Here is a 115,343-nt window from a genome sequence, read left to right as displayed (position 1 = left end):
TGCCACGCCTTGGCCGGAATGCCATAGAGGCCGCCGAGCAAGGATCCCACCAGCCAGAGCGCCAGCGCGCCCCACAGATACCCCAGTCGCGGCCAGCGCCACGATAGCAAAGCGGCTCCCAGAGGAGCCGCCAGGGTTTGCAGCAGAAGTGAAGCGCCCATTACTTGCGCACGCCTTCGACAAACAGGTTGATGTTCATCTCGTCCGGGATGCCGGGCAGCATGTAGCTCACGCCAAAATCACTGCGCTTGATGGAGGTGGAGGCGTTGAAACCGCTGCGGTAGCCGCCCCAAGGATCCTTGCCCTCACCGATCTTGACCAGATCGAAGGCCACTTCCTTGGAAACGCCATGCAGGGTCAGAGTCCCTTTCAGCACGCCTTTGTCCTTGGTGCCCTCGTAAGCGGAGCTGACGAAGGTCATCTTGGGATACTGCTTCACATCGAGGAAGTCAGGGCTGCGCAGGTGCTTGTCGCGGGCCTCGTGGTTGGAGTCGACGCTGGCGGCATCCACCTCAAAGCTCGCCTTGGCCGCCGCCGGGTTGGCGTCATCCATGCTGAAGGTGCCGCTGAAGGTGTTGAAGCGACCCACCAGCTCAGAGAAGCCCAGGTGACCCACCTTGAACTGCACCGTGGTGTGCGCCGCATCCACATCGTAATCCGCCGCCATCAGAGGGGTCGCCATAAACAGGCAGGAGGCCAGCAGAGCCTTGGTCATTTTCATCCGTTCGTTCCTTCATCTTGGGGTTCACTTCAGTGGCCAAAATGCTAACCTCGTTATGAAGATTAATAATCATCGATTTATTAAATTCATTATTTACTGAGGATGGAAAATGGACCAGATCGCCGCCATGCGCACCTTTATCAAGGTGGTGGAGTGCCAAAGCTTTACCAAGGCCGCCAACCAGCTCGGCATCTCGGTCGCCATGGCCTCCAAACTGATGCAACAACTGGAGGAGTCCCTCGCCACCCGGCTGCTGTCGCGCACCACCCGTCAGGTCAATCCCACCGAGGCGGGCCAGTTCTACTACCAGCGCTCCCTCGCCCTGCTGGCGGAGCTGGAAGAGACCCACAGCCAGCTGACCCACCACAACCAGCAACCCCACGGCACCCTCAAGCTCTCGGTGCCGATGGATTTTGGCTACCTGCACCTCTCCCCCGCCCTGCCGCTGTTTCGCCAACGCTTTCCCGATCTCAAGCTCGATATCGAGTACAGCGACCGGCGAGTAGCACTGGTGGAAGAGGGATTCGATCTGGCGCTGCGCATCGGCCATCTCAGTGACTCCTCGCTGGTGGCACGCCAGCTGGCCACCATCAAGCTGGCACTCTGCGCCAGCCCCGCCTATCTGGCTCGCAAGGGCACGCCGCAGAGCCCGGAAGATCTCAAGCAGCACGACTGTCTGGTCTATACCCTGACCCAGCCGGAGTGGCACTTCAAACAGGGTGGGGAGGCGCAGAGTATCCGACCGCAGGGGCCGCTGCGGGCCAACAACGGGGTAGCGCTGACCCGCGCCGCTTGTGATGATCAGGGCATCATATTGCAGCCCACCTTTATCGTGGGGGAGCCCCTGCAGACAGGGCAGCTGGTGAGCCTGCTGCCAGAGTGGGACAAGGGGGAGGTGGGGCTCTATGCTGTCTATCCGCACCGCCGCTTTGTCTCGGCCAAGGTGCGCTGCTTTATCGAGTTCGTGCAGGAGCGCTATCTCGCCCCGCAACAGTGGGATGCGCCCGCCTGATGACCAGCGCGGACGGTTCCGCTTAAACCCTAACCTTTGCCGGGGGCCGCGGCGGGGATCAGCTTCGCCAGCAACAGCTGTTGTTCGAGGATCAACTGCCAGCGTGGCAGCCGGGTGCGGATCACCGACAACTGCGACTCACTGAGGGCATAGGGGAGCGCCACTTCCAGCTCGCTGCAGTCAAACATGGCGGCCAGTTGCAGGATCAGAATGAGGTTCGCTTCGTCGGTTCTGTGCTTGTTAACCCGCTTGCGGATCTCGTGGCGCAGCTGGCTTTCTGGATCCTGGGTCATCGCCTGCCAGCCGAAACCGAACAGTGGCACCAGCGCACTGACGATCCCCAGCGCCGTCATCGGCTGCTTGGGGGGATGATAGAGTTCGTTGAGATCCAGCAGAACAGGATTCTGGCGAACCTCGCCGCCACCAAATAAAATCGTTTTCGTCATTGGATTACCCGTTATATTCCACTAGACTGCGCCGCATATTTTACCCCGATATGCCAACGAGGTGCTGATGCTAAGCGATATCGAGATCTCCCGCCAGTCCCCCCGTCTCTCCATTCACGCGCTGGCCGAACGCCTCGCCATCCCCCAGCACCTGCTCAGCCCTCACGGTCACTACAAAGGCAAACTCAGCCTGGCACTGCTCAAGGCCCAACCCAAAAAAGCAGGCAAGCTGGTGCTGGTGAGCGCCATTACTCCTACCCCGCTCGGCGAAGGGAAGACGGTGACCACGCTGGGCCTCTCCATGGGGCTCAACCATATCGGCCAGCCCAGCATCGCCACTATCCGCCAGCCGAGTCTCGGGCCGGTATTCGGGGTCAAGGGGGGCGCAGCCGGTGGCGGCCACGCTCAGGTGGTGCCGATGGAGGAGATGAACCTTCACCTCACCGGCGATTTTCACGCCCTGACGGCAGCCCACAATCTGGCGGCAGCAGCCCTCGATGCCCGCCTGTTCCACGAGCAAAAACTCGGCGATGAGTTCACCGCCAGAACCGGTTTGCCGCGGCTCGAGATCGACCCGGCCCATATCCTCTGGCCGCGCACCCTCGACATGAATGACCGCGCCCTGCGTCACCTCACCATAGGTCAGGGTGGCGCAAGCGATGGCGTGGAGCGCAGCGATCGCTTCGTCATCACCGCCGCCTCCGAGCTGATGGCCATTCTGGCGCTGGCGAGCGATCTCAAGGATCTGCGCGATCGCATCGGCCGCATCCAGCTGGCCCGCGACATCCACGGCAAGCCCGTCACCGCCCAGCAGCTGGAAGTGGCAGGCGCCATGACGGTGCTACTCAAAGACGCGCTGCAACCGACCCTGATGCAGACCACCGAGCAGACGCCGGTGCTGGTGCACGCAGGCCCCTTTGCCAACATCGCCCACGGCAACTCCTCGGTGATCGCCGATCGCATCGCCCTTGGCCTGACCGACTATGTGGTCACCGAGGCGGGTTTTGGCTCCGACATGGGGCTGGAGAAGTTCTTCAACATCAAGAGCCGCCAATCCGGCATTACCCCCGCCTGCGTGGTGCTGGTGGCCACGGTGCGCGGCCTCAAGGCCAACAGCGGCCTGCTCGATATCCGTCCGGGCCAGCCGCTGCCAGCCAGCCTGCAAGGGGAAGATCTGCCGACCCTCAAGCAAGGCTGCGCCAACCTCGCCTGGCATATCCAGAACGCCCGCCGCTACGGGGTGCCGGTGGTGGTCGCCATCAACCGCTTCCCCACCGACAGCGAGGCCGAGCTGGCGCTGCTGGCCCATGAGGCCCGCCAAGCCGGTGCCTGTGGCGCTGCCATCTCCAACGCCTTCACCCAAGGTGGCGCGGGGGCCAGTGAGCTGGCCCGCGCCGTGGTCGCCGCCTGCGAGCTGCCGGGCAAAGTAACGCTGCTCTACCCCGACGAGATGAGCCTCACCGCCAAGCTGGCGACTCTGGTGGAGTGCGGCTACGGTGGCCACGGGGTGCAGCTTTCGCACAGAGCCCGCCAGCAGCTGGCACAACTTTCCGCCGAAGGGTGGGATCACTTGCCCATCTGCGTGGCCAAGACGCCGCTCTCCATCAGCCATGATCCCGCCCTCAAGGGGGTGCCCCGTGATTTCGAGGTGCCCATCGACGAGGTGAAGCTCTGCGCCGGTGCCGGGTTCGTCTATGCGCTGGCGGGTCCCATTATGACCATGCCGGGGCTGGGCAGCCTGCCCGCCTATCGCCATATCGATATTGATGAAGATGGCGAAATCGTCGGCCTGAGCTGAGCCCTTCAGCTCACTTCACAACGCCAGAAACAACAAGGCCCCGCCAATTGGCGGGGCCTTCTGTTATCCATGCGTCACGGGTTAGAGGGTGAAGCGCTGGGTCATATGGTGCAGGGTGTTGGCCAGCTTGCTCAGTTCGCCACAGGCTTGGGCGATCTGATGGGCGCCCTGGGCATTCTCGTCAGCCGCATTGTGGATGTTGACGATATTGCGGTTGAGCTCTTCGGTCACCGCGTTCTGCTCTTCGGTGGCGGTGGCGATCAGGGTATTCATGTCAGTGATGCGCACCACGGCACCATTGATGGTGTCGATACTGGTACCGGCATCCCGCGCCAGACCGACGCTCTCCTGCATCTGGTGACGGCTCAGCTGCATGGCGTTGCCCGCCTCGGCGGCGCGGCTCTGCAACAGCTCGATCATCTTGCTGATCTCGGCGGTGGAGTCCTGGGTACGTTGGGCCAAGGATCGCACTTCATCCGCCACGACCGCAAAACCGCGGCCCTGCTCACCGGCACGGGCCGCTTCGATGGCGGCGTTAAGGGCCAGCAGGTTGGTCTGACCGGCGATATCGCGGATCACATCCAGCACCACGCTGATGTTGGCGCTGTCGGCCTCCAGCTGCTGCACCACTGTGCCCGCCTGTTCAATCTTGACCGACACCTCTTCGATGCTGGCGATGGAGCTGCGTACCACTTCGCTACCATCGGCCGAGGTGCGGGAGGCATCCTTGGCGGCGCTCATGGCATCTGTGGTGTTGCGGGCCACTTCGTTAACGGTGGACTGCATCTCGTTCATGGCGGTCGCCACCTGGGAGACTTCGTTCTGCTGAATGGCCATGCCACTGGCAGACTGGCTGGAGATGGCGCTCACCTCCTCCACTGCGCTGCTGAGCTGGCTCACCGAACCGGCGATCTCGCTCACCAGATCGGAGAGGGAACCCTGCATCCGGTTGATGGCGGCACCCAGCTGACCCAGTTCATCGCGGTTGAAGCGGCTGTCACGGATCCACTGCTGCAGTTCACCCTGCCCCAGCTCGCCATTGGCAATGCGTTGGGCCTGACGGGCCAGCATGATCAGCGGATCGCGGATCTGACGAGTCAGTACCATAGAGAGCACCACCACCAGTACCAGACCGAGCACCAGCGCAATGGTGACGCTCAGCTTGGCGGATTGATAAGATTCGACCACATCCCCCCGAGACTCGGCTGCATAACCGTGGTTAATCTGGATAAGGTCAGCCACGGACTTGTTGAGTGCCGTGTAAAGGGGAATGCCTTCCGCCAGAAAGATGCGCTGAGCTTCTGCCATCTGCTCGCTGTCTTGCAGCAGCTTGACTCGTTGGTGCAGCGCTACATAACGATCCCAGTCAGATTTGACCTTGTCGAAGGTGCTGCGCTCTGCCACATCCTGCGCCCAGATGGTCTTGTCGTGCGCCATAATCTGTTGCGAGGCCTTGTTGAGCCTTTCATTGGAGACGTCTCGATATTCCGCTCGTTTCAAGGGATCTGTAGCCACCACGAAGTAGCCCAGCTCATAGCGGCGCAAGTCACTGATGGTGTCACCAATGGCGCTGGTGCGATTCACTGCAGGCAAGATGCTATCGGTAAAACGCATGGCAACATCATTCATATTGCCAAACTGGACAAGGGCAAAGCCGCCGATAAAGGCGACCATCAAACCGAGCACGGCAAAGCCGGCGGTGAGTTTTTTGCCTATGGTCATGGAACTGGTATTCATGGCGTATCCTGGTGGTCGTTAAATTCGTTGCACTCGTCCGGTTCACGCCCTCCTGGCATGAACTATCTGGCCACTTGTTCAGTGGCGCACCATCCAACCTTGATGAATATCTCTAAATTCCATGAGCGGCAGCGAGAGCCGTGAGGGGGCGCTAGAGTAACCAGATCGGAGTGGTTAGGAAAGAGTCTGTTTGGTTACTTTTTGTAAGGTGAGAGAGGGCAACTGCTCACCACTGATTAAATATACCGCTCAGATGAATAAATCGAAAAGCAGCATAACGTTTACCTGATGCAGCCCCCGCAGGCCAAGCCGTTGCGGGGCAAGGTTCTCATCCGCTACCAATGAAAAACGCCAGCAATGGCTGCTGGCGTCTCGTTTATTCAGAGCAATGGTTACAAAATAACCGTTATTTTATCTTATCCGCGCAGGCCGCCGAGAAATTCGGCCCGGGTATCTGGCTGGGTCTTGAACACCCCGCCGAGGGAGGTGGTGGTGGTATGGGAGGTAGAATCCATCACCCCGCGCGCCTTGACGCAGTAGTGGGTCGCCCTGATGCTGATGGCCACGTCTTTGGTGCCGAGCAGGGTCTGCAGCGCCAGCAAGATCTGCTGGGTCAGCCGCTCCTGCACCTGGGGACGGCGGGCGAAGAACTGCACGATGCGGTTGATCTTCGACAGACCAATCACCTTGCCACGGGGGATATAAGCGACATGGGCCAGCCCGTCGATGGTGACGAAGTGGTGCTCGCAGGTGCTGGTGAGGCTGATGTCGCGCACCATGATCATCTCGTCCACCTGCATCTTGTTCTCGATCACCGTCACCTTGGGGAAGGTGGCATAATCAAGGCCGGAGAAGATCTCGTTGACGTACATCTTGGCGATGCGGTGCGGCGTTTCGGCCAGACTGTCATCGACCAGATCCAGCCCCAGCGTCTCCATGATGGAGCGCATATGGCCTTCGATCTTCTCCCGCTTCTGCTGGCTGTTCAGCTCGTTGGCGACCAGGGGGGTTTCCAGTCCCTGGGCTTCGAGGGCAGCCCTGACCAGCAAGGCTTCCTGACTAAGTGTTGTCATTCTCTTCTCTCCCACGCTCAGGGGCTGTGAGGGTCGCTCGTCGAGCAACCCCTTATGTTATGGCGCCGCACAGGGCCGACGACATCACTGTAATGGTAGCCACATGAGATGTGACGGCCATCTGTTATGGCGGCATAGTAAACGGCCATTGCCGCCAAGATTCAAGTCAACTTGTGCGTCACCTCAGACTTTATGACCATCTCACCCCGTTTCTGTGCTGATTACCCCGAGATTCCCTGCCCATCCCCGGAGAATTTTGTGATAATCCCGCCTTCAATCATAGAAAGAGGTCATGACGATGGGATTTGATACCAGCGGACTACTCCCCTTAAGCGATGCCCTGCAAGGGATGCTGGAACAGCTCGCCTGCTGCTGCGACAGCGAGCAGATGCCCCTGCCAGAGGCCCTTGGCCGGGTGCTTGCCAGCGACATCGCCTCCCCCCTCGCCGTGCCCCCCTTCGACAACTCCGCCATGGACGGTTACGTCGTGCGCCTGGCCGATCTCGCCAGCGGCACCCCGCTCATCATGGCAGGCAAGGCCTTTGCCGGTCAGCCCTATCAGGGTGAGTGGTCCGCTGGCCACTGCGTGCGGATCATGACCGGCGCCCCGGTGCCCGCAGGGACGGATGCGGTGGTGATGCAGGAAGAAACGCAGGCCGATGGCGATCGGATCACTTTTTTGTGCAAGCCAATCGTCGGGCAGAACATTCGGCTGGCGGGTAGCGACATCGACAAGGGCGCCTGCGTGCTGCCAGCCGGTACTCGCCTCACCCCAAGAGAGATGCCGCTGCTGGCCTCCCTTGGCGTCGCCACCGTCGCGGTACGCCGCCCGCTGAAAGTGGCCATCTTCAGCACCGGCGACGAGCTCAAACCGGTCGGCACCCCGCTCGCCCACGGCGATATCTATGACTCCAACCGCTACGGCGTGCGCGCCATGCTGGCGCGTATGGGTTGCGACTGCCTCGACCTTGGCATCATCCCGGACGATCCGGCCCAGCTGCGCGCCGCCTTTATCCACGCAGATAAAGAGGCCGACGTGCTGATCACCACCGGCGGTGTCTCGGTGGGAGAAGCGGACTTCACCAAACAGCTGCTGGACGAGCTCGGCGAGATTGGCTTTTGGAAGCTCGCCATCAAGCCGGGCAAGCCGTTTGCCTTCGGCCGTCTGCCCCGCGCTTGGTTCTTCGGCCTGCCGGGCAATCCGGTCTCCGCCATGGTCACCTTCGATCAGCTGGTGCAGCCGGCGCTGGCCAAACTGGCGGGTCAGCAGTTCGTGCGGCCACTCCAGTTGCAAGCTATTGCAGCCGAGCCGCTCAAAAAGAGCCCGGGCCGACTCGACTTCCAGCGCGGCATGCTGAGCCAGGGGCCAAACGGCCTTGAGGTGCGCAGCACCGGCTCGCAGGACTCCGCCGTGTTCAGCTCCCTGTCGCGGGCCAACTGCTACATCGTCCTTGAACGAGAACGAGGCCGCGTCGCGGCGGGCGAGACCGTCACCGTCGAGCCATTCGGAGGATTGCTGCTGTGAGCGAGATCCTGAGCGACGCCGAGCTACTGCGCTACAACCGCCAGATCATCCTTAAATCCTTCGACTTCGAGGGACAAGAGGCGCTCAAGCAGGCCAAGGTGCTGGTGATCGGTGCCGGTGGCCTTGGCTGCGCCGCCAGCCAGTATCTGGCGGTGGCCGGGGTTGGCCAGCTCACGCTGGTCGATTTCGACAAGGTGGAGCTCTCCAACCTGCAACGTCAGGTGCTGCACAGCGATGAGCGCATTGGCCACCACAAAGTAGACTCCGCCGCCCAGTCCCTGCGCGCCCTCAACCCCTGGCTCAAGGTAGAGACCCACGCCGCCGTGGCCGACGAAGCGCTGCTCGATACCCTGCTACCCCTGCACCAGCTGGTCTTGGATTGCACCGATAATCTGGCCATTCGCAATCTGTTGAATCAGAAGGCACGCCAGCACAGAGTACCGCTGGTCAGTGGCGCCGCCATCCGGCTGGAAGGGCAGCTCTGCAGCTTCACCTGGCAGCAGGATGAACCCTGCTACGCCTGCCTCAGCGCCCTGTTTGGCGAACAGGCGCTCACCTGTGTCGAAGCCGGCGTCCTCGCCCCCGTGGTGGGGCTGGTAGGCAGCCTGCAGGCGCTGGAAGCCATCAAGATCTTGGCGGGGATGGGCAAAAGCTACAGCGGCCGCCTGCTGATGATCGACGGCCTCGGTGGCACCTTCCGCGAGATGAAGCTACCCAAACGCCCCGATTGCCCGGTCTGCTCCCACGGGTAAATCATGCCACCAGTCTTCGCACCAACAAAAAAGCCGACCCACAGGGTCGGCTTTTTGCAAACATGCATGCGGCGGAAATTAACCCGCGCAGTAAACACGTGCCTCGCGCGGGGTGTAGATACCGAAGGTCACCGCGGCCAGCAAACCATTTACGAAGGTATGCTGTGCTTCGACACGCACAACCTTGTCGGCACCATTGCAAACGGTGGCAGCATCGATGGTTTTGCTCTGGCCCAAACCGGAGATGAAGAAGTGATGGGTCACTTCTTTGGTGGGTTCTACTGCATTACCGGAATGCACGGTAAACCCCTGTTGGGCACAGCCGGTAATCATCATTGCAACGGCCGCAGTCAACACCATTTTTTTCATTTTATTATCCCTGACAATATTATTTTTCCGGCTTTGCCGGTGCCACACCAAGAGAAATTCATGCTTATTATCAATAAGATAAATAGAAAAACCCTAAGCTGTTGGCACACTATCAAAATCCGGACAGGGCAACAAGGCTTTATTTGAGACTTGACGTTACCAAATGGCAGGTCAGAGATTGCAATAAACTCGGGCCGTTCTTGGGGTGTAAATACCCAGTGTCAGGATAGCCATCAGCACATCTTGCGGACTCTGCTGCATTTCGACCCTCACCACTTTTTTCGGGTCACTATGGCAGGCTAGTGAAGCATCAACCATTTCACTCTGGCCAATTCCCGCCAGTACAAAATCATGGCGCAACACACCATCCATACTACTTGTTTCATGCTTCTTATCCTGGCTACTGCCATTGCGGGAACCTTAGAAGATCCCCTTGGCTTTGACCTTTTTCATATTGGCGACCTGACTCGAGAGATCCTCGATCAAGGGTTCTGCCTCCGTGCCGACAGCATTCTGTCGAGCGGGGGCACTGGCCAGCCGCTGGATCAATCTGTGCTGCTCGCGAATAAGTCGGGATTGCTCTTCCAGTTGACGAGAGAGCAGTTGGATACTGCTGGCAAGGGGAGCAAGGTCCTGCTCGGCCCCTGCTGATGGCAGTTTGCCAGCGATGGCTTCGGCCAGCTGATCATGATCCAGCGCGGCTGGCAGTCCTTGTCTGAGTTCATCCCACATCTCGGCGGGTTGCTGCTCGCCAAGCCGGCTGACAATCTCATCCACCAGTGACGTGGTATCACGCTGTCCCAGCTGCGGCGCCAGCCTGGCCACTATCTCGTCGATCATCACATCAGCAGCAGGCTGCGCATCGCCAGCCACCTCCCCCAGATTGAAGCCACAGCTGGCAAAGGCATGACGCAGGGTAGTCATGCTCACCTGCTCCGGACCCAGCGCATTGGCGATCGCTTTGCAGAGGTTGGGCGCCAGCACGTACATGAACATGCCGGAGAGGTAGATATCCTTGTGAAAACGGCTCCTGGAGAAGTCAAACTCCTCGCTGCTATCCTGGATCTTGCGCGCCCGTTGATACCAGTTCTGCAATACCCCGACCGCATAGCGATCAGACTCCAGCGCACCCGGATCCATGTAAATGGAGAAGGTCATGCGCTTGAGTTGACTACTCATCATCAACCTCGGCCATCACAGACGCTTCGCGATAGACTTCATCCTCTTCAGTGGTGTAGAGGCAGATCTCGCGAGCCAGCGCGGACTGGGCATCGTCCAGCAGCTCGACACGGTCACCCAGGGTCGGATAGGCCGCCTTGATCGCGTCATAAATCAGGGACGCACCGCCACCGACCAGATAGACACGGTTCGGGTTCTTGGCAAACTTCTTCGCTTCATGTGCAACCTGAGTGCCCAGCTCGTCGATCTTATTTTGCATCTTCTCGAGGATCTTGGGGATCTGGCTCTCGTCGTTGACCACATCACGCACAAAACTCATGTCGTGGCGACGCTTGATAAACTCGTTGGCCACCAGATAGCTGGAGTCGCTGTCTGCCGCAGCCAGCGCTTTACGGGTGGCATCGGTAACCATAGAGACACCGATCTCGTTGTTGCCGTAGACATCGGACACATCATCAAACTCGCCGACGATGATCCCCATATCCAGGGTAGTGCCACCGCAGTCGATCACCAGGGTCTTGGTGAACTCGTTGCAGCCAGAGCCAATCAGGCGGGAGAGCGCAGCAGGCAGACTCTCCGGCATCACTTCGACGCTGACGATATTGAACAGTTCGCCCTTGTTAAGGGTGATCGGACGCATCAGGTTGCGGCGTTTCTTCTCGATCTTCTCTTCGTTGCGCTGGCAATCGTCCGGGTTGTAAAACTCGGTGATGGGCAGGGTCACGGTAATGGCGACATCGCACGGCGTCACACCAGTCTGCAGCAGGGCATGATGAACGGAGAGCAGGTTGAGATCGTCGTACTGGTACTCCACATGGGTGGTTGCCAGAGACTTGTCGGAGGTCGCGTCGTAGGTGTACTTGGTGTTGCCTATCTCGTAGTTGTAGATCTTCTTGTCTTTACGCAATGCAGCGCTCTTCCAGTCCTTGCGAAAGGAGTTGGGAGAGATGATGGTCTTGAGCACCTTGTTCTCAATCCAGCTCACCTTGACGTTGGTTGAGCCATCATCGATGGCCATTTTCATTACTTCAGACATGAGGAAACACCTGTTAATAGATCAAAAATGGGTCCGATTGCGTTGCCTTATGCCCTTGGCAAGGCGATCGAACCAATACATACACGGTTAAAAGGGCGACAAGTTTAATGGGTTTCTAAAATCCGGTGAAGCAAATGATTAAAACCCGAGGGATCTTCCGCGGGCCAGGCGTGGTGGCCGTTGGGGGTGTGGATGCTGGCGTTGGGCAGGGCGGCAAACTGCTCCACCCGTTTGGCCAGCGGCAGGTAGTCGTGACTGGTGGAGATGATGGCAACCGGCTGCCAGATCTGACCGAGACGGGCGCGCACCGACCAGCCGGGCAGCGCCTCCAGCAGCGCCTTGTAGGTTTTCTTTTTATTACGCACGAAACGCAGCCGGAAGGTGTGGCGCACCTGTGCGAGATCCGGGCTCGGGAAGAGCTCGCGCCCGAGCCACCAGGCGAGCGGCCGCATGCCAAACCAGCGCAGCCACTTGAGGCGCTGGGCGTAACGCTCCTGCTCTTTGGGGGTCTCAAGCAGAAACTCGCTAAAGCCGTTGACCAGCACCAACCCCCGCACCTTGTGGGGCAGTTGCAGCGCCAGCTCGAGCGCCACCATGGCCCCCAGCGATAATCCCACCACCCAGGCGGGCTCAGGTTGCTCATCGAGCCAGCTCGCCACATCAGCCGCCAGGGTTGATACGTCGAACGGCCCCTCCTGCATGCTCTGGCCGTGGCCGCGCAAGTCCAGTGCCACCACCCGATAGTGTTCGGAAAACCGTTCGATCTGCGCCTGCCAGTCGAGGCTGGAGGAGCCCAGCCCGTGCAGCAACAACAACAAGGGGCCCTCCCCCGCGCTGCGCAGGGCAAGGCCGTTGAATTTCATCACCTGATTGCGGCGCATCAGTGTATTGCCTCTCGACTCATCACCTGAACCATCTCTTGTTGTTATGTGGCCCGTGGCCATCCTGCCACGTTATCAGCACGGCGCCCACTCAGCCTTCGCTGACCAGACTCACCGCCTTGATATAAGCGTAGATCTGCTGCTCCGGCGCCAGCGCCAGGCGCCTGGCGGAGCGGCTGGTGATCCGGGCCAGCAGTATCTGCTGACCCAGCGCCAACTGCAACAGGGTCTGGCCGGGGCGCACCTCGCGCACCGCCAGCAGACGGGTGACAAGACAGTTGGAGAGGCTGGAGTGCTCGATGGGGGCGGTGGCGATCACCACATCCCGCCCCGCCACCTTGATCTGCAATGGGCCACTCTCGTCCGGCACATGGGTCATGGTGACCCGCAGCCGCTGCTCGCCGAGCTGCAGGGTCGCCATCTGCTCGTCGTCATCGTAGTGGGACAGGGTGGCATCCAGCATCACCCCGGCATCGTCACGGCTGGCAAGGGAGAGATCGGTACGGGCGAAAATCTCGCTCGGCCGCCCCTGCGCCTCGACCCTGCCACTTTCCAGCAACACCAGCTGATCGCAGAGCAGGCTCACCTCCTCCATGGCGTGGCTGACGAAGATCATCGGGATGCCGATCTCCTGCTGCAATCCCTTGAGCACATGGGCCTGATGGATGCGGCTGCGCCGATCCAGCGCCGAAAAAGGCTCATCGAGCAGCAGCAGATCGGGCTCGGCCAGCAGCGCTCGCCCCAGCGCTACTCGCTGGCGTTGACCGCCAGAGAGGGCATGGGCAGGTTGCCCCAGCAGATCGGCAAAGCCGAGCCGCGCCGCCAGCACCTCGGGCTGCCAGCGCCCTCGCCCCTTGCGGGCCGCCAACTGCAGATTGCCGAGCACCGTCAGATGGGGGAAGAGCCGTGAATCCTGAAACACCAGTCCAATACGGCGCGCTTCGGGCAGCAGCGCGGCGCACTCCCGCCCGCGCCACAGCAAGCGATCCCCGCTTTGGCGATCGAGCCCGGCGATAATGCGCAGCAGGGTGCTCTTGCCGCAGCCGGAGGGGCCAAACAGACCGAGAATGCCCCCCAGTTCGAGGGTCAGTGCGCAGTCGAGGGTAAAGGGGCTAAACTCGCGCCGGGCATGGAAGCTCAGGGCATGGTGGCGCGGGGCGTTACCTGGCGGCATAGTGGCGGGCTGGTTCATCCGAACACTCTCCGCTGTCTACGCTGCAACACCCCGTAGACCAACACCAGCATCACCAGCGAGAAGCCCATCAAGCCCCCCGCCAGAATATGGGCGTTCTGGTAATCCATCGCCTCCACATGATCAAACAGGGCGATGGAGAGCACCTGGGTCTCGCCGGGGATATTGCCGCCAATCATCAGCACCACGCCGAACTCCCCCAGGGTATGGGCAAAGCCAAGCGCTGCCGCCATCACGAAGCTGGGCAACGTCATCGGCAAGATGATGTGGAAGAAACGCTCCAGCGGGCCAAGCCCCAGGGTAGCAGCGGCTTCCAGCTCCTTGTTGCCCATGTTGACGAAGGCGGAGGTGAGCGGCTGCACCACAAACGGCAGCGAATAGAGGATGGAGGCGAACAGCAGACCGAGAAAACTGAAGGCGAGCGGGGCGCCGAAGGTGTCGCGCCACCAGGCGCCGAAGCCATATTCGGGGGAGAAAGCGAGCAGCAGATAAAACCCCAGCACTGTGGGGGGCAGCACCAGCGGCAGCGCCACCAGCGCCTCCACCAGCGGTCGCAGCCGATTCTGGCTGCGCGACAGCCACCAGGCCAGCGGCGGCGCCAGCAACAGCAAAATCGCTGTGGTACAGGCCGCCAGCTTCAGGGTGAGCCAGACCGCCAGCAGATCCCCTTCACTCATTGCCGACCTCTCGGTTGATAAATGCCCCCAACGGCATGGTCTCTATCCTCATTGCAAAGAGTGGCCGACCCGAAGGCCGACCACTCAGGGTATCGCATCAGGCCCATGCCCTTATTGGGGCAGGGCATAGCCCGCAGCCTTGATCTGCCCTTGACCCGGCCCCTTGAGCCAGGCGACCAGCGCATCCACTGCGGCCCCTTTCTTCAATACCAGCCCCTGCTGCTCGATGGGCGGATAGAAGTCGGCCGGCACTGCCCAGGCTTCGCCGGTCTTGCCCGCTTCCACCAGATTGGCCCAGGCGACAAAACCCAGCTCGGCATTGCCGGTGTCGACAAATTGCCAGGTCTGGCCGATGTTGGCACCGGTCAGCAGCCGGTACTGCTTGGGATCGATCTTGAGATGGGCGAGGGTCGCCATGGCGGCGGCACCATAGGGAGCGGTGCGGGCATTGGCGATGGCGAGGTTGCCTTTCCAGTTGCGCAGGGTCGCCTCGTCAGGAGCCGGGCCCCCCTTCTGCCACAACCCCAGCTGGCCGATAGCGTAGGTGAAGCGATCGCTGCCCTTGCTCTCTTTTTCCAGCTTCTCGGGGGTCGCCACATCGGCGGAGAGGAACAGATCGAACGGCGCACCGTGGCTGATCTGGGTGTAGAGCACCCCGGTGGCGGCAGACGAGATGGCCAGGGTGTGGCCGGTCTTGGCAGTGAACTCCTTGCCGATACGATCTATGGTGCCCTTGAAGTTGGCAGCCACGGCCACCTTCACTTCATCGGCCTGCACAGCACCGGTATGCAAGGTGGCGGCGCAGACCCCGGCGATGACAACAGATAACAGCGGTTTCATTCCCTTTCTCCTGATGGGGCCCGAACATCCGCGCCCCGAAGCAGGGGCCGTGGTTCCCGTTGAACCTGCGCCCCTCGTGATGAACAGGTCAGGCTTTCCAGCGGGCAGCGGCGGCGTTGTCGCTCTCCTTGGCCTCGACCCAGCGTTGCACACCCTCGGCGGTCAGCTCTTTTTTCCAGAACGGCGCCCGGGTTTTCAAGAAATCCATGATGAAGTGACAGGCATCAAAGGCGGCGTCACGGTGGGCACTGCTCACCGCCACCAGCACGATCTGATCGCCAAGCCACAGCTCGCCGATGCGGTGGATCAGGGTGCACTCCTGCAGCGACCAGCGGCGACGGGCCTCCTGCACGATATCGGCCAGCGCCTTCTCGGTCATGCCAGGGTAGTGCTCAAGGGCCAGCCCCTTTACCTCCTCCCCCTGATTGAAGTCGCGCACCTTGCCAACGAATGTGACGATGGCGCCACTATCAGGGCGGGTGGCGAGGCGGGCATACTCGTCGGCCAGCGAGAAGTCCTCTCGCTGCACCACAATGCGATCTGTGATGGTTGCATCGCTCATCCTCAACCTCCGGTCACAGGAGGGAAGAAAGCGACCTCATCGCCATCATTGATAGGGGTATCGAGGGGCACCAGCGTCTGGTTGACCGCCACCAGCAGTTTGCCCGCCTCGAGGGCCAGCGCCCACTTGTCGCCGCGCTCACTTAAGTCGCAGCGCAGCTGCTCGACGGTGGCGTAGTCGCAGGGCAGACTCAGCTCGTCACAGGCCACCAGCTCTCTTACTTGCGCAAAAAACAGTACCTTGATCATGCTTGCTCCCCGCTAGTTGACCCCAACTGGAAATGGCCAGACTTGCCGCCCCTCTTCTCGACCAGTCGCACCTGTTCGATCACCATGTCCTTTTGCACTGCCTTGCACATGTCGTAGATGGTCAGCGCCGCAACAGATGCCGCCGTCAGCGCCTCCATCTCCACCCCGGTCTTGCCGGAGAGCTTGCAGAGGGTGCGGATATGTACCTTGTGCAGCTCGGGCAGCGGCACTATCTCCACCTCCACCCTGGTCAAGGCGAGCGGATGGCAGAGGGGGATAAGATCGGAGGTCTTCTTGGCCGCCATGATGCCGGCGATGCGGGCGGTGGCGAACACGTCACCCTTGTGATGCTGGCCGCTCAGGATCAGCGCCAGGGTCTCGGGAGCCATGGCGACAAACGCCTCGGCACGGGCTTCGCGCTCGGTCACCTGCTTGTCGGTCACATCCACCATATGGGCTTCGCCGCTCTGGTTGAGGTGGGTCAGGTTGAGGTGGGTCAAGTTGAGCTGAGTCAGGTTAGGCTGGGTCTGCTTGGGATCGGTCTGGTTCATCGTTTGCTCTCAAAGGTGGGAGACAAAGTTGCACGGCTTGGTGCGGGCATCGAGCTGATCGCGAATAAGCTGCTCCCAGCCCAACCGGCACGCACCGGGGGAGCCCGGCAAGCAGCAGATCAGGGTGCGATTGGCCAGCCCCGCCAGCGCGCGGCTCTGCATGGCTGAACCCTTGATCTCGGCAAACGAAAGCTGGCGGAACTGTTCGCCAAAACCTTGCACCGTGCGCTCGAACAGCACGCCGACCGCCTCAGGCACCCAATTTTGCTCATTAAAGCCGGTGCCACCGTTGATCAGGATCGCCTGCACTTCGCTGTCGGCGATCCAGTCACTGACCAGCGCCCGAATGCGAAACAGGTTATCAGCACACAGTGCCCGACCTGCAAGCTGGTGTCCTGTTGCAGTGAGGGCTGATACCAGATAGTCGCCCGAGCTGTCATCGGCGGTAGTGCGGCTGTCGGAAACCGTCAATACGGCGATCTTGAGGGGAATAAATTCGTTGTTGTTCTGTCCCATCGGGCAGCTCCTTATGGCTATGGGCCGTCAACGGGGCAAAATGAGGAGGGGGAGCAAACAGTCATAGAGAGCCACAAGAACCCGCGTCTCCATCCCGTTAGCCCACGTGCCCAGACGTTTGACGGCGGGCTGATTCTACCAAAGGTTTCACGGGATATGGGATTTAAAAGATACACAAATCTGATGTTTGTCTCAGATATCGGTAAAACGCAGGCCGGGCGCACCCGGCCTGTGATGAGGGGGGATCAGAATCCCTTCACCCCTGTCATGTCGGGCAGCTGGTGCGCAATCCCCTTGTGACAGTCGATGCAGGTGCCCTGCCCCTCCTTGCCAAGATTGGCGGAGTGCATCTGGGCAGCCCGTTTACCTTGCAAAGAGAAATCCATGTACTCGAAGTTGTGGCAGTTGCGGCACTCGCGCGAGTCGGTCTCTTTCATCCGCTGCCACTCCCGCTCGGCCATCGCCCGGCGATGGGTTTCGAACTTCTCGGGGGTATCCACCTTGCCGGTGATCATGCCCCACAGCTCTTTGGAAGCCTGCACCTTACGGATGATCTTGTAGGTCCACTCGTGCGGCACGTGGCAATCCGGACAGCTGGCCCGCACACCGGAGCGGTTGGCGTAGTGAATGGTGTCGCGGTACTCCTCGAACACGTTGTCCTTCATCTCGTGACAGCTGGTGCAAAACTTCTCGGTGTTGGAGGCTTCCATGGCGGTGTTGAAGCCGCCCCAAAAGATCACTCCACCGAAAAAGCCCATCATCAACAGCACCCAGAGGGCAGCTTTTGACGGTGACTTGAAGGTGGTCCACAGACGCTGGATAAAGCCGGGTAATTTCATTGATGGACTCCTTAGTTCAGTGCTTCAACCGGCTTGAAAGTATTTTCCACCAGCGGCTTGGCATCCGCTTGCGGCACATGGCACTGCAGGCAGAAGTAGCGACGGGGCGACACTTCACCCAGGGTTGTACCATCACGGGTCTCGAAGTGAGTCGGGCTGATCTTGGGGGCCTTCATGGCGCTGGCATTCTTGAAGCTGTGGCAGGCCAGGCACTTGTTGACCTTGTTATCCACCTCGTAGTTACGAATATCGTGGGGGATCAGCGGCGGCTGATGAATGTACTGGCGATCATACATATCACCGTCTTTGCGAAAGTTCTTCAGGGGTGCGGCATTCGCCTCGATCACCAGATCGGTGGCCCCCCGCTCGGATTTGATCCCTCCGGTACTATTGGTGATCTCGGAAGTGGCGGCCATCAAGGAACCCGCCATCAGGCAGGCCAGCATTGCTCCAATCAGCTTTTTCATTATTTATTCTCCAACGTTTTTTCTGCCTTGACGGCAAAACCTACAGTGATTTCAAAAACTTGTTCCGCGCAGACATCAATGCAGCGGCCACAGTTGGTACACTCCTGAGCCGCAATCAAGGGCCCGTGACCGCGCTTGGCACCGTGAACCGGCCCGCGCAGGATGGGGCGTTCCGGGCAGACCGCATAACAATCCATGCAGTTGCTGCACCGCTCGCGCCCCTTGGCAGAAATTTTGATAAATCCGACCCGGTTGACCAGGGCATAGAAGGCCCCCACCGGACAGAGATGACCGCACCAGCCCCGCTCCAGCACAAACAGATCGAACAGGAACAGCGCCGCCAGCAGGGCCCAGCCCGCCCCCATGCCAAACAGCAGACCGCGCATGGCGAGCGACACCGGATTGACCAGCTCCCACGCCATCACGCCGACCACCGCAGGCACCACCAGCACCATGGCCAGCAGCCAGTAACGGGTAGTACGGCTGAATTGGCCGTTGCCCTTGAGGCCAAGTCGCCCCCTGAGCCAGGCCGCAGCGTCCGTGATGAGATTGACCGGGCATACCCAGGAGCAGAACACCCGCCCCCCGACCAGCCAGTAACCGGCCAGCACGATGGCGGCCCCCAGCCAGAGGGTGGTGATGGGCCAATGGCCCGCCGCCAGCGACTGCAACAGTGTGAGGGGATCGGTCAGTGGCACCGTCTCCAGCAACAGCGAGCTGGACAGGTTGCCCTTGAGGATCCAGATGCCCGCCAGCGGCCCCAGCAAAAACAGCCCGAGCACGCTGAACTGAATCAGCCGACGCAGCAGCAGGAAGCGGTGGGAACGCCACCACCCCAGCTTGATGCGAGCCTCCTCTCCCGGATAACGACTCATAACCCCTCCGGTTTGCGGGTGGGCAGGGTGAGTCGCTCACCGATCAGCGACTTGTTTCCCGCTTTGGCCTTCTCTTCCCAGCCGAGCCGGTAGTGATGACCCAGCTCACCCTTGGCGAGCTGACGGGGCACCACCTTGATGGCGGACTCCTCCAGCACGCAAGCGTGCTCGCACTTGCCACAGCCGGTGCAGACATCGCTGTGTACTGTGGGCAGGAACATGGCGTGCTTGCCGGTGCGCTGGTTATGCTGCAAATCAAGGGTGATCGCCTTGTCAATCAAGGGGCAGACCCGATAACAGACATCGCAGCGCAAACCCAGATAGTTGAGACAGGTCTCGTGATCGATGAGCACTGCCACCCCCATCCGCGCCTGATCGATATCGGTCATCTGCTGATCCAGCGCGCCGCTCGGGCAAGCCACCACACAAGGGATGTCATCACACATCTCGCACGGCACGGCACGCGCCTTAAAATAAGGGGTGCCGGTAGTCACAGGGTCAAACAGCCGGGCGAGCTTGAGGGTGTCGTAGGGGCAGGCCAGGGCGCAGAGCCCGCAGCGCACGCAGGCGCTGAGAAACTCTGACTCATCGAGGGCCGCAGGGGGGCGCAGCGCCTGAGCAGGCACCGCGTATGCCTGCTGACGGGCCACCCCACCCAGCCCCACGCCAAGCAGGCCCACACCGCAGGCCCCTTTTGCCATGTCGGCCAGAAACTGGCGACGACTACGACTCATCTCGCGCTCCCCCGCCTCAGGCCTTCATCACCTTGACGGCGCACTTCTTGTAATCGGTCTCTTTCGAGAGCGGATCGGTGGCGTCCAGGGTCAGCTTGTTGACCAGCTGGCTGGCGTCAAAGAAGGGCATGAATACCAATCCCTTAGGGGGTTTATTACGGCCACGGGTCTCGACACGGGTCTTCACCTCACCACGGCGGGAGGAGACGATCACCTCTTCACCACGCCGCACGCCACGGGCCTTGGCATCGTCCGGGTGCATAAACAGCACAGCATCCGGGAAGGCGCGATAGAGCTCGGGCACCCGACGGGTCATGGTGCCGGTATGCCAGTGTTCCAGCACGCGACCGGTGGAGAGCCACAGATCGAACTCTTGGTCCGGCGACTCGGCGGCGGGCTCAAACGGCAGGGCGAAGATGACCGCCTTGCCATCGGGCTTACCATAGAAGCGCACTCCCTCGCCCGCTTTGACATAAGGGTCGAACCCTTCGCGATAGCGCCACAGGGTCTCCTTACCATCCACCACCGGCCAGCGCAGACCGCGCGCTTCGTGGTACTGATCGAACGGCGCCAGATCGTGACCGTGGCCGCGACCGAAGGTGGCGTACTCCTCGAACAAGCCCTTCTGGACGTAGAACCCGAAGTGCTCGGCTTCGTCGTTCAGCATCCCCTTGCTCTGCTCTTTCGGGAACTGGTTGACCTGACCGTTGGCATAGAGCACGTCGAACAGGGTCTTGCCCTTCACTTCCGGCATCTTGGCAATCAGTTCAGCTGGCCACACCTCCTCGACCTTGAAGCGCTTGGAGAACTCCATCAGCTGCCACAAGTCGGACTTGGCCCCTTCCGGCGCTTTCACCTGCTGGTGCCAGAACTGGGTGCGGCGCTCGGCGTTGCCGTAAGCCCCCTCTTTCTCCACCCACATGGCGGTGGGCAGGATCAGATCAGCGGCCTGGGCAGTGACGGTCGGGTACGGGTCAGAAACCACGATGAAATTGCGCGGGTCACGATAGCCAGGCAGGCGATCGGTATTCATGTTGGGACCGGCCTGCATGTTGTTGTTACACATCACCCAGTAGGCGTTGAGCTTGCCATCTTTGAGCATGCGATCCTGCAGCACGGCATGGAAACCCACCTTGTCGGGAATGGTCCCCTCCGGCAGCTTCCAGATCTGCTCGGCGATGGCGCGGTGCTTGGGTTCTGTCACCACCATGTCCGCTGGCAGACGGTGGGCAAAGGTGCCCACTTCCCGCGCGGTGCCACAGGCAGAGGGCTGACCGGTCAGGGAGAAGGGACCAGAGCCCGGCTCGGAGATCTTGCCGGTGAGCAGGTGGATGTTGTAGCAGAGGTTGTTGGCCCAGACGCCACGGGTATGCTGGTTGAAACCCATGGTCCAGTAGGAGACCACCTTCTTGCTCGGGTCGGCATAGATCTGGGCCAGCTTTTCCAGCTTCTCTTTGGAGACGCCGGAGAGCTTGGCGACCGACTCCACATCGTAATCCGCCACGAACTTGGCAAACTCGTCGAAGGTCATCGGTGTGGCATCACCGCTGTCCGGGTTCTTCGCTTTCTGCTGCAGCGGATCGGTCGGGCGCAGGCCGTAACCGATGTCGGTGACCCCCTTCTTGAACACTGTGTGCTTGTTGACGAAGTCCCAGTTCACCTTGTCGTTCTGGATGATGTAGTTGGCGACATAGTTGAGGATCGCCAGATCGGTCTGCGGGGTGAACACCATGCCGTTGTCCGCCAGCTCGAAGCTGCGGTGCTCGAAAGTGGAGAGCACGTGCACCTGCACATCGGGGTTGGAGAGACGGCGATCAGACATCCGCGACCAGAGGATGGGGTGCATCTCGGCCATGTTGGAGCCCCACAGCACGAAGGCATCGGCCTGCTCGATATCGTCGTAGCAGCCCATCGGCTCATCCATGCCGAAGGTACGCATGAAGCCAACTACCGCAGAAGCCATGCAGTGACGGGCGTTGGGATCGAGGTTGTTGGTACGAAAACCGGCCTTCATCAGCTTGGCGGCGGCATAGCCTTCCCAGACGGTCCACTGGCCGGAGCCGAACATGCCGACCGCACTCGGGCCTTTCTCTTTCAGGGTCGCCTTGAACTTCTCGGCCATGATGTCGAACGCCTGATCCCAGCTGATGGGGGCGAAATCACCGTCCTTGTCGAACTGGCCGTTCTTCATCCGCAGCATCGGCTGGGTCAGACGATCCTGGCCGTACATGATCTTGGAGAGGAAGTAGCCTTTGATGCAGTTGAGGCCACGGTTGACCGGCGCATCCGGATCACCCTGAGTCGCCACGACCCGACCATTCTGCGAACCCACCAGCACGGAGCAGCCGGTGCCGCAGAAGCGGCAGGGGGCTTTATCCCAATGGATGGCAGTCTTGTCGGTACTGGTGATGAGATTGGCCGCCAGCGTGGGGGCACTGACACCGGCCACGGCAGCGGCAGCTGCCACCGCGTTGGCCTTCATAAAGTCGCGTCGACTCAGCTTCATGGCATATCCTCGCATTGCTTATCGCGTAATAAGTTGTCGAATCTATCGAACGGGTGCCAGCCAACAGCGGCAAAGGGCACACCCGGCATCCCATAAATCCTTTTAGTGACCGCCGAGTTCATCGAACTGGTGGTAAATCAGGGCGGCAGAGAGCACACCCGGCATCGCTTGTATCGCATCAATGGCCGCCATAATCGGCCGCTGGCTCGGACCTTCCAGGGTCACCACCAGCTTGCCCTCGTCACTGACGGCGTGGATCTCGGCCCCTTCAAGGGCGCCAATCTGCTCGGCGAGCTGATGGCGCAAGGGGGGCTGGGTCAGCACCACCAGACTCGATACATGGAACTCCTGATCCATTGTGGCTTCTGTGTCACACGGCTTCTGACTCATTATGACTCCTGCTTGAGGGTGGGCTGGCTGGCACCACCGGATGGGGCTGCTCGCCCGTCGACCTTGATGCTGCCAACCGGGCAATCCTGCACACAGGCGCCGCAGCCGTTACAGCGATCCAGCTCCACCGTCGGGGTGGGCACGCGCCCCAGCACCGGAATAAAACGAATGGCATTGGGCTCGCAACTGTCCTGACAGCGCTGGCAGAACACCTGACCATTGGCCAGACAGTTGGCCTCAATATGGGCCTTGTAGTGCCAAGGCGATTCGGTGGTGGGACGAAACAGCGGCGCCTTGCAGACAGTGACGCATTCGGTGCAGAAGGTGCACTCGCCACGCTGAAAATCGACCACCGGAAAACTGCCCTCGCCAATCACCAGGATCTGCTCCGGACAAGCGGCCAGACAGTCCCCGCAACGGGTGCAGTCGGCGACAAATGCCGACCAGTTGACTGACCAGGGCAACTGCACCGGCGGTTCGGCGGTTCTCAGCCGCCCCCGAAACAGGCCGCGGCGGGCAAGATCGATCTCATCCGGCATGTTGACTCCTGTTTGACTGAGGGAAGGGGCAGATCGATTCCACCAATGGCATTCACGATACCAATTATAAGAGTGGGTGTATATTGCGACCCTGACAAGGTCAGGGATATACCACCTGGGAGATAAACAGAGGGGATTCTTGCGCCAGATCAAAGCCTTGCAGCGCAATAAAAATGGAGGTATCGGTTAAAATACCTCCATGTGAGGATTGCTATTTAATCGTTGGGGATTTTTGCAGTTATCCGCCGATGGAGGCGAGATGAGGAGTGATACCGGCATTGCCCTCATGGAGCCGATGGCTAGCACTCTTGCCCGCCAGCGCCGCGCGAATACGCTGTTGCAGCGCATCCGACTGCGGATCTGCGCTGAGCAGGTCCCGCAGATCGACGCCATTGTCACCAAACAGGCACAGATGCAGCTTCCCCAGCGAGGAGACCCGCAGCCGATTGCAATCGGCACAGAAATCCTTGCTGTAGGGCATGATAAGACCGACCCCCCCCTGGGATTCCGGGTGCATAAAGACCTGCGCCGGCCCGTCATCCTTGCCCCGCAACTGCTGCACCCAGCCACTCTCCAGCAAGCGCTGTTTGATCTGCTCGCCGCTGACATGGTGGTCGCGAAACAGGGTATCCATCTCGCCGGTCTGCATCAGCTCGATAAAACGCAGCTCGATGGGCTTGTGCCTGATCCAGCCCAGAAAGGCGTCGAGCTGATAGTCGTTGAGCCCCTTGAGCAGCACCGCATTGATCTTCACCGATTTGAAACCGGCGGCCAGTGCCGCTTCGATCCCCTCCATCACCTCGGCCAGTTTGTTTTCACCGGTGATCTGGTGAAACTGGCGCGGGTCGAGACTGTCGACGCTGACATTGAGGGCGTTGAGCCCGGCATCAAACCACTCCTGGGCCCGCTCCTTGAGGCGATAGCCGTTGGTGGTCATGGCGACCTTCTCGATGCCCGGGGTGGTGGCAATCACCTTGACGATTTCGGTGAAATCACGACGCAGGGAGGGTTCTCCCCCCGTGATGCGCACCTTGCGGGTGCCCATGGCGGCAAAACCGCCCACTACGCGACGGATCTCGTCAACCGAGAGAAAAGATTTACGCCCCTCTTTGTGCCCTTCCGGGGGGCGATAGCCGTCGGGCAGGCAGTAGGTGCAACGGAAATTGCACACATCGGTCACTGACAGGCGCAAATAGTAAAAACGACGGGAAAAACCATCTTCAAGTGGCAACATAAACACCTTTCCAAATACGGGAGGCCAGGGCATTTCTTTCCTGACCCTTACAGCTCGACCATTAGGTTCAACAATCGGCTGACGGCTGGTTTTCCCCTATCGCAAGGACGTAGGCAAAACAGCTCGGAGTTCATCTAGTTTTTCGATGCTAACACAAGTTGAAGTACACTCCCACGCATCTTGCGGAGTCATTATTACTGTCCAGAGGTGTTCATCAGCATGGGAAAACGGTTCAGAGTCCATTCGGTCAGCGGCGCCATCGGCCGTGCCATGGTGTTGATCCTCTTCATGGCCAGCCTGATCGCGCTGGTCGCGATGGTGACGCTTTTTTACTCGGTGCCCGATGCCAAGGCGATCAACCTCTCCGGCTCACTGCGGATGCAAGCCTACCGGATGGCCTACGAGATCGAGCGTGGTGACAGCGTGTTGGGGCGACTCGCCCAGTTTGAAGAGACCCTGCACGCCGAAGAGCTGCAGGAGACCCAGCGCTGGATCACGCCCGCCTCGTTGCGCCGCACCTATGGTGAGGTGCTCGGCCAGTGGGCGGTGATGCGCCAGCATATCGAAGAACGCACCCCACAACGGTACACAGATAACACCGAGCGGTTTGTGGCAGCCATCGACAATTTCGTCAATCAGATGCAATACCACGTGGAATTCAAGGTACGGATGCTGGCCTTGGCGGAGGGGCTCGGCCTGCTGGCCATCATCACCATCGCCTGGTTTACGGTGCGCTTTACCCGCCAACAGGTGGTCGCCCCCCTCAATCAGCTGGTCTACTGCGCCCGCCAGATCCAGCGGCAAGACTTCGATCTCCAGCTGCCCGCCCACGGCGAAAATGAGCTGGGGGAGCTGTCACGGGCTTTCGTCACCATGGCCGACGAGCTCAGCAAGCTCTATCGGGAGCTGGAGAACAAGGTGGAAGAGAAAACCGCCAAGCTGCAGCAGGCCAACGATACCCTCTCGTTTCTCTACTCGACCGCCCAGAAGCTGCACGCGGCACCGCTCAGCACCCGCACCCTGATCAAGTTGCTGGACCGCGCCGCCGCCCACCAGCATATCGACCACATCCGGCTGACCCGCTTCGAGCACAACGCCATGCCGGTCTACATCTCGGGGCGTACCGGCTGGCCCGGTGATCTCGATGCGGTCGCCAGCTTCTATCTGCAGATGGATGAGCAGGAGTTCGGCCGGCTCGACATCATCAGCCAGAGTCCCATCGACGAGCGGTTGATCAAGAACTTCACCATGCTGCTGGCTCAGGTGCTGCACAAGGATCAGACCCTGCTGCAACAACAGCGGCTGCTGTTGATGGAAGAGCGGGCGGTGATCGCCCGGGAGCTGCACGACTCGCTGGCGCAGGCCCTCTCCTATCTCAAGATCCAGTCCACCCTGCTCAAGCGCTCCTACGCCAAGGGGCAGCAGGAGAAAGCGCAGGAGGCGATGCAGCAGATCGATGAAGGGCTCAGCAATGCCTATACCCAGTTGCGCGAACTGCTCGGCACCTTCCGCCTCACCATTGGGGATGCCAATCTGGGGGAAGCGATCCGGGTGATGCTCGATCAGCTGCAACCCCAGACCCAGGCAAAAATACGGTGCCATTACGAACTGGCCGATAGCGATTTGGAAGCGGGCCAGCACATCCATATCCTGCAATTGATCCGCGAGGCCGTCCTCAACGCCATCAAACACGCCAACGCGCAAGTGATTGATGTTAGCTGTGAGACCCTCGCAAGTGGTAACATCAAGGTTCAGATTTCAGATGACGGTGTCGGGATCGGACTCGCCAGCTCGGCGATCAACCATTACGGTTTGAGCATCATGAACGAGCGCGCCAGCAAACTGCATGGTCTGCTGACCATCAGCGAGCTACAGCCACAAGGCACCTGCGTGCATCTGACCTTCCCCACCAGCCTAGCGAGAGACGCCTGATGGACGAGATGAAATACACTGTTCTGGTCGTAGATGACCATCCCCTCATGCGCAAAGGGATTGTGCAGTTGCTGGCTCTGGAAGAGAACATGGAGGTGACCGGTGAAGCCTCCAACGGCACAGATGCCGTGGCGCTGGCCAAGGAGTCCGAGCCGGACCTGATCCTGCTCGACCTCAACATGAAGGGACTATCCGGCCTCGATACCCTCAAGGCGCTGCGAGCCGAAGAGATCACCTCCCGGGTGGTGATCCTTACCGTCTCCGATGCCCGTCAGGATGTGGTGGCCCTGCTCAAGGCCGGTGCCGATGGCTATCTGCTCAAGGATACCGAGCCTGATCTGTTGCTGGCCCAGCTGGCAGACGTGATGACCGGCAAGCAGATCCTGAGCGAACCGCTGCGACCCTATCTCGAAAATATCTACGAGCTGGACCACCTGCAACAGAAGCTGGAAAGCTTAACGCGTCGCGAAATGCAAATCCTGCGCGAAATTGCAAAAGGCCTCTCCAACAAACAGGTCGCCTCGGTGCTCCATATCTCCGAGGGAACGGTCAAGGTTCACGTGAAGAGCCTGCTGAAGAAACTCGAGGCGCAAAGCCGCGTGGAAGCGGCTGTCATGTATCTGGAACAGCGTAACTAAGCGCCCTCTTCCTCCCGAAAAGCCACCCTCCGGTGGCTTTTTTCATTCTCTGGCACAGTCGCTGCATTGTCATATTCAGCAACTACTCAATGGAGGATGGAACATGAAACTACAACCTTTGGCACTGTTCCCCTTGCCTTCCCACATACTACCGGGCGGCAAGCTTCCACTGCGTCTGTTCGAGCCACGCCACCTGCAGATGCTCAAGGAGTCGTTCATCAACGATCAGGGCTTTGGCATCGTGATGGAAGAGTCGACCACCTCGGGACAATCCGGCCGCATTCTGCCGGTGGGCACCCGGGTCAAGGTGACCGATTTTTACACCCTCAATGATGGCCTGCTGGGAGTGACTGTGCTGGGACTGGAGCGCTTCTGTATCCACGAGATGGAAACAGATGAGATGGGCCTGCGCCGCGCCAAAGTGGAACTGTTGCCCAACTGGCCGAGCACCCACTCCGATTTCAACGACAAATTGCTGGTCAACCGCCTACGGGAAGTGTTCGAGCAGTATCCGGAGCTTGATGAGCTCTATCCGGACAAGCGCTTTGAAGATGCCGCCTGGCTCTGCCAGCGCTGGCTAGAGATACTGCCGATGCCGATTTATGAAAAGCAGATGCTGATTGCCAAACAGAACAGCGAAGCAGCCCGTAAATTCCTGCATCGCCTGATTTCGCAATAACAAAGCAGCGTTGCAAAATGCAATTATTCCAAAAATGAAAATCACAAATTCGCATTTTGCAACGAGGTAGGAACATAACAAGAGAGAGCCGCTGCGCTACACGGCCAATATGAACACAAAAGAGTCACTAAAAAGTTGGCATGGATTTTTCATATAAACTAATACAACCCGATTTATCCCGTGCTCTCTTCAGTATTTGCTGAAGAACTGGTCAACCCACAAAGTTGACCATTTTTTTTATCCGCGAATTGGCAACCGCTGGCCAAAGTGACGCTGCAAGCACTCTCTCAGCCGTGACAAGGTAATGGGCTTGGCGAGAAAATCATCCATTCCCTGCGCCAGACAGCACGCCTTGTCTTCGGCCATCGCATTGGCCGTCAGCGCAACGATGGGCATGGTGCAGCCCAGCTCCCGCAACCGCCTTGTGGCTTCCAGCCCGTCCATCAAAGGCATCCGCATATCCATCAGGACCAGATCCGGGAGCTGTTCATCCACCTGCGCCAGCGCTTCCAGGCCATTGGCAGCCAGACGCACCTTGCTCACCAGTTTTTGCAGCATCAGCGACACCACCAGCTGGTTGACCGGGCTATCCTCCACCACCAGTACATCCAGCGGCATCAGTGCAGCCAGGCCCTCCTCTTGCCTTGGCCGACAATCACAAGGCAGTGCCATCCCTGATAATTCGAACCAGAAACAGCTGCCCTTGCCAGGCTCACTCTCTAACCAAATCATCCCCCCCATCAGCTCAACCAATCGCTTGCTGATGGCAAGGCCAAGGCCGGTGCCGGAGAAACGGCGGCTGGCGGAATTATCGACCTGAGAAAAGGGCTCAAACAGCCGAGCCTGATCCGCCTGCGCGATGCCAATCCCGGTATCGGACACCGAAACCCGCAACTTGCCGTCCTGCCAGCCCAGATGCAGGCTCACCTGCCCCTGATCGGTAAATTTGATGGCGTTATCCAGCAGATTGCCCATCACCTGCGACAAACGCATGGGGTCACCCTGCAGGGCTAAAGGTACAGCCTCATCAATGCGGTAAACCAGCGAAATGCCTTTAACGCTGGCGCGGCCCTGCAGTGGCTCGATCAGGGATTGGCAAAGCTGGATTGGCTGCAGGGTCTCGCAGTGAAACGCCAGGGTTTGCGACTCGATTTTCGAAAAATCGAGCACATCATCGATGATGGTTTGCAGCAATCTGGCCGAATGGGTGGCATGGCGCAGCAGGCTCTGCTGCTCAGGTGCCAACTCGGCATGCAGCACCAGATCAAGCATCCCCAGCACCGCATTCATGGGGGAGCGGATCTCGTGGGTCATCATGGCCAGAAACTGGGACTTGGCACGGTTGGCTGCTTCGGCCTCATCCCGTGCCCGCGCCAGCTCCTCTTCCCGACGGATCTGGGTGCTGATATCCCGGGCGGTACCGCGATAGCCGGTAAACAGGCCATGGTGGTCAAAACAGGGCTCGGCACTCACCTCCATCCAGCAGGGGCCATCAAGCAGCGCCACCTGCATGCGCACCCCTCGCACCGGTTTGCGCTGGGCAAGCTGCTGCAAATAATGCTGCGCCTCATCACTTTGCTTGTTGCAGAGATAGTCATAGAGGGTCGGGCGGGTCGCCAGCGGGGTCAGATCATTCAGATAACCGGGCTCGGAGGCATAACTGAGGCGATGTTCGGCATCGGTCTCCCAAAACCAGTCAGAGGCCATGGCGGCGAAACTGCGAAAACGACGCTCGCTGGTCTGCAGCGCCTCGGTTTTCACCGCGACTTGATCCTGCAGACGCGCCCGATAGGTGATGTTGACCAGCGCTTGGGCGATAAGCGGGCGGCAGCGCTCAATGGCAGCCTTGCTGTTGAGATCGAAAGTACCCGCCCGTGAGTGACGGCAGATAAGAGTGGCGGTAAACCCTGGCGCCTGCAGCCCGGTCAGCATCACGCTGGCCCAACCAGACTCGCTCGCCAGCGGTGCCAGCTCGGGTAACTGGGAGGGGTCATAAATCACCAGGGTTTCACCCGCGATGGCACGGGTAAATGCCGGGGTCATACGCCAGCTACGAGCAAATATCATTGGCTCGGTGCTGAGGTGGGTGCTCCCGAGCTCACCTTCCCAAGCCACCACATCCGCATGTTCAAAGCCAATAAAGGGTTTGAGCACCTGGATCAAGCTCTCCAGCACCTGTTCCAGGGTTTTGGCATCAGCGAGGGTGGCTACCCCGCCCAGCAAGGTCTGAGATTCTTGCCGATATTTGGCCTCCCGCTCGCGACAGCGCACCAGATCGACCAGAGTGGTCTGCAATTTGTCGCCAAGGGCTTCCAGTTCACTGTTGCCAATCATCTTGTTGCCTGCTCTGTTATGTTCTGCCGACTCAAGGGGTCAGGAAAATCACGCTCGATACCATCAGATTACCGTGGGCCAGCTCGCCATTGGGCAGCCGCCCCTGCTCGCCGAAGGTAAAGGGGGTGATAAACGGGATCTTGCCGAGGCGAGCCTGGCTCTGCTCGACAAATTGGCACAACATATCACCTAGCGCCAAACGGCAACCAGCACAAAAAATGATAAGGGCACCGATGGGCTGCAATTCCACATCGACCCCATAACCAGGCTCGACGCGCATGGCATTGAGGCTGCGCTGCAGCAACCCCTCCTGACTGCTGTACATCAGCAGCAGACGCTCCCCTTGCACCACATCAGTAAACAGCCGCAACCCGCCCTGTTCGGTCACCGCTTCGGGATGGGATAGCTTGTAGTAGGGAATGCCATCCAACGCCCCCACCTGACGGGCCAGCGGGGTAAGCGTGGTCTCCCGCAAAATCGCCCCTACCGGCCAGGGCTGCTCCCGCCCGCACCAGCGGGCATAGACCTCGGCGGCAGGCTGGTGATCGATGGTGAGCACCTCGCGCCCCTCGCAGGCAGTGATTTCGCCGCTAAACTCGGCTGGCACATAACCGGAGTGAAACTGAAAAGCCAGCTGGCAATCCGGATAGAGTACCGCCAACACTATGCCGTCCTGACTCACAGCGTCATCCCAGCAGAGCTGCCACTCGCCGCTGACACTGTTGTCTGCCGCCGAGCCGCCCACCACCGGCACCGATGCGCCGAGCTCTGCTTCGATACCAGCCAGCAGCCCCTCTTCCTGACCGGGACTGGCGTGAAACAGGACTAACTGAGGCAGCTCGCCCGGTCGGCCGCAATCGTTCATGGCGCGCCGCAGCAACTGGCGCGCATCCACCGTTGCACCGCTGGCACCGGCCACCCCGAACGCACCTTTTCCATCATAGAGGGCCGCCACCGCCACCCCATATCCCTCTCTGGCGTGATGTCCCCTCTCGGTCATCACACCACCGCAGGAGCTGCATCCCAGCAGGCGGGTGGTCGGGAACTGGCGTTTGAGCGCTTCGCGCAGTATCGCCCCGTCATGGGCTTGGGTAAAATAGAGTAACAGCAGGGAGGGGGCCTGATTGGCATGGTGGCGCAGCTGCGCGCAGAGATCTTGGGCCGCCAGCGATGAATTCTGGGCGAGGGAGTGAACGGTCAGAAATTTCAACACCATCTCCTTGTTTTATCGAATGGCGGTCTCAAGCAAAAATCATACCTTTATCAAACAATTATCTCGCTTCACTTGCTAACATAGCTGTCAACTGAGCCCAATTACAGGACGCCCATATGTGGCAAAAAAACATCAATGACTTCGAACGGGTCGTTGCCATCGGTGGTGGCCACGGCATGGGCCGAGTGCTTTCATCCCTTTCGTTCCTCGGTCAACGACTCACCGGTATCGTCACCACCACAGATGATGGTGGCTCGACCGGACGGCTGCGCAAGAGCCAGGAGTGCATCGCCTGGGGCGATCTGCGCAACTGCCTGAACCAGCTGGTGACCGATCCCAGTATCGGCAGCCTGTTGTTCGAGTACCGCTTCGCCGGCAAAGGCGAGCTGGCGGGCCACAACCTTGGCAACCTGATGCTGCTGGCGCTCGATAATCTTTGTGTCCGTCCTCTTGATGCTATCAAGCTGATCAGTGACATGCTCAAAATCGAGTCACAATTGCTACCCATGTCTGAATTTCCCACCGATCTCTGCGCCCATATGGAGTGTGGCACCCAGATCCTGGGTGAGGTATCGATTGATCAACTGGCAACCCCGCCCCTCTCCCTCGGCCTGATGCCGGAGGTGCAAGCGACCCGGGAAGCGGTGCTGGCACTGCAGCAGGCGGACATGATCATTCTGGGGCCAGGCAGTTTTCTCACCTCCATCATGCCGCCACTGCTGCTGGCAGAGATCGCCCAAGCCATCAACGAGAGCAATGCCATGCTGGTCTTCGTCTGCAATCTGGTGGCGGAGAATGGCCCGGCCAGCCAGCTGGATCTGATGAGTCAGTGTCGCTGGCTGGAGTCTCGGGTCGGTCATGGTCGGCTGGATGCCATCCTGGCCCCTCAGGGCACGGGTGATGCTGGGGCCTGGCAAGGGCGGTTGATCGAGGCCGAGCTGGGTGAACTTGAGCTGCCCCATCGGCACGATCGGTTGAAGCTGAAACTGGCGCTGGACAGGATCATCCAGCAACTGCTCAACCAGCGTTAAGCAACAGCCACGGCGCCCCGGCATCCCTGCATGGCGCCACTACTGATAATCGGCAAGAAACGCGAGCACTTGGGGCAAGGAGGCTTCCAGCAGTTGCAACTGGCGCTCGGCCTCAGCCACATCCGCCTGCTTGCTGGCCATCTCCAGCGCCATCACCTGCTGGTAGCTCGGCATAGCGCCGTAGCTGCCACAGGATGATTTCATGCTGTGGGCCACTCGGGCCAGCGCCTCCCACTCTCCCTGCTCATAGAGGGGTCTGAGCTGACTCAACTGCTCGCCCACCTCTTCGATAAACACAGCAATAACCACCGGCAACATCTCTTGGCCTATATCATCGGCCAGCTGCTGCAACACCTTGCGATCCACCCACTCCATGTCAGGCCCCTCCAAAAAGGTATTCAAACAGACCATACTATAGATAGTTTTCGAACCCGTCACTCACCACCCGGTCACTCATCAGTGTCACTTTCAGGTCGCCAATTGGGTGACGCGGGGGATCAAACAGCAATAAATGTGATCCGCCTCGAAAGAGTGACACTGAACGCCTTATGTAAACAACAAGTTAATTGCCGACAATTAACACATGAGTAACAATCGTTGACGTCAGCGTGCTGCTGCTGCTCAGCAACACCTCTCATCCCTTTTGCCATTTATGGCTGCTGCGAAGAACCAGGGTAGGTATCTACCCTGGTATTTTTTTATCTCACTCAGAGACGACCTGATTGGTCGCCACCCGCTCCCCCATGCGAAACAGATTAAACTCGCCGGGAGCCATCCTGACCCAGTTCTCATTGCCGGTCAGCGGACGGGTGGTGATCAGGGTCACCACATCGTTGGGCGTGGTCTCACTTTGAAAGTCGATCACCACCTCCTCATCCAGCAAGCTCGCCTCGCCAAAGGGCGCGCAGCGGGTCAGCCAGTGCAGGTTGTTGCTGCAGTAGCTCATCACATACTCCCCATCGGAGAGCAACATATTGAACACCCCGAATGCTCTCAGCTCGTCACACAGGGTGGCAAGATAGCGGAACATGGCGGGAAAGTTGGCAGGACGCTTGGGGTATTTTTGCTCCAGCCGGTCGAGCAGCCAGCAGAAGGCGTGTTCGCTGTCGGTATCCCCCACCGGACGGTGGCGGCCGGTTGGCAGCTTCTTGTAGCCGGTCAGCTGACCGTTGTGGGCGAAGGTCCAGTAACGGCCCCACAGCTCACGGGTAAAGGGGTGGGTATTTTCCAGTGACACGCAGCCACGGTTGGCCTGCCGAATGTGGCTGACCACGGCGCAGCTCTTGATGGGCAACGCCTGTACCAGTCTGGCGATGGGAGATTGGGCGCTGGGCTCGGGATCCTTGAAGGTGCGAAAGCCCTTCCCCTCGTAGAAGGTGATCCCCCAGCCATCCTTGTGGGGCCCTGTCTTGCCGCCGCGCAGCATCAACCCGGTAAAGCTGAAGCAGATATCGGTCGGCACATTGGCACTCATGCCGAGCAGTTCGCACATATCTGGCAGACTCCTTTCATGATTTGGCTGGTGTCATATCCGACCCCCAGCCGCTTTGACAGACAGCAGGGGAAGGCGCAATCACCCCCCCCTGTGACTGGCAGCAACCGGCCAATGGCGAACCATACAACCGGTGCTGCCCTTGTCTCAGCGCGATAACCTGATTACTTGGCCATCTCTTTTTCGACCAGCTGGATCAGGATGTGGATCACCTTGATGTGTATTTCCTGAATGCGGTCGGCATAACCGAAGTGCGGCACCCGGATCTCGACATCTGCCAGACCCGCCATCTTGCCGCCATCCTTGCCGGTCAGGGCGATGACCTTCATGCCTTTGGCGTGGGCTGCTTCAATAGCCTTGAGGATATTACCGGAGTTGCCACTGGTGGAGATACCGAGCAGCACGTCACCACGACGACCTACCGCTTCCACGTAGCGTGAGAAGACATAGTCATAGCCAAAGTCGTTGGAGACACAGGAGAGGTGGCTGGGATCGGAGATAGCGATACCGGCATAACCCGGGCGATTTTCGCGGTAACGACCGGTCAGCTCTTCGGCAAAGTGCATGGCATCACAGTGGGAACCACCGTTACCACAAGAGAGCACCTTGCCCTCTTCTTTGAAAGAGGCTGCCAGCAGTTTGGCGGCCGCTTCGATGTTTTTCAGGTTCTGCTCATCAGCCAGGAAGGCCTGCAGCACACTGGCAGCTTCGGTCAATTCATTGCGGATCAGTTCTTGATACATGATGTCTCTTCCACTATTTGGGTCGCTTATCGCTGGTGGCTATTCTCGCATAAGCCAATCCCGGAGTCGCCCCCCCTACCCACCACGGCACGGGTGCCTCATGAACGTTACGGGGATCACAGAGAGAAGGTAATGAACTTGTAAACAGCTTGATAACTTTGTGCGTATCAATTACAACAGAGGCCATATCCAACAGGTCAGACCTCTGGATCAGTAATACCACGTTGGCAACCTAACCACGCAAGGAGCAAGCAATGACGACGACCCTCACTCTGCTCGGGGTGATCCTGGTTATCGGAGCCCTGGCTTATCGCCGGACATCCCTGTTTACCGCCACCCTGATTACCGGCGCCGCTTTGGTGCTTGGCGCCATCTATGGTCATGTGCCCTTGCTGGTCTGGGCGCTGTTTGCGGTGATCGCCATCCCGCTCAACATGGTAGAGTTTCGCCGCAACCAACTGACCAAGCCGCTGTTCAAGATCTACAAATCGATCATGCCGGAGATGTCCCGCACCGAAAAAGAGGCGATCGAAGCGGGCACCACCTGGTGGGAAGCCGATCTGTTCGCGGGCAACCCGGACTGGAAAAAGCTGCATGCAATCCCGGTCAGCACCCTCTCTGCCGAAGAGCAGGCCTTTATGGATGGCCCGGTCGAGGAAGTGTGCCGCATGGTGAACGACTGGGAAGTGACCCACGAGCGCGCCGATCTCTCCCCCGAGGTATGGCAATACCTGAAGGACCACAAGTTCTTCGCCATGATCATCAAGAAGAAATATGGCGGCCTCGAGTTTTCGGCCTATGCCCAATCCTGTGTGCTGCAAAAACTGACTGGCGCCAGCGCCGTGCTCGCCTCCACCGTCGGCGTGCCCAACTCGCTCGGCCCGGGCGAATTGCTGCAACACTATGGCACTGAGGCCCAGAAAGACCACTACCTGCCACGTCTGGCAATCGGCAAAGAGATCCCCTGCTTCGCCCTGACCAGCCCGGAAGCGGGTTCTGATGCAGGCTCCATCCCCGACTTCGGCATCGTCTGCAAAGGCGAGTGGGAAGGCAAAGAGGTGCTCGGTATGCGCCTGACCTGGAACAAGCGCTACATCACCCTGGCCCCCATCGCCACCGTGCTGGGTTTGGCCTTCAAGCTGCGTGACCCTGAGCATCTGCTAGGTGACGAAGAGGAGCTCGGCATCACCTGCGCCCTCATTCCAACTCATATCAAGGGTGTCGGCATTGGCCGTCGCCACTTCCCGCTCAACGTGCCGTTCCAAAACGGCCCGACTCAGGGCAAGGATGTGTTCGTCCCGCTCGACTTCATCATCGGCGGCCCGGCCATGGCCGGTCAGGGCTGGCGCATGCTGGTGGAGTGCCTGTCGGTCGGTCGCGGTATCACCCTGCCCTCCAACAGCACCGGCGGCGTCAAAATGCTGGCCCTGGCGAGCGGCGCCTACAGTCGCATCCGTCGCCAGTTCAAGCTGCCTATCGGCAAGATGGAAGGGATCGAAGAGCCGCTGGCCCGCATCGGTGGTAACGCCTACATCATGGGCGCTGCCGCCACCCTGACAGTGACCGGTATCGATCTGGGGCAAAAGCCCTCGGTCATCTCCGCCATCGTCAAATACCACCTCACCGACCGTGCCCAGAAGTGCATCATCGATGCCATGGACATCCACGGCGGCAAGGCGATCTGCATGGGCCCCAACAACTATCTGGCCCGTGGTTATCAGGGTGCCCCCATCGCCGTCACGGTGGAAGGGGCCAACATCCTGACCCGCAGCATGATCATCTACGGTCAGGGCGCTATCCGCTGCCACCCGTATGTACTGCCGGAGATGCTGGCCGCCAGCCATCCCGACAAGGAGCAGGCACTGAAGGATTTCGACAAGGCCATGTTCAGCCACGTCGGCTTTGCCATCAGCAACCTGGTGCGCAGCTTCTGGCTCGGTATCACCGGCGCTCGCTTCGCAGCAGCACCTTACAAGGATCAGACCAAGGGCTACTACCAGCAGCTCTCCCGCCTCTCGGCTAACCTGGCATTCCTGTCAGACATGGCGATGGGCACCCTGGGTGGCGAACTCAAGCGCAAAGAGCGGGTCTCCGCCCGTCTTGGCGATGTGCTGAGCCAGCTCTATCTGGCCTCTAGCGCCCTCAAGCGCTATCAGGACGAGGGACGCCAGCAGGCCGACCTGCCGCTGCTGCACTGGGCTCTGCAAGATGCCATGTTCAAGGCACAAGAAGCGATCGACGAGCTGCTGCGCAACTTCCCGAACCGCTGGATTGGCCTTGCCCTGCGCGCCGTGGTGCTGCCACTGGGCCGTGATCTGAACCGCCCGAGCGACAAGCTCGATAGCCAGGTCGCCCGTCTGCTGCAAACCCCGAGCGAAACCCGCAGCCGTCTGGCCAAGGGGCAGTATCTGACCCGCGAAGAGGGTAACCCCTTCGGACTGCTGGAGCAGGCGCTCGATGACGTGCTGGCCGCCGAGCCGCTGTTTGACAAGGTCTGCAAAGCAGATGGCATCAAGCGTCCCTTCACCCAGTTGAACAAGGTGGCCGACATTGGCCTGGCCGCTGGCGTACTGACCCAGAGCGAAGCAGATCTGCTGCGCCGCGCCGAAGTGAGTCGCCTGCGCACCATCAACGTCGATGATTTTGACCCCATCGATCTGGTGGCCAACAAGAAGCTGTTTGAAGCCTCCGCTTACCATCACGCAGCCTGATCACCACGCCTCGACAACGCCTCCCTTGTGGAGGCGTTTTTTTATCTTCTCTCACCCCTATCAATGGCCTCCAATGCCATTGCCCGCGGTCACAGCTCCCCCGACCAGCTGCAGGCCCCGTGTGGTCAGCCGGGAAAAAAGGCACAATAGCCGACAAATCGAATCACCAAGGAAGCCAAGATGACCCTTGAGCACCTGATCCTGTGGCGCCGCGACCTGCATCGCCTGCCAGAAGCCGCCTGGAAAGAGTTCCGCACCACCAGCCTGATTGCCCACCACCTGAGCGAGCTCGGTTATCGCATCGTGCTCGGCGACAAGCTGCTGGCCAGCAACCTGATGATGGGTCGTGATGTGGATGTGGCAGCAGAAAAGGCTCGCGCCCGCCGTCAGGGAGCCCATCCCGACTGGCTGGAGCGGATCGGCGATGTCACCGGGCTGATGGGAGAGCTGGATACCGGCCGTCCCGGCCCGACCCTGGCCTTTCGCTTCGATATCGACGCGGTGGAGGTAGAAGAGTCCGACGCCGAACAGCACCAGCCGCAGCAAGAGGGCTTTGCCTCCCACAACAAGGGGTGGATGCACGCCTGCGCCCACGATGGCCACACCGCCATCGGCATGGGGCTGGCCAGCCAGTTAATGGCGATGAAGGAGCAGCTCTGCGGTCGCATCAAGCTGTTCTTCCAACCCGCCGAAGAGGGGTGTCGCGGGGGCAAGGCGCTGGCGGCCGGTGGCGCACTCGATGACGTGGATGCCCTGCTCTCGCTCCATATCGGCATTCACGCCGGTAGCGGCGAGCTGGTGATCAACCCCACCGAATTTCTCTGCTCCACCAAGTTCGACATCCATTTTATGGGCACCGCGGCCCACGCCGGGCTTGAGCCCAACGCTGGCAGCAATGCACTGGCCGCCGCCTGCATGGCCACCACCGCCATGCTCGGCATTCCCCGCCACCGCGACGGCATGACCCGCATCAATATCGGCCAGCTCCATGGCGGCAGCGGGCGCAACGTCATCCCCGATCATGCCGTGCTACACGGTGAAACCCGTGGCGCCGACAGCATCCTCAACGACTACATGTTCAGTCAGGTGCAGCGCATCGTCGAAGGCACTGCCCTCGCCCACGGCGTCACCTACCGCATCATCAAACAGGGTGAGGCCATTGCGCTGGAGAACAGCCCGGCGCTGCAAGCTGAGCTGGCAGCGCTGGCCCGCAAACAGGGGCTCGCCACCATCCAGACCCGCCGCTTTGGCGCCAGCGAAGATGCAGGTTTTCTGATGGAGCGGGTGCAAAAGCAGGGGGGCGAAGCGGCTTACCTGATCCTGGGGGCCGATCTGGCGGCGCCACACCACCACAACGCCTTCGATTTCGATGAGCGAGTGATGCAAAGCGGCGTAGAGCTGCTAACAGCTTGGGCGCGCGCCCGGTTGGGGGTGGCAGAACCAGTCCTGGGCTGACGCAGCCCCCCTTGATATCCCCTCGGCCAGATGAGCGGCTGACGGGATCAAAAAAGGCGCCTCGGCGCCTTTTTTTGAAGAAAACCTGAACGCTATTCGCGGAGCTTACGATGCACATCGGGGCGGCCACCTGTCACACTATCGGCTCTCCCCTCCTCCTTGGCCTTTTCTGCGCGTTTCTTGCGCATCTCGCGCGGATCGGCGGTCAAGGGCCGATAAATCTCGATGCGATCGCCATCGTGCAGCAACTCGCCACCTTTCACCGGACGGCTGTAGATACCGAACTTGTTGACCGCCAGATCGATCTCGGGGTGCTTTTGCACAATGCCGGACTGCTCAATGGCCACCAGCACGCAGGTCTCGGACGGCACGCGTAGCGCAATCACCGTCTGCTGTTGCGGCAAGGCATAGACAACCTCAATATTGAGCTGGTCAGACACCGTAGACCTCCTTCGCCCGCTTGGAGAAGGCGGAGACCATGGAGCTCACCAGATCGCGGAACACCTGACCAAATGCCATCTCGATCAGCTTGGAGGTAAATTCGAAATCGAGATCGAACTCCACCTTGCAGGCATCCACATCGAGCGGGGTAAAGGTCCACCAACCCGCCAACTTGCGAAACGGGCCATCTACCAGCTCCATCCTGATCTGACGGTTCACATCCAGCTGATTGCGAGTGGTAAAGGTCTTGGCAATCCCCGCCTTGGCCACATCGACCGATGCAGTCATGTAGTCATCACCCGCCTCGTGGACACGGCTGCCGACACAACCGGGCAAAAACTGCGGATAGGCATCCACATCGTTAACCAACTTGAACATCTGTTCTGCACTGAACATCACCAGGGCACTGCGCGTAATCCGGGGCATGGCTTTTCCTCATCCAATCGGCGCGATTTTACCACCATGTTTGGGGTTGTGGAGCGAAAACCTCGGCCAAACCGCTCATAAAGCCACCAGTTGACTTGCAGCGCGTTTTACAGCCGCTCACGCCTACGTATAATACGAGCCTCCTAGTCATTGCCGGAAATCGCCCGTCATGAGCAAAAAAAACAGTAAAAACAAAGCCGGGTCCAGCACCATTGCTCTGAACCGAGCCGCCCGCCACGAATACTTCATCGAAGAGAGAGTGGAAGCTGGCTTGTCCCTGCAAGGGTGGGAAGTCAAATCCCTGCGGGCGGGCAAGGCCAATATCAGCGAAGCCTACGTCATCTTCTTGCAGGGTGAAGCCTTCCTGTTCGGCTCCAGCTTCTTGCCCCTGAACGCCGCGTCCAGTCATGTGGTCTGTGATCCAACCCGCACCCGCAAACTGCTGCTGAGCCGCCGTGAAATCGACAAACTCGAAAGCCTAACCGCCCGTCAGGGCTACACCATAGTGCCACTGGCTCTCTACTGGAAAGAGTGCTGGGTCAAGGTCGAGATCGGCCTGGTGAAAGGCAAGAAAGAGCACGATAAGCGCGAAGACACCAAGGCGCGCGAATGGGATCGGGAAAAATCCCGCATCATGAAGAACAAAAATCGCGGCTAATCCCCGGTTATCCGGACTCACACTCCGGATGTTCAGGGCCAGCAAGCCATTCTGCTTCCCCTGCGCAGTTGACCCGAGTCAGCTGAGCACAATAAATCAGCAAACAGCCAAATGACCAGAGGGAATGGTCATCAACGCCTTGCTATAACAGCATTTTTGCGTACAATCGCTTCTAACAACTTGGGGCTGATTCTGGATTCGACAAGATTCACGAAACCCAAGGTGCATGCCGAGGTGCGGTAGGCCTCGTTAACAAACCGCAAAAAAATAGTCGCAAACGACGAAAACTACGCACTAGCAGCTTAATAACCTGCATAGAGCCCTTCTACCCTAGCTTGCCTGTGTCCTAGGGAATCGGAAGGTCATCCTTCACAGGATCGTGTGGAAGTCCTGCTCGGGGCGGAAGCATTAAAACCAATCGAGCTAGTCAATTCGTGGCGTGTCTCTCCGCAGCGGGTTGGCGAATGTAAAGAGTGACTAAGCATGTAGTACCGCGGATGTAGTAATTTTGGACGGGGGTTCAAATCCCCCCAGCTCCACCAAATACCGGTCCAACAGTGACCAACGAAGTACAAGGAACCCGCATAGCATAAGGCTTTGCGGGTTTTTTGTTGTCTTGTGCTGTCCAATAGGGTGCGTTGCCATCCAGCCCTTTTAGGCATATCGTTAGGCATATCGTTTTGTATGCCTTCCGGAGCGTATGCCTATGCCTCGTATCACCCGCCCCTTGTCCCCAACCGAGATCAAAGCAGCCAAGCCAAAAGAGAAGGAATACACCCTCTGTGACGGGGCTGGTCTGGAGCTCGTCATCAAGCCCAATGGCTCCAAGTTGTGGCGCCTGCGTTACTACCGCCCCCTTACTAAACAGCGAAACATGATCAGCTTTGGCTCCTGGCCGGAGATGTCGTTGGCTGACGCGAGAGAGAAACGATCCGAAGCCAAAACGTTGCTGCAACAAAACATCGATCCCCAACACCATCGTGATGAGCAGGCATCCGCCGCGTTATCTCAGAATGAGCACACCTTTGAAGCCGTTGCCAAGCGCTGGTTTGATGTTAAGTGTCCTTCCGTCACCCCGGCATATGCCGAGGATCTCTGGCGTTCGCTCGAAATGTACCTCTTCCCCGAGATTGGCACTGTGCCCGTGATGGAGATAAAGGCGCAGGGAGCTATCAAGATCATCGAACCCATCGCCGCTGCAGGAAAACTCGAAACTGTGCGTCGTCTCACCCAGCGGGTGAACGAGATCATGACCTTCGCCGTCAACTCTGGTCTGATCGATGCCAACCCTTGCTCGGGGATAAGCAAGGTCTTTCAGCGGCCAGCCAAACAGCACATGCCTAGCATTAATCCCAACCAACTGCCGGAACTGATGAACAGGCTATCGAAGGCCAGCATCAATTTGCAGACCCGCTGCCTTATCGAATGGAGCCTGCATACCTTGGCTCGCCCCAGCGAGGCGGCCGGAGCACGGTGGGCAGAGATCGATATGGAAAAGAAACTCTGGCGGATCCCACCAGAGAGAATGAAGAAGCGCAGAGGTCATGACGTGCCCTTGACGCCACAGACCCTTGCCTACCTAGACCTCATGCGGCCAATCAGCGGTCATCGTGAATTTATCTTCCCAGGACTACGAAATCCCAAGACACATACCAACGAACAGACAGCCAATGCCGCTTTGAAACGGATGGGTTATGAAGGGACCTTAGTCGCTCACGGCCTGAGAGCCTTGGGCAGCACGACCCTTAATGAGAAAGGATTTGATCGAGACGTCATTGAGGCCGCTTTGGCACACTCTGACAAAGATGAGGTGCGTAGTGCATACAACCGCACGGATTATCTGGAACGTCGCCGAGAAATGATGGTCTGGTGGTCAGAACATATAGATGCAGCATCCAGAGTCGGTTCAGCGCTGACATGGATACCACCAACAATGGCGGGTTGAATCGCCACCAGTGATCTAGACACGTCCCAGCCGTTCTAGGGCAGGATCGTCTACTGGGGCGAGGTCAGTCTATCTATAGCGTCATCCTCAGTCTGTGGGGGCAGGCCTGACTAAGCTCCGGCGATTCTGGAGAACTTAGGCGACGAAGCTCACACTTACACAACTCGGCCTTAACTGTCCGTTTTCGGTGTGGTACTCAGTAGAGCATGTAGTACCAACTGGGAACACACATGGAAACGACCAACAATGATGGCTCCAAACTGCGCGATAAGCTCAAACACCTACATGGTGCGGCACATGATCTAAAAAACAAGCTGCTCAAGTTTGAGCTTATTTCCCAAGATGACTTACTGCAAACGGCACAGCTCTGTAGCGTTCTTCTTCGTAACGAACGGCGGCTGCGAGCTTGGCAAGTTCACAGTGAAGCGCCTAAACCAACTGGCTTACCTCCGTTTGAAGTAAAAAAGGGGCACTATGTTAATTGCCCTAAGATCCTGATGCCTGCTCGCCTATATCTACGACTTGCCTACCTAGACTTCCGGCGGCAGCGGTATGAGCAAGCATGGGGCAATCTCATCAAAGCCAGCTATTACATCGGTGTTGTCGATACAGCTTTTTGCTTCCTCTCACTTAGCAAACAAGCACAGGCTAAACGGGGAGGTACCAAACTGCGCGGAGTTAAAGCACGAGCCCGAGAATTGCTTACAGAACTGCAGCCCCGTGGTGAGACAGCAGAAGGAGGCTTGAGAGGTTGGAATGGGGATGTTAAATCTGCGCTAAATGCCATTCGTGACCAATTGATGTTTGAGATTAAGCAAGGCAAGTTGGTCTGGGATTTTCCACCACCACCTAACAACGACACTGACCTATTCAATAGAACGCAAAAAAACCTTCGGAAATGGCTCAAGCCTGGTGGCATTTTACATTACGACTTTAAACACAAAGATACCGCCCGCCCACCACCAACTGCGCGTTCTGAAGCTGAGTTCTGTGCATGGGTTGACAGTTTCTCGGTTAACCCGATGCGTATAGAAGCCTCACAGGTTATCAAAGATCATATTCCGGCGACAAAACAGTCCAGCGAATACTGGGACTGGGAATAGCTATTAGCAACGATGCTGATGCGACTCAGGCTAATCCTCTGTTTCGGTGAATAGTTCCTCTTGGGTGCTGCACATGTGAACAAAGGGGTCAAACGCTGCTAACTTAGGAAGCCTTTCAAGGCTTCCTTTCGAGATAAAGCCGTAGCCCATTAATCACCCAAATGCTTCTCCAGCTCACCCTCTTTCAAGTAAAGTAACTCCCCTAGTCGGCGATTCTTAGGCCTGATATACGTCCGGTTACGCACCGGACCGGGCTTGGGCTGTGTATTTCTCAGAAGCTCTCCACGAAAGAAAACCCTACCAGCGCCCCCTCTCGGCCCCACCCCAGTGGGTGGCTTCATGTACAGCTCCGGCTTGGTCATGTAGTCGATGGCCAGCTCGGTGTTTTTGCGCATCTTGCTATCCATGTAGTGGATCAATCCTATCCCGACCTCCTTGTACGTGCGCTTGTGAAAATTGCAGTTGTAGTAACGCCCCTGCTCGCCAGTCAGCTGCACCCAGTACTCCCCAATCTGCCGGGCAATAACGACATCCTCACGTCTCTTGGAGCCGTTGTAGATGAACATGCAATGCAAATGAAAACCCGCCCCAGGAGCAAACTCCAGCTTAGCCGCATAGCCTACAAAGTCATCAAAAATACAGTTGTTCTTTCGGTTGTTAAGCAGCCTACGGAACTGGCCGAGTAGCTTGTCTGGGGAGCGATGACGCCACACAGGCCCCAACTCCTGATGGTGCAAATCAATACGTAGCAGTAGCAGCTTCTGATGCCGCTCAAAGAGCGCATCAATATAACGGACCAGACTAACTCGATTTTTCTTAGGCCCCAGCATAAAGCGGTGCACAGCGTTACGATGATCTGGCGTGCTGAGTTTCTCACGTAATAGCGCAATGTACTGCTGGAGCCCCGCATCCAACCGCTGCCTCGCGGTAGGGGCCAGCGGATAAGGCTGTTGAAGCAGATCGACCAGTTCCGCAGAAACCGGGTAGCCGAGGCATGCTTCTAGGTCGGGATGCAGTCGGAACATTCTCATTGCCCTCAGAAGCGTAGAGGCCTCCAGCATTGGCTTTAGCCACCGACAAGTGCGTTTGAACTCTCGATGGTCCCAAACCTTTGGCTCTTTAGGCAGGAGATGGAATAACGCTTTGGAGAGCTTCTGAGCGCTCTTCAACGCAGTGCTAACCAATAGGCCAGGACCGGCCTGATAATCCTCCCATTCTGAACTATGTGGAATAGCATGCAGCGATTTACTCGCTGCTTTATCAACGCTCATAGATGGCCCTCATGCTTTTAATGCGCATAGCTTAACCAGGGCTGTAATAAGTACAGCCTGTATGTAACGTGTGGTTGTATTACGGCACTGTGGGTGCCGATATATTCTGTGTGGCAGAGCTTCGATTAGATAGACACAGGTATATAGATTAGGTAGATATCAAATATACCCATATCGCTCTTACTCTTGACGCCTGTAATTTACAGATGGCCATACTCAATATGGCAAGCCTAGCCTTGCTTTTTATCTACGCTGTTACTATTCAAAGTTAAGTGCTGACCAGAAGCTATTGTCGCGCCCCTCCAACCATGCATCTATTTCATTACTCATCCACCCAACGACCATTCTTCCCAGCCTTTTCTTGGGAGGAAATGTACTATCGAACCGAGGGGATTTTGGATTGGTCCAGTCATATAGGGTCGAACGAGATATACCCAATTTGTCTGCGACTTCTCGGACTCTGAGTAGTTTATTTTGGCTGTGGTTTGACATGTGAGTATCCTTCCCGTTTGATGATGAGAAGGAGGGTAACGAGACTTTTCCGATCACGCCAGCAGGCTTTTTCCCCCAACCGGTTGAGGTCGGAATTAAAGTGAGAAATGCACAAGTTAGGGTTCCCAACACCTACATACAAGTTAGTAAAACCCTGTGATTACGCGTGCTGTAGAGCATTGCGCGGGGCGAGGGCCCGGTGCCTAGGTTCGTCACCGTATGCGTAGACAAAGGTATTGGATGTGGAACGCTCCCGCCCCCGTGTTCAACTGCGACTAAAGCCCCTTGCAAGCAGCAATCGAGATCATGTTTCGACGCGTATCTCGGCTAAGCCGATAAAGGCGTAGGAAATAGTCGATGTGAAGTCCGACAACGCAAAGCCCATTGACTATCTGGTACTAAGTAACTCGTTTCCTATTGGCATTGCAGCTAATACATTTGTGCTTCTGTAAAAATTAACGGATAAGGCATTACAGCATGCTCTCGCCTTACCTGAACCTCACAGCATCTTTATCTACGAGGAAAAAGCGTCAGCAATATTTTACATGAATCTCAACTCGAGCATTTCTCAAACCCACATTACCTCCTGACAAATATGGGATACCGATCCCGCAAACCAGGAGATACACATGGCTCACCTCATCGACACCATGGCCTACACTGGCCAAACCCCTTGGCATGGCCTTGGCAATGTCTTACCCCCGCAACAATCTCTCGATATCTGGCTGCAGGCTGCGGGGATGGATTGGACCATCGAGCAGAGTGACGTAATGTTTAACGTCGCCTCCGATGCACTCCATATTCGCCCTTATTCAGACAGCAAAGTTCTGTACCGCTCTGATAATCTGGAGCCTCTATCCGTCGTCTCTCGCCGATATAATGTGGTACAGCCTCACGAGGTGCTGCACTTCTATCAAGACCTGGTGGAAGCCGGTGGCTTTGAGCTGGAAACAGCAGGCTCGCTTAAAGGCGGCCGCAAGCTGTGGGCACTGGCTAAGACCGGCCAGGATCTAAAACTCAAAGGCAATGACTTGGTAAAGTCCTATCTGCTGCTGGCGACCAGCTGCGACGGCACGCTCTGCACCACGGCACAGTTCACGTCTCTACGAGTGGTCTGCAATAACACCCTGCAGATGGCACTGCGCGGCGCTACCGGCGCCATCAAGGTACCCCACTCCACTCAGTTCGACGCGGCCGCCGTCAAAGAGTCGCTTGGGCTAGGGCTGTCTCATTGGGATGAGTTCAAGACGCAGACCAAGGCGTTGGCACAGCGGCCAGTCGCCCCTGAAGAGGCACTGCGCTTTTTCAGCGACCTGTTGGCGCAACCGCTGGATGAGGAGAACATCATCCTCACCAAGCCGGTACAACGGCTGCATGAGCTCTATCAGGGCGCTGGCATGGGCTCAGAGCTTGCCAGCTCTCGCAATACCGCCTGGGGGCTGGTCAATGCGGTCACCGAATACGTGGATCACCACCGCCGCGCTCGCAGCCAGGATCACCGGCTCGATTCCGCCTGGTTTGGTCAGGGCGCCCAACTCAAATCCCAAGCCCTGAATCAGGCATTCACTCTGCTGCAGTAATTCCGCTTCCCCATTCAAACCGCATAACGACCTCACCCGGACTGGCGCAAGCCAATCCGGGCGTTGGCGTTTATGCCGTTAACAAGGAGTCGTCATGAAAACAAAAGCCAAATATGGCCAAGCCCTGCGGCTGGCCTCCACTACCCAGTTATCCCGCGAGCAGTGGCTTGCTATCCGCAAGCTCGGCATTGGTTCTTCCGATGCCGCCGTGGCAGTGGGGCTATCCCCTTACAAGTGCCCGCTCAGCCTGTGGCTGGAGAAAACCGGTCGCAAGGAGCCGGAGGATATCTCCCACAAGGAAGCAGTACTGTGGGGCATCGAACTTGAACCGGTCTTGGCGCAGGTCTATGCCAAACGCACCGGCTACAAGGTGCGCAAAGTTAATGCGGTGCTGCAACACCCCGAGCAAGCCTTCATGCTCGCCAACCTCGACCGAGAAGTAGTCGGCCATCCCGATGGGCCGGGCATTCTGGAGATCAAGACCGCCAGCTATCACAGCGCCCCCCAGTGGGAGGATGGGGTGCCGGTGGCCTACCAGTGTCAGGTACTGCATCAACTGGCCGTCACTGGCCATGCCTGGGCAGAAGTGGCAGTGCTCATCGGCGGCCAGGATTTTCGGATTTACCGCATCGAGCGCGATGAGGAGAAGATCCAGGATCTCACCGAGCGGGAAGCGCAGTTCTGGCAGATGGTGCAACAAGACCAGCAACCCGAGCCTGACGGCTCCACTGATGCCGCCAATGCCCTGAGCTGGCTGTTTCCGCGTGACGATGGCCAGACGGTGGATCTCTCCGATTCTCCCGAGTTCAACAAGCTGTTTGGCGAGCTGCTGCGCTTGCGTCAGCAAAAGGAAGCCGTCGAGCTGCAGGAGTCACAGCTCAAACAGCGGCTGCAAGCCACCTTGGGTGAAGCGACAGCCGGGCTGTTTGCCGATGGCAAGATCACCTGGAAGCGCAGCAAAGACCGGCTGGCACCGGATCTCGATAAGCTCGGACAGGATCATCCCGACCTGCTCACCCGCTACGTCAAACCGGTGCCTGGTGTGCGCCGTTTCACCATTCAACCCTTGAGGCAAACACCATGATCAAAGGACTGGCGATTACCCCGCCCGTGATCGGGCGGATCTGCATCGGCAAGCTGGTGCAAAAACAGGATAAGTGGGTACCGGAGAAGGATGACAGCTTCACCCTCACCACTCAGGTACAACAAAAAGGGGGATGGTTGCTCCATCCCCTGCATCAACACTATTCATCGCAGAAAAGTGGCCAAGGGCTGGAGCAGACCAAGATCCGCGCCATTCCGGTGCGGGTGCTGTTCAACGACAGCGACTTGAATCTGCGGGCGGAATACAGCGCGTTTGACCGGCAAACCGGCAGGCCGCTCTGTGTCGGGAATGGAGAGGTGGCAAGACGCGTGGGGGCACAAGGCATGGAGGAGGTCAGTTGCTCTGGACCAGAGCGCTGTACCTTTGCAGGGCAACAGGGCTGCAAGCTGTACGGGCGACTGAACCTGTTTGTGGAGGGGCAAGGGGATGAGCTGGGCAGCTTTATCTTCCGCACCACCGGCTACAACTCGGTACGCACCCTGGCGGCGCGACTGAAGTACCTGGAGGCTGTGAGCAGCGGCCATACCCGCTATCTGCCACTCATCCTGCGGCTGCGAGCCAAAAGCACCACCCAGTCCTACCGCACACCAGTCTACTACGTGGATTTGACCTTGCGGGAAGAGACCAACCTGACCGAGGCAATCAGACAGGCACACGAGGCCGCCCAGCGTGACCAAGAGGCTGGCCTTGCCATCGACCAGATGGAGCAAGCTGCTCGCGAGCTGCTGCGTAACGGCCAGTTTGAGGATATCGATGAAGAGGTGCCTATGCTGCTGGAGGAGTTCTATCCCGAAGCCAGCGCTGACGAAACGAATGGTAACGCGAGTGCGGAGGCGACAACCTCGCATAGCGCACCGCAAAGCCAAGCAACCAAAACCCCTCAGAGACCACAACCAAGAAGGAGCCCACTCACCAACAAATTGGGGAAAGGGAGCCCATCTTCTTCCCCCAGTTAACCGCTGATGGTCCTCGGGAACTGGCAAGCTGTTCAACAAAGCCCCCCACTGAACCGTGAGGCCCTCTCTAAAGGGCCAAGTTCACGACTTCATGCCCGATTGCACTCGCCAATCGATATCCACGGCAATCACAGAATTGCTCGCCAATGGAGCCAACTGCTGGCGCTAGGTCAATAGCTCAGGCCCTAGTGACATGCACGAATACGCACTCAATAGGCACTGTTTTCAAGTCAATAGGGTTGGTTTCAGGCTTTTGACTGGTGCCGTCATTGTACCCTGCCCTATTGACCAGGAGGAGACCATGACACTGGTGGGTTATGCACGCGTGAGTACCGTCGGGCAGAGCCTGGACACCCAGCTTCAGGCGCTGGCTGAGTGCAGCACGATTTTTCAGGAGAAGGTCAGTGGAGCCAGGGACGACCGCCCCCAATTGGCCCTGTTACTGAACTCTGTGCGTAAGGGGGATGTGGTGTTAGTCACCAAGCTGGATCGCTTGGCTCGCAACACCCGTCACCTGTTGGAGATCTCGGAGTATCTGCAAAGCAAGCAGGTAGCACTGAGGATTTTGAATCTGGGGATCAATACCTCGACCCCCACCGGCAAGCTGATGCTCACCATGATCGGTGCTATCGCCACCTTCGAGCGAGAGCTGATGCTGGAACGGCAAGCCGAGGGGATTGAGTTAGCCAAACAGCGGGGGGTCTACAAGGGACGCAAACCGACTGCAATGGCCAAAGGCAATGAGGTGCTGGCGTTGCTGGCACGAGGGCTGAGCAAAGCCGAGACCGCAAGACAGGCAGGGATCAGCGTCTCGAGCGTACAGCGCATCCTCAAGGCAACTGAACAATAAACAAGGAGAGAACACCACGACGACCGGCTCTACACCCCACATACCCGCCGAGCTTCACCTGATGCATTAATGGGGCTTTGCAATTCAGCCCGGCAACCGACTTCCCTATTCCCCCTCTACCCGACTGCTGGCGCTTTGGCGCTGGCTGGGGGGCTTTTATGCGCAATTGAGGAAATATCATGAAACGTTACTTTGCTATAGCGGGCCTGCTTTTTCTGGCCCTGACCATCAACATCGCCTGGACCGGCAAAGCCCCTTGGCTCGGATTCTGGGGGCTGACCGCCACCTTAGTGTTCGGCACGCTCTTTACCGGGATTGGCATGTGTATCGGGGAATGGTTTCGCCGCTTCACTCATCCGGACTGGATCTCGACCAGCGGTGCTGTCGAAACCTTCAAGGCCAAAGTGCTTTGGCTGATGGGGCCACAGGCCATCGTGGCGTTGATCGGCTTTTTCGCCTTTCAGGGCTTTATGAACAACATCCTCGGCTACGCCGTGTAAGGAGTTTGAGATGTATCAATTGATGATTGCCCTGCTGAGCTTGTTGCTGGCACCCGCAGTGCTGGCGTTTGGTGACCATGGTCGCTGGAATGACGGTTGGGGTCAGGGGGTGACGGAGTACTCGGCGACGGTCGACGACGCGACCTATCTCTATCTCTCGTGCCGAATGGGTCAGCTCAGCCGCATCACGCTCAATCAGGCGGGGCAAGCACCGACGGAGGCTGTCAGTTTACGCATCGATGGTCATACCTATCCCCCGCTACCGAGCATGGTGGCAGGGAATGACAGTAAGACGTTCTATGACATGTGGGCCGCACTGCGCTCAGCCAAGTCGCTGCAAGCTATCACCCAGGATGGCCGAACCGTATCGCTGCCTGTGGTTGGTGTACAAGAGACCCTGACTGCAGCCACGGACGCAGCCTTTGACTGTGCCTTTCCAGCTCCTGAGCCTGAACCTGAACCTGAACCTGAACAGGCTACAGCCCCACTGATGTTTGAGCTGCAGAAATCACCTGGTGTCCTTCGTGTACTGTCACGCAACGACCAACTCGCTATCACGGGAGTCACCGTTAACCGAGGCCAGTGCAAAGTACATGAGCAGACCATGGGATATGACACCAAGGGCAATCGGATAGGTTATGTCCCGGTGTTCCCGCTTTCACTGGCGTTCGGCAAACAAGCCATGTTCACCATGGCTACACGCCAGTGTCAGGTGCTGGAGGTAGTCATTCATACTGACCGGGGGGATGCCAGTTACACCTTCGAGTAAGCAATAACACCTCTCTCTACGCCCGGTCTTGCACCGGGTGTTTTCTTTTGTAAAAGGAGCAGATATGCAACCAGGTGACCATCTGGTCGTAAGCCGATGGGGCTATGACCATCACGGCCTCTACGCAGGAAATGACCAAGTTATTCACTACACAGGTCCCTTCTCCAGTGAAGGACCGATGACGGGCCGCATTGTTGTATCACCGGTGGAGATATTTGCAGGTAACTGCGACTGTTACCTGCGTGAGTACAGCCACCGTTACTACGGCCCTAGCGAAAGCCTGGCGCGAGCGCATCAACGGCTGGGAGAGCGGGCCTATAACCTGCAGTTCAACAACTGCGAGCACTTCGTGACTTGGTGCATCCAAGGTGTGCATCACAGTGAGCAGGTGGATCAGGCGTGGAGCACCGCCTTGCTAGCCATCACGCTTGCACAAACGCCCGTGCCGCCAATTCGCACCACCGTTCCAACTCTCCCCACACTGCTCACACCGCTGACGAACAAGCTACCAACCTGGCTACTTCCCTGGCGACTGCGCTAGTCCCAACCCTTTTTATTCGGAGCACACCATGACTATTCCCTTTTTCCGGGACGGCTTTGCCCTGCCCGTTGACCAAGCATTGCTGGTTCAGCTTAACCAGGAAGTCACTAAAACCGAGCTCAATCTTGAGCGCTTAACCCAACTGACCTTCAACTTTCGCAACCCCGGCTACAGTGTCGAACAAGGCGGCGTGCACCCAGTCGAGATCCGGCTGATCCGTGGGCTCGATGGCTGGCTGTTCGATTACGTCACCGACTTCAGTTATCAAGGGCTGGGGCAGGATGCCGAGCTCTGCAAAGAGCTCGATTTCAACTTCCTCGATGGGGAGCACACCATGTTGGGCTGGGGACCACTGCGACTGGCCGAAGCGCGGGAGCTGTTCGATATCTGGCAGAGCAACTTCATTGCCTACTGCCGGTTGGAGTGTTTCAGCGTCACGGTCGCAGGAGATTAGGAGGACACGATGAGCCAAGAATTAGCGCTCTCCCACTACTCACGTCAGTGGTTGGGACAAGTTGCCACCAACGCCAAGATAACCCCCACCCGCATTAGTCAGCGATGGCTGCTGCACCTGACACCGGATAGCCCATACATCCGCACAGTCACCCTGCAGGTCCGTTGGTCTGGCGTGCAGTGGCAACTGCTCACCATCAGCAATGCCGATGACGGGCGCACTATGAGCCAGCCGAGAGATGAGATCTGTATCGACCCTAAACACAGCTGTTTCTGGCGTTGCCAAGAAGGGCCAGTCTCACTCACCGATCAGCCTCGCGTGCTTGCAAACTTCCTGGCTGACCTGCAGCGCATCTGCATCCATCGCGGCTATGCCGTGGAGAGTGACACCATCGCCGACAAGGAGAGCGAAGATGATTAACGCCATGATCGCCATCGAGCTGGAGGGTTATCTTGAGCACGATGGTCAGATTGAAGCTGTACATGACCGAAACCAGCCGGTGGACGGTTATGCCCTCTACCTGCGCTATGAAAACGAACAGGGCAATGCACTGGCTCAATGGCTGTGCGACCACCCGGATCACCGCTGGCTAACCCAGCTAGGCACCCTGCTTGCAACCAGTTACCACGTCCCGTTGCACGACTACACCACTCACCCCCTTGCGGTCTGAACACCGCCAACCAATCCTGCAACCACCACATTTACCAACCCATTAACCAAACACCTCGCCTCCCCTGCCGCATCCCACGCGGTGGGGCGATGGCGTATGGAGCACCATCATGCTGCATCACAAACTGATCGCCGGGGAGCAACCCGGCACTTATCTCGTCACCGATCTGGTTAACGAAGATGATTTGTTAAATATCGCCAACCAGATTGCGCGCCAGAAACTGGCAAAGGGCGTCGCGATTACAGACAAACACTTAGCACAACAGGCGCTGCAAACCCTGCTGCAGAGTAGGGAGCACGAAGTATTTGCCATGCTGTTTTTGGATAACCAGCATCGGATCCTGGCATATGAGGAGCTGTTTCGCGGTACGCTAAGCAGTGCCTCCGTCTACCCACGGGAAGTAGTTAAACGTGCGTTGGCGCTCAATGCTGCTGCCCTGATGCTGGTGCATAACCACCCATCTGGTCACCCTGAACCCAGCCGAGCAGACATAGAAATAACCCAGCGACTGCAGAGTGCTTTGGCTCTGGTTGATATCCGAACCCTGGATCATCTGGTTGTGGGCGGCGAAGGCATCGTGTCGCTGGCAGAGAGAGGAGTACTTGCCTAACGAATAAGGGCTCAGCCAAGCTATCCTTCGGCCTTGCTGAACCCTTTTCTTTTTATTTTTTCAGGTGAGGCGCACCAATGATCCTAGATTGGCCCCTTGAATATCCAGATCCTATCTAACCACATCACCGCCTCACATCCATTATTAATCCACGCGCCCGCAGGAGGCGCGACCTCGTTCTGCACCGCGTCAGTGATGTGCATGATGTTTCAATCCACGCGCCCGCAGGGGGCGCGACACTCATCCGGGCGCATGATGTGGTTCAGCATGTTGTTTCAATCCACGCGCCCGCGAGGGGCGCGACATCAGCCCCGTGATTTTCTGACTCGTTGGAGCTGTTTCAATCCACGCGCCCGCGGGAGGCGCGACTTACCGATAGAGAGTGCATATTCGAGCCGCATCAGTTTCAATCCACGCGCCCGCGGGGGGCGCGACTCACCAAGCCGATGATCCGCCGCTTCTACAACTGGTTTCAATCCACGCGCCCGCGGGGGGCGCGACGCCATGACGCAGGACATTTTCAACTTCATGCTCGTTTCAATCCACGCGCCCGCGGAGGGCGCGACCTTACGATCTTCATCGTCGAGGTAGTCCTCAACGTTTCAATCCACGCGCCCACAGGGGGCGCGACCCAGAAGATCGGCGTTGAGCATCTTGGCTACGGTGTTTCAATCCACGCGCCCACGGGGGGCGCGACTTGTAGCGGGCCGAACTCGCCATGATCGGCTTGTTGTTTCAATCCACGCGCCCGCGGAGGTCGCGACAGTTCGGGTTTGTATTGCCGCCACTGGTTGAGTGGTTTCAATCCACGCGCCCGCGGAGGGCGCGACGGGGGTGCTGGCGGTCTGCTCGCTACCATCCCAAGTTTCAATCCACGCGCCCGCGGAGGGCGCGACTCCTGGAATACGGTGTTGCCCTTACCGCTTGGGTAGTTTCAATCCACGCGCCCGCGGAGGGCGCGACCCGGCGCTATCAGTGGGGCCGACAGAGATCACCTGTTTCAATCCACGCGCCCGCGGAGGGCGCGACGGTACCGACGGGTACATCCAGACATCGGTAAAAGGTTTCAATCCACGCGCCCGCGGAGGGCGCGACGTCTTGCGCCATACGTTCGCCAGCCACTTCATGATGTTTCAATCCACGCGCCCGCGGAGGGCGCGACCTGCATCCATCAGCCGCGACAAGGCCAAAGAGCTGTTTCAATCCACGCGCCCGCGGAGGGCGCGACTGCCATAGCGCAGCCCGGCGGCCGTGATCGACCAGTTTCAATCCACGCGCCCGCGGAGGGCGCGACTCGTTGATGAGGTAGACCCCGTCATAGCTGAGATGTTTCAATCCACGCGCCCGCGGAGGGCGCGACCTGTAGCAAAGGCAATGGATACTCTATCTAAAGATGTTTCAATCCACGCGCCCGCGGAGGGCGCGACGCAGATGAAATAGAGCGCCTGTTCCTGTTGCTTGTTTCAATCCACGCGCCCGCGGAGGGCGCGACTGGATCACCTGAACGACCAAGCCGCATCAGAAGCTGTTTCAATCCACGCGCCCGCGGAGGGCGCGACCAACCCACTCAAGGGCACCGCTCTGGATCTGCTCGTTTCAATCCACGCGCCCGCGGAGGGCGCGACATGACATCGAGTTCACTGCCTCGCTCATCACAGAGTTTCAATCCACGCGCCCGCGGAGGGCGCGACTTCGCTCACGTTGCTACCTCTGCTGATAGGTTTGGTTTCAATCCACGCGCCCGCGGAGGGCGCGACGACCGGCGAGCGCCACTACTACTGCGCTAACTCGTTTCAATCCACGCGCCCGCGGAGGGCGCGACACCAGTGCGCCGCCATCTGGAAAAACATCGAGCAGTTTCAATCCACGCGCCCGCGGAGGGCGCGACCGTCTTCTTGCAAAGACAGAAACCGCCTATCGGAAAACGGTATTCTGCGCCAACCCATGTCAGTTGGATCACAGATAGACGATCCCGAAAGGCGGCCTTTCAATATATCGCGATTTATCAATTAGTTAAAAAATTGCCAATCTTCCGGATTTTTAATGAGCACTAGCGGTTGGCGTTCAGATAATCAGGTCACTCTTGAAGATATCGAGGGCGGGTTTGGCGCCATGATGCTCCACCTTGCTGCGCCACTCCTTTCCGAGACGATAAAAACGCAGGCTATCGACATCCGGATCATAGGTCTTTAACAGTTGATCCCGAAACCGCACCCACTGATCTGGTTCCACTTCGCATTCAAACACCGAGTACTGTACGCGCACACCATAGTCCAGACAGATTTTTGCCAGACGGCGCAGACGCCGAGGCCCGTCAGGATCTTCCAGAGAAACATCGTAGGTCACCAATATCATCATGGCTGTACTACCTCACCGATGAATATAGGGCGGATATTCCACCAAATCACCGCGCAGATGTTGCGCAAGCAACATTGCCTGCACATGCGGCAGCAGGCCGACGGCTACTTTTTCACCCAAGAACGGATGGGTAACTTCTTCCTGCTTTCTGGCTTGCCAGCTCTGTAACAACAACCGTCGGGTATCCTCTTTCATAGCAACGCCACCCAGCATATCGGTTGTAAAATCACCCACCTTGACCTGCTGACGATTGATCAGGGTCAACACCAATCGATCCACTATCGGCGCCCGAAACTCCTCCAGCAAGTCCAACGCCAAGCTATCCCTTCCCGGCCGTTCTTCGTGCAAGAACCCCACTTGTGGATCCAGACCCACCCCCTGCAGCGCGCCACTGATCTCTTTCGAAAGCACGGAATACATAAATGACAACATGGCATTGACGGGATCCTTGGGGGGACGCCGAGTCCGGCCATCAAAAACGAACCCCGTTTGCGAGTTGATTAGCTGACTGAATACCCCGAAATAATGACGGGCCGCCTCCCCTTCAAAACCCAGGATCCGCTCCAGATCGCTCTGGCTTTTCAACTCAGCCACGATCTGCCGTAACCGATACGCCGCTGCAGAGACATCCGGATTTGAACCATACGTTCGAAGATGCCGTTGCAGCACTACCCGCGAGGAGTGCACCTTTGCCACGACAATGTTGCGGGCAATATGGTTTTCACGACTATCCACGCAATCCGCGCGGCGAAACTGGGCGCGCCGCAGCAAGACATTCCCGGTTTGTTTGCCCACCACCCGGGCCTGAAAACGGCCGAAGGCATCGTAAAACGCCAGCTGTGTGCCGTTTTCACCACAAAAGCCCATCAACTGCGGCGACACCAGCACATTGCCAAAGCAAAAGATGTTACCCACCGAATGAATGGGTATCTGCAACAATTTTTTGCGTTGCCCCTCGACCGTCTGCTCCACCAGCAGCGTTTCCCGCTCCTTGTGCAGATAGGCGCCATCGCGAGTGATATAGAGGCTGTTTTGCAATTTTTTCACTCGTCGCCCTCCTGCATTGAGAATAGATCCGCTACGTAGGTTACTGAACGATCCCTGGCCTGATATTCCGGCTGACACCACTCTTGCAATGAACAAGCCTGACAATGCTTGCCCGGCTTCACATGTGGGGTCTCACCTGATTTCAGTAATAGGGCAACCTGCTCGATGACCTGATGGGTCTGCTCCCGCAGTACCGCATCCAGCACCACTTCTGTCCGACGCCGTATCTGCCAATACCAGAGCGCCCCCCGCGGTATGGACTGGCCGGTCATCTCCTCCAGACACAGAGCCTGGGCACACAACTGGATAGCATCGGCATCATGGCTCTTGGGTTTGCCACGCTTGTATTCCACAGGCAGTAACTCCCCACTGACCAGATCCTTTTCCAGCAGATCAAGCTTGCCGGTCAGGCCAAGACGAGGGGCACTGACCAGTACCCCACGCTCATAACGCACGCCCTTGCGCGTCTCCGGCTCACCCTGATCCACGCGCTGATGCAGCAACTGCCCCTGTGCTGTCAGCCAGTTTTCGGCCCAGACCTGACCGTTATGGATCAGGGCACATTGCCTTGGACAAAACGCATAGTGCTGCAAAGCAGAAAGCTGGATCAGGCGGGGATCGTCCATTGTTTTCACCAACAGTGATCATCCAAGGCAATGACAATCAAAAACCTTCGATAATTTCCGGCACCAAGCCGTCAAGGGACTCGACTGAAATGTCACCTTCTGCATTAACCATCAGAGAACGGTGTACCTTAGCCGAGGAGTATTGGCCTGCTTTACAATTGTGTTTCCACCAAATCACCTTAACGACTTCCATGCTACCTTCAGGCCTTGCAGATGAAGCATCATTCTCGAAAAGCCGGGGCAGCACTGACTTGAAGATGTCAGCATCCGCATCACTGAAGCCGGTTTTTTCAGCCAATTGCGGATTAATACTGCCATAGCACTCATAAATGCTCATGCCATCAACGCGATGCTTCATGCCCATTGTGTCAGAACCACGCTTACTGCCATCACCTTCACCATTCACGCTCTTGGTGATCTGGGTGCTGGTGATACTGACCGGTTCCTTGCTGAAAGCTGACTGCACCGTCACCGGGCCCCGGACTGGTATAGAAACACCGCTGGCGTCAGCGTCTTTGCCAAAGGCAAAAACCTGACCGAAGGCGCGGACATCGAACCACTTGGCACAAGCCTTCTTGGCTGCGTCGTCCTTCTTGGTTTTCTTCGGGTTCCAGTTGTCTTTACCCAAACCATTCAAACTGGACTCGGCGCGATTACGCAGACTGGTTTCGTCATCCGTTTTGCGATCATCAGATTGCACAAAGATGGATTGACCGGCCTCCTGCAGCCGATCACGCAACTTGCGTTTGATACAAACATCGGTGATCTCACCAAAGCCACCGTAATCGGTGCGCGGGCGATTGCCATTGAGCGGATCACCATTGGGATTGGCATTCTTCACGCGCAGAACCAGGGCGTAGTCGATCTTGTTTTGTAATGTGCTCATAGGTGGCTCCTTAGCCGGCTACGGTTTCTTCGGTGGATTGTTCTTCAGCACTGGCGGCATCGCCAGAGCGCAGCGCTTGCCGCTGGCAGTGATACCCCAGGAGAAATTCGCCAGTAAGTTGCGAGTCTTTGGTGAAGTCCTCACTCTGGAAAAGCCCCATTACTTCATCCAGCAATTTTTCCATGGCATACAGGAAACCCGCCCTTTTGGTGCGCAAACGGGTCTTGTAGGATGAAAGTGACAGCTCTATCGTTTTCCATGTGGAATAGGGCCGGTCAGCAAAGCGCTGCATCAACCGCGCAGCCATGGTGTCACGCTTTTCGCCAGCTACGAACAGCGCCCGGCTTTCAATATTTTCGGCCACAGCCAACAGGCGGCCATAGAGATAATCGCGGGTAATTCGGTCTTGCTCTAGTGCCATTTGGTAATTCCTTTGTTTGTTATGCCCCCTGAAAAGCGCACAGGCGATACCCAAGCACTTTTCCCATTCCCAATGCTCTTTGAAACCAACCCGATTGCTGGCACGTCGTGTTGTCGTCTCAACGAGATCCCGCGGCAGTTGCGAACCATCAATAATGCAAGGTAACAGTCTCTCGACAGTGGCTTTGCTCAGCTTGTCATCCAGCCTGCGACCATAAGCCGCTTCGGCAATATCTCGTGGCGCGGGCGCGCCTATGAACTTCCTGTCCTTACCGAAATACTGTGGCCATGCGCTATTTGCATGCCAAGCTTCGATACGATTCAGGAATTCAGAGCCTTTCAACTCGCGGTAGAAGGTGATACCCATGCGTCCAGGTGTCGCTGAGTCAATGCCCATGACAACGATATCTGTACTGGGATCAAGCTTGGTGCCGTAGCCTGCTATTGCGCGCTTAAGCCGCAGAGCAAACGACTGGGCTGTGTCGGCATGGCCGGTGGCCGTTGAGGTTTCGGCAGGCTCAATACCGAAAAGATCCAGAGTGCTGGCAAAAGGATCAGGTACAGGCTGCCCCGTCACGGCCCAGCTCACAATCACTTGCTCGCTATTGCGCGAACCTTGTCGTGGGATCAGCCAGCGCAACGCGTTGTGTGCTTTCTGTGTGACTTCAAATCCCACCGAAACGGCCTCATCTGCGCCGAGAAATCTGCCCCTAAATGTGTAGCCAGCCGTGTCGTTTGATGAAATCAGCTTGGCCTTGTCACCGCCATGCCTGAGTTTTGCGGGATGCTGAACGGCCAGTGCCATTTCAGTACCGGCTGCCATGCAGTATCCCCGCATGCTCTGCGTACTTTGGTAATGCTTGACCCAAGCAGAGATCAGTTCCGCATCTTCCCATGTGGCCGACACAGGATTGCCGATTTCTTCGACGCGCCAGCGAACAAAAGCATCTTCAGGCGTTTGCGTCGCCTGGATCACTTTAAAAATGGCAGGGGCTGCATCTTTGTCACCCTGCCAAGATTTCATCAGCATGCCATCAGAATGGATCGGAAGAACTCCTGCTGAAACCAGATCAGAAACCAAGGTTCCGCGTTCCAAATACTTAAGAACTGCTTTTAGCTTGGGATGGGAATATGGTGATGCTGCCCATGCCCGCAAATCCTTTAAGAGCGAAACGTGTGGTTCATCCGGTTTGGCCGTGAATCCGGAAGTTACCTTCCCGCCGAACCGTAGAAAATCCCCGGCGACATATTGCAGTTTGTCCGCGAAAGGGTGATTGACTGGCTTGGATCCAGCACGCCCACCAGACGACTCAGTACAAGGAATCATCGTGGTCGCAGATCCCTTGTCTATAACGGATGCCCTTCTGAAAACGCCGTCTTGATCTAGGACAACTTCGATTTGCACCTGTTGTGTTGTATGACAAATAGGCATCAAAGGTTCAGCACCCTCCGGCTCCCTTCCTACGCAAGCATCGTAAGTTTCATACAGCTTCTGAATCCAGCTCATGCCTGCGTCTCCAGTTCAGCCCATTCCTCATCTGCCGCATGCACTGTTTCACTCAACCCGAAAGTCTTCACGCTCATCGCCCGCACGCGCTTTCTAACGGAACATTGCTCAGGCCGGTCGAAGCGGATCACGCCGTCACGCATCACGATACGGGCGAAGCGCGCATGGAGCGCATCACCACCGACTTCGTCGGGGTAGTCGAAACCATGAAACATCAGGCCCAGCGCCAACTCGCCAGCACTATCTAGTTCACTGGCTCCCGATCCAAATTCACAGGGTTCGACATAGCCCAGGCAGTCACGAGTGCCGAGGAAAATATCCTGCCGACCGCCGCGCTCCAGCATGCGTCGGGCGATGTTGTGGTGCTTGTGCTCGTTGCGGTCGGCTTCGAGTTCAGGGCGCGCTGTATTCCATTCGAAATGGGCGCGAACTTGATACTCCACATCGGCCAAAAAGGTGTAGATCGCCAGCGTATTCCCGCCACTGTACTCCTGCGGCTTAGTGCCCTTGGTCTGGGTACGGATGCGCTTCATCACGCGCACTTCGTCGATGACCCAGACCAGCGTCGGCTTCCAGTAGATGGATTTACAGATGCCTTTCAGTGCTTCATACGTCGGCACCTGATACGAAAACTTCTCGCCACCTACCTTGGTGAGCGGATCGGTGAACAGGGCATAACGCCCCCACACCCTGAATTCAATGCTGTTGCGATGCTCAGTCGACATAGAGCGCCTCCATAGTGGATAAGGGCTCGGTTGAGACCCCGAACTGCGGGCTGTAATAACGAGGATCGAGGGTCAGGATACGAGCCTGTTTGTTGGGGTCGGCCGAATGAACGGCCCCAGCCTTCACGAGTTGCTCAAACACGTTGGGGAAGACGTTGACCGTAAATTGCTGAGCGCGGCGTAGCAGCGGCACATCCAATTCCACGTCAAAAGAGGCATGCAACTTCGCGATGATATCTATGCCTTCCGGGCCATAGGGCACAACGACTCCTTGCGTTGGGGCGTCGATGGCCTTAAAGGCTTTGGCTGCCGCCATGAAAGACTGATTCAGCATACGTTCAGGCGTTTTTCCATATTTGCGACGGCAGTCGGCATCGGCTCCCGAGTTTTCAGCCAACAGGTTAGCGATGGTATCATCACGCCCCAGCGCAGAGGCCGAGACACAGTAGTCCATTTCTTTCTGACGCTCGAAAAAGTAGTACTGATAGAAGTCGCTCAGTGCCACAGGCCCGAACAGGTTGTCGGCGTAACGTGCGGGGACAACGGCATAGTCATCCAGCAGCCGCAATGCGACGTCGCGCCCCTTGGCAATGTCCGGCAACCAGGTCAGTTTTTCGTCCTCAGGTCGAGGGTTGACGATATGGACAATGCCTGGCTCTGGCCGACCATTTCGATTGCAGCGGCCGGCCGCTTGCGCAATGGAATCCAGACCTGCGAGATAGCGGATGACCACACCAAAATCGACATCCACGCCCGCCTCGATCAGTTGCGTGCTGACGCACAGGATCGGTAAGCCTTCCGCCAGACCAGCCCGAACGTTGGCAAGCTCATCCTTACGATGGGCCGGGCACATATCGGTGCTGAGATGGAAAACCTGTCCCTGCTCTAGCTGCGTGTGGCAGAGCTCGAAGACTGCTTGCGCGGCACGCTTGGTATTAACGATGACAAGGCTGCTGCCTGCACGCCTCAGCTCATCCAGCGCGAGCTGTGCTACCTCAGCCACGCTCCAGCCACCCGGTTTACGTTGGTCGCGCACATCGACGCGCTTCAGGTCGGCAAAGAGCTTGTGCACATCCGGCATGATTTCGTGCTGTGCCGCCAGCCGGATCGCGCCTTTTTCCGCAGCCACCTTGTGAAGCAATGGTTGCGTGGCGGTGCAAAGCACAACGGTGCTATTGCACTGTTCGGTAAGAAAGTTGATGGCGTTATTGAATAGGTGGGTGCATTTGATGGGCAGGGTCTGCACTTCATCGAAGATCAGCACCGTATTGGCGAGCTGGTGCATGCGCCGGGCGCCACGGGTTCCAGCCCCGAACAAGGTCTCCAGAAGTTGCACCATGGTGGTGTAAACCACCGGGGCGTCCCAGTTCTCACACAGGATCTTCTCGCGCCAAGTCTGTTGCTCAGGCGTGACGCTGCTGTGATGTTCCAGCACTATTTTCCCGTGATCTTCCGGTGCATCTGCAGGTTCAAGGATGTCACGGACGACTTGCGCATTCTGCTCGATGATCGATGTGAAGGGGATAACATAGATAATCCGATCCAGCTTGCGCTGTTGTGCGTGATGGAGCGCAAAACGCAGGCTGGCTAGCGTTTTGCCACCACCCGTTGGGACGGTCAGCGTATAGGTACCGCCGGGCCGTGTTGCGGCATCAAGGCAGTGCTGCGAAATGTCCCTGCGCAAATGGTCGATAGGCCGTGTGGGTGACATGGCCGAGAGCTTGCGTTCCAGCCGAGCAATCAACGCTGGCCATTTGGCGTAGTCGCCGTTCGGGCGGAACAGTTTGACTCGCTGGTGTTCGAAATCGGCGGTGTCTATCCGGTCTGCGTCGATCAGGCAACTGAACAGGTAGCGCACTGCCAGCCCGATTTGTTGGTGGGCGTTTCGGAGCTTCCCTTTGTGGGGATCACGGTTTTTGGCAAAGATGTTGCCGATGCTGTTGCGCAGTTCTGTAAACAGTTCGGGCATACCCAGCAGTTCATCGATCCGCGCCATGAGCTCGGTATCAGCGGCACGACACACTTCATCCAGGTGTGTCTTTTCCTTAGCCTTGTTCATTCGACGGGAGAAGTTGTCTTCACCTTCCACATCCAAGCAATCAATCAGGCCGGAGTGATGCGATGCCACGCAAAGGGCAAGTACTTGAGCAAAGAGGGACTCCAGCCCCCCCCTTTCGGACAAAGCTCGCCAAATGTACTGCGCTCCTGCGCTAGAGTGATCTACTTTGCCACGCTGGGCATCAGCATCCACATAGTCATCTTCGTCACAATTCACTAGACCAAGTGCGGATTGGATATAATCCTGAAACTCTTGGCTGTACTTGCCAATGTCATGCAATAACCCAATCAACTCACCTGCCAGAGCAATATTCAACTTCCCGGCAAATCCGGCAGCTAGTAACCCCACGCTCTGCAGATGTTCACCGACCAAATGCGTTGTATTGTCACGCTTTCGGTAATGAGCCATCGCTGGTTTAACAGTCAGAGGATCCATTGACTGCCTCTTGTTAAAAAGGGATTGCTCGCTATGCATGGGATCCTCATGATCTACCAATAACTACTCGTTGCTGAAGCCGTTGATTAAAAAGAACAAGTTTCTAGTGAGGCCATCATACAGAGTATTCATTACATCCTAAACGGGTGTATAAATGCACATGTCGCATTTTGGAGCACATATGCCCGCCAACGAACTCACCTGGGATCAAACCCTGCGCTTTCGCCTGTTGGAGATCGTGTTGCAATGGGAAGGACGGCTGACCACCAATCACCTGACAACCGCCTTCAATATCGGCCGCCAGCAAGCCTCGCGAGACATCAATCGCTATATGAGTGACTACGCCCCTGAAGGGCTGGCCTATGACCGACGCCTGAAAGGGTACAAACCTACCGCGCAATTTGTGCCCCGCTTTAGTGAAGGCAAGGTGGACGAATACCTGATGCTGTTGCACCGTGAAAAGCAGCACCAACGCCAACATGAGGCGGGGCTGTTGACCCTGCCGCTGATGGATTTGCGCTACGGCCATATCGAGATCCTGGATGTGCCCAACCGCCATATCGACCCCAAGATTGTGCGGGGTCTGGTGCAAGCGGCTCGCGGTCAGTTGCGGGTCGATGTCGATTACGTATCCCTCAGCTCAGAGGAGCAGAGCGGCCGCAATATCGTGCCCCATACCTTGGTCTATGACGGGATCCGCTGGCACGTTCGCGCTTACTGCGAGAAGAAAGGGGTGTATCTGGATTTTGTGATGAGCCGGTTTCGTGGGGAACCTGAGCTACTGGATACCTCCCCTCACGGCCGGGATCAGGATCTTGAGTGGAACACCCAGGTCACTGCGGTGGTAATACCCAACCCAACCCTCAGCGCAGGTCAACAGGCCATCATTGCCAGTGACTATGCCATGCCAGATGGCAAGCTGCTGCTCAACCAGCGCATCCCTTTGATGCATTACGCGCTGGAGCGCATGCAAGTGAGCTATAACGGCGATCACGAACAGCATCCGCTGCTCTACCCGCTGGTGCTGGCAAACCGGGACGAGTTGGTAGCCAAGGGCTGCATCTTCAAGCTCCGAAGCCCGGATTTGCGCGAGAGTTAAGGTACTTAGGGTGTTCCCAGAATAAAAACATGGCTACAGGAAGGCTAGCCCCGTTTGTACCTACTTACTTGCTCAAGAAAGTAGCTGCCCAGCTCACCCTTATGCTGGCTTGCTTCGCTTTCTGCGCTGGCCAAGTGACCGTTACGCTCCTTCCATACGGGCCTTCTCGACCTCGACCTGCTCTTGCTGCTCTTGCGGTAGGGCACACAGATTGCGACTCATACTGACCTCTTTATTATCTATTGGCGCCATGGTACGCCATCACTGACATGCGGGACTTGCACTGGTTCAAAGGTGGTGCGCTATAATGCCTGTATATAAATACAGGTATTGTAACCATGAAGCTGTTAACCCCAGACCCATCACCCGCCGAGGTGACCATCCCGCTGTTCTTGCATCGCGCCTCTTGCGGCTTTCCCAGCCCAGCCAGCGACTATCTGGAAGGGAAGTTGGACCTCAACACCCACTGCGTGTCGCACCCTGCCGCAACCTTCTACCTGCGTGCCGAGGGGGAGAGCATGACCGGGGTCGGCATCTTTCCCGGTGACCTGTTGGTGGTTGATAAGAGCCTGACCCCGCGCCATGGCGATGTAGTGATTGCACTGCTCGACGGCGGCTTCACGGTCAAGACGTTGCAGCTCAAGCCGAGACTGCGGTTGCTGCCTGCCAATCCTGCGTTCGCGCCTATCGACCCTTGCATGAGCCTCTCCCTGGAGCTGTTCGGGGTGGTCACCCATGTGATTGGCAATCTGAGGCAGCGTGATGGCCATCGCGCTCGTTGATGTAAACAACTTCTACGCCAGCTGTGAGCGGCTGTTTCGCCCTGAGCTGCGTGACCGCCCGGTCGTGGTGCTCTCCAACAACGATGGGTGTGTGGTGTCGCGCAGCCCCGAGGCCAAGGCGATGGGCATCAAGATGGCCGGGCCCTATTTCAAGATCCGCGAGCAGTTCGAGGCGCATGGCGGTGTGGCGTTCAGCTCCAACTACGCGCTCTATGGCGATATGTCTGGCCGGGTAATGAGCACGTTGGAGACCATGGCCCCCGAGCTGGAGGTCTACTCCATCGATGAAGCGTTCATGGCATTGTCGGAGTCGTTTGCCGGGGACCTGACGGCCTATGGACAACAGATCCGACAGCGAGTGTGGCAGTGGACCGGCCTCACAGTAGGGGTCGGGATCGGCCCCACCAAGACCCTCGCCAAGCTGGCCAACTATGCCGCCAAGAAGTGGCCTGCTACTGGCGGCGTCGTGGATTTGCGAGACGAGCTGCGCCGTGCTCGGCTGATGGCCATCACGCCGGTTGATGAGGTGTGGGGCATCGGGCGGCGCTTGGGGGTCAAGTTGGTGGCACAAGGCATCAACTCCGTGGCAGACCTGGTGGCCAGTGATGCCAAAGGGTTGCGTTCGCAATACGGCGTGGTGGTCGAGCGGATCGTACAGGAGCTGCGTGGCCAGCCTTGCGCTGAGCTGACCGTTGAACCGGTGGCGAAGCAGCAGATCCTTTCGAGCCGTTCCTTTGGTGAGCGCGTGACCGACAGTGGGGAAATGGCGCAAGCGTTGTCAGGCTTTATGGCACGCGCTGCCGAGAAGCTGCGGGCCGAGGGGATGTGTTGCCAGCGGGTACACCTGTTCGTGCGTACCAGCCCCTTTGACGAACGTGCACCTTACTACAGTGAGCAGGCTGGCGTTCGGCTAGTTTGCCCTAGTGATGACACCCGGTTGTTGCTGCAGCAAGTGAACGTGCTGCTACCGCAGATTTGGCGCGACGGTTACCGCTATCAGAAGGGGGGCGTCATGCTGAGTGAGTTCACCCCCAAGGGGCAGCAACAGGCCGATCTGTTTGCCCCGTCCTCCGCTCAATCGGATGCGCTGATGGCAGTGATGGACCAGATCAAAGCCAAGGGATTGGGGCGCGTAGGCTTTGCCAGCCAGGGCACGGGGTCAGCCGAGTGGATGATGCGACAAGAGCACTTGAGCCCCTGTTACACCACCCGCTGGGAGGACCTGCCGGTGGCGAGATAAAAGCCACAGAAGGTTGAACAGTCTATTCAAAGCTCGCTGGACAGGTAAATTTTGGACGGGGAATTTTTTTCCAAACGAGGAACTGATACAACAGAGAGCGCCAACTTTCGCAAGAGTCAGTTACCTTTTGAGGAAGGTGAGAGTTAACATTTCCTCCACGGCCAATTAACCACATATGGCCATGCCAACCCAGATAACACTGTGTTACTGCAGAAGTTCTGATGTTAGGCATACGGTTAGGCATATTGAAATTTTCTGAATTGGCGATTTTTATTTTAAATCAATAAATTAACTATCCAGTTCAACATCCCCCAGCCCAAACGTTTGGAAAGGGCCACCTCGCAAGAGGTGGCCCTTTTTTATCGAGCTTTAAAGCCTCAACGTCTCATAAAAAGCGCAGGGGAATATTCACACTAGGGGCTGTCACGTCCACAAACTCGTCAATACCACACCACAGCCGGGCATGCTCACGGGCGGCTTGCTGATAGGCCCAAGTGGCGATGGCGGTAGAGCGCTCGGCATCAACGCTCACCAGGGGGGCCAGCTCGCCAGTAAGGTACGCCCCGTGAGTCAGGATATTCTGCTCGTACCAGGCATCCCTGTGCTCGGGAGCGGCAAGAAAATCCCGTTTGCTCCGGTTACAGTTGGCGTGTGCCAGTACGAAGTTGTGGCCCAAATCGATTGGATAACGACGCCAGGGGATGAAATGGTCTACCTCACCATTCCCGTGGATCGCCTTGTTACAGTAAAAACAGGTTCCCCCCTGCAAGTCCCTCAATACCTCTCCTACTCGCCCCAGCGCCTGACGGCTTGAACCAAATAGAAAATTCTCCAACCCCACACTTGGGCCAATCAGTGGCTGATTACCCTTGATGTCGCAGATAAGCTGTAACCAATGCTGTCGGGAGAGGGAGACCACCAGATCGTAAAAGCGGTGGAGACAGTAGAGTATGCCGGGGTTCAGGCAGATATGATCCGCGCCCCTTTGATGAGGATAGAGGTGGCACTCCTCTCGCCCACCCAGGATCTGCAGACGCCACAAGGGCCCCTCAACAAGGATGCGCCGAACTCGGGCAAGAAGAGGCCGCCAGGCGTCGTGACGACGCAGTGCAGTTACCGAGCGGACACCCTCTTCACGCAGCCGGGACAACTCCGTCAGCATGATGGCCTGACGACCGCTGCTCTGTTTGAGCAAGGTGGCCGTTTCTCCCGTCGCCGAGTAGGGCAGACTGTGCTGCCAATAGAGCTCCACAAACTTGGTGGCCAGTTCGTCCAGCGTAATGGTGCGCGCCGCAGTCAGACCATGGGTCTCGCTGCTGCGCTCAATCGCGATATCTGCAATCCCGTGGAGCAAGGCGCACTTGTAAGTGGCAACAAAATCGCCTTCGGTAAAGATGCGTTGCAAATAAGCAATAAAGGCGAGTTGCTGCTCAGGAGAGGCGTGCATGCTCGCCCCCAAGGATCAGACTCTGCCAACACAACCCGCTACGCGCCAAAGCATCCTCCTGTAGTTCTGACCCATGGAGCAGTGTCATCCCCTCCCCCAATGCAAGCTGCTCGACTTCATCGGCGGCCACCGGATACATGGCCCGCTCCCGCATCTCCTGCTCCGAGATAACCAGGCGAAGACTCAGTATCAGATAGCCATCTGGTGAGAGCAGCTCATGAAGACGTGTCAGCGCCAAGGGGCGAGACTCCGGGGATAGATGCATCCAGACAGCACTGAGCAAAATCAGATCAAAAGTGCCCGTCACGCGAGAGAGAGCAGGCATAGCGTCATTAACCCACGCCACCGCAGCTTCACGGGTATGACATTGCCCCTGCGCAGCGAGTGCCTGACAGGGCTCGACAGCGACCACTTTGTGGCCCTGATGGAGCCCGGCTAAAAACGCGGCATCCCGACCACTGCCAGCCCCTACATCGAGCAAGCTGCGCGGCGCCGCCAGGAGCCAAGGCTCCAGCAGAGTGAGCCAGTCACCGTGCACGGCGCGCGCAGATACCTGCTGGTAACGGGTCGCTAACTCGGTGGCGTGGCGCTGGTAGTAGTCGAGGGGCACAATGCGTTCCGATCGGAGAAGGAAGAGAAATAGTCTCACAAGATCAGTGGGTTGACCATGACAAGGACGACACTTTCCAAACATGAGCCATTAAGGATGCAGGGACATTTACCAAAACGGGATGCCAGCCAAAAGAACTGAGACCAGAGGGCTCTGAATGATGCCACCGTTCAACATTTCGGGTAATATTCGGCCAACTCACTGATCTTTTGGCACTTATTATCGCCATGAGAGGTCAACGCCAGATGGAGATGGCTATTAATGAACTCGACTGATGTCGTGGCCCTGTTTGGGGATGACAAGATTCTTTCCTTTGACCTTGAGCTGACCCGGGATGAAAAACTGCGTCATCTGGGCGCCCTCCTGGCTGAGCGTGAGCTCAATCTCAAGGGCCCGCAGGATCTCTCCCTCAAGGAGTTAAATGCGCTGGCACAAGAGGCTGATGTGGTCCTTGGCCACAATATTCTCGATTTTGATCTCCCCTGGTTGGCCAAACAGGCTGTACGCCCCCAGTTGCTTCTCGAAAAGCCGGTCATAGATACCCTCTATCTATCTCCCATTGCCTTTCCCAAAAACCCCTATCACCGCTTGGTCAAGGATTACAAACTGGTTCGGGATACCCTCAATGATCCGGTCGCTGATGCAAGGCTCGCCTTGCAGATTTTCTCGGAACAGTTGATAGCCCTGCAAGCCTTACCCCTACCCCAATTGCAGCTTTATCAACACCTGTTCAGCCAGGGAGTCATGGCGCAATTTAACACTCAGGGTCTGTCACTGGTGTTTGCAAGGCTTACGGGCCGTCCTCCAGTAAGGGTCTCCGAGCTACCTACCCTGATCAAGAGCATTGCCCATGAAAAGGCTTGCCCCAATCAGCTCAACCGAGTGATTGGCGATGCCCTGCGTCAACCTATGCTGCTGTTACCGTTGGCTTATGCCTGCGCCTGGTTGCCCGTTGCCGGCGGCAACTCTGTGCTGCCGCCCTGGATTTGGCGCCGCTTTCCCCAAACAGCAGAGATCATTCACACTGTTCGCGAGCGCCACTGTGGTCATGCCGACTGCAGTTATTGTCAGGAGAACCACGACGCACGCCGCCATCTGCAGCGAATCTTCGAACTCGACAACTTCCGCAACCTGCCTGATGGGACACCATTGCAGAAGACCTTGATCGAGGAAGCCATGGCTGGCGTCGCACTGCTCGGGATCCTGCCCACCAGCGGCGGCAAGTCGCTCTGCTACCAACTCCCGGCACTGGTTCGCAACCAGCGCAGTGGCGCGCTCACGGTCGTGATCTCCCCCCTGCAGGCACTGATGAAGGATCAGGTGGACAACCTTAAATACAAGGCCGGTATCGAAGGGGTTGCCGCCATCTCGGGGCTGCTGACGCTACCAGAGCGAGGCGCGATTCTTGAGCAGATCCGCATGGGGGATATCGCCCTGCTCTATATCTCCCCCGAGCAGCTTCGTAACCGCACTGTCAAACAAGCAATACGACAACGTCAGATCGGTGGCTGGGTATTTGACGAAGCGCACTGCCTGTCGAAATGGGGACATGATTTTCGCCCTGACTATCTCTACTGCGCCAAGGCCATCGCCACCATTGCCAGCGAGCAGCAGGTACCCATGCCTCCTGTCTTCTGCTATACCGCGACCGCCAAGCCGGATGTGATTGAGGATATCTGCGCACAGTTTCTCGACAGGCAGCCCCGACCGCTTCGCAGACTGGAAGGGGGGGTTGAACGTACCAACCTCGAATATGCCGTCGTTGAGTGCCCAGGACTCAATAAACAGGGCCATATCCTTAACCTGCTCGAGCAGTTCTTCGGAGAGGAGAAGCCCGGTTCCTGCGTTATCTACTGCGCAACCAAGCGCAGCGTGGACGAGCTGGCTGATTTCCTCGGCCAGCAACAATCCCTCCCTGTCGCGCGCTTTTACGCCCGAATGGACAATGCCCAAAAGAAAGCAACCCTCGAACAATTTATCAGTGGCGAGATCCGGGTCATCTGCGCGACTAATGCCTTTGGGATGGGCATCGACAAGGATGATGTGCGTCTGGTCATTCATGCCGATATCCCCGGCTCGCTCGAGAACTATTTGCAAGAGGCGGGGCGAGCGGGCCGCGATACAGAGCAAGCCCACTGCGTGCTGCTGTTTGATGCACAAGACATCGAGAAACAGTTCCAGCTCGAGGCCATGAGTGAGGTCAGCCTGCGCGATATCAAACAGATCCTGCGGGGAATAAGGCTCAGGGCCAGCAAAGGAGGCAAGCAGGAGAACAACCCGCCACTGGTCGCAACCAGCGCAGAGCTCATCAACCAGCCAGAGGTGGAAACCAGCTTCGCTGCCGATGACAACAATGCGGATACCAAGGTCAAGACAGCTATCGCCTGGCTCGAGCGAGCTGGCTATCTGGAGCGCAGCGACAACATCACTCAGGTATTTCAGGGACGCCCCCTGTTTGCGTCCACCGAGGAGGCGATGAAAAGGGTAGACAGTCTGAAACTGGCTCCCAAGGCCAACGCCATCTGGCAAGCTGTTATCCAGGCGCTGATGAGTGCTGCCGATGATGATGGTCTCAGTGCCGATACCATTGCCGAAGAGGCAGGCCAATACATGGCGGACCAAGGAAGTGGTGTTCAGGCCAGCGAAGTGATGCGGGTACTCACCCAAATGGCAGATGTAGGTCTGCTCTCTCAGGGGATGTTACTGACTACCTGGCTTCGCCCCAAAGGAAGAGACAACGCCCGGGTGCTCTGCGGGCAAGTGCACAGCATTGAGAAGGCGATGCTGGACACCTTGCGTGAACAAGAACCCGAACCTGATACAGGGCAAGGACTGATCTTTAACATTCGACTGGTCAATCAGGCCATCAAAGATCTGGGGCATGAACGGAGTAACCCTGGCTTGCTGCGCAATTTGCTGACCAGCTGGTCCCAGGATGGTCGCTCGGGGGGCGAGAAAGGCTCCATTGATGTCAAATATCTCTCTCGGGATCTCTACCAACTCACCTTCAACCGTACCTGGTCCCAGATTGAGCAGACGATTGATCAACGCCATCGCGTCACAGGTGCCACCCTCGATTTTCTCTACACCCTGTTGGCAAGCAGCGAAGAGAGTGTCCAGCGCCAGGTAATGCTGTCGTTTGCCCTGGAACAACTGGTCAAATACTTGCGAGAAGACATGGATGTGGCTCAGCTAATGAACAAGCGGGAGGCAAGCAGCCAGCAGGAGTGGCTGCTCAAAGGGGCCGAGCGGGCACTGCTCTACCTGCATGAGCAACACGCCATCGTGCTGCAAAATGGTCTCGCCGTGTTCCGAAGCGCCATGACCCTCACGCTGACGGCGGAGCGGCAGCAACAATACAACAAGGCAGACTATCAGCCGCTTGAGCATCACTATCGCCAGAAGGTGATTCAGATCCATGTGATGAATGAATACGCCCGCATCAGTCTGGAACACTTCAAGCAAGCCAAAAAGCTGGTGACAGACTACTTCTCCATGGAAGCCGACAAGTTCCTCGGTCACTACTTCAAAGGGCGCAACAAGATCCTGGAGCTGGCGACCAGCGAACACTCCTGGAAGCGCATTGTTGAAGATCTTCACAACCGGGCACAGGAGCAGATCGTTCAGGCTCCGCCCGAGCAAAACCTGCTGGTACTGGCAGGCCCGGGGTCAGGCAAAAGCAAGGTGATTATCCACCGCTGCGCCTACCTGATGCGGGTCAAGCAAGTCGCTCCATCCAAGATCATGTTGCTCTGTTACAACCATAATGCGGCGATGTCCCTGCGCCGACGCCTGACCGAACTGCTGGGGCGTGACGGAGCTCGGGTTTCGGTATTCACCTTTCACGGTCTTGCGATGAGCCTGACAGGTAATGCGGTGCAAAACCGGACATCAGACGATATCGACTTTACCACCATCATTGATGACGCTATCAAGCTGCTGCGGGGAGAGCAGAGCCAGCTCGGTCTCGAGTTGGAAGAGCAGCGGGAAAAGCTGTTGGGGGGGCTGCAATTTCTGCTCGTCGACGAATATCAGGATATAGACGAGCAGCAGTACCAACTGATCGCCGCACTGGTTGGCAAAAGCGAAGAGGATGAAGAAGCGCGCCTGCAGCTGATGGCGGTGGGTGATGACGACCAGTCCATCTACGCCTTCCGCGAAGCGAACGTCAGCTTTATCCGTCGCTTCGAACAAGACTACAACGCCCAGACGCACTATCTGACCTGGAACTACCGCTCAACAAGCAACATCATCGAAACGGCTAACCAGCTGATAGAACACAATCTGGATCGCATGAAGCGTTCACATCCCATTGTGATCGATGAACGGCGCAAGATGGAGGTAGCGGGTGGCGCTTGGGAAGGGTTGGAGCCAGCACGTGGCAAAGTCATCGTCCAATCCTGTACTGACGGGGCCCAACAGGCCGCTGAAATCGTCAGACACATCACACTGATTCGTGAAAAAGATCCGACATGCCCACTGGAGTCTATCGCAGTACTGGCTCGCAATGGGCTGGATAAAGAAGAGCTGGCATGGGTACGTTCAGCACTCGCTGATGCTTCTATTCCCTGCCGATTTACCCTGGATCGAGAGCATGGTTTCCCGATACATCGCTGTCGCGAGATCTTGCGTTACCAGAACTGGTTGCATCAACAAGGCCACGCACTCCTGACAGCGCAGCAACTGGCCGCTCCCCTCCCTACCCTTGATCAAGCAAACCGCTGGGAAGCCTTGCTGTACGATCTGATTGCCCAATGGCAGGAGAGTCAGGGAGAACAAGCGTTATCGGCGCATTATTTCCTGCAGTTCCTTTACGAATACCTGAGCGAACAGCGTCGCCAGATCCGCTTTGGCAAGGGCGTGCTCCTCAGCACGGCGCATGGCGTTAAAGGGGAAGAGTATCGCCATGTTTTGATCCTTGATGGCGGATGGCAACGCTGCGCAGAAAGCACTGCGAACAACATCGAGGAAGAGCGGCGCCTCTTCTATGTTGCGATGACCCGAGCAATCCAGCGATTAGTGGTTATGTCCCGCGCTGACCAGCGGCATCCCCACCTCCCTCTCATTGTCGATCGCTGTTACAACGAGTCGATCCAGGTCACCGCCCCTGTACGGCAACGCCGTTTTGCCATCATGGGTATGCGCCAACTGGATATCGGTTATGCCGGACGTAGCAACGAAAACCACCCGATACACCAGCACCTGCGGCAATTACACGTCGGAGACGCTGTACGTATCGATATAGACAAGCTTCAGAAACTCCATGTTTTCCATGGTCAAACACCTGTAGCTCGTCTCTCCCAAAGTGGTCATCAGATCTGGCTGAATCAGTTTGCAACTATCCGGCACGCCAACGTCATCGCCATGATTGAGCGGAGCAAAGCACAGACAGACGACGCCTACCAGGAACAATGTCGCAGTGAGCGGTGGGAACTCACCATTATCGAGCTGGAGTTATAACCGCTTGGGCGAAGAGTGCTCTATCACCCTGCGCCCAGGCAAGTCGCCACAACGGCATCATGTCGCGCATATTGCGCAAACCTGAGCAATCACAATGCCAATAGAACCCCCTTGCTACCGGATAGAGAAGCTCCGGATTACCCGCATCTCCCAGGCCTGACCTTTGGCAGAAAAAAACACCGGACGCACCATCGCACTGTGGGGCACAAAGGCCTTATGATCACATTGCAATCCTGGGGCCCCGGCTCACACCTGCACGTCGGTATGTCGCGGATCCATATTGAGTAAATTGATGTTGGCAGCTGCAATTTAAAGCGCTTACAATACGCGCCCAATTTTGTTGGATTCCTTCTGATGCTCCGCCAATGTAATCGCCTATTCCTGTTTCTCCTGTTACTGCTCTGCTGCATGGGTGCGCACGCCCATACATCTTTGAATGAAGATGAACTGGATTTTGCTGAACGCGCTTGGCTCTCTTCTAACAAGGAGCTGATCATCGGGATGCCGATGATGGGGGATCCTCCCTACAGCTATAAGGATGCAGAACAGCGGTTTTCCGGGCCGATCCCCGAGATGGCGCAGCAGATCGCCAGAAAGCTTGGCTTGACCCTGCGCTACAAGAGCTACGCCTCCTACGCCAAGGCCTTGATAGGCCTGCAGCACAGTGACGTTCACATGCTGATCAACTATCAGCCCGGTGAACAATGGCGGGACAATCTTGTCTCTATCCCCTTTTTACTCGCCACGCCACGGGGGGTATTACTAGCTAATGGCAAAACTGTGCTCTCTCAGCAGGACGCCCACACCTTGCGCTGGGTCTGTGTCGCCGGCGTCAGTTCATGCAATGAATTGAAAAAATTGGGTATGAAGCGGGTGGTCGAGGCGGACAGTGATAGTGAGGCGGCCTTTATGATCAAGCAGCGGCTGGCTGATGCCTATATGGCTGATATGCCGTCGTTGTTGATGCTGCAAGAGCAACACCCCAACACCGGATTTACCCTAGCCATGCCAGCGTGGGTTGCCCCCACGTCACTTACTATCAATATGAATCAGCAAAATGCGGCTCTGGTTAGCCTGGTCAGCAAGGCATTTAACGAGATACCCGCTGAAGATCGCCGTCATATGCTGGCGGTCACCACCACGAACCAGAGTACCCGCGCAGGGGAGAGCACATCGCTGCAACTGAGTGCCGACGAGCGGCAGTGGCTCAGTCAACATCCCATCCTCACCTACGGCGTCTCCCCTCACTGGACATCCATGAGCGAGTTCAATTATTGGGGGCAGATGGTCGGGTTTGTGGCCGACCTGATGGCGTTGATGCATCAATATTCCGGGCTGGAGTTCTCTCTGGTACGCACTAATAACTGGGGTGAAACCCAAAACCTGCTGAAATTACAACAGATTGATTTTATTCCTGCGATAGCCCCAAGCCCTGAACGCAATCATTTTGCGCTGTTTACCCCCGGATATCTGTTTGTCGATCGGGTGGTCATTGGCCCCAAAGGCAGCACCAATTTATCCACTATTTCGTCGTTACAGGGCAAGCGGATCGGCATGGTGCTGGGGTCGGTAGACAAAACACTGTTGATCAAGGTGGGGGCACAGATCGTCGAAGTACACAGCGACGGCCGATTGCTGGAACTGCTGGATAATGGCGATGCAGATTATGTCATGATGCCCCTGCCATCCATGAACCAACAGGTGACTGAGCGCTACGAGGTCGTCTACACCGGGAAGGATTTGCGCCTCCCGCTGGCCATGGCGACTCGACCAGACCCCATGCTGCAGCAGATCCTGACCAAGGTGCTCTATTCGATACCGCCAGAGGAGCTCGACAAACTGGAAAAACGCTGGCTGTCGATGAGCGTACAAACCGGGATCAATGCCCAAACCGTGCTGCTCTGGTTCGTCATGGTTGGCACGGCGGCGACCCTGCTGTTTGCCCTGTTTTGGGCGTGGACTCGTGCCCTGCAGCGCGAGATTGCGCAACGCCAGCGGGCCGAGGAAAAACTCAACCAGCAATTGTTGTTTGTGCAGACCTTGCTCGACTCCCTGCCCAATATGGTGGCCTTGCGGGATCGACAACACCAGCTAACCCTGTGTAACAAAGCCTATCGGTCGCTGTTTATCGGTGCGGATCCCGCGAGCGATGGCTGGGGTCATATGACCCCTCCCGAGCGGGAGCAGATGCTGCGCGACGAGCAGCGGGTTTGGGACACCGGAGAGATGTTTGAAGGCACCGGTCAAACACGGCGGCCAGACCAGGATCCTCTAAATGTTGTCTATATCAAACAGCCTTACCGCGCATCAGATGGCACGATTCAGGGGATATTAACGGTATTAACCGATATCAGTGCCCTGACGGCGGCCGAAGACAAAGTCCGTGAAGTGGAAGCCCGGCTGCGGGATATCACCGACAGTATGCCCGGGGTGGTCTACCAATATCTGTGGCAAGGAGTTGGCAAGGGGCGCTTTTTATACTTGTCACAAGGGGCAAGTGACATTCTGGGCATCCCCCAGCAGACCTTGCTGGCGTCAGAGTCCGGTGGCGCCATCTTCGGTCTGGACGAGGAGGCCCAGACGGTATTTGCCGAGAAGGTGGCCACCCATGCCCGCACCCTTGCGCCGCTGGAGCTGGAAGTCATAGTACCAGCCCTGCAAGGCGAGCGTAATTTGCAGATACGTGGCAACTTTGTCCAACAAGAGTGTGGCGATCTGTTCTTGAACGGGGTGGTGCAAGATATCACCGCCCTCAAGCAGCAAGAGCACGAACTGCGCAAAGCCCGCGCCTATGCCGAGCATGCGATGCAGGCCCGTAGCCGCTTTTTAGCGACCATGAGCCATGAGCTGAGAACCCCCATCTCGGGCATGCATGGCATGCTGGAGCTACTGCGCATGAGCGAGCTCAATGATGATCAGCGCTATCTGCTGCGCAATGTGGAGAGCTCGGCCAATAACCTGCTTTATCTGGTCAACGACATCCTCGATTTTTCCAAAATTGAAGCGGGTCAGCTCAACCTCAATCCACAATCTTGCCGTCTGCAATCGGTCGTTTGCGATGTGATCCGTGGCCATGCCACCCTGGCCTATGGCAAAGGGTTGAAAGTGGCGATCCACTGGGATGATGCCCTGCCAGATCTGGCAGATATCGACCCGATCAGAGTCGGCCAGGTTATCTCCAACCTGCTCAATAATGCGGTGAAATTCACCGAGCGAGGTTCTGTTACTATCCGGGCCAGTTACGTCGAACAGCAGTTGGTGATCGCCGTCACTGATACCGGGATCGGCATCGCCACAGAGAAACTCGGGCTGCTCTTTACCCCGTTTGAACAGGTGGAGTCCGATATCACCCGCCGCTTTGGCGGTACCGGTCTCGGTCTGACCATCTGTGAGCAGCTAGTTAAAAAAATGGGCGGTACCCTAGCGGTCAGCAGTCAGGCTGGTGAAGGCTCCTGTTTCAGTTTCACGCTCCCACTGGTGAATGGTCAGTGGGAGCCGCTAGCCCTCGCGGGCAGCGAATGGTGGTTTGTGGGTGATGACCCTGGCTTGCAGGCCACCATGGCTCGGCTAGGTGCCACATTAATGCCACTGGATGCACAGCGGCTGACAGAAGGTCTGAGCGGCTTGCTACTGGCGGAAGAGCGCGCCCTTGAAACCGCGCTGGGGAGTGACTGGCACACCTTGTTGCAAAACAGTTCACTCAAAGGGGTGGTGGTCTCGCCTCGCGAAGCCCTGCGGGCACGGATGGGCTCCGAACACTGGTGGCGTCTGGGTCACTCCCCCCTCTATCCTGACCTCTTGCTCGAGAGCTGTCGCGAATTGACGACCGAGCGCGCAGTCACCCATGGGATAGCCTGCATCGAAAAACTGGGGGGCCGGGTGCTGGTAGCAGACGATCATCTGGTCAATCGTGCGCTGTTGACCCGCCAGCTGGCTATTTTGGGGGTAGATTGCCACGTGGTGGAAGATGGCGAAAAAGCGTTGCATGCCTGGCAAAATGAGCACTTCGCGCTACTGCTCACCGACTGCCATATGCCCAAGCTGGATGGTTACACTCTGACCCAAACCTTGCGGGCACAAGGGGTAGAGGCCCCGATCATCGGGGTCACCGCCGACACCTCGGAAGAAGCCTCTGCTCGTATGGAGGCCGCGGGCATGAATGGCATGCTGTTCAAACCCTACTCGCTGGAGTCGCTGCGCCAGATGTTAACCCGCTGGTTGCCTGCGGCACCTGCAGCGGCAACCCGCTTGTCAGCGGCTGACACTGCGTCCACATTAGGCGAACGCTGGCAAGGGCTGTTTGGCGATCTCGAGACCGCCAAAAGCATGGCCAGTGAGTACATCGCCTCTAATCGCAAAGATTGCCAAGATATGGAAGAAGCGATCGCCGCTGGTGATAGCGAAGAATTAGTGGAGGTCGCCCACCGCATCAAGGGGGCAGCCAGAATGGTTGGTGAAGTACTGTTGGCAGAACAGGCGGCCAAGCTTGAATCTGCGGCGCGTCTGAAACAACTCAATGAGCTTGAACATTTGGGGCAAGGGGTAAGCGAATTGATGAACGACGTTGAACATAACATGGGATTGTGGCTCCATGAATAAAGCGGCAAATGAGCTGGTCATCATGGTCGTGGAAGACCATGCGTTTCAGCGCAAGACTCTGATGCACCAGATCCGGGCGCTCGGTTATCAACACCTGCTGGAGGCGGGGGACGGCATCGAGGCGCTGACCCAGTGCCAGAATCACAGCATCGACATTGTGCTGTGCGACCTGCGGATGCCTGGCATGGATGGCATGGCGCTCCTGCGCCGCCTCTCGTTGGGGGGCTTTCAAGGCGGTATCATCCTCTCCAGTGCGCTGGAAGATGATGTGGTCGATGCGGTGCTGCGCATGAGCGCCGCCTATGGCCTTCATGTGCTGGGCCGCATCGACAAGCCGTCGAGCTCACAACAGTTGCAACAATTGATCAGTGCCTGGTCACCGGTCGCAGCCCCTGCAGGCAAGGAGGATGGCCCCACCCTCACGGTGGATGAGTTGCAGCGCGCACTCGACAATGACCAGCTGTTGCCCTGGTACCAACCCAAGGTCGCCTTTGCCTCTGGCCAATGGGTCGGGATGGAGGCGCTGGCCCGCTGGCAGCACCCGCAACATGGCCTTATTTCACCCAACGTGTTTATTCCCCTGGCCGAAAATAACGGTCTTATCGACCAGCTGACCGAGGTCATCATCAACAAGTCGTTGCAAGATTGTCACCTGTGGGAACAGACTGGCCTCTCCCTCAATCTGTCGATGAACCTGTCAAGCACCTCGCTGATCGAGGGCGATCTCTGCCACAGCCTGATCAACCAGTGCCAGCGCTTGGGTGTCAACCCTGAGCTGATCACCCTGGAAGTGACCGAAAGCTCGTTCGTGCAGGATCTTGGCAAGGCACTGGAAGCACTCACCCGACTGCGGATGCACGGCTTTGGCCTCTCTATCGACGACTTCGGTACCGGCTACTCCTCGATGCAACAACTGAGATTGCTGCCCTTTACCGAGCTGAAACTGGATCGCTCGTTTGTCGATCGCTGCTATGCCGATCCTTCACGCCTGGCCATTATCGAGTCCAGTATCGAGCTGGCTCGCAAGCTGGGGCTCAAATCAGTCGCCGAAGGGGTTGAAGATGTACAGACCTGGCAACTGCTGGCCAAGTTGGGCTGCGATGTCTGCCAGGGATTTTTCAGTGCCCGCCCGATGCCACGCCGTGAGCTGCAAGACTGGCATCAGATTTGGCAAGCCAGATTACCGACGCTGATCTCGCACTGAACCGACAGCCCACCCGGTGAGCGATTGAACGCCCATTGGAGCTGGCGGTTAAAGCCCTGATATGCCCCGATAGCACAGCCACCTTGCAAGAGGTGGTTGCTTGTTATTGAGTGGCCGTGGTTCACGCCCAGCCGCGGCTATCTCTTGCTGTAACATTTTCGAGCACTGACTCCAGCCATTGGATCCGGTCACGACCACCGGTCATTCGGCATCACCTGAGCGGTTGCACTATCTACCCACCCTTCAAAAAAAGTTGAAAGAACAGGCTCACCACAACCTGTTCCTGATGGAACTCCGGCCCCTGTTACAACCAACTCAAATCTGACATGCACAGTAAGAAACGGCTTATCTAGTGGCGAAAAACAACGAAGCCGCTCATTTGTCCATCTAACTCCGGTCGTCATCACCATCCTGAAATCGTTTTCTTGTTTAGAGCAATAACCTGTCCAAAATCAAATAAAGTTGTAAATGACCTTTGCTATGGTGAGCGTATAGCAAGCGGCCTCCCTGTCGCTTCCCCTGCTGGCTCCGCCAGATGCAGCATTTTCTGCGCCTTGAAAGCGAGTTTATGACGCCATGATCACCATCACCCTCGATGGGGCTCAGTTGACGGTTGACCCGACCAGAACCCTGCTCCAGATAGCCAAACAGCACCAAATCGATATTCCCTCCCTGTGCGGTGACAACACCAGCGCCCCCAAGACGCCCTGCGATCTCTGCGTGGTGGAGATTGCCGGTCTCGGCCCCCGCCGCGCCTGCGAGACCCGCCCCGAGGCAGGGATGATAGTCACGACCCACAGCGATGCCCTGAGCACTCACCGCCAGCAAGCGCTCGGCCGCATCCTCGCAGATCACTATGCCGATTGCGAGGCCCCCTGCCAGCGCGCCTGCCCGGCCGGGGTGGACATTCAATCCTATCTGCACCATATCGCCATGGGGGAGCACCAGGCGGCGATGGCGGTCATCAAGCAGACCCTGCCGATGCCCCTCTCCATCGGCCGGGTCTGCCCCGCCTTCTGTGAGGCAGAGTGCCGCCGCGCCTTGGTAGATGAGCCGCTGGCCATTCGCCAGCTCAAGCGCCACGCCGCCGATCTCGATCTGACCGATGCAGCCCCCTATCAACCGGCCAAGAAGCCCGCCAAGGGCAAGCGGGTTGCCATTATCGGCAGCGGCCCAGGCGGCCTCACTTGTGGTTACTATCTGGGTTACGAAGGGTTCGAGGTCGACCTGTTCGAGGCGATGCCCGAAGCGGGTGGCTGGCTGCGCTACGGCATTCCCGAGTACCGGCTGCCCAAGGCGATCCTCGATCAGGAGATCGCCTTGATGTGCCAGAGTGGCATGCGGATCCACACCAAGCAGCGACTGGGCCACCAGCTCACCCTCTCAGCGCTGTGCCGCGACTATGATGCGGTCTGTCTGGCGGTCGGCGCCTCCAAGGCGGTGCCGATGGATTACCCGGGCAGCACCCTGGCTGGTTGCTATCTCGGGGTCGATTACCTCAAAGATCAGATGCTGGCCAAGCGGCTCACTACCGGCAACAAGGTTGCGGTGATCGGGGGTGGCAATACCGCCATCGACTGTGCCCGCACGGCGGTGCGGCTGGGGGCGAAAACCACCCTCATCTATCGTCGCACCCGTGCCGAGATGCCTGCCGAAGCGTATGAAATTGACGAGGCTGAGCAAGAAGGTGTGCGCTTCATGATGCTGACCAATCCGGTGGAAAACCTGCCGGACAGCCGTGGTCGCGTCTGTCAGGTGCGCCTCGAGAAGATGGCCCTCGGCGAGCCGGATGCCTCCGGTCGTCGCCGCCCCGAGCCCACCGGCGAGTACCTCGTCGAGGAGTTCGATACCGTGATTGCGGCAGTGTCGCAGCAGCCGGATCTGAGCTTTATGGAAGGGGAGTCCCTCAGCCTCCCCTTCACCCGCTGGCAGACGTTGGAGTCCCACCCCGAGACCATGCACAGCGGCCACGGCAATCTGTTCGCCATCGGCGATCTGCGCCGCGGCCCCGCCACCGCCATCGAGGCAGTCGCAGATGGCCGCAAGGCGGCGCTGGCCATCGATCAGTTCCTCCACGGTGACATGGTCGATCCGGTGCGCCCCTTCAACGCCTGCAAAGCCCCCACACTCAAGCAGGTCGATCCCGCCCAGTTTGCCCACTTCAAGCAAGTCGCCCGCAGCATCATGCCTCATCTGGCGGATGACGAACGGAAAGGAAGCTTTGCCGAGGTAGAGCGTGGCCTCAGTGACAGCGATGCCCGCAGCGAAGCCAGCCGCTGCCTCGAGTGCGGCTGTCAGGCCAACACCGATTGTGCGCTGCGCGACTACGCCACCGAATACAAGGTCGACCAGAGCGCCCTCGATACCCACCAGTGCCAGAAGTTTGCAGTGGATAACAGCAGCGAATTTATCGTGTTCGATGCCAACCGCTGCATCGGCTGCGGCCAGTGCGTGCAGACCTGTGGTGAGCAAGCGGTGCAGGGAGTGCTGCGCTTTGCCAAGAACAGCGATGGCACCCTATCGAACCGGCCGCAGTTTGACAGCGGGCTGGCGATGGGGGACTCCCACTGCGTGCAGTGCGGCGCCTGCGTGCAGGTCTGCCCAACCGGGGCACTGGTGGATGCCCGCGACAAGTCGCAGGGGCGCACCGAGCTGCTCACGCCGGTCAATACCATCTGCACCTACTGCGGAGTTGGCTGCGGCGTCACCCTCTATGTCGATGAGGCGCACAACCGCATACGCTATGTGGGGGGGAACCGCAACTCGCCGGTCAATCAGGGGCTGCTCTGCGTCAAGGGGCGCTTCGGCTTTGACTTTATCCAGAGCGAGGAGCGCCTCACCACGCCGCTTGTCCGCAAAGATGGCGAGCTGGTGCCCGCCAGCTGGCAAGAGGCCATCGCGCTGGTCGCCGAGCGCTTCACCTCCCTGCGCCAGCACTATGGCAGCGATGCGCTGGCTGGTTTCTCCTCTGCCAAAACCACCAACGAAGAGAACTACCTGTTCCAGAAGTTCATGCGCCGGGAGCTGGGCACCAACAACGTGGATCACTGCGCGCGACTCTGTCACGCCTCCACCGTCACCGGGCTGGAGGCATCGCTCGGCAGCGGCGCCATGACCAATGACATCCCGAGCATCGACCACTCGGATCTCATCTTCATCATCGGCTCCGACACCTCGGCGGCCCACCCCATCATCGGCTCCCATATCAAGCGGGCCGTCACCACCGGCAAGGCGCGGCTGGTAGTGGCCGATCCGAAGCGGATCGAGATGGCCGACCATGCCAGCCTCTATCTGGCCCACCGCCCCGGCACCGACGTGATGCTACTCAACGGCCTGATGCAGCAGATCATCCAGCACGGCTGGCACGACAAGGCCTACATCGCCGCACGGGTGGAGGGATTCGAGGCGCTGCAAGCCGAAGTGCTTTCCCCCACCTATACACCGGACAAAGTGGCCCTCGTCACCGGCGTACCGGCCGAGCAGGTGATCGAGCTCGCGCGCCTCATCGGCACCGCCGAGCGCACCGCCATCTACTACTCCATGGGGATCACCCAGCACACTACCGGCCACGACAACGTGCGCGCCATCGCCAACCTGCAACTGCTGTGCGGCAACATCGGCATCGAAGGGGGCGGCATCAACCCGCTGCGGGGCCAGTCCAACGTGCAGGGTGCCTGTGACATGGGGGCGCTGCCCAACTGCCTCCCCGGCTACCAGAAGGTGGCCAACCCCGAGGTGCATGCCCGCTTCGCAGCAGCCTGGCAGCAGCCTGACTTGCCGCGCACGCCCGGCCTCACCCTCACCGAGACCATAGATGCCGCCTGCGCGGGCAGCATCAAGGGGCTCTATGTGATGGGAGAAAACCCGGTGTTGAGCGATCCGGATCAGCATCACGTCATCGAGGGGCTCAAGCAGCTGGAGTTTCTGGTGGTGCAGGATATCTTCCTCTCTGAAACTGCCCAGCTCGCCGATGTGGTGCTCCCCTCCAGCTCCTTTGCGGAGAAGAGCGGCCACTTCACCAACACCGAGCGGCGGGTGCAGCGCATCTCCCCCGCCCTCAAGGCGCCGGGTGACGCGCGGGAGGATTGGTGGATCATCCAGCAGATCGCCAACGCCATGGGCGGCGACTGGCACTATCAAAACCCGCAGGAGATCACCGCCGAGATCTGCCAGGTCACCCCGCAATACGCAGGCATCCAGTGGGACAAGGTGGGGGCGGAAGGATTGCAGTGGCCCTGCAACGACAGTGCGCCCGAAGGCACCCGGCTGCTCCACAGCAAGCAGTTCACCCGTGGCAAGGGGGAAATGGTCGCCACACCGTTCCGCTATGCCGCCGAGCTACCCGACGAGACCTATCCCATAGTGCTCACCACTGGCCGCCTGCTGGAGCAGTTCCATACCGGCACCATGACCCGCAAAACCAAGGGCCTCGATAATCTGGCCGGGCCACGGGTGATGATGAGCGTGGTCGATGCGCAGCGGTTGGGGATCAGCAACAGCGAGCGGGTGAAGGTCACCAGCCGCCGCGGCCATATTGAACTACCTGCCTTCGTCACCAAGCGGATGCAAGCGGGGGTGGTCTTTATCCCGTTCCACTTTGCCGAAGCGCCAGCCAACCGGCTCACCATCAATGCCACCGACCCCCATGCCAGGATCCCCGAGTTCAAGGTCGCGGCGGTGCGGATCGATAAACTACCCGCCGCCATCACCTCACCCGATGAGACGGTGGCGACAACCTGAGCAAGCGAGTGGTTTTACACCGCTAGCCCATCTGGGCAGAGCGAAAATCTGGCCATAAAAACAGAGCCACCCGATGGGTGGCTCTGAACGTATGACCTGTGCTGGTCATCAAATACGGCATGGCGTTACTTGACGGCAGGCATGGCGTTGAAGGTGAGCAGGGCAGCCTTGTTGGCATCGCTCAGGGTCAGCTGATTACCGTTGATGGAGTAGGTGGCTACCTTCTCCAGCTTTTGCAGGTAATCCATCTCTTTGTTCATATCATCGCCGATGCACATCATGCGGGTTGCCCCCATTGCGCCCAGCGTCAAGACACCGTCACCCTGCTGGGTGATGCCGCCAAAATAGCGGTTGCAGCCGCCCTTGCCCGCCACTTTGCCATCGGCAACTTGCAGGGTGAAGGTATCGCCGGTGGCGCCTTGCAGCTGCCAGCTGGATGCTTGCAGTTGAGTCATGTTGGAACCGGTTGCCATTGCGCAGCCTCCCAGAGCCAGCGCTGCCAGCAGAGTCAGTTTCTTGTTCATGGATTCACCTCTTAATAAATGGAGCCATCAATACGGCAGCCTGTTTAGCATGGTCAGCGACCATGCCCAAGGATTTAATTGTGATCAAGCTTCACTTTACTCCCAACTGGCATGTGCCATGCTTAGGCTCAGTTCCGGACCCAGGGAGGGGAAACGAATGGTCAAATCGCTCATCATCACACTGCTTGCATCCTGCGCCAGCATGGCCGTACAGGCCGCCGACTGGGCAGTGGTTCAGCCACAATCCAACCCGTCTCTTTATGTCAAAAGTTACTCGGGGGTGCTGCTCAACGGCCATGGCCATCGCAGCGACAGTTTTGATCTCTGGCTGGTCAATAGCGGCTATCAATATCCGGTGGTGGATGATGTGACCCTCTTTATGGAAGCGGGGCCAGCGGTGGCGGATCAGAATCGCCAATCGGGTTTCAATATGAGCTCAGGGGTACGTTACCAGCTATCACCCGAGCTCAATGTCGGCAGCCAGATCAAGCATCTCGACCTTACTCAGGGCAGCACCCTGCTGGAGCTCAACTCCAGCCTGCTGCTGACCCCAAGACTCTCCCTCACTGCCAACTATGGCGTCAGTGCCTTCACCGCGGATCAAGCATTGAGCCTCGGGGTTGGTTTCAACTTCTGATGATCACAGCAGCGGTGTGGCGCTTACCACCACGCCGTTGCGATCCGCATAGACGTAATCCCCTTCGTGAATAGTCACCCCGGCAAAGCTGACCACGGCTCCTAACTCACCCAGCCCCCGCTTCTCAGTCTTGACTGGACAAGCCGCCAGCGCCTTGACCCCGAGCGCCAGGGTTGCCAGAGTGCCGACATCCCGCGCCGCGCCGTGGATCAGGATCCCTTCCCACCCCTGCTCCACCGCCTTGATGGCCAGTTGATCGCCAAGCAACGCACGACGCAGCGAGCCGCCGCCGTCGATCACCATCACCTTGCCCTGGCCGGGTCGGGTCACCAGTTCCCGCACCAGACTGTTATCTTCGTAACAGGAGAGGGTCACGGCGCGACCATAGAAGATGGCCTTGCCACCAAAATCCTGAAACACCGGGTCGGCAACTTGCAGCAGGTCGCCCTGCTGATCACAGAGGTCGGGCAAGAGATCCAGCATGATTAGATTCCTTTCAGATACATGAAGGTGTTCATTCTTTCATCAGATGGCTTTTCTGGCAATCCAATGAGATTCAATGTAACCCAGACAAACAGTTGATTTATCAGTCAATACTGGTACCAACCAGAGTCGGCCATCCTCAACCCAATAGATGGCATGCTGGCCAAAGCGGGCCGCCACCTGACGGGCTTGCGGCAGGGATAACGCCACTGCCAGCGATGACTCCTGCCAACGTTCGTCCGGGTCAGATCCCCAAAACGGACCCGCCACGGGCACCTGCAGTTCCAACGTCAACAGACGCCACAGTGCCCGTTCCCGCCGTCGATTGCGTCGCTCACCGACCCGCTGACTGGCAGGGTTCCAGGCGGTGATGATGGCAAACCCAGGCCAGCATGGTGTCTCAAATGGCGCGATAAAGCAGATTTTCTTGTAGTTTTCCCACAAAATCATGTCAATCACATGTTACATTCCATTACATTTCATATAGGCGAAAACCGGGTTCAGGCCAAGTATGATGCCGCTATGCCAGGGTTTGACCTATATCAAAACAGAGTTAAAAAGTTGCTATCTGACAGCAAAGAGTGTTGTTATGCTCCTGTTAACTGATAAAATGCGGCCACTTTCGTAATGGATGACCTTTCCAGGTTCTGCTCGACCAGAGTTGTCGAGAACCTATAAGTGGCACAGGGATACTTGCCGGTACCAATGCCTAATTCGCGATATTCCGACCTGACACGCATACCCAGGATGACGTAATAAATTTTCAGGATCCGTCAGGAAATCGGTTTGAAACGCCAAAGAGTGTTAAATTTAAGATAATTAACTGATAAGAATCTGGGAATACTCATGCAAACACCACACATTCTGATCGTCGAAGACGAACTGGTCACACGTAATACCCTGAAAAGCATCTTCGAAGCAGAAGGCTACGCGGTTCTTGAAGCCAATAATGGCGATGAGATGCATCAAGCTCTCACCTCCCACACCATCAATCTGGTGATCATGGACATCAACCTGCCAGGCAAGAATGGCCTGTTGCTGGCTCGTGAGCTGCGTGAAAACGACAACATCGCTCTGATGTTCCTGACCGGTCGCGACAACGAAGTGGATAAAATTCTGGGCCTGGAGATCGGCGCTGATGATTACATCACCAAGCCGTTCAATCCCCGCGAGCTGACCATCCGTGCCCGTAACCTGCTGAGCCGCACCATGAACGTGGCCGCCGGTGGCGAAGAGAAGAAGCTGGTTGAGCGTTACCTGTTCAACAGCTGGGCACTGGATATCAACAGCCGCGCACTGGTCAGCCCGACTGGCGACATGTTCAAGCTGCCGCGCTCCGAGTTCCGTGCCATGCTGCACTTCTGCGAAAACCCGGGCCAGATCCAGACCCGTGCCGAACTGCTCAAAAAGATGACAGGTCGTGAGCTCAAGCCCCATGATCGTACTGTCGATGTGACCATCCGTCGCATTCGCAAGCACTTCGAAAGCGTCAACGACACCCCGGAGATCATCGCCACCATCCACGGCGAAGGCTACCGTTTCTGTGGTGAGCTGGAGCAGGAATAAGCTCTCGCTACGCGGTTGATCTGAAAAGGCGCCCCAAGCGCCTTTTCTGTCTCTGCGGTTTCCCTTAATGCAGAGATACGGTGATCGTTGCGTCAAACGGTGAACAAGATGAAAAACAAAAAGCCCACTCGCAGGAGTGGGCTTTTTGTTTTGAAGCTGGAGCGGGCAGCGGGAATCGAACCCGCATCATCAGCTTGGAAGGCTGAGGTAATAGCCATTATACGATGCCCGCCTGGCATCTGAAATTGTTGGAGCGGGTGATGGGAATCGAACCCACGTATGCAGCTTGGGAAGCTACCGTTCTACCATTGAACTACACCCGCGTCAGGGCTCTTACTATATGCATTTTGCCGCCAAGCGCAATGCCGCATTTGCCACTTTTTTCAATAAATCAATCTGTTCGGACAAGGATTGAGCAGTCGGTTGCTTTTTCAAGCAAACATTTTCAGCACAGATAATTTACAAGGTTGCCAAGGCCAAACGGCAAGGATAGTCTTGCGCCACTCGACGCGAGGATGGTGGTAATGGATAAAAAAACGCAAAAACGTCTCTATGGCTGGTTGCGCAAGCAATCGAGTCACGGTCGCCGCTGGATCAGTCTCTCCATCGCTTTTGGCTTGGGTCAAGGCATGCTGATGGTGGCACAAGCCTGGTTGCTGGCAACCCTGCTACACCGCTTTATCATCGAGGGCTCAACTCCCGAACAATCCCTCACGCTCTTTATCAGCTTGCTGCTGGTGACCCTCGGCAAGGCGGTACTGGCCTATGGCCGCGAAGTGGCCAGTTTCAAGGCGGGTAGCGCAGTGCGCCAGACCATCCGCCAGCTGGTGCTCACTCGCTTGAGCCGACTGGGCCCTGCCTATATCCAGCGCCGCCCGGCCGGTAGCTGGGCCAGCCTGTTGCTGGAACAGATTGAAAATATGCAGGATTTCTTCTCCCGCTATCTGCCGCAGATGGCCATTGCCGTCTTTATCCCGATCGTGATCCTGGTGGCGATATTCCCGGTCAACTGGGCGGCTGGGTTGATCTTGCTTGGTACCGCGCCCCTTATCCCATTTTTCATGATCCTGGTCGGTGTGGGTGCCGCCGATGCCAACCGCCGCAACTTCCAGGCGCTGGCCCGCCTCTCTGGCCACTTTCTTGATCGCCTGAAGGGGCTGCGCACCCTGCAGCTCTTTATGCGCACTCAGGCAGAAGGGGACGCGATCCGCGACGCTTCGGAAGATTTTCGCGAGCGCACCATGGAAGTGCTGCGCCTTGCATTTCTCAGTACCGCGGTGCTGGAATTTTTTGCCGCCCTCTCGGTGGCACTGGTCGCCGTCTACTTCGGTTTCTCTTATATCGATCACCTCAATTTTGGCCACTATGGCGGCAAGGTCACCCTCTTTACCGGCCTGTTCGTGCTGTTTCTTGCCCCCGAGTTCTACGCCCCGCTGCGGGAGCTGGGCGCCCACTACCACGCCAAGGCACAGGCCATCGGCGCCGCCGAGCAGTTGCTGGAGTTCCTCGAAGCCGAGGTGAGCGAACCGGCCGCAGGCAACACTCCGTTCCAGGCCGATAGCCCGGTCAAGGTAGAAGCCAAAGGTCTTGAAGTGCTGAGCGCCGAGGGCAAGGTGCTGGTCGGCCCCATCGACTTCACTTTGGCAGCCGGTTCGCGCACTGCACTGATCGGTATTAGCGGTGCGGGCAAAAGCTCGCTGGTCAATGCCCTGCTCGGCTTTGCCCCCTATCGCGGCGAGCTCAAGGTGAACGGCCAGGAGCTCGCCACCCTCGACATGACCCAGTGGCGATTGCAACTGGGCTGGCTCTCGCAAAACCCGCAGCTGTTCCACGCCTCCTTGCGTGACAACCTGCTGCTGGCCAAGCCAACGGCCAGTGACAGCGAGCTGGAAGATGCCCTGAAACGGGCGCAGGCGTGGGAATTTGCCATGGAAAAAGGGCTCGACTATCCGGTTGGCGATCAGGCGGGTGGCCTCTCGGTCGGTCAGGCCCAGCGTCTCGCGCTGGCGCGAACCCTGCTCAAATCGACCCAGCTGATGGTGCTGGACGAACCGACCGCCAGTCTTGATCGCCACTCCGAGCGCGCCATCATGACTACGCTGGAACAGGTCATCGCCAACCAGACCCTGCTGATGATCACCCACCGCCTCGATCAGCTCACCAAAATGGATCAAATTCTGGTGCTGGAACGCGGCCAACTGGTGGAGCAAGGCAGCTTCCAACAATTAAGTCAGGCAGAGGGGCCCTTTGCCCACCTGCTGTCCCAACGTACCGGGGGTTCTCTCGATGACTGATCTCTTGCCATTTCTGCGCCTCTATCGCCAACACTGGCTCAGCCTCACCATTGGCCTGCTGCTGGCACTGGTGACCCTGGCCGCTGGCATGGGGCTGCTCTCTCTTTCCGGCTGGTTCCTCTCCGCCGCTGCCGTGGCGGGGATGACAGTTGCGAGCACCCATGCCTTTAACTACATGACCCCGGCTGGCGGCGTGCGTTTCTTCTCCATCATCCGCACCGCCGGTCGTTGGGGCGAGCGGGTGGTGAGCCACGATGCCACCTTCCGGGTGCTGACCCGACTGCGGGTCTGGTTCTGGCAAAAACTCTCGCCGCTCTCCACCGGCACCCTGGCCGGTTTTCGCCAGGCCGATCTGCTCAACCGGCTGGTGGCCGACATCGATGCGATGGATCATGTCTATCTGCGGCTGATCACCCCCATAGGCGCGGCCCTGCTTAGCTGTGCTGGCTTGGTCTTCTTCCTGTCGTTTTTTGATAGCCGCCTCGCCCTCACCCTCGGTGCCATTTTGCTGTTTGGGATGATCGCCCTACCGCTGGTGTTCTACTTCCTCGGTCGACGCCCCGGTCAGGCGCTGATTGCCGAAAAATCGACCCTGCGCACCCGGTTGGTGGACTATCTGGACGGTCAGGCAGAACTGCAGATGTTTGCCGCCGCCCCCAAGGCGCTGGTTGAACTGCAACAGGCCGAACAGGCGCTGCTCGCCGCACAGGCACGGATGGCCAAGGTGAGCGGGCTGGCCAACTTCTCGGTGCAGCTGCTGAGCGGCTGGACCCTGACCCTGATGCTCTGGCTGGCTGGTCATGGGGTGGCAGGTGCTGCGCCCGACCCCATTACCGCACTGATGGTGTTTGCCACCCTGGCAAGCTTCGAGGCGCTGATGCCGCTGGCGGGCGCCTTCCAGCACCTATCCACCAGCCTCACCTCGGCCCGTCGTTTGAATGAAATTTTGCAAGAGGCCAAGGCCCCCGATTGGGGCGACGAGCAGACCCACGCCACCGGTGGCGCCCTGCAGATCAGTGACCTCTACTTCGGCTATCCCGGCAACCCCCAGCCGGTGCTGCGTGGCTGCACCCTGCAACTGCAAGCGGGCCAAAAGCTGGCGCTGCTGGGTCAGACCGGTTGTGGCAAATCGACTCTGATGGGGCTGCTGACCCGGGAGTGGAGCCCGCAGGCGGGCAAGATCCTGCTCGATGGCAAACCGCTCACCGACTACAGCGAAGGGGCACTGCGCGCCTCCATCTCGGTAGTGAGCCAGCGGGTGCACCTGTTTGCCGATACCCTGCGCGGCAACCTCAAGCTGGCGGCACCGACCGCCACTGACGAGCAGCTGATTGCGGTGCTGACTCAGGTCGGGCTGGCCAATTTGCTGGAAGATGAGGCAGGCCTCAACGCCTGGCTGGGCGACGGCGGCAGGCCGCTCTCCGGTGGCGAGCGTCGCCGCATCGGTCTTGCCCGTGCCCTGCTGCACGATGCACCGCTCTGGCTGCTCGACGAACCGACCGAAGGGCTCGACAGCAAGACCGAGCGGGAGATCATGGACCTGCTGTTCAAGCTGGGGGCGGATCGCACCCTGCTGCTGATCTCCCACCGCTTGCTGGGGATGGAGCAGATGGACCGGATTGCCCTGATGGAAGAGGGACAGATCCGCCTCTGCGCCCCTCACAAAGAGCTGCTGGCGGATGATTACTACCGTAGCCTCTATCAGCGGCTGGCTCCGGTTTGATATCAGCCTGATATCAAACTGATGGGGGTCACACCCTGACACCCGGGCGCAAAACGGGGCTGGTCGCCACAGGCGGCTGGCCCCTATAATGTCCCCCTCATTATTCAACAAGATGCCGACATGGATCGCCTGCGCCTTTCTACTGTCTTCATCGCCGACACAAGATACGAGATGATGAAACGCCTGATCCTGATGATGCCCCTGATTGCCTCCGGTTGTGCCAACTACGCCTTTAACAGCAATCTGGATAAAGAGAACTTCAGCGACTACTTCAAACCCGGTAGCGTGCGCATTTACGAACAAGATGAGCTGGCTGACCTCAACTACCTCTACCTCGGCACCATCGAGGGTGAATCCTGCCAGGCCGATGCCAAGCAACCGGTGCCCAACGCCGGTGATGCCCGCACTCTGGCTCGCCGCCGTGCAGCCGACATGGGCGGCAACGGCGTGACCATCGACAAGTGCGCCGAATTCAGCGACACCCCGGGTTGCCTGAAACAGGTGATCTGCTACGGACAGGCGCTGAAAGTGGCCGAATAGAAGTAACAGGCCCACGGCTTTTCATAACAAAACGGGCACGCCATCGCGTGCCCGTTTTGTTATTGCGCTCTTTGTTACTGCACTCTTTGTTACTGCGATCTCCGTCACGGTAAGCCGCTGGCAACCAGTAGCTGCTGGCGCAACTGCGCCTCTTGCGCCATGGTCAGGCCACTGACCACCAACCCGGCGGCAGGCTCGATGGCCAACCAGTTGGCCAGATCGACAGCCGTCTCCTCCAACGGCCGGAAGTTCAACCCGTGGACGATGGCCGCCTCGGCACTGACAGCGCCGTAACCGGCAAACTCCGCCTGCTCGCAAGGCAGCAAGGTGGGATAGCTCTGCCAGGGCTCGATACCGGCCGCAATCAGGGTCGGCCAAGGCAGCCACTCGGGCTGGATCGGTCTGGCGGGCGGCAAGCGGGCGCTCAGCCGCTCCAGCCAGTCGCTCAGGGTAATGCCGGGTTTGAGCAGGTTGAAGATGCCCCCCAGCTGCTGCTCGGCGGCGCGCAGCACAAATTCGGCGCAGTCGCGCACATCGAGATACTGCAAGCGATCCTCGCCACTGCCCGGCAGCAACCAGGGGCCGCCCTGCTGCACCCGCCTCACCCACCACGCCATGCGACCGGTGGGATCATGGGGGCCGCACAACACGCCCGGGCGCAAGATGCAGAGCCGCTCGCCCCAGCGAGCACGATACTCCTCCTCGCACAATACCTTGAGGGGGCCATAGTCGCTGGGCATCTCCCCTGCGGGGATAGGGTGCAGCGGCGCCGACTCATCCATTCCCGGCAGTGAAAAATCGCGATAGACGCTGATGGTGGAGATAAAGATCAGCCGCTCACAGCGCCCGAGCAAGGCTGCCGAGAGGCTGGCCGCCTGTTCGGGGCGATAGCAGCAGGTGTCGATGGCCAGATCCCAGCGCAACCCCGCGCCTTGCAGCGCCCCCAGATCCTTGTCTCGATCACCGGTGAGTTGCACCAGATCAGGCCAATCAGGGTGCTGCCGCTGACCACGATTGAACAGCGTCACTTGATGACCCCAATTCAGCGCCAGCGCAGTGAGGTGGCGACCCAAAAAGCCGGTGCCACCGATAATCAGCAGTTTCATCCCTTCTCCCTCCCCTTCGGCGCCCGTGGGCCCATTTCATCCTGATACGCCCGTTGCCTCCACCCTACGCAACTTGACGGTACGGCACAGCCCCCGACTGGCCGGGATGGGACAAGGATCACGGCAGCGCAGCAGAAATGGGGGAGTGAGGCAGAGCCTGCGTTTTGGGGCCGCCTGTGCTAAATTGCCGAGGTTTTCAGTCAGGATCCGCCATGAAGTTCGAAATCGACACCCTCGGGATCATCCGCTCTCCCTACAAGGAGAAGTTCGCCATCCCCCGCCAGCCCGGTCTGGTCAAATCGGCCCGCGCCCGCCTCGAGCTGCTCCCCCCTTACGATCAGCCGGATGTGCTGCGCAGCATCGAGCAGTTCTCCCATCTGTGGCTCAGCTTCGTCTTTCACCAGACCATGGCGCAGGGCTGGCACCCGACGGTGCGCCCGCCGCGCCTTGGCGGCAACGAACGGGTCGGCGTCTTTGCCACTCGCTCCACCTTCCGCCCCAATCCCCTCGGCCTCTCGGTAGTCGAGTTGCACGGGGTTGGCCGCGAGCGGGGCAAGCTGTGGTTGGAGCTGGGGGCGGTGGACCTGCTCGATGGCACCCCCATCGTCGATATCAAACCCTATATCCCCTATGCCGACAGCCTGCCGGATGCCCGTGGCGGCTTTGCCCCCGATGCCCCCACTCCGCCGCTGGCGGTGAGTTTCAGTGCCGAGGCCGAGCAGCAGCTGCAACCCTGGCTCAAGGCCCATCCCGAGCTGCGCCTTTTGGTGAGCGAAGTGCTGGCGCAAGATCCGCGCCCCGCCTACAAGAAGGGCAAGCCGGATGACAAGGAGTACGGGGTGCGGCTGTTTGACTGCAACGTCCGTTTTCGCATCAACGAACCGGATTGCGTGGTGCTGGCCATCGAGCCCGCCTGATCCTTGGCGGATGCGAAAGGTCATCCGCCATCGCTGATGCTATTTCACGCCGCCGATTTCACGCCTTCTTCACGTAACAAAGGGCTTAATGAGCCTGTAAATTGTGTGGCATTGATCAGACTATCCACCCGGTTGCCAGTGATACCATGCAGACAGGAGAGGGCAGCTCCCCTCTGACTGCTGCCAGTGGCAAGCTGCCGGTTGATGGCTAGCGTGGCAGCCCGGCTGTTGCCGCCAAGGGATCTGGCCTCGCCCCGACACGTTTGGGTGCGGGGACGCCACACGGATGTGACAACACTTCGAAGGAACAAACCTATGCTGATGAACAGTGAAAAACGCTACGGCACCCTGAGTATCGGGCTGCACTGGCTGACCCTGGTGGCGATGATCGCCGTCTACGCCCTGATCGAATTTCGCGACATCTTCCCCAAAGGGGACCCGGGCCGCGACCTGATGAAACAGTGGCACTTTATGCTGGGGCTGCTGATCTTCGCCCTGGTGCTTGTCAGGCTGGTAGTGCGCAGGATGAGCCCGACACCCCGTATCGTGCCCGAGCTCTCGCCGATGATGCACAAGCTGGCCACCCTCGCCCACCTCGCTCTCTATGGCTTTATCATTCTCACTCCGCTATTTGGCTGGCTGCTGCTGAGCGCCGCCGGCAAGCCCATTCCCTTCTTTGGGCTTGAGCTGCCTGCCCTGCTCGCCCCCAACCCGGATCTCAAGGGGCTGATCAAGGAGGTGCACGAAACCCTCGGCGATGTCGGCTATGCCCTGATCGGCCTGCACACGGTGGCAGCCCTCTATCACCACCATATTCTCAAAGACAACACCCTCACCAATATGCTGCCGCCGCGCCGCAGCTAACGAAAAACAGGAAAATGCAGAGGGGGCCATCGTGGCCCCCTCTGTATTTGGGTTTCTCCATTGGGTCGAACCAGATGCCAAGGCTGACTCTGGCAGGTCTTGAGAAGTCGCTGAAGCCCCGCTGATTCAGTCCCGATACAGGCGCGGCGCGATAGGATTCGAATTGACTCTCAGCGACATACACTTTCTAATTGGCAGCCCGGACCCCTATGACCGTTCACATCATGAAAATTTTATTGGTCGAAGACGACAAGCTGCTCAATCACCACCTCTCCTCCCTGCTGACCGAAGCCGATAATCAGGTCTACAGCACCGACCAGGCAGGAATTGCACTGCACTACGCCGCTGACTACCCCATTGATGTAGCGATCATTGATCTCGGCCTGCCCGACATGGATGGCCTGCAACTGATCCGTCAACTGCGCGAACGGCAGATCTCCTTCCCCATCATTGTGCTGACCGCCCGTGGCAACTGGCAGGACAAGGTCGAGGGGCTGGAAGCAGGTGCCGATGATTATCTGGTCAAACCGTTCCAGAAAGATGAGCTGCTGGCCCGTCTCAATGCGCTGGTGCGCCGCAGTGCCGGCTTTATTTCACCCAAGGTGAAGGCCGGTGATTACGAGCTGGACCTCTCCCGCAAGGAGCTGACCATCGCCGGTGAAGTATCTGTGCTCACCAGCTTTGAATACCTCATTCTGGAGTACCTGATGCGCAACGCCCGTCAGGTGGTCTCCAAGCAGCAACTGCTCGACCAGCTCTACGGTGATGGCGAAGGGGACCCCAACACCATTGAGGTGATGGTAAGCCGCCTGCGCAAGAAGCTGGATCCGGAAGGGACAATTCAACCCATCTCCACCATCCGGCGTCAGGGCTACATCTTCAACCTCTCGTGTAACTGATGCTGTCTCATCTGCCGCGCCCCATCAAGATGATCCGTCGCTCCCTGCACATCAAACTGCTGCTCAGCTCGCTGCTGGTCATCGCGTTGAGCATGGGGTTTGCGGTGTATGCCCTCTATATTGGTCACATCGAGGAACAGACCCAAAAAGCCAGCGCCCGGATGCAGGAGAACCTGGCCAAGCTGTTCTCCTCCACCGAACCGGACGACAAGGGGCCCACCGTCGAACTGGGGCGAATGTCCCGCAATGCCGGCGATCGCAACCTCGATACCCTGATCTGCCGGGCGGATGGAGACCTTGTCTGGTCCAGCCTCCATATGCCGGAAGTGATCAAGGCCAAACAGACCATCTGCGTTGATTTGATGCGCTACCTTGGGGGGATGGATCTCGACTACTTCTTCAAGAAGCACACCATCAAGAACGGCGAGAGCTACTTCGTCTACAGCCTGCGCTTTATCCGCAATCCCGGCAGCGGCACCACCGCCTACTACGTGGTGATGATCGACTCGGCCAAGCGCTATCACGCCGAATCCCGCGCCTACCTCTACCAGATTGCCCGTCAGGCCCTGCTCGCCTACCTGCTGCTGGCCGGGCTGCTGCTGATCACCACCTTCTGGAGTCTCGGCTCCCTGCGCACCATTGCCCGCCAGATCGACGATATCCGGGCTGGCAAACGGGATGCCCTCTCCAATGAATTTGAACGGGAACTGGCCCCCTTGACCGACTCGGTCAACCAGCTGCTGGAGAACGAACGCCAGCAGACCCAGCGCTACCAGCACGCCCTCAACGATCTCGCCCACAGCCTGAAAACCCGGCTAGCGCTGATCCAGATGACCACCCAGGAGATCAAGCTGGGGCGGGAGATCCACGACAACATCAATGAACAGATCCTCACCATGGATCAGATGATCCAGTACCAGCTCAGACGCGCCGTCACCGGCCGCCAACGCCTTGCCAGCAAGGGCTCCGAACCGGTACCACTGATTGAAAAGCTGCTGGCCAGCCTGACCAAGGTCTATCGCCACAAGAAGCTGCAAACCCACTTCAAGTTCGACGACGACGCCCTGTTTCACGGCGAACAGGGCGACCTGATGGAGCTGATGGGCAACCTGCTCGACAATGCCTGCAAGTTCGCCATCAGCGAGATCCGGGTGACTGTGTCTCGCCACCTTGAACGACTGCGTATCGAAGTGGAAGATGATGGCCCCGGCATAGACCCAGCCAAATCGGTGCAGATCTTCCAGCGCGGCGTCCGTGCCGACAGCTCCCCCGGACAGGGCATAGGGCTGGCAGTAGTGACCGAGATCGTCCACAGCTACGGCGGCCAGATCCGGGTTGATGAATCCCCCCTCGGCGGCGCCCGCTTTACCCTGGATCTGCCCTGATCGGCATGGCCCTACGCAGCCAAGCCAGTGATTGCCCTACCAAGGCCCCCGACATCGGGGGCCTTGTCTTTTCTGCACGGCGATCGATTTAATTTATTGATACGGAATTGATTATCGCCTTTCTACCATCTCATTACAGGTTACAAGCGGTTTGATGGTTGTACGGTAAACAGCCTCTCACGGGAGGTCACGTTAATGATGAATACAATATTATGAAGATCGTTGGAATGTCTGTTCTACCGACTTTATTACAATATATCTAATTAACACTAAGACATGAGATAGGAGTTAAAGTGGCTGCATGGATATTTTATAAAGGGGAGGTCTGAACTAGATTTAATTTACATCAATATTAACGATATTTAAATTAAGATGCCCCTGACTTAGAAGGGACATCTTAATTTTAATTTATATTTTTAATTTCGGCCAAATACTTTGATACCACCGGTACTACGTTCAGAGCTACCATACACCTTAATGGAGTCTACGCAACGCTCGGAACCCAAGGAACGCCATTCTGTTTCCTTATTCTCGCGAATCTCTCTATTAAAGTTAATGGTGCGCTTACCGCCATTATTGAAAGTAACGACCATACGCTTTATGTTAACATCACGTTCAGCCTTAATCTTTATTGCATCGGTCATCCGACATGCTGGTATGGGGATTGTGGCTACGCGGCCACCATCCAATAGTACGGTACGACCAAGTGTAAATTGCCCCCCAGCATGAACAGTGGTTGCAGCCAGCAGCAATACACTACCAAGCAGGGCTCGGTTAGACATAGAACGACTTAATATTAATTTCATAAACATGATTTCTCCAATAAAACTTAGAGCACCATAATAATAACAACCATAACTGGAGCTGAACGAGCTTTAAATGCAAAATTAAAACCCACTTATATTCACACCTTTATGTGTTGCCGGTAACATTAACAACACCACGACAATATATATTGTATTTTCACGAGCTGATTAAATAGATTCCTATTAAATTAATCAACGCTCCTGGTTTAAACCATATGTTGGCAGCTGACCGGTATGAATTGGTCACCCTTTATTTACTCACAACATAAGCCTTTTATTATACCGAGGCATATTACTCATACATTACGCTGTTGAATAAATCTCATTGTTTCACGGCTGACCATCTGAGCCAGCCAAGCGTGTCAGCTATCGCTAAGGAAGGTGAAGACAAGTCCCTGATGTGAGATCATTGAGCCCCACTTGGAATTAGCGTCCTTCATGTAACAGCAAGATTACCATCAGGCGACGAGCATGCCCCTTATCAGGTGTGGCATGGATGATTTTGTGAATGCGGCGCCGTTGTGGTCGTACCTGGAGTGGTAAGATAGGCATCAACTCAGTCCTTTGGGTGTGGCTTGTTTTGTTTGGTGACTAATCAGATCGCACAAACTGGACTGAGTTCCCTTTTTCCGGTGATCTACTATTCTGGACAGCTATTTAGTAAAACATAAAGACGCTCAATAAAGCTAAGTTAGCCCATGCAAAAGATAGGATAAATAATGAAAAAAGTGATATTGAGTGGTTTTATTATCGTACCACTCTCTGATTTGGCAGTCGTTCATGATGAACTTGATAATCATATTTTTCTCACACATTCTGAAGCAGGCTGCCTGATCTTTGAGGTGACTCAAGACCAACTCAATCCATGCCGCTTCAATGTCTATGAAGAGTTTGCTGATCAGGCTGCTTTTCAAGCGCACCAAGCCAGAGTCAAATCCTCCCGTTGGGGGGAAATAACCGTCAATGTCGAGCGTCACTATACAGTGACGGAGATGGCATAAATAACAACCTTGCCGGACTGACCAAAGCGGTAAACCGGCGCAATCCCTGCACCCTCGATCATCTCTACCGCGAATGCCCGATTACGCTGCGCTAATCGAGCCTACGTCATTGCGTTACTTCCACTCTTTGTAATTGAGGCCACTATGATCCGCCCATTATCTACCACCGATTTGGATGCCGCCGTCGAGCTCTGGTATCAGGCATCGCTGCAAGCCCACGACTTTATTCCCGCCACTTTTTGGCGCGAGCAACGGGCGGCGATGCGCGATATTTACCTGCCCGCCAGCGAGAGCTGGATCTATGAGGAGGATGGCCAACTGCTGGGCTTTATCTCCTGGTATCAGGGTACTGTGGCGGCGCTGTTTATCTCCCCTGACCAGCAGTCACACGGGCTGGGTCGCCAATTGCTCAATCACCTCAAGACACAATATGACCGGCTCGATTTGACGGTCTACGCCGAGAATGAGCAGGCGCGCCGCTTCTATTGCCGCAACGGTTTTAAAGAGGGTGAGCAGCAATTGTGCGAGCATAGCGGCCGCCTTGAATGCCATGACGGCATTCTCTACAATGACGCACTTTTTATTCATTTCAGGTCATATCGATGAGCGATACCAACACCAAACCAGCACTGCCGGATCACCTTGCAGGCAACCCGCGTAGCCCACACCATGTTGCTGAATGCTTCGAACACCACATTGGTATTCGCCTCAACGGCAAAGAGCGCACCGATGTCGAAGAGTACTGCATCAGCGAAGGCTGGGTGAAGATCCCCTCCCCCAAGGCGCTGGATCGCCGTGGTCAGCCAATCCTGATCACCCTCAAAGGCACCGTTGAAGCCTACTATATCGAAGAGGTTTAACCGCCACTGTCTGTTGCGCCGGGCTTATCAAGCCTGCGGCGTCAGTCAGCGCAGTTAACGACCAAGGCCACCTCGCGGTGGCCTTGTTGTTTCTGGCGTCGGCCTAGATTTTTTGCTGGCGGTGCTTATACCCCCAAGCGGTCGCGCAGGCTGTACCAGGCAGCGCCCGCGGCGGTGAAGGGGATACGGAACAGGCGGCCACCCGGGAAGGGGTAGTGAGGCAGTTTGGCAAAGGCATCGAAACGCTCCGCCTGACCGCTCAGCACTTCGGAGAGCAGCTTGCCCGCCAGATGGGTGTAGGTGACACCGTGGCCGCTGTCGCCCTGCATGTAGTAGATGTTGGGGCCGATGCGGCCAAACTGCGGCAGCCGCGACAGGGTGAGCAGGAAGTTGCCGGTCCAGGTGTATTCCACTTTGACCCCCGCCAGTTGCGGGAAGGTTTTGAGCATCTTGGGGATGATCAGCCGTTCGATATCCGCCGGATCCCGCGCACCATAGACCACGCCGCCGCCATAGAGCAGCCGGTGATCGCCGGAGGTGCGGTAGTAGTCGAGCAGGTAGTTGCAATCCTCCAGGCAGTAGTTTTGCGGCAGCAGTGAACGGGCTCGCTCCTCCCCCAGCACTTCGGTGGCGATCACCTGGGTGCCGCAGGGCATGCTCTTGCCCGCAAGCTCCGGCACCAGATTGCCGAGGTAGGCGTTGCCCGCCACCACCACAAAGCGCGCTTTCACCGCCCCCTTGGCGGTTTTGACCAGTGCGGGCTGGCCCGGAGTGATACTGGTGACGGCGGATTGTTCGAAGATCTGCCCCCCCAACATGCGGATCGCTTCGGCTTCTCCCAACGCCAGATTGAGGGGGTGGATATGGCCGCCGCTCTTGTCGAGCAGGGCACCGACGTAGCGATCGCTCGCCACCACCTCGCGCACTCCCTTGGCATCGAGCAGTTCCAGTTGATCGTTGCCCCACTTCTGCCAGCGCGCCTGCTGGGCCTTGAGCTCGTGCAGCTGCTTCTCGGTCTCGGCGGCAAAGACGCCCCCCTGCTGCAGATCGCACTGGATGTGGTAGCGCTCGATCCGCTCGCGGATGATCTGGGCCCCCTCAAACAGCATGGAGCCGAGCAGCCTGGCCTGATCCGGCGGGCAGTTCGCTTCTATGGTGTCGATGTCGCGGCTGTAGGAGTTGACGATCTGGCCACCATTGCGACCGCTGGCGCCAAAGCCGACTCGCACCGCCTCCAGCACTACCACCTTGTAACCCTTCTCCACCAGATGCAGGGCACTGGAGAGGCCGGTATAGCCCGCGCCGATGACGCAGACATCGCACTCCAGCTGCTCGGTCAGTGTCGGGTAGGGCGCGTGTTTATTGGCGCTAGCTGCGTAGTAACTGTTTACATGTTCGGTCATGATCCCTGTTTCCTTACCGGTTCTATTGCCAAACTACTGCCTAGATTAAAAGCTGGCCGGGGTGTGGGCGCTGACGATGCGACAGGTCTGCCCCGACGGATTGCTGAAGCTGTGGGGCTCGCCGGTGTCGATCACATAGCTGTCGCCCGCCGCCAGCGGATAACTCTGGCCCGCCACTGTCAGGATCACAGATCCCTCCAGCACGGTGCCCACCTCCTCCCCCTGATGCTTTACTTGACCGCCAGTGTCAGTGCCGGGGGGATAGGTCTCCAGCATGAAACCGAGCTGGCGACGGTTGTTGCCGTTGTGCACCAGCTTGAGGGATACCCCCTGACTGCCCAGCTCGATCAGCTGATCAGCCTTGATCACCACCTCCGGGGTGCGGCTCTCCTCCTCGGCGAAGAAGCGTGACAGCGGCAAGCCGTAGACGGTGAGCAGCTTTTGCAGCGAGGCGACCGAGGGGCTCACCTTGTCCTGCTCGATCATGCAGATGGCGCCGTGGGTCAGGCCACTCAACTCGGCCGTCCGCCGCTGGGATAGTCCGAGCTGATGACGTACCGCCGCCAATCGTTCGCCCATGCTCTGCCGACTTGCGTCGTGCTCTGTATTGCCATGAGCGCCATGCAGGCTCTGTGGCCCGCTCATGGCAGACCGCCTTTCATGCTTTGTTTGCGTCCCTGCAACATCAGCACCTCTCTGTTGTCCCTGGTAAACGAGGCGGGTGGTTAAACGCCCCTGGCGGTTAAATCCGGGTGGTTAACATAGCGGACCAGCCTTCCCTAGCCGTTTGCTATGTTACACAGCCTGACCGTTCATTATTTTGCACACCCATTTCCCCCACTCTCGATCACACATCCCATCTTGACGGGGTAAACTGCGCTACACAGCCCATTTTCTAGCATGACGCCCCCCAAGAATTCAAATATATTTAACACTTGAAAAACATTTAAGCTCAATTTATGGTCTTCCTGTGCTTATTATTTTATACGGCAGCGGCGCAGGAAGGGTCGGCTCACGCCGGCTACCAGCTGCTCTGACCCACACTCGAGGCTTGCTATGTCAGTAACATTGTCAGGAACAACCACCGACTCCAGCTTGATCACATCCCGCGCCTATATAGATGGTCACTGGTGCGCTGCCGCCAGCGGCCGCACCTTCGAGGTCACCAATCCCGCCAGTGGTGCCGTCATTACCCAGGTGCCCGACATGGATGCCGAAGATACCCGCCGCGCCATCGCCGCTGCTCACGCCGCGCAACCCGGCTGGGCGGCGCTGACCGCCAAGGAGCGCAGCAACAAGCTCTACGCCTGGTTTGCCGCCATCACCGCCCACAGCGACGAGCTGGCCCGCATCATGACCTGTGAGCAAGGCAAGCCGCTGGCAGAAGCCAAAGGGGAAGTGGCCTACGGCGCCAGCTTTATCCAGTGGTTCGCCGAGGAGGGCAAGCGCGCCTATGGCCGCACCATTCCGGGCTTTAGCGGCGATCGCCGCTTGGCCACCATCAAGCAGCCGGTCGGGGTAGTCGCCGCTATCACTCCGTGGAACTTCCCGATTGCCATGATCACCCGCAAGGCGGGCCCGGCGCTGGCCGCCGGTTGCACCATCGTCATCAAGCCTGCTGCCGAGACCCCGCTCTGCGCGCTGGCACTGGCCGCCCTGGCCGAGCAGGCAGGCATCCCCGCCGGTGTCATCAATATCGTCACCAGCCATCAGGCGAGCGCGGTGGGCAACGAGCTCTGCAGCAATCCGGTGGTGCGCAAGCTCTCCTTCACCGGCTCCACCCGCATCGGTAAGCTGCTGATGCGCCAGTGCGCCGACACCATGAAGAAGCTGTCGCTGGAGCTGGGTGGCAACGCCCCCTTTATTGTCTTTGACGACGCCGACCTCGATGCCGCGGTGGCCGGGGCGCTCGCCTCCAAATACCGCAACGCCGGGCAGACCTGCGTCTGCGCCAATCGCATTCTGGTGCAGGCCAGCGTCTACGATGCCTTCGTCGAGAAGCTGACCGCCGCCGTCGCCGCCTTCAAGGTGGGGGATGGCATGAGCGAGGGCACCCAGATCGGCCCGCTGATCAACCCCGCCGCCGCCAGCAAGGTGGCCGAGCTGGTGCAGCAATCGGTCGCCGCCGGTGCCGAGCTGCTGCTGGGTGGCGAAGCCCATCCCGCTGGCCCGCTGTTCTACCGCCCCACTATTTTGGGCAAGGTGGATAAAACCAACCCCATCCTGCAGGAGGAGATCTTCGGCCCGGTGGCGCCACTGGTGCGCTTCGACACCGAAGCCGAGGCCATCGCCATTGCCAACGACACCCCCTACGGGCTCGCTGCTTACTTCTATGGCCGCGACATCGCCCGAGTCTGGCGGGTGGCCGAGCAGCTCGAATACGGCATGGTCGGCATCAACGAGGGGATCATCTCCACCGAGCTGGCCCCCTTTGGCGGGATCAAGGAGTCGGGTCTGGGCCGCGAAGGGGCCGCCGAGGGGCTGGAGGAGTATCTCGAGACCAAATACCTCTGTTTTGGTGGCATTCGCTAAAGCAGCAGAGGGCCAAGGCATCCTATTCACCGATGCCTTGGCCATTCAATCCATCGTTTTGATAGATAGATGCAGAGGCTCATCGGAGGCGGCAAGGGGCTAAATGTGGCCCACTGTGCCCCGCAAGAGGGCTGCTGCAGAGCAAACCACACGCAGCCGATCTGGGCCAATGGGCTGGTCGGCGGCGATGGGCGCCAAGTCGCCCGCCACACATTCAGTCAGGGAATATCGGGGGCTGCGGCCCCTCAGGGAGGAAAGATGAGTCAGTCAGAATCAAACAAGGCGTGGCAAGCGCGCCGCGAAGCGGCCGTGGTCAACGGCGTCGGCACCCTGCTGCCGGTCTTTATCGAACGGGCGCAAAACGCCGAGCTGTGGGATGTGGAGGGCAACCGCTACATCGACTTTGCCTCCGGCATCGCCGTGCTTAACACCGGTCACAACCACCCGAAAGTGGTGGCGGCGGTGCGCGATCAGCTTGAAAAGTTCAGCCACACCTGCTTTCAGGTAACCCCTTACCCGGGCTACATCGAGCTGGCCGAAAAGCTCAACGCGCTGGTGCCCGGCCCGACCCCGAAGCGTACCCTATTTCTCTCCACCGGTGCCGAGGCGGTCGAGAACGCCATCAAGATCGCCCGCGCCCACACCGGCCGCAGCGGCACCATCGCCTTCAAGGGGGGCTTTCACGGCCGCACCATGATGGGGATGGCGCTCACCGGCAAGGTGGTGCCCTACAAGACCGGCTTTGGCCCCTTCCCCGGCGAGGTCTACCACATCCCCTTCCCCGCCGATTATCTCGGGGTGAGTGAAGAGGATGCGATGCACGCCCTCGAACTCTGCTTTAGCGCCGACATCGAGCCGAGCAGAGTGGCCGCCATCATCATCGAACCGGTACAGGGTGAGGGTGGCTTCTATCCCGCCTCCCCAAGCTTTATGCAGCGGCTGCGCAGCGTGTGCGACCAGCACGGCATTGTGCTGATTTGCGACGAGATCCAGAGCGGGTTTTGCCGCACCGGCAAGACCTTCGCCACCGAGTATGCCGGTATCGAGCCGGACATCATGACGTTGGCCAAGAGCTTGGCCGGTGGCTTCCCCCTCTCTGCGGTGGTCGGCAAAGCGGAGATCATGAACGCCGCCAAGCCGGGGGGCCTGGGTGGCACCTATGCCGGTTCCCCCATCGCTTGTGCCGCGGCACTGGCCGTTTTACAGGTGATCGAAGAGGAGCAGCTCAATCAAAAAGCGTTGGCGCAAGGTGAGCAGATCAAGGTGACGCTGGAACGCATAGCCGAGCGTTTTGACTGCATAGGTCAAATTCGCGGCCCCGGTGCCATGGTGGCCATGGAGCTGGTAAAACAGCGTGATGCCCACCAGCCTGATCCCGACCTCACCAAGCGGCTGGTAGCCGAGGCGGGCAAACGGGGTCTGATCCTGCTGTCATGCGGGGTGCGCGCAAATGTTATCCGTTTTCTCGCCCCCCTGACCGCCCCTGCCGCCGTGATTGAAGAGGGGTTGCAACTCCTTGAAAAATCACTGGAGGCCGCACTGGCCTGACCAGCAGCAAAGTGACCGCTCACTTGTGCAAAAAAATGCAGTTTTGCCCCCTTTTTTTCTTGTCAGGGGGGCCCTGCAAATGCACAATGCGCGGCCACTGAAAGAACCGATATAACACAAGGTTATCGGTTCTTTTTTAGACAGTGAACAAACCCATAAACGAGGCCGGATCACCCCCGGAAAAGATAGCGAGATTGGCAGCAATCTCCCGACACCAAGTCTAGTGAGGAACAACATGGGGCATCTCTATGCTTTCCAACCGGCCATGGCCGGTGTGCGCCACCCTGGCGCCTTTGATTCCCGGGCTTCCCTCCCGGTTTCGTTGATGGACCGTGCCACTCTGGCACTGCATGAGGAACATGCATAATGGCGGCCCAACAGGTTGGTCTGAAAAAGACCCTCAAACTGTGGCAGGTCGTGGTTATGGGTCTGGCTTACCTCACCCCCATGGCGGTATTCGACACCTTCGGCATCGTCACCGAGATCACCGAAGGCCATGTGCCAACCGCCTACCTGTTTGCCCTGATCGGCATGCTGTTCACTGCCCTGAGCTACGGCCATCTGGTGCGCAAGTTCCCGTCGGCAGGCTCCGCCTATACCTATGCCCAGAAGGTGTTTCACCCCTATGTCGGCTTTATGGTGGGCTGGACCTCTCTGCTCGACTACATGTTCATGCCGATGATCAACATGCTGCTGGCCAAGATCTATCTGGGTGCCCTGTTCCCGGAGGTGGAGCCCTGGACCTATATCTTCGGTCTGGCGGTGGTGATGACCGCCCTCAATCTGCGCGGCATCAAACTGGTGGCCAACTTCAACAGCCTGATCGTGGTGATGCAATTCGCCATCATCACCCTCTTCATCGGCCTGATCGCCTGGGGCGTTCATAACGGTGAAGGACTGGGCACCCTTGCCAGCAACCGCCCCTTCTTCTCCGAACAGATCCACATCTCGCCGGTATTGATGGGGGCCTCCATCTTGTGTCTGTCATTTCTCGGATTTGACGCCATCAGTACCCTGTCGGAAGAGACTCCGGACGCGGATCGGGTGATCCCCCGCGCCATCGTGTTGACGGCGCTGATCGGCGGTGTGCTGTTCGTCAGTACCTCTTATTTTTTGCAGCTCTACTTCCCCGACATCTCCCGCTTCCAGCATCCGGATGCGGTACTGCCGGAGATCGCCCTCTACGTCGGTGGCAAGCTGTTCCAGTCTGTGGTGCTGGTTTGCACCACGGTAGCTGTGCTGGCCTCGGGTCTGGCTTCCCACGCCGGTGTATCGCGCCTGCTCTACGTGATGGGCCGTGATCGCGCCCTGCCCGCCCGCTTCTTCGGCTATATCCATCCGAAGTGGCAGACTCCGGCGTTCAACGTGCTGCTGGTCGGCCTGCTGGCCCTCTCTGCGGTGTCGCTGGATCTGGAGATGGCGCTGGCGCTGATCAACTTCGGCGCCCTGGTGGCCTTCACCTTCGTCAATCTGGCGGTGATTGCCCACTTCTATGTGAAGCTGGGCCGCAACAAAACCCTCAAGGATCACCTGATGTACCTGCTGCTGCCGCTCTGTGGCGCCGCCTGCATCGGGGTGCTGTGGCTCAACCTCGAGCCCTCCTCCTTCGAGCTGGGGCTGATCTGGGCAGCGCTGGGGGCCATCTACCTGTTTCTGCGCCTGACGGTATTTCGCATCCCGCTGCACAGCGCGGATCAGATTGAAATCTCTCAGTAATCTCTGAGTGCTTGGATCCTGATCGACCAAGATCCCCTGTCCATTATTTTGATGCTGCGCACCCCTCTTATTGCAAGAGGGGTGAACCGGCTGTCGGCCATGATGGTCACAAGCACAGTGGCACAATTCGCCACCCATAACGCGCAAGAGGATAAAGAGAGAGGGATCGTGGGTTGCTACTGCCCAGCAGAGGATGCGGGGAAAGGGGGCAGCCATGGCACAGCCCTTTATGACCATGCACAGAGTGAACCTGCTTGACCCGGCAAACGTGGCCATACCCGCCAAGACGCCCCCTCAAGCCGGGGACGCCATCAAGGTCAATGAGGATTTTCGCTATATGTGTATTGCTTGTACTTCTTGTTCTTCTTGCTGCTCGTCAGGCACTTCATCAAACAGGGGGTGATAGAGCACCTCACCCTGCACACCAGCAAAACCACTCTCCTGCAGCTCCATCGCCATAAAGCAGTCAGCAGGCACTTCATAGATACAGTGCAAACCAAATTCGCTGGCGGGACGAAAACCGAAACGGCGGTAGTAAACCGGATCCCCGAGTACCACCACCCCTTTCCAGTCCATTTCGAGTGCCGTATCCAGCCCTTCACGCACCAGATCAGACCCAATCCCCTGGCCTTGCCAGTCGGGATGCACCGCCACCGGCGCCAGGCCGAGCCAGGGCCCTTCCATGCCGTTAATGGTGATCGGGCTTAGCATCAGGTGCCCCATGAACTCGAACTCTTCCTCTTCGACCATGGTCACCACGGCGGCGCCACATTCGCGCAGACGGTTGACCAACTCAGCCTCTTCGGCACGACCGAAGGCGGCACTGACCAGTTCGTAGACCGGTAACATGTCACCGGGGCGCTCGGTTCTCAACATACAACGTTACTCCTCGTACAGCAGAGCGGGCATTATTCCACACAACTGCTGGTCACTCTGAGTACCTTTGTCCAAAAATGGGAGGGTGGACTCAGGAAAACGAGCGGCAAACTGCTGCTGCAGAGCCAGCAGGGCTGTCGGGGTGACCCTGTTCAGCGCCTCGCGGTAGGCCAGCCAAAGGGCGGGCGCCTCTTGCGCCAGCCGCTCGAAGGTCAATTCGGGCGCTTGATGCCAACAGCCATCCAGCTCGTCGGCCAGCTCCGGCAACTCCAGCAGCAGCCGTAACTGCTGATAGCGCATCTGCGGCGAGTCACCGTGGCCGTCCAGCGCCTGCGCCATCAATTGGTTGAACCAGTACAGCCGCGATCCGCGCTCCTCACGGCTGAGCAGGGCTGGCCCCTGACGCTGCAGCGCCGCTAACTGCAGCAGCCATGCCAACCCCTGTTCATCATTGTCTTTCAGCAGCACACCGCCAAGATGGGGCAACTGCTCCGGCTCGGCCTGCTCCAGCAGGGCAACGGGGTAACAGTGCAGCTCCAGCGACCGCTCAAGATGCGGCGGGCAGTGCAGACTGAAGGGATCCTCCCCGATCCCGGCCTCATCCATAAAGAGCGAGATGACCCGCTTGCCGTTGACAATCTGCCGATCCGACGTTGCAGGATCTCGCAGGATCACCACGGCGACCCGCTCATCTTCAAGCCAGCGAGTGACCTCATCAAGCAGGGGGGCTGGCAAGGAGAGGGCACGATCCAGTCGCCAGTAACTCACCTCGCACGGCTGACGACCGCTGATATGGCGCTGACCGCGATAGTACATCCCCATTTTTGCCATCACCCGGCCGGAGGCGAGGTTATCCGGCATATGGCGGGCCGTCAGCGCAGGCAGTTGCAGTTGGTCAAAGGCAAACCCCTTGACCAGCTCGGCCGCCCGGGTCGCCAGACCGCGATTCTGCCAGGGCACGCCAACCCACCAGGCGAGCTCGCCATTCCAATGCAGGGAGATCACCCCGACCAGCGCAGCCCCTTGCTCCTCTGGCAAGGTGATGGCCCAGCTCCAGCCAAGCCCAAGCGCAGCCTTGCGCCAGCTGAGCGCCAGCCAGTCACGGGCCCCCTCCGGCGGGTAGGGGTGAGGAATATTGAGGGTGTAGCGGGCCAGCGCCTCGTCGCTGCAGTAGCGCGCGATCTCGCGATCATCGGCAGCCTGCAGTGGCCGCAGCACCACGCCAGCGGCGTGCGAACCTTCGGCCAACGTCGGTATCATCACGCGGCGCGCCAGCAGGCGATTGAGCACGGCGCCCAAATCGGCCCCGGCGGTGAGCGGCAGATCGGCCCCCACCGGACCAAGAGTCAGCAGCCCCTGCTCCTTGGCGAGGGTCACCAGCGAGGTAGAGGCGCTGCTCAGGATCTGGCGACTGGGGTCAGCATGAAAATCAGCCAGCAGATCCCCATCGAGCCAGGCAGCCAGCAGAGCCCCCGGGCAGAGCACCCCGTCAGGGGGACAGATCGCCCACGGGAGATGGGCCTGATCGAGGGAGGCCGCCGCCTCTTTGCCCAGCAGCAACTGCCAGCGATGGCCGTGCTGCTGCCAGACCTGCAACAGCGCAGCCCACTGCGGTTGCCACAGACTCGCCTCGATCAGCAGTTCCATCAGCTGGCCTGACAGGCCGCAGGCAGCGTCAGATGGCGGGGATGGGCTTCAATACGGGCGATCCAGCTACGAATGGCGGGCCACCCCTGCAGGGAGAAGATCCCCTCCTCTGCCACGTGGGTGTAGGCATAAAGGGCAATATCGGCGATGGTCGGGGCATCACCGCACAGGTAGGGGCTCTGTTTCAGTTGCTGCTCCATAACCGCCAGCGCCTTCTCGCCACCGGCCTTCAGCCCGTCGAGGCGCGCCTCCTGGGACTCGGGGCGGCCGAGATAGTGGACGATAAAACGGGCCACCGCGATGTAGGGTTCATGGCTGTACTGCTCGAAGAACATCCATTTGAGCACTTCCGCCTGCTGGCGTGGATCGGTTGGCCACAAGGCGCTGCCTTGCGCCAGATAGAAGAGGATGGCATTGGATTCCGCCAGCGCATCGCCTTGGCCAATCTCCAGTACCGGGATCTTGCCGTTGGGGTTCATGGCCAGAAACGCGGGGGTACGGGTATCCCCCGCCTGAATATCTACCGCCACCCAGTCAAGGGGCAGCTCCAGCCAGCGGGCCAGCAGCCACCCCTTGTAACAGTTGCCGGAACGCAGATCACCATACAGACGCATACACACTCCTTGTGAAAACCGATTTGAACAGCGCGATCAGGGGGCCAGACGCTCGATATGCCAGCCATCCCCTTCGCGGGTGTAGTAGAAGCGGTCATGCAGCCGGTGTTCGCCACCCTGCCAGAACTCTACCGTCTCGATCACCACCCGATAGCCCCCCCAGAAGCTCGGCAGCGGCACTTCGCCATTGGCAAACTTCTGCTTGAGCTCGAGGAACTTGGCCTCCAGCACGCCGCGGGCCGAGATACGGGTCGACTGCTTGGAAACCCAGGCGGCGATCTGGCTATCCTTGGGGCGGCTGTGGAAATACTTCATCACCTCGAAGGTGCTCATCTTCTCCACCCGGCCGGTCACATGAACCTGACGGTCGAGGGTGTGCCAGGGGAAGAGCAGGCTGATACGAGGGTTGCCTTCCAGCTGGTGCGCTTTGCGGCTGCCCATATTGGTGTAAAAGACCATCCCCTGTGCGTCGTAGTGCTTGAGCAGCACGGTGCGCTGCCACGGCTGACCATTGGCATCCACCGTTGCCACCACCATGGCGGTGGGATCGGTCAGTTTGGCCTCACAGGCCTGCGCCAGCCATTTCTCGAACAGCGCCAGCGGATCGGCCGGCAAATCGGCACGGTGCAGCCCGCCACGGCAGTATTCACGGCGCAGATCAGCAACATCCATCATCTTGATTTTCCTTCAAATAAATAATGGCTCCACGACCATCAAGAAAATGATTGCAGGCATTGTGCTCCGCCCGTCTGACGGTGACAAGCCATAACGCAGCGGGCAAGTAGCCACAGCCAGATATGCGCAAACCTGGCCTCAGCGAGGGTGTTTTCTCATTTGGGAGAGGCTATCACCGTCGAAAACGGGACTTACCCCAACCACACCGTACATAACCACCTTGCACCACATGACCCTTACACCTATCATTGCGCCGATTTATCTGTTTTAGAATCTTCCCACACTACTCGGGGGGTTCATCTTTATCTGGCCAAGGTTAATCTCATGCTTAAGTCCCCACTGTTGCCCCGTTTCGGGGATCTGATCGTTGCCATTGTTGACGATGTGCTGGGCCAGGGTCTCACCCTGGACCGCGCCTATGCCCGTCACTTCTCTGGCATCGAACTCAAACCGCAAGAACAGGCAAGGATTGCCCTGGTCACCGGCGATTTGCTGCGTCGCCTCAGTCTTTATTGTGCCCTGACCGGCATTCAGGTCCGTCAGGCCGAGAAAAATGTCTGGCCACTGCTGCATGCCTGGCACGCTTTTCACAAAATTGACCAGCCTAACCGCCCCACTCTGGATCGTTTCAATGAAGAGGCCTTTCGCCGCCGTCTGACCGAAGCGAAGAAGAACCCGGTGCTGATGGATGGTTGCCCGAGCTGGCTGGAAAAGCTGGGTAGCGAGCAGCTGGGCGAAGCCTGGCCTGCCGAGCGTGCCGCCCTGGCCTGGATGCCCAAGCGCTACCTGCGGGCCAACACCCTCAAGTGCACCCGTGAAGAGCTGCAAGCCATTCTGGCCAAAGAGCATGTCACCACCATCCCGGTTGAGGGTGTTGAGACTGCGCTGCAGGTCACCTCTGATACCGCCCTGTTCCGCACCAAGGCGTTTGCCGACGGCTGCTTTGAACAGCAGGACGCAGGCTCCCAGCTGGTCGCAGCTGCGCTGGAAGTGACCCCAGGCATGCGGGTCATCGACGCCTGCGCCGGTGCCGGTGGCAAGACCCTGCACATCGCCGCCATGATGCAGGGCAAAGGCCGTCTGCTGGCAATGGATGTAGAAGAGTGGAAGCTGGAGAACCTCAAGCAGCGCGCCCGTCGCGCCGGTGCCCACAACGTGGAGACCCGGGTCATCACCAGCAGCAAGACCGTCAAGCGCCTCAAAGAGACCGCCGACCGCGTACTGCTGGACGTGCCCTGCTCCGGCCTTGGCGTACTCAAGCGCAATCCGGATGCCAAGTGGCGTGATACCGCCGAGCGTCTGCCGGTGCTGGTAGCACTGCAAGAAGAGATCCTGCAGCGTTACAGCCAGATGGTGAAGGTGGGTGGTCTGCTGGTTTATGCAACCTGCTCCATCCTGCCTCAGGAGAACCGTCAGCAGGTGGACAAGTTCCTCGCGGCCAACGAGAACTTCCGTCTGCGTGACGATCACACCGTGAGCCCGTCAGAGACTGGCTTCGACGGTTTCTACATGGCCCGTATCGAACGTATCGCCTGATCCGCCCGATGACCATATAGACAAAAGCGGCTGCCATTGGCAGCCGCTTTGTTTTGGCTTGCTGACCCACTCCCGATGGGGGTTACAGCGCAGCAATCGCCTCAATTTCGATCTTCACATCCTTCGGCAAGCGGGCCACTTCCACGCAGGAGCGCGCCGGATACATAGCATCGTGCTCGGTAAAAAAGTCGTTGTAGACCTGATTCACCGCAGCAAAGTCGTTTAGATCCGAGACAAACACCGTGGTCTTGATGATGTTGCGTACCTGGGCGCCTGCCGCCTCGACAATCGCCTGCACGTTTTGCAACGAACGCAGAGTCTGCGCCTCGATGGTCTCGGGGATCTCGCCACTCACCGGATCCAGCGGGATTTGGCCCGAGGTGTAGATCATGTTGCCGGTCACGTTGCTGAGGGTTACGCCCTGCACATAGGGGCCGATGGCACCCGGTGCCGCTTTGGTACTGATAACCTGTCGCATCTTAGCTTTCTCCTTGAGGTCATAAAACGGGGTTGGCCCGAAGCAAAGCTGCTCGCCCCGGGCACACAAGTCAGATCATGTTGGTGAAGGTTCTGGCAATCACATCCTGCTGCTGCTCGCGGGTCAGGGCGTTGAAGCGCACCGCATAACCGGAGACCCGGATGGTCAGGCTGGGGTATTTGTCCGGATGATCGATCGCATCGAGCAGCATCTCGCGGTTCATCACGTTGACGTTGAGGTGCTGGCCCCCTTCCACATCCCGCTCGTGATGGAAGTAGCCATCCATCAGCCCCACCAGATTGTTCTCGCGATTGGCGGGCTCCTTGCCGAGCGCCCCCGGCACAATGGAGAAGGTGTAGGAGATCCCGTCCTTGGCATATTTGAACGGCAGCTTGGCCACCGAGGCGAGCGAGGCAACCGCCCCCTTGCGATCCCGACCGTGCATCGGATTAGCCCCCGGCGCAAACGGCGCACCGGCGCGGCGACCATCCGGGGTGTTGCCGGTCTTCTGGCCATAGACCACGTTGGAGGTGATGGTCAGGATCGACTGGGTCGGCACCGCATTGCGGTAGGTCGGCAGCGCCTGGATCTTCTTCATGAACCGCTCGACCAGATCGCAGGCGATGGAGTCGGCCCGCTCGTCGTTGTTGCCGTACTGGGGATACTCCCCCTCAATCACGAAATCGACCGCCAGCCCGTCAGCATCGCGCACCGGCTTGACCCTGGCGTACTTGATGGCCGCCAGCGAATCGACCGCTACCGACAGACCGGCGATGCCGCAGGCCATAGTGCGATAGACATCCCGATCGTGCAGCGCCATCAGCGAGGCTTCGTAGCTGTATTTGTCGTGCATGAAGTGGATAAGGTTGAGCGCGCTGATGTACTGCACCGCCAGCCAGTCCATAAAGCTGTCGAGGCTGCTCATAACGGTGTCGTAATCCAGCACCTCGTCCATGATGGGCGCCACTTTCGGGCCGACCTGGATCTTCAGCTTCTCGTCCACCCCACCGTTGATGCAGTAGAGCAGGGTTTTGGCGATGTTGGCGCGAGCACCGAAGAACTGCATCTGCTTGCCGATCACCATGGGGCTCACGCAGCAGGCGATGGCGTAGTCATCGCTCTCGAAGTCGGTGCGCATCAGGTCATCGTTCTCATACTGCAGGGATGAGGTATCGATGGAGACGCGGGCCGCATAGGTCTTGAAGGCACGCGGTAGCCCTTCCGCCCAGAGGATGGTGAGGTTGGGCTCGGGCGCTGGCCCCATGGTCTTGAGGGTATGGAGGTAACGGAAGGCGTTCCTGGTCACCAGAGTACGACCATCCAGCCCCATGCCGCCGATCACCTCGGTGGCCCAGATAGGATCGCCGGAGAAGAGGGTGTCAAACTCAGGGGTGCGCAGGAAGCGCACCATGCGGATCTTCATGATGAAGTGATCGACCAGCTCCTGGGCGTCCTGCTCGCTGATCAGCCCCGCCTTCAAATCCCGTTCGATATAGATGTCGAGGAAGGTAGCGGTACGACCGAGGGACATGGCCCCACCATTTTGCGACTTCACCGCCGCCAGATAGGCGAAGTAGAGCCACTGCACTGCCTGCTGGGCCGTGCGGGCCGGGCCGGAAATATCGCAGCCGTAGCTCGCCGCCATCTGCTTGATCTGCACCAGTGCCCGCTGGTGCTCGGACAGCTCCTCGCGCTGGCGGATCACCTGCTCCAGATGCTCTCCCCGCTCGAGTGCCGGTTGCAGATCGGCAAACTGCAGCTCCCGCTCACGAATTAGATAATCTATGCCATAGAGTGCAACCCGACGATAATCTCCGATAATCCGACCACGGCCATAACCGTCCGGCAAACCGGTCAAAATCCCCGATTTTCGGCAGCGCAACATCTCGGGAGAGTAGACATCGAACACCCCCTGATTATGAGTTTTGCGCAATTCGCTGAAGGTATATTCAAATTCGGTGTCCATCTCCCGACCATATGCCTCAAAAGAGCTGCGGATCATATTTACCCCACCAAAGGGGTGCAGCGCTCTTTTCAGTGGCTGGTCGGTTTGCAGGCCAACGATTTTTTCCAGCCCCTGTTCGATATAACCCGGCCCGTGGGCGGTAATAGTGGTAGCAATATTGGTATCAAAATCGACTGGTGCGTGGGTGGCATTCTCGATGCGGATC

General features: G+C 58.2%; 103 protein-coding genes, 2 tRNA genes, 1 other RNA gene, 1 pseudogene, 1 CRISPR repeat array and 1 riboswitch (2 of these 109 running past the window's edge). Of the genes and pseudogenes, 48 read left to right on the top strand and 59 right to left on the bottom strand.

Annotated elements, in window-relative coordinates; all coding sequences use genetic code 11:
- Together CF137_RS07940 and CF137_RS07935 are read right to left on the bottom strand one after the other, a co-directional pair.
- Positions 1-161: the 5' portion of a hypothetical protein gene (locus tag CF137_RS07940; RefSeq protein ID WP_139718616.1), read on the bottom strand. 577 nt of this gene lie to the left of the window's left edge; the window shows 161 of its 738 coding nt (coding positions 1-161); its start codon is at positions 159-161; its stop codon lies off the left edge, out of view.
- Complete coding sequence (locus CF137_RS07935; protein WP_139718615.1) at positions 161-721, bottom strand: YceI family protein; 561 nt, start codon at positions 719-721, stop codon at positions 161-163. The genes CF137_RS07940 and CF137_RS07935 overlap by 1 nt, the downstream gene beginning before the upstream one ends.
- 109 nt (positions 722-830) lie before the next feature.
- Between CF137_RS07935 and CF137_RS07930 the strand changes: the two genes are divergently transcribed.
- Positions 831-1,733 (top strand): LysR family transcriptional regulator, encoded by a 903-nt coding sequence (locus tag CF137_RS07930; protein WP_101324279.1) that lies wholly within the window; start codon positions 831-833, stop codon positions 1,731-1,733.
- A 29-nt stretch (positions 1,734-1,762) separates the two neighbouring features.
- Here CF137_RS07930 and CF137_RS07925 read toward each other — a convergent pair whose 3' ends face one another.
- On the bottom strand, positions 1,763-2,179 hold the full coding sequence (locus CF137_RS07925) for a hypothetical protein (RefSeq protein WP_139718614.1): 417 nt from the start codon (positions 2,177-2,179) through the stop codon (positions 1,763-1,765).
- A gap of 67 nt (positions 2,180-2,246) precedes the next feature.
- On the opposite strand from CF137_RS07925, the gene CF137_RS07920 reads away from it, so the two are divergent.
- The gene (locus CF137_RS07920; protein ID WP_139718613.1) at positions 2,247-3,977 is read left to right on the top strand and encodes a formate--tetrahydrofolate ligase; all 1,731 of its coding nucleotides are present in this window, start codon (positions 2,247-2,249) and stop codon (positions 3,975-3,977) included.
- Between the two features lie 81 nt (positions 3,978-4,058).
- Here CF137_RS07920 and CF137_RS07915 read toward each other — a convergent pair whose 3' ends face one another.
- Entirely contained in the window at positions 4,059-5,714 is a 1,656-nt protein-coding gene (locus tag CF137_RS07915; RefSeq protein WP_139691015.1) for a methyl-accepting chemotaxis protein, read from the bottom strand.
- A 416-nt stretch (positions 5,715-6,130) separates the two neighbouring features.
- Positions 6,131-6,787 (bottom strand): GTP cyclohydrolase I FolE, encoded by a 657-nt coding sequence (gene folE, locus CF137_RS07910; protein ID WP_101324275.1) that lies wholly within the window; start codon positions 6,785-6,787, stop codon positions 6,131-6,133.
- A 298-nt stretch (positions 6,788-7,085) separates the two neighbouring features.
- Here folE and moeA point away from each other — a divergent pair, with 298 nt between their 5' ends.
- Together moeA and moeB are read left to right on the top strand one after the other, a co-directional pair.
- Positions 7,086-8,312: a molybdopterin molybdotransferase MoeA gene (gene moeA / locus CF137_RS07905; protein ID WP_139718643.1), complete on the top strand. Its 1,227-nt coding sequence runs from the start codon at positions 7,086-7,088 to the stop codon at positions 8,310-8,312.
- Complete coding sequence (gene moeB, locus CF137_RS07900) at positions 8,309-9,064, top strand: molybdopterin-synthase adenylyltransferase MoeB (protein WP_139718612.1); 756 nt, start codon at positions 8,309-8,311, stop codon at positions 9,062-9,064. Before moeA ends, moeB begins: the two co-directional genes overlap by 4 nt.
- A 78-nt stretch (positions 9,065-9,142) precedes the next feature.
- On the opposite strand, the gene CF137_RS07895 is transcribed toward moeB, so the two are convergent.
- The 20 genes from CF137_RS07895 to moaA form a co-directional block, all read right to left on the bottom strand.
- Positions 9,143-9,433 (bottom strand): Bor family protein, encoded by a 291-nt coding sequence (locus tag CF137_RS07895; RefSeq protein ID WP_068976993.1) that lies wholly within the window; start codon positions 9,431-9,433, stop codon positions 9,143-9,145.
- Positions 9,434-9,604: 171 nt separating this feature from the next.
- Positions 9,605-9,805 (bottom strand): Bor/Iss family lipoprotein, encoded by a 201-nt coding sequence (locus CF137_RS07890; RefSeq protein ID WP_139718611.1) that lies wholly within the window; start codon positions 9,803-9,805, stop codon positions 9,605-9,607.
- A gap of 48 nt (positions 9,806-9,853) precedes the next feature.
- Entirely contained in the window at positions 9,854-10,615 is a 762-nt protein-coding gene (locus CF137_RS07885) for a hypothetical protein (RefSeq protein ID WP_240038527.1), read from the bottom strand.
- Positions 10,605-11,648 carry a plasmid segregation protein ParM domain-containing protein gene (parM, locus tag CF137_RS07880; protein ID WP_240037858.1) on the bottom strand — a complete coding sequence of 348 codons (1,044 nt, stop codon included), beginning with the start codon at positions 11,646-11,648 and terminating at the stop codon, positions 10,605-10,607. Before parM ends, CF137_RS07885 begins: the two co-directional genes overlap by 11 nt.
- 104 nt (positions 11,649-11,752) lie before the next feature.
- Positions 11,753-12,529, bottom strand: coding sequence for an alpha/beta fold hydrolase (locus CF137_RS07875; protein ID WP_162515888.1), 777 nt, complete (start codon positions 12,527-12,529; stop codon positions 11,753-11,755).
- A 91-nt stretch (positions 12,530-12,620) separates the two neighbouring features.
- Positions 12,621-13,721 carry a molybdenum ABC transporter ATP-binding protein gene (gene modC, locus CF137_RS07870; protein WP_162515887.1) on the bottom strand — a complete coding sequence of 367 codons (1,101 nt, stop codon included), beginning with the start codon at positions 13,719-13,721 and terminating at the stop codon, positions 12,621-12,623.
- Positions 13,718-14,398: a molybdate ABC transporter permease subunit gene (modB, locus tag CF137_RS07865; protein ID WP_101324273.1), complete on the bottom strand. Its 681-nt coding sequence runs from the start codon at positions 14,396-14,398 to the stop codon at positions 13,718-13,720. The genes modC and modB overlap by 4 nt, the downstream gene beginning before the upstream one ends.
- 111 nt (positions 14,399-14,509) lie before the next feature.
- Positions 14,510-15,238: a molybdate ABC transporter substrate-binding protein gene (gene modA, locus CF137_RS07860; RefSeq protein WP_139718610.1), complete on the bottom strand. Its 729-nt coding sequence runs from the start codon at positions 15,236-15,238 to the stop codon at positions 14,510-14,512.
- An 88-nt stretch (positions 15,239-15,326) separates the two neighbouring features.
- Positions 15,327-15,800: a molybdopterin synthase catalytic subunit MoaE gene (moaE, locus tag CF137_RS07855; RefSeq protein ID WP_139718609.1), complete on the bottom strand. Its 474-nt coding sequence runs from the start codon at positions 15,798-15,800 to the stop codon at positions 15,327-15,329.
- A 2-nt stretch (positions 15,801-15,802) separates the two neighbouring features.
- Positions 15,803-16,048, bottom strand: coding sequence for a molybdopterin synthase sulfur carrier subunit (gene moaD / locus CF137_RS07850; RefSeq protein ID WP_101324270.1), 246 nt, complete (start codon positions 16,046-16,048; stop codon positions 15,803-15,805).
- The gene (gene moaC, locus CF137_RS07845; RefSeq protein WP_139718608.1) at positions 16,045-16,599 is read right to left on the bottom strand and encodes a cyclic pyranopterin monophosphate synthase MoaC; all 555 of its coding nucleotides are present in this window, start codon (positions 16,597-16,599) and stop codon (positions 16,045-16,047) included. The genes moaD and moaC overlap by 4 nt, the downstream gene beginning before the upstream one ends.
- A gap of 9 nt (positions 16,600-16,608) precedes the next feature.
- The gene (moaB, locus tag CF137_RS07840) at positions 16,609-17,115 is read right to left on the bottom strand and encodes a molybdenum cofactor biosynthesis protein B (protein WP_042020350.1); all 507 of its coding nucleotides are present in this window, start codon (positions 17,113-17,115) and stop codon (positions 16,609-16,611) included.
- Positions 17,116-17,360: 245 nt separating this feature from the next.
- Positions 17,361-17,954: a NapC/NirT family cytochrome c gene (locus CF137_RS07835; RefSeq protein WP_042020349.1), complete on the bottom strand. Its 594-nt coding sequence runs from the start codon at positions 17,952-17,954 to the stop codon at positions 17,361-17,363.
- An 11-nt stretch (positions 17,955-17,965) separates the two neighbouring features.
- Positions 17,966-18,421, bottom strand: coding sequence for a nitrate reductase cytochrome c-type subunit (locus CF137_RS07830; RefSeq protein ID WP_139718607.1), 456 nt, complete (start codon positions 18,419-18,421; stop codon positions 17,966-17,968).
- Positions 18,421-19,296: a quinol dehydrogenase ferredoxin subunit NapH gene (gene napH / locus CF137_RS07825; protein ID WP_101324267.1), complete on the bottom strand. Its 876-nt coding sequence runs from the start codon at positions 19,294-19,296 to the stop codon at positions 18,421-18,423. The genes CF137_RS07830 and napH overlap by 1 nt, the downstream gene beginning before the upstream one ends.
- Complete coding sequence (gene napG / locus CF137_RS07820) at positions 19,293-20,030, bottom strand: ferredoxin-type protein NapG (RefSeq protein ID WP_139718606.1); 738 nt, start codon at positions 20,028-20,030, stop codon at positions 19,293-19,295. The genes napH and napG overlap by 4 nt, the downstream gene beginning before the upstream one ends.
- A 16-nt stretch (positions 20,031-20,046) precedes the next feature.
- Complete coding sequence (napA, locus tag CF137_RS07815; RefSeq protein WP_139718605.1) at positions 20,047-22,536, bottom strand: nitrate reductase catalytic subunit NapA; 2,490 nt, start codon at positions 22,534-22,536, stop codon at positions 20,047-20,049.
- Positions 22,537-22,638: 102 nt separating this feature from the next.
- Positions 22,639-22,893: a chaperone NapD gene (locus CF137_RS07810; RefSeq protein WP_031227438.1), complete on the bottom strand. Its 255-nt coding sequence runs from the start codon at positions 22,891-22,893 to the stop codon at positions 22,639-22,641.
- A gap of 32 nt (positions 22,894-22,925) precedes the next feature.
- Positions 22,926-23,465, bottom strand: a complete 540-nt coding sequence (gene napF / locus CF137_RS07805) for a ferredoxin-type protein NapF (protein WP_139718604.1) — start codon at positions 23,463-23,465, stop codon at positions 22,926-22,928.
- A 238-nt stretch (positions 23,466-23,703) separates the two neighbouring features.
- Complete coding sequence (moaA, locus tag CF137_RS07800; RefSeq protein WP_139718603.1) at positions 23,704-24,699, bottom strand: GTP 3',8-cyclase MoaA; 996 nt, start codon at positions 24,697-24,699, stop codon at positions 23,704-23,706.
- Positions 24,687-24,840, bottom strand: a riboswitch (molybdenum cofactor riboswitch). It overlaps the preceding gene by 13 nt.
- Positions 24,841-24,918: 78 nt before the next feature.
- On the opposite strand from moaA, the gene narQ reads away from it, so the two are divergent.
- The 3 genes from narQ (at position 24,919) to CF137_RS07785 (ending at position 27,948) form a co-directional block, all read left to right on the top strand.
- On the top strand, positions 24,919-26,631 hold the full coding sequence (gene narQ / locus CF137_RS07795; RefSeq protein WP_139718602.1) for a nitrate/nitrite two-component system sensor histidine kinase NarQ: 1,713 nt from the start codon (positions 24,919-24,921) through the stop codon (positions 26,629-26,631).
- Entirely contained in the window at positions 26,631-27,269 is a 639-nt protein-coding gene (gene narL, locus CF137_RS07790) for a two-component system response regulator NarL (protein ID WP_005334471.1), read from the top strand. Before narQ ends, narL begins: the two co-directional genes overlap by 1 nt.
- A 103-nt stretch (positions 27,270-27,372) precedes the next feature.
- Positions 27,373-27,948 carry an LON peptidase substrate-binding domain-containing protein gene (locus CF137_RS07785; protein ID WP_042020342.1) on the top strand — a complete coding sequence of 192 codons (576 nt, stop codon included), beginning with the start codon at positions 27,373-27,375 and terminating at the stop codon, positions 27,946-27,948.
- A gap of 237 nt (positions 27,949-28,185) precedes the next feature.
- Here CF137_RS07785 and CF137_RS07780 read toward each other — a convergent pair whose 3' ends face one another.
- Both CF137_RS07780 and CF137_RS07775 read right to left on the bottom strand, forming a co-directional pair.
- Positions 28,186-30,282, bottom strand: a complete 2,097-nt coding sequence (locus CF137_RS07780; RefSeq protein ID WP_139718601.1) for a hybrid sensor histidine kinase/response regulator — start codon at positions 30,280-30,282, stop codon at positions 28,186-28,188.
- 31 nt (positions 30,283-30,313) lie between these two features.
- Positions 30,314-31,498, bottom strand: a complete 1,185-nt coding sequence (locus CF137_RS07775) for an FIST signal transduction protein (RefSeq protein WP_162515886.1) — start codon at positions 31,496-31,498, stop codon at positions 30,314-30,316.
- Positions 31,499-31,611: 113 nt separating this feature from the next.
- Here CF137_RS07775 and CF137_RS07770 point away from each other — a divergent pair, with 113 nt between their 5' ends.
- Positions 31,612-32,526: a gluconeogenesis factor YvcK family protein gene (locus tag CF137_RS07770; protein WP_139718599.1), complete on the top strand. Its 915-nt coding sequence runs from the start codon at positions 31,612-31,614 to the stop codon at positions 32,524-32,526.
- A gap of 39 nt (positions 32,527-32,565) precedes the next feature.
- Here CF137_RS07770 and CF137_RS07765 read toward each other — a convergent pair whose 3' ends face one another.
- The 3 genes from CF137_RS07765 to lpcA all read right to left on the bottom strand — a co-directional run bounded on the left by CF137_RS07765 (position 32,566) and on the right by lpcA (position 34,761).
- Complete coding sequence (locus CF137_RS07765; protein WP_101316924.1) at positions 32,566-32,901, bottom strand: Hpt domain-containing protein; 336 nt, start codon at positions 32,899-32,901, stop codon at positions 32,566-32,568.
- Between the two features lie 328 nt (positions 32,902-33,229).
- Entirely contained in the window at positions 33,230-34,018 is a 789-nt protein-coding gene (locus tag CF137_RS07760; protein WP_139718598.1) for a class II glutamine amidotransferase, read from the bottom strand.
- Between the two features lie 164 nt (positions 34,019-34,182).
- Positions 34,183-34,761, bottom strand: coding sequence for a D-sedoheptulose 7-phosphate isomerase (gene lpcA / locus CF137_RS07755; protein WP_101316920.1), 579 nt, complete (start codon positions 34,759-34,761; stop codon positions 34,183-34,185).
- A 254-nt stretch (positions 34,762-35,015) separates the two neighbouring features.
- Here lpcA and fadE point away from each other — a divergent pair, with 254 nt between their 5' ends.
- Together fadE and CF137_RS07745 are read left to right on the top strand one after the other, a co-directional pair.
- On the top strand, positions 35,016-37,472 hold the full coding sequence (gene fadE, locus CF137_RS07750) for an acyl-CoA dehydrogenase FadE (protein WP_139718597.1): 2,457 nt from the start codon (positions 35,016-35,018) through the stop codon (positions 37,470-37,472).
- Between the two features lie 180 nt (positions 37,473-37,652).
- Positions 37,653-38,927 (top strand): amidohydrolase, encoded by a 1,275-nt coding sequence (locus CF137_RS07745; RefSeq protein ID WP_139718596.1) that lies wholly within the window; start codon positions 37,653-37,655, stop codon positions 38,925-38,927.
- A 92-nt stretch (positions 38,928-39,019) separates the two neighbouring features.
- On the opposite strand, the gene CF137_RS07740 is transcribed toward CF137_RS07745, so the two are convergent.
- Both CF137_RS07740 and CF137_RS07735 read right to left on the bottom strand, forming a co-directional pair.
- The gene (locus CF137_RS07740; protein ID WP_139718595.1) at positions 39,020-39,367 is read right to left on the bottom strand and encodes an RnfH family protein; all 348 of its coding nucleotides are present in this window, start codon (positions 39,365-39,367) and stop codon (positions 39,020-39,022) included.
- Positions 39,360-39,794: an SRPBCC family protein gene (locus CF137_RS07735; protein WP_042020332.1), complete on the bottom strand. Its 435-nt coding sequence runs from the start codon at positions 39,792-39,794 to the stop codon at positions 39,360-39,362. Before CF137_RS07735 ends, CF137_RS07740 begins: the two co-directional genes overlap by 8 nt.
- Before the next feature lie 169 nt (positions 39,795-39,963).
- On the opposite strand from CF137_RS07735, the gene smpB reads away from it, so the two are divergent.
- The 4 genes from smpB to CF137_RS07715 all read left to right on the top strand — a co-directional run bounded on the left by smpB (position 39,964) and on the right by CF137_RS07715 (position 43,500).
- The gene (gene smpB / locus CF137_RS07730) at positions 39,964-40,452 is read left to right on the top strand and encodes an SsrA-binding protein SmpB (RefSeq protein ID WP_042020331.1); all 489 of its coding nucleotides are present in this window, start codon (positions 39,964-39,966) and stop codon (positions 40,450-40,452) included.
- 182 nt (positions 40,453-40,634) lie between these two features.
- Positions 40,635-40,994: a transfer-messenger RNA gene (ssrA, locus tag CF137_RS07725) on the top strand.
- Between the two features lie 164 nt (positions 40,995-41,158).
- A complete protein-coding gene (locus tag CF137_RS07720) occupies positions 41,159-42,397 on the top strand; it encodes an integrase domain-containing protein (RefSeq protein WP_139718594.1) in 1,239 nt (412 codons plus the stop codon).
- Between the two features lie 230 nt (positions 42,398-42,627).
- Positions 42,628-43,500 carry a hypothetical protein gene (locus CF137_RS07715; protein ID WP_139718593.1) on the top strand — a complete coding sequence of 291 codons (873 nt, stop codon included), beginning with the start codon at positions 42,628-42,630 and terminating at the stop codon, positions 43,498-43,500.
- A 149-nt stretch (positions 43,501-43,649) separates the two neighbouring features.
- Here CF137_RS07715 and CF137_RS07710 read toward each other — a convergent pair whose 3' ends face one another.
- A complete protein-coding gene (locus CF137_RS07710) occupies positions 43,650-44,771 on the bottom strand; it encodes a YagK/YfjJ domain-containing protein (RefSeq protein WP_139718592.1) in 1,122 nt (373 codons plus the stop codon).
- Between the two features lie 258 nt (positions 44,772-45,029).
- Entirely contained in the window at positions 45,030-45,263 is a 234-nt protein-coding gene (locus CF137_RS07705; RefSeq protein WP_139718591.1) for a helix-turn-helix transcriptional regulator, read from the bottom strand.
- Between the two features lie 629 nt (positions 45,264-45,892).
- On the opposite strand from CF137_RS07705, the gene CF137_RS07700 reads away from it, so the two are divergent.
- The 11 genes from CF137_RS07700 to radC all read left to right on the top strand — a co-directional run bounded on the left by CF137_RS07700 (position 45,893) and on the right by radC (position 53,298).
- On the top strand, positions 45,893-46,843 hold the full coding sequence (locus CF137_RS07700) for a DUF932 domain-containing protein (protein ID WP_139718590.1): 951 nt from the start codon (positions 45,893-45,895) through the stop codon (positions 46,841-46,843).
- Positions 46,844-46,937: 94 nt separating this feature from the next.
- On the top strand, positions 46,938-47,927 hold the full coding sequence (locus CF137_RS07695) for a YqaJ viral recombinase family nuclease (RefSeq protein ID WP_139718589.1): 990 nt from the start codon (positions 46,938-46,940) through the stop codon (positions 47,925-47,927).
- Positions 47,924-48,904: a recombination directionality factor gene (locus CF137_RS07690; protein ID WP_139718588.1), complete on the top strand. Its 981-nt coding sequence runs from the start codon at positions 47,924-47,926 to the stop codon at positions 48,902-48,904. The genes CF137_RS07695 and CF137_RS07690 overlap by 4 nt, the downstream gene beginning before the upstream one ends.
- A gap of 301 nt (positions 48,905-49,205) precedes the next feature.
- Positions 49,206-49,754: a recombinase family protein gene (locus tag CF137_RS07685; RefSeq protein ID WP_139718587.1), complete on the top strand. Its 549-nt coding sequence runs from the start codon at positions 49,206-49,208 to the stop codon at positions 49,752-49,754.
- Between the two features lie 179 nt (positions 49,755-49,933).
- Positions 49,934-50,254: a hypothetical protein gene (locus tag CF137_RS07680; RefSeq protein WP_139718586.1), complete on the top strand. Its 321-nt coding sequence runs from the start codon at positions 49,934-49,936 to the stop codon at positions 50,252-50,254.
- Between the two features lie 10 nt (positions 50,255-50,264).
- Positions 50,265-51,023 (top strand): hypothetical protein, encoded by a 759-nt coding sequence (locus CF137_RS07675; protein ID WP_139718585.1) that lies wholly within the window; start codon positions 50,265-50,267, stop codon positions 51,021-51,023.
- A 64-nt stretch (positions 51,024-51,087) separates the two neighbouring features.
- Positions 51,088-51,564 carry a lecithin retinol acyltransferase family protein gene (locus CF137_RS07670; protein WP_139718584.1) on the top strand — a complete coding sequence of 159 codons (477 nt, stop codon included), beginning with the start codon at positions 51,088-51,090 and terminating at the stop codon, positions 51,562-51,564.
- 28 nt (positions 51,565-51,592) lie between these two features.
- Complete coding sequence (locus CF137_RS07665; RefSeq protein ID WP_139718583.1) at positions 51,593-52,018, top strand: DUF2787 domain-containing protein; 426 nt, start codon at positions 51,593-51,595, stop codon at positions 52,016-52,018.
- Positions 52,019-52,027: 9 nt separating this feature from the next.
- Positions 52,028-52,438: a hypothetical protein gene (locus CF137_RS07660; protein ID WP_139718582.1), complete on the top strand. Its 411-nt coding sequence runs from the start codon at positions 52,028-52,030 to the stop codon at positions 52,436-52,438.
- Positions 52,431-52,688 carry a hypothetical protein gene (locus CF137_RS07655; protein WP_139718581.1) on the top strand — a complete coding sequence of 86 codons (258 nt, stop codon included), beginning with the start codon at positions 52,431-52,433 and terminating at the stop codon, positions 52,686-52,688. Before CF137_RS07660 ends, CF137_RS07655 begins: the two co-directional genes overlap by 8 nt.
- A gap of 109 nt (positions 52,689-52,797) precedes the next feature.
- A complete protein-coding gene (gene radC / locus CF137_RS07650) occupies positions 52,798-53,298 on the top strand; it encodes a RadC family protein (protein WP_042081045.1) in 501 nt (166 codons plus the stop codon).
- 141 nt (positions 53,299-53,439) lie between these two features.
- Positions 53,440-55,186: direct repeats of the CRISPR family, unit length 32 nt; unit sequence GTTTCAATCCACGCGCCCGCGGAGGGCGCGAC.
- A 176-nt stretch (positions 55,187-55,362) separates the two neighbouring features.
- On the opposite strand, the gene cas2 is transcribed toward radC, so the two are convergent.
- From cas2 to cas3, 7 genes are read right to left on the bottom strand one after another with little or no spacing between them, the layout of a single operon-like run.
- Positions 55,363-55,656: a CRISPR-associated endonuclease Cas2 gene (gene cas2 / locus CF137_RS07645; protein ID WP_047435408.1), complete on the bottom strand. Its 294-nt coding sequence runs from the start codon at positions 55,654-55,656 to the stop codon at positions 55,363-55,365.
- 12 nt (positions 55,657-55,668) lie between these two features.
- On the bottom strand, positions 55,669-56,703 hold the full coding sequence (gene cas1c, locus CF137_RS07640; protein ID WP_139718580.1) for a type I-C CRISPR-associated endonuclease Cas1c: 1,035 nt from the start codon (positions 56,701-56,703) through the stop codon (positions 55,669-55,671).
- Positions 56,700-57,329, bottom strand: a complete 630-nt coding sequence (cas4, locus tag CF137_RS07635) for a CRISPR-associated protein Cas4 (protein ID WP_139718579.1) — start codon at positions 57,327-57,329, stop codon at positions 56,700-56,702. Before cas4 ends, cas1c begins: the two co-directional genes overlap by 4 nt.
- A gap of 37 nt (positions 57,330-57,366) precedes the next feature.
- Entirely contained in the window at positions 57,367-58,215 is an 849-nt protein-coding gene (gene cas7c, locus CF137_RS07630) for a type I-C CRISPR-associated protein Cas7/Csd2 (protein WP_139718578.1), read from the bottom strand.
- 10 nt (positions 58,216-58,225) lie between these two features.
- Positions 58,226-60,142, bottom strand: a complete 1,917-nt coding sequence (gene cas8c / locus CF137_RS07625) for a type I-C CRISPR-associated protein Cas8c/Csd1 (RefSeq protein WP_139718577.1) — start codon at positions 60,140-60,142, stop codon at positions 58,226-58,228.
- On the bottom strand, positions 60,139-60,867 hold the full coding sequence (gene cas5c / locus CF137_RS07620) for a type I-C CRISPR-associated protein Cas5c (protein ID WP_139718576.1): 729 nt from the start codon (positions 60,865-60,867) through the stop codon (positions 60,139-60,141). Before cas5c ends, cas8c begins: the two co-directional genes overlap by 4 nt.
- Positions 60,857-63,361, bottom strand: a complete 2,505-nt coding sequence (gene cas3, locus CF137_RS07615; RefSeq protein WP_139718575.1) for a CRISPR-associated helicase Cas3' — start codon at positions 63,359-63,361, stop codon at positions 60,857-60,859. Before cas3 ends, cas5c begins: the two co-directional genes overlap by 11 nt.
- A 181-nt stretch (positions 63,362-63,542) precedes the next feature.
- Here cas3 and CF137_RS07610 point away from each other — a divergent pair, with 181 nt between their 5' ends.
- The 3 genes from CF137_RS07610 (at position 63,543) to umuC (ending at position 66,482) form a co-directional block, all read left to right on the top strand.
- Positions 63,543-64,460, top strand: a complete 918-nt coding sequence (locus tag CF137_RS07610; RefSeq protein WP_101531523.1) for a WYL domain-containing protein — start codon at positions 63,543-63,545, stop codon at positions 64,458-64,460.
- A 338-nt stretch (positions 64,461-64,798) separates the two neighbouring features.
- A complete protein-coding gene (umuD, locus tag CF137_RS07605) occupies positions 64,799-65,242 on the top strand; it encodes a translesion error-prone DNA polymerase V autoproteolytic subunit (protein ID WP_139718574.1) in 444 nt (147 codons plus the stop codon).
- On the top strand, positions 65,223-66,482 hold the full coding sequence (gene umuC, locus CF137_RS07600; RefSeq protein WP_139718573.1) for a translesion error-prone DNA polymerase V subunit UmuC: 1,260 nt from the start codon (positions 65,223-65,225) through the stop codon (positions 66,480-66,482). Before umuD ends, umuC begins: the two co-directional genes overlap by 20 nt.
- 385 nt (positions 66,483-66,867) lie before the next feature.
- Here umuC and CF137_RS07595 read toward each other — a convergent pair whose 3' ends face one another.
- Both CF137_RS07595 and CF137_RS07590 read right to left on the bottom strand, forming a co-directional pair.
- Positions 66,868-67,929: an HNH endonuclease gene (locus tag CF137_RS07595; RefSeq protein ID WP_139718572.1), complete on the bottom strand. Its 1,062-nt coding sequence runs from the start codon at positions 67,927-67,929 to the stop codon at positions 66,868-66,870.
- Complete coding sequence (locus CF137_RS07590) at positions 67,913-68,539, bottom strand: class I SAM-dependent methyltransferase (protein WP_240038526.1); 627 nt, start codon at positions 68,537-68,539, stop codon at positions 67,913-67,915. Before CF137_RS07590 ends, CF137_RS07595 begins: the two co-directional genes overlap by 17 nt.
- Positions 68,540-68,800: 261 nt before the next feature.
- Between CF137_RS07590 and CF137_RS07585 the strand changes: the two genes are divergently transcribed.
- The 4 genes from CF137_RS07585 (at position 68,801) to fdhF (ending at position 84,542) form a co-directional block, all read left to right on the top strand.
- Complete coding sequence (locus tag CF137_RS07585; RefSeq protein ID WP_139718570.1) at positions 68,801-73,999, top strand: RecQ family ATP-dependent DNA helicase; 5,199 nt, start codon at positions 68,801-68,803, stop codon at positions 73,997-73,999.
- Between the two features lie 354 nt (positions 74,000-74,353).
- Complete coding sequence (locus tag CF137_RS07580) at positions 74,354-78,598, top strand: ATP-binding protein (protein ID WP_139718569.1); 4,245 nt, start codon at positions 74,354-74,356, stop codon at positions 78,596-78,598.
- Complete coding sequence (locus CF137_RS07575) at positions 78,591-79,802, top strand: EAL domain-containing response regulator (protein ID WP_101325321.1); 1,212 nt, start codon at positions 78,591-78,593, stop codon at positions 79,800-79,802. Before CF137_RS07580 ends, CF137_RS07575 begins: the two co-directional genes overlap by 8 nt.
- Before the next feature lie 576 nt (positions 79,803-80,378).
- A complete protein-coding gene (gene fdhF, locus CF137_RS07570) occupies positions 80,379-84,542 on the top strand; it encodes a formate dehydrogenase subunit alpha (protein ID WP_139718568.1) in 4,164 nt (1,387 codons plus the stop codon).
- Positions 84,543-84,667: 125 nt separating this feature from the next.
- On the opposite strand, the gene CF137_RS07565 is transcribed toward fdhF, so the two are convergent.
- Positions 84,668-85,066 (bottom strand): META domain-containing protein, encoded by a 399-nt coding sequence (locus tag CF137_RS07565; RefSeq protein WP_139718567.1) that lies wholly within the window; start codon positions 85,064-85,066, stop codon positions 84,668-84,670.
- Positions 85,067-85,223: 157 nt separating this feature from the next.
- Between CF137_RS07565 and CF137_RS07560 the strand changes: the two genes are divergently transcribed.
- A complete protein-coding gene (locus CF137_RS07560) occupies positions 85,224-85,703 on the top strand; it encodes a hypothetical protein (protein WP_139718566.1) in 480 nt (159 codons plus the stop codon).
- A 3-nt stretch (positions 85,704-85,706) separates the two neighbouring features.
- Here the strand turns inward: CF137_RS07560 and CF137_RS07555 are convergent, their stop codons facing one another.
- A complete protein-coding gene (locus CF137_RS07555) occupies positions 85,707-86,186 on the bottom strand; it encodes a putative 4-hydroxy-4-methyl-2-oxoglutarate aldolase (RefSeq protein WP_139718565.1) in 480 nt (159 codons plus the stop codon).
- A gap of 42 nt (positions 86,187-86,228) precedes the next feature.
- Positions 86,229-86,636, bottom strand: coding sequence for a DUF3293 domain-containing protein (locus CF137_RS07550; protein WP_139691377.1), 408 nt, complete (start codon positions 86,634-86,636; stop codon positions 86,229-86,231).
- 396 nt (positions 86,637-87,032) lie between these two features.
- Between CF137_RS07550 and arcA the strand changes: the two genes are divergently transcribed.
- Positions 87,033-87,752, top strand: a complete 720-nt coding sequence (gene arcA / locus CF137_RS07545) for a two-component system response regulator ArcA (protein ID WP_042020749.1) — start codon at positions 87,033-87,035, stop codon at positions 87,750-87,752.
- 157 nt (positions 87,753-87,909) lie between these two features.
- Here arcA and CF137_RS07540 read toward each other — a convergent pair.
- Positions 87,910-87,984: transfer RNA gene (locus tag CF137_RS07540), tRNA-Gly, on the bottom strand.
- Positions 87,985-88,001: 17 nt separating this feature from the next.
- Positions 88,002-88,075: transfer RNA gene (locus CF137_RS07535), tRNA-Gly, on the bottom strand.
- A 201-nt stretch (positions 88,076-88,276) separates the two neighbouring features.
- Between CF137_RS07535 and cydD the strand changes: the two genes are divergently transcribed.
- The 3 genes from cydD to rcsF all read left to right on the top strand — a co-directional run bounded on the left by cydD (position 88,277) and on the right by rcsF (position 92,309).
- Positions 88,277-90,046 carry a heme ABC transporter permease/ATP-binding protein CydD gene (gene cydD, locus CF137_RS07530; protein ID WP_139718564.1) on the top strand — a complete coding sequence of 590 codons (1,770 nt, stop codon included), beginning with the start codon at positions 88,277-88,279 and terminating at the stop codon, positions 90,044-90,046.
- Positions 90,039-91,769: a heme ABC transporter ATP-binding protein/permease CydC gene (cydC, locus tag CF137_RS07525; RefSeq protein WP_139718563.1), complete on the top strand. Its 1,731-nt coding sequence runs from the start codon at positions 90,039-90,041 to the stop codon at positions 91,767-91,769. The genes cydD and cydC overlap by 8 nt, the downstream gene beginning before the upstream one ends.
- A gap of 174 nt (positions 91,770-91,943) precedes the next feature.
- Complete coding sequence (gene rcsF, locus CF137_RS07520) at positions 91,944-92,309, top strand: Rcs stress response system protein RcsF (RefSeq protein WP_101317028.1); 366 nt, start codon at positions 91,944-91,946, stop codon at positions 92,307-92,309.
- 104 nt (positions 92,310-92,413) lie between these two features.
- On the opposite strand, the gene CF137_RS07515 is transcribed toward rcsF, so the two are convergent.
- Positions 92,414-93,415 carry an NAD-dependent epimerase/dehydratase family protein gene (locus CF137_RS07515; RefSeq protein WP_139718562.1) on the bottom strand — a complete coding sequence of 334 codons (1,002 nt, stop codon included), beginning with the start codon at positions 93,413-93,415 and terminating at the stop codon, positions 92,414-92,416.
- A gap of 212 nt (positions 93,416-93,627) precedes the next feature.
- On the opposite strand from CF137_RS07515, the gene tsaA reads away from it, so the two are divergent.
- From tsaA to CF137_RS07495, 4 genes are all read left to right on the top strand, one after another.
- Positions 93,628-94,332: a tRNA (N6-threonylcarbamoyladenosine(37)-N6)-methyltransferase TrmO gene (gene tsaA / locus CF137_RS07510; RefSeq protein WP_139718561.1), complete on the top strand. Its 705-nt coding sequence runs from the start codon at positions 93,628-93,630 to the stop codon at positions 94,330-94,332.
- Between the two features lie 315 nt (positions 94,333-94,647).
- Positions 94,648-95,196, top strand: coding sequence for a cytochrome b (locus tag CF137_RS07505; RefSeq protein WP_139718560.1), 549 nt, complete (start codon positions 94,648-94,650; stop codon positions 95,194-95,196).
- A gap of 224 nt (positions 95,197-95,420) precedes the next feature.
- On the top strand, positions 95,421-96,095 hold the full coding sequence (locus CF137_RS07500) for a response regulator transcription factor (RefSeq protein ID WP_042020784.1): 675 nt from the start codon (positions 95,421-95,423) through the stop codon (positions 96,093-96,095).
- A complete protein-coding gene (locus CF137_RS07495) occupies positions 96,095-97,480 on the top strand; it encodes an ATP-binding protein (protein WP_162515885.1) in 1,386 nt (461 codons plus the stop codon). The genes CF137_RS07500 and CF137_RS07495 overlap by 1 nt, the downstream gene beginning before the upstream one ends.
- A 416-nt stretch (positions 97,481-97,896) precedes the next feature.
- On the opposite strand, the gene CF137_RS07490 is transcribed toward CF137_RS07495, so the two are convergent.
- Together CF137_RS07490 and CF137_RS07485 are read right to left on the bottom strand one after the other, a co-directional pair.
- Positions 97,897-98,292 (bottom strand): DUF2541 family protein, encoded by a 396-nt coding sequence (locus tag CF137_RS07490; protein ID WP_240038525.1) that lies wholly within the window; start codon positions 98,290-98,292, stop codon positions 97,897-97,899.
- A gap of 423 nt (positions 98,293-98,715) precedes the next feature.
- Positions 98,716-98,838: pseudogene (locus CF137_RS07485) on the bottom strand (IS630 family transposase); the annotation flags it as partial.
- 167 nt (positions 98,839-99,005) lie between these two features.
- On the opposite strand from CF137_RS07485, the gene CF137_RS07480 reads away from it, so the two are divergent.
- From CF137_RS07480 to CF137_RS07470, 3 genes are all read left to right on the top strand, one after another.
- Positions 99,006-99,287 carry a putative quinol monooxygenase gene (locus tag CF137_RS07480; protein ID WP_101317248.1) on the top strand — a complete coding sequence of 94 codons (282 nt, stop codon included), beginning with the start codon at positions 99,006-99,008 and terminating at the stop codon, positions 99,285-99,287.
- Positions 99,288-99,431: 144 nt separating this feature from the next.
- Positions 99,432-99,893 carry an N-acetyltransferase gene (locus CF137_RS07475; protein WP_139718559.1) on the top strand — a complete coding sequence of 154 codons (462 nt, stop codon included), beginning with the start codon at positions 99,432-99,434 and terminating at the stop codon, positions 99,891-99,893.
- Positions 99,890-100,147 carry a DUF3297 family protein gene (locus CF137_RS07470; RefSeq protein WP_068977037.1) on the top strand — a complete coding sequence of 86 codons (258 nt, stop codon included), beginning with the start codon at positions 99,890-99,892 and terminating at the stop codon, positions 100,145-100,147. The genes CF137_RS07475 and CF137_RS07470 overlap by 4 nt, the downstream gene beginning before the upstream one ends.
- Before the next feature lie 125 nt (positions 100,148-100,272).
- Here CF137_RS07470 and CF137_RS07465 read toward each other — a convergent pair whose 3' ends face one another.
- Together CF137_RS07465 and puuR are read right to left on the bottom strand one after the other, a co-directional pair.
- Positions 100,273-101,550 (bottom strand): NAD(P)/FAD-dependent oxidoreductase, encoded by a 1,278-nt coding sequence (locus CF137_RS07465; RefSeq protein WP_139718558.1) that lies wholly within the window; start codon positions 101,548-101,550, stop codon positions 100,273-100,275.
- Positions 101,551-101,595: 45 nt separating this feature from the next.
- Positions 101,596-102,195, bottom strand: a complete 600-nt coding sequence (puuR, locus tag CF137_RS07460; RefSeq protein WP_101347569.1) for an HTH-type transcriptional regulator PuuR — start codon at positions 102,193-102,195, stop codon at positions 101,596-101,598.
- 411 nt (positions 102,196-102,606) lie between these two features.
- Here puuR and CF137_RS07455 point away from each other — a divergent pair, with 411 nt between their 5' ends.
- The 3 genes from CF137_RS07455 (at position 102,607) to CF137_RS07445 (ending at position 107,346) form a co-directional block, all read left to right on the top strand.
- Entirely contained in the window at positions 102,607-104,082 is a 1,476-nt protein-coding gene (locus tag CF137_RS07455; RefSeq protein ID WP_139718557.1) for an NAD-dependent succinate-semialdehyde dehydrogenase, read from the top strand.
- Between the two features lie 258 nt (positions 104,083-104,340).
- Positions 104,341-105,630, top strand: coding sequence for a 4-aminobutyrate--2-oxoglutarate transaminase (gabT, locus tag CF137_RS07450; protein WP_139718556.1), 1,290 nt, complete (start codon positions 104,341-104,343; stop codon positions 105,628-105,630).
- Positions 105,631-105,996: 366 nt separating this feature from the next.
- Positions 105,997-107,346 carry an APC family permease gene (locus tag CF137_RS07445; protein ID WP_101347572.1) on the top strand — a complete coding sequence of 450 codons (1,350 nt, stop codon included), beginning with the start codon at positions 105,997-105,999 and terminating at the stop codon, positions 107,344-107,346.
- Between the two features lie 333 nt (positions 107,347-107,679).
- Here CF137_RS07445 and CF137_RS07440 read toward each other — a convergent pair whose 3' ends face one another.
- From CF137_RS07440 to pdxH, 4 genes are read right to left on the bottom strand one after another with little or no spacing between them, the layout of a single operon-like run.
- Positions 107,680-108,222 carry a GNAT family N-acetyltransferase gene (locus tag CF137_RS07440; protein ID WP_101317261.1) on the bottom strand — a complete coding sequence of 181 codons (543 nt, stop codon included), beginning with the start codon at positions 108,220-108,222 and terminating at the stop codon, positions 107,680-107,682.
- Between the two features lie 6 nt (positions 108,223-108,228).
- Entirely contained in the window at positions 108,229-109,869 is a 1,641-nt protein-coding gene (locus CF137_RS07435) for a GNAT family N-acetyltransferase (RefSeq protein WP_139718555.1), read from the bottom strand.
- Complete coding sequence (locus CF137_RS07430; protein WP_139718554.1) at positions 109,869-110,483, bottom strand: glutathione S-transferase family protein; 615 nt, start codon at positions 110,481-110,483, stop codon at positions 109,869-109,871. The genes CF137_RS07435 and CF137_RS07430 overlap by 1 nt, the downstream gene beginning before the upstream one ends.
- Positions 110,484-110,519: 36 nt before the next feature.
- Positions 110,520-111,158: a pyridoxamine 5'-phosphate oxidase gene (gene pdxH, locus CF137_RS07425; RefSeq protein ID WP_139718553.1), complete on the bottom strand. Its 639-nt coding sequence runs from the start codon at positions 111,156-111,158 to the stop codon at positions 110,520-110,522.
- A gap of 324 nt (positions 111,159-111,482) precedes the next feature.
- On the opposite strand from pdxH, the gene CF137_RS07420 reads away from it, so the two are divergent.
- Positions 111,483-112,694, top strand: a complete 1,212-nt coding sequence (locus CF137_RS07420) for an RsmB/NOP family class I SAM-dependent RNA methyltransferase (protein WP_068977046.1) — start codon at positions 111,483-111,485, stop codon at positions 112,692-112,694.
- An 82-nt stretch (positions 112,695-112,776) separates the two neighbouring features.
- On the opposite strand, the gene CF137_RS07415 is transcribed toward CF137_RS07420, so the two are convergent.
- Together CF137_RS07415 and pflB are read right to left on the bottom strand one after the other, a co-directional pair.
- Positions 112,777-113,172: a RidA family protein gene (locus CF137_RS07415; RefSeq protein ID WP_101346488.1), complete on the bottom strand. Its 396-nt coding sequence runs from the start codon at positions 113,170-113,172 to the stop codon at positions 112,777-112,779.
- A 70-nt stretch (positions 113,173-113,242) separates the two neighbouring features.
- Positions 113,243-115,343 carry the 3' portion of a formate C-acetyltransferase gene (gene pflB / locus CF137_RS07410; RefSeq protein WP_139718552.1) on the bottom strand. 194 nt of this gene lie beyond the right edge of the window, so the window shows 2,101 of its 2,295 coding nt (coding positions 195-2,295); its start codon lies beyond the right edge, outside the window; the stop codon is at positions 113,243-113,245.

It is taken from the genome of Aeromonas sobria, assembly GCF_006243315.1.
GTDB classification, from domain to species: domain Bacteria; phylum Pseudomonadota; class Gammaproteobacteria; order Enterobacterales; family Aeromonadaceae; genus Aeromonas; species Aeromonas sobria_A.
This window is presented reverse-complemented; position numbering and strand designations above follow the sequence as displayed.

Coding starts and splice junctions, on each gene's coding strand:
- CF137_RS07935 (WP_139718615.1), bottom strand. CDS start 721: ATGAAAATGACCAAGGCTCTGCTGGCCTCCTGCCTGTTTATGGCGACC.
- CF137_RS07930 (WP_101324279.1), top strand. CDS start 831: ATGGACCAGATCGCCGCCATGCGCACCTTTATCAAGGTGGTGGAGTGC.
- CF137_RS07925 (WP_139718614.1), bottom strand. CDS start 2,179: ATGACGAAAACGATTTTATTTGGTGGCGGCGAGGTTCGCCAGAATCCT.
- CF137_RS07920 (WP_139718613.1), top strand. CDS start 2,247: ATGCTAAGCGATATCGAGATCTCCCGCCAGTCCCCCCGTCTCTCCATT.
- CF137_RS07915 (WP_139691015.1), bottom strand. CDS start 5,714: ATGAATACCAGTTCCATGACCATAGGCAAAAAACTCACCGCCGGCTTT.
- folE (WP_101324275.1), bottom strand. CDS start 6,787: ATGACAACACTTAGTCAGGAAGCCTTGCTGGTCAGGGCTGCCCTCGAA.
- moeA (WP_139718643.1), top strand. CDS start 7,086: ATGGGATTTGATACCAGCGGACTACTCCCCTTAAGCGATGCCCTGCAA.
- CF137_RS07895 (WP_068976993.1), bottom strand. CDS start 9,433: ATGAAAAAAATGGTGTTGACTGCGGCCGTTGCAATGATGATTACCGGC.
- CF137_RS07890 (WP_139718611.1), bottom strand. CDS start 9,805: ATGGATGGTGTGTTGCGCCATGATTTTGTACTGGCGGGAATTGGCCAG.
- CF137_RS07885 (WP_240038527.1), bottom strand. CDS start 10,615: ATGATGAGTAGTCAACTCAAGCGCATGACCTTCTCCATTTACATGGAT.
- parM (WP_240037858.1), bottom strand. CDS start 11,648: ATGTCTGAAGTAATGAAAATGGCCATCGATGATGGCTCAACCAACGTC.
- CF137_RS07875 (WP_162515888.1), bottom strand. CDS start 12,529: ATGCGCCGCAATCAGGTGATGAAATTCAACGGCCTTGCCCTGCGCAGC.
- modC (WP_162515887.1), bottom strand. CDS start 13,721: ATGAACCAGCCCGCCACTATGCCGCCAGGTAACGCCCCGCGCCACCAT.
- modB (WP_101324273.1), bottom strand. CDS start 14,398: ATGAGTGAAGGGGATCTGCTGGCGGTCTGGCTCACCCTGAAGCTGGCG.
- modA (WP_139718610.1), bottom strand. CDS start 15,238: ATGAAACCGCTGTTATCTGTTGTCATCGCCGGGGTCTGCGCCGCCACC.
- moaE (WP_139718609.1), bottom strand. CDS start 15,800: ATGAGCGATGCAACCATCACAGATCGCATTGTGGTGCAGCGAGAGGAC.
- moaD (WP_101324270.1), bottom strand. CDS start 16,048: ATGATCAAGGTACTGTTTTTTGCGCAAGTAAGAGAGCTGGTGGCCTGT.
- moaC (WP_139718608.1), bottom strand. CDS start 16,599: ATGAACCAGACCGATCCCAAGCAGACCCAGCCTAACCTGACTCAGCTC.
- moaB (WP_042020350.1), bottom strand. CDS start 17,115: ATGGGACAGAACAACAACGAATTTATTCCCCTCAAGATCGCCGTATTG.
- CF137_RS07835 (WP_042020349.1), bottom strand. CDS start 17,954: ATGAAATTACCCGGCTTTATCCAGCGTCTGTGGACCACCTTCAAGTCA.
- CF137_RS07830 (WP_139718607.1), bottom strand. CDS start 18,421: ATGAAAAAGCTGATTGGAGCAATGCTGGCCTGCCTGATGGCGGGTTCC.
- napH (WP_101324267.1), bottom strand. CDS start 19,296: ATGAGTCGTTATCCGGGAGAGGAGGCTCGCATCAAGCTGGGGTGGTGG.
- napG (WP_139718606.1), bottom strand. CDS start 20,030: ATGAGTCGTAGTCGTCGCCAGTTTCTGGCCGACATGGCAAAAGGGGCC.
- napA (WP_139718605.1), bottom strand. CDS start 22,536: ATGAAGCTGAGTCGACGCGACTTTATGAAGGCCAACGCGGTGGCAGCT.
- CF137_RS07810 (WP_031227438.1), bottom strand. CDS start 22,893: ATGGATCAGGAGTTCCATGTATCGAGTCTGGTGGTGCTGACCCAGCCC.
- napF (WP_139718604.1), bottom strand. CDS start 23,465: ATGCCGGATGAGATCGATCTTGCCCGCCGCGGCCTGTTTCGGGGGCGG.
- moaA (WP_139718603.1), bottom strand. CDS start 24,699: ATGTTGCCACTTGAAGATGGTTTTTCCCGTCGTTTTTACTATTTGCGC.
- narQ (WP_139718602.1), top strand. CDS start 24,919: ATGGGAAAACGGTTCAGAGTCCATTCGGTCAGCGGCGCCATCGGCCGT.
- narL (WP_005334471.1), top strand. CDS start 26,631: ATGGACGAGATGAAATACACTGTTCTGGTCGTAGATGACCATCCCCTC.
- CF137_RS07785 (WP_042020342.1), top strand. CDS start 27,373: ATGAAACTACAACCTTTGGCACTGTTCCCCTTGCCTTCCCACATACTA.
- CF137_RS07780 (WP_139718601.1), bottom strand. CDS start 30,282: ATGATTGGCAACAGTGAACTGGAAGCCCTTGGCGACAAATTGCAGACC.
- CF137_RS07775 (WP_162515886.1), bottom strand. CDS start 31,498: ATGGTGTTGAAATTTCTGACCGTTCACTCCCTCGCCCAGAATTCATCG.
- CF137_RS07770 (WP_139718599.1), top strand. CDS start 31,612: ATGTGGCAAAAAAACATCAATGACTTCGAACGGGTCGTTGCCATCGGT.
- CF137_RS07765 (WP_101316924.1), bottom strand. CDS start 32,901: ATGGAGTGGGTGGATCGCAAGGTGTTGCAGCAGCTGGCCGATGATATA.
- CF137_RS07760 (WP_139718598.1), bottom strand. CDS start 34,018: ATGTGCGAACTGCTCGGCATGAGTGCCAATGTGCCGACCGATATCTGC.
- lpcA (WP_101316920.1), bottom strand. CDS start 34,761: ATGTATCAAGAACTGATCCGCAATGAATTGACCGAAGCTGCCAGTGTG.
- fadE (WP_139718597.1), top strand. CDS start 35,016: ATGACGACGACCCTCACTCTGCTCGGGGTGATCCTGGTTATCGGAGCC.
- CF137_RS07745 (WP_139718596.1), top strand. CDS start 37,653: ATGACCCTTGAGCACCTGATCCTGTGGCGCCGCGACCTGCATCGCCTG.
- CF137_RS07735 (WP_042020332.1), bottom strand. CDS start 39,794: ATGCCCCGGATTACGCGCAGTGCCCTGGTGATGTTCAGTGCAGAACAG.
- smpB (WP_042020331.1), top strand. CDS start 39,964: ATGAGCAAAAAAAACAGTAAAAACAAAGCCGGGTCCAGCACCATTGCT.
- CF137_RS07720 (WP_139718594.1), top strand. CDS start 41,159: ATGCCTCGTATCACCCGCCCCTTGTCCCCAACCGAGATCAAAGCAGCC.
- CF137_RS07715 (WP_139718593.1), top strand. CDS start 42,628: ATGGAAACGACCAACAATGATGGCTCCAAACTGCGCGATAAGCTCAAA.
- CF137_RS07710 (WP_139718592.1), bottom strand. CDS start 44,771: ATGAGCGTTGATAAAGCAGCGAGTAAATCGCTGCATGCTATTCCACAT.
- CF137_RS07705 (WP_139718591.1), bottom strand. CDS start 45,263: ATGTCAAACCACAGCCAAAATAAACTACTCAGAGTCCGAGAAGTCGCA.
- CF137_RS07700 (WP_139718590.1), top strand. CDS start 45,893: ATGGCTCACCTCATCGACACCATGGCCTACACTGGCCAAACCCCTTGG.
- CF137_RS07695 (WP_139718589.1), top strand. CDS start 46,938: ATGAAAACAAAAGCCAAATATGGCCAAGCCCTGCGGCTGGCCTCCACT.
- CF137_RS07690 (WP_139718588.1), top strand. CDS start 47,924: ATGATCAAAGGACTGGCGATTACCCCGCCCGTGATCGGGCGGATCTGC.
- CF137_RS07685 (WP_139718587.1), top strand. CDS start 49,206: ATGACACTGGTGGGTTATGCACGCGTGAGTACCGTCGGGCAGAGCCTG.
- CF137_RS07680 (WP_139718586.1), top strand. CDS start 49,934: ATGAAACGTTACTTTGCTATAGCGGGCCTGCTTTTTCTGGCCCTGACC.
- CF137_RS07675 (WP_139718585.1), top strand. CDS start 50,265: ATGTATCAATTGATGATTGCCCTGCTGAGCTTGTTGCTGGCACCCGCA.
- CF137_RS07670 (WP_139718584.1), top strand. CDS start 51,088: ATGCAACCAGGTGACCATCTGGTCGTAAGCCGATGGGGCTATGACCAT.
- CF137_RS07665 (WP_139718583.1), top strand. CDS start 51,593: ATGACTATTCCCTTTTTCCGGGACGGCTTTGCCCTGCCCGTTGACCAA.
- CF137_RS07660 (WP_139718582.1), top strand. CDS start 52,028: ATGAGCCAAGAATTAGCGCTCTCCCACTACTCACGTCAGTGGTTGGGA.
- CF137_RS07655 (WP_139718581.1), top strand. CDS start 52,431: ATGATTAACGCCATGATCGCCATCGAGCTGGAGGGTTATCTTGAGCAC.
- radC (WP_042081045.1), top strand. CDS start 52,798: ATGCTGCATCACAAACTGATCGCCGGGGAGCAACCCGGCACTTATCTC.
- cas2 (WP_047435408.1), bottom strand. CDS start 55,656: ATGATGATATTGGTGACCTACGATGTTTCTCTGGAAGATCCTGACGGG.
- cas4 (WP_139718579.1), bottom strand. CDS start 57,329: ATGGACGATCCCCGCCTGATCCAGCTTTCTGCTTTGCAGCACTATGCG.
- cas7c (WP_139718578.1), bottom strand. CDS start 58,215: ATGAGCACATTACAAAACAAGATCGACTACGCCCTGGTTCTGCGCGTG.
- cas8c (WP_139718577.1), bottom strand. CDS start 60,142: ATGAGCTGGATTCAGAAGCTGTATGAAACTTACGATGCTTGCGTAGGA.
- cas5c (WP_139718576.1), bottom strand. CDS start 60,867: ATGTCGACTGAGCATCGCAACAGCATTGAATTCAGGGTGTGGGGGCGT.
- cas3 (WP_139718575.1), bottom strand. CDS start 63,361: ATGGATCCTCTGACTGTTAAACCAGCGATGGCTCATTACCGAAAGCGT.
- CF137_RS07610 (WP_101531523.1), top strand. CDS start 63,543: ATGCCCGCCAACGAACTCACCTGGGATCAAACCCTGCGCTTTCGCCTG.
- umuD (WP_139718574.1), top strand. CDS start 64,799: ATGAAGCTGTTAACCCCAGACCCATCACCCGCCGAGGTGACCATCCCG.
- umuC (WP_139718573.1), top strand. CDS start 65,223: ATGGCCATCGCGCTCGTTGATGTAAACAACTTCTACGCCAGCTGTGAG.
- CF137_RS07595 (WP_139718572.1), bottom strand. CDS start 67,929: ATGCACGCCTCTCCTGAGCAGCAACTCGCCTTTATTGCTTATTTGCAA.
- CF137_RS07585 (WP_139718570.1), top strand. CDS start 68,801: ATGAACTCGACTGATGTCGTGGCCCTGTTTGGGGATGACAAGATTCTT.
- CF137_RS07580 (WP_139718569.1), top strand. CDS start 74,354: ATGCTCCGCCAATGTAATCGCCTATTCCTGTTTCTCCTGTTACTGCTC.
- CF137_RS07575 (WP_101325321.1), top strand. CDS start 78,591: ATGAATAAAGCGGCAAATGAGCTGGTCATCATGGTCGTGGAAGACCAT.
- fdhF (WP_139718568.1), top strand. CDS start 80,379: ATGATCACCATCACCCTCGATGGGGCTCAGTTGACGGTTGACCCGACC.
- CF137_RS07565 (WP_139718567.1), bottom strand. CDS start 85,066: ATGAACAAGAAACTGACTCTGCTGGCAGCGCTGGCTCTGGGAGGCTGC.
- CF137_RS07560 (WP_139718566.1), top strand. CDS start 85,224: ATGGTCAAATCGCTCATCATCACACTGCTTGCATCCTGCGCCAGCATG.
- CF137_RS07555 (WP_139718565.1), bottom strand. CDS start 86,186: ATGCTGGATCTCTTGCCCGACCTCTGTGATCAGCAGGGCGACCTGCTG.
- CF137_RS07550 (WP_139691377.1), bottom strand. CDS start 86,636: ATGATTTTGTGGGAAAACTACAAGAAAATCTGCTTTATCGCGCCATTT.
- arcA (WP_042020749.1), top strand. CDS start 87,033: ATGCAAACACCACACATTCTGATCGTCGAAGACGAACTGGTCACACGT.
- cydD (WP_139718564.1), top strand. CDS start 88,277: ATGGATAAAAAAACGCAAAAACGTCTCTATGGCTGGTTGCGCAAGCAA.
- cydC (WP_139718563.1), top strand. CDS start 90,039: ATGACTGATCTCTTGCCATTTCTGCGCCTCTATCGCCAACACTGGCTC.
- rcsF (WP_101317028.1), top strand. CDS start 91,944: ATGAAACGCCTGATCCTGATGATGCCCCTGATTGCCTCCGGTTGTGCC.
- CF137_RS07515 (WP_139718562.1), bottom strand. CDS start 93,415: ATGAAACTGCTGATTATCGGTGGCACCGGCTTTTTGGGTCGCCACCTC.
- tsaA (WP_139718561.1), top strand. CDS start 93,628: ATGAAGTTCGAAATCGACACCCTCGGGATCATCCGCTCTCCCTACAAG.
- CF137_RS07505 (WP_139718560.1), top strand. CDS start 94,648: ATGCTGATGAACAGTGAAAAACGCTACGGCACCCTGAGTATCGGGCTG.
- CF137_RS07500 (WP_042020784.1), top strand. CDS start 95,421: ATGAAAATTTTATTGGTCGAAGACGACAAGCTGCTCAATCACCACCTC.
- CF137_RS07495 (WP_162515885.1), top strand. CDS start 96,095: ATGCTGTCTCATCTGCCGCGCCCCATCAAGATGATCCGTCGCTCCCTG.
- CF137_RS07490 (WP_240038525.1), bottom strand. CDS start 98,292: ATGTTTATGAAATTAATATTAAGTCGTTCTATGTCTAACCGAGCCCTG.
- CF137_RS07480 (WP_101317248.1), top strand. CDS start 99,006: ATGAAAAAAGTGATATTGAGTGGTTTTATTATCGTACCACTCTCTGAT.
- CF137_RS07475 (WP_139718559.1), top strand. CDS start 99,432: ATGATCCGCCCATTATCTACCACCGATTTGGATGCCGCCGTCGAGCTC.
- CF137_RS07470 (WP_068977037.1), top strand. CDS start 99,890: ATGAGCGATACCAACACCAAACCAGCACTGCCGGATCACCTTGCAGGC.
- CF137_RS07465 (WP_139718558.1), bottom strand. CDS start 101,550: ATGACCGAACATGTAAACAGTTACTACGCAGCTAGCGCCAATAAACAC.
- puuR (WP_101347569.1), bottom strand. CDS start 102,195: ATGAGCGGGCCACAGAGCCTGCATGGCGCTCATGGCAATACAGAGCAC.
- CF137_RS07455 (WP_139718557.1), top strand. CDS start 102,607: ATGTCAGTAACATTGTCAGGAACAACCACCGACTCCAGCTTGATCACA.
- gabT (WP_139718556.1), top strand. CDS start 104,341: ATGAGTCAGTCAGAATCAAACAAGGCGTGGCAAGCGCGCCGCGAAGCG.
- CF137_RS07445 (WP_101347572.1), top strand. CDS start 105,997: ATGGCGGCCCAACAGGTTGGTCTGAAAAAGACCCTCAAACTGTGGCAG.
- CF137_RS07440 (WP_101317261.1), bottom strand. CDS start 108,222: ATGTTGAGAACCGAGCGCCCCGGTGACATGTTACCGGTCTACGAACTG.
- CF137_RS07435 (WP_139718555.1), bottom strand. CDS start 109,869: ATGGAACTGCTGATCGAGGCGAGTCTGTGGCAACCGCAGTGGGCTGCG.
- CF137_RS07430 (WP_139718554.1), bottom strand. CDS start 110,483: ATGCGTCTGTATGGTGATCTGCGTTCCGGCAACTGTTACAAGGGGTGG.
- pdxH (WP_139718553.1), bottom strand. CDS start 111,158: ATGATGGATGTTGCTGATCTGCGCCGTGAATACTGCCGTGGCGGGCTG.
- CF137_RS07420 (WP_068977046.1), top strand. CDS start 111,483: ATGCTTAAGTCCCCACTGTTGCCCCGTTTCGGGGATCTGATCGTTGCC.
- CF137_RS07415 (WP_101346488.1), bottom strand. CDS start 113,172: ATGCGACAGGTTATCAGTACCAAAGCGGCACCGGGTGCCATCGGCCCC.